The sequence below is a fragment of the Dyadobacter bucti genome, from assembly GCF_005869225.1.
GTDB lineage: Bacteria > Bacteroidota > Bacteroidia > Cytophagales > Spirosomataceae > Dyadobacter > Dyadobacter bucti.
Genome location: NZ_SWFP01000001.1, coordinates 980,416 through 1,095,758 on the forward strand (window position 1 = coordinate 980,416; position 115,343 = coordinate 1,095,758).

Here is a 115,343-nt window from a genome sequence, read left to right on the forward strand (position 1 = left end):
AAGTTGCGGGTGTTACGGTAAGCCTCAACAGCGGTATGCCGGGAAAGTCGCCGGGCATCAGGATCAGGGGAAGCCGTTCATTATCAGGGAATAATTCGCCGCTGTATGTGATCGACGGTTTGCCGATTTCGGGAGGCGACCGGGTACTGGATCTTAACCCGAACGATATTGAGTCGATGAACGTGCTGAAAGGACCGGCAGCTTCCGCTCTGTACGGTCTGAGGGCATCCAACGGGGTTATTGTCATTACGACCAAAAATGGTTCGGGCGCAAAAGGGAAACCAACGGTAAATTTTGACACCCAGTTTAGTGTGGACCAGATAGGGATGCTGCCGGACCTGCAAATGGAGTTTGCCCAGGGTGAAAATGGTGTTTTTAACCCTAACTCTATCTTCACCTGGGGCCCGCGGATCAGTTCCATGACCACTTATACCAACCAGCTGGGAGAGCAGGAAGAGCCGGGCGTTTATGATAATGACAAGGAATTTTTCAGGAATGGAAGTACCATGAATACAAACCTTAGCTTTTCAAATTCAGGTGACTTCGGGAATTTCATGATTGCGGTAGGCAGAAACGACCAGAAAGGAATTGTACCCAATTCATCCATGTCCAGAAACAACATCAAGTTCAACGGGGATTTTAAACTGCTGAAAAATCTGACGTCTTCCATATCTGTCAATTACTCGGACCTGAAAGTGGATGATTTTCCGGAAAAAGGCGGGAATGAGAACCTTTTCAGGGGAATAACGGAAACCCCGCCTTCCTATAACCTGAAAGGAAAGCCCTACGCCACTCCCGGCGATCCATACCAGCAAATATTTTACAGGGTATCGCAGAATAACCCGTACTGGGTGATCAATAATGCTTTCAGGAATGAAAAAACAAAACGAACACTCGGGAACCTCCTGCTGAATTACAAGTTCACTCCAGACCTGGCACTGAATTACAGGGTTGGTGTGGATCATTATACCACGGTCATCAATGACTATAACGAACTTGGGTTTGCAACGAGGGGCAGAACCAACCCGCCAAGCGGAGGCGATCTGTACTTGTATACCCGTTTTTCCAATCAGCTGAATTCCAACTTATTCCTGAATTTCAGCAAGGTATTCAACAAGGTCTGGAACGTTGATGCCATTATCGGAAACGAAGTATTCGACAGCAATTTCCAGAGCATAAACACCACCGGATCAAACCTGGTAGTGGGAAACTGGCCGAACCTTGCAAACGCGACCCTGATCTCGGCCAGTAACAGCACAAGCAAACAACGTATCGTAGGATTTTACGGTAACATCAATATAGGGTGGAACGATAAAATATACCTTAACGCCTCGGGCAGAAATGACATCGTTTCAAACATGCCTACCGGCAACAGATCATTTTTTTATCCTTCCATAGGTGCCAGTGCCATTGTAACGGAGCTGCTGCCTGAAAGCAAAAATATCTTCTCATTTGCCAAAATCAGGGCCACGCTGGCGGAGGTAGGCCAGGCAGGGCCTGTATATGTCAATGGCAGGGGCTTCACAACCAATACCCCCGGATCATTTGTTTTTCCATATCAGGGGCTGGTAAGCTGGACACAGAGCTCGACCCGTATCAATCCGAACCTGATGCCGGAAAATACCCGGACTTTCGAAATTGGAGGCGATATCAGGTTTTTAAGCGACAGGCTATCCATAGACTACACCTATTTTGACAGCAAGTCCGACGGGCAGATTTTTAATGTTCCGGTCGCCATCACAACGGGAGCATCCAGCGAAATCAGAAATGGAGGAAAAATACGCAACAACGGGCATGAGATCGTACTCTCCCTTGTACCGGTGCAGAGCAAAAATTTCAGGTGGGAGTTTAATACCAATTTCACTACTTATCAAAGCAAAGTACTGGAGCTTTACGGAGGCACCCAGCGGGTAAATATTTCGAGCGGGGTAATCACACTGGTGGCCGAAGTGGGTAATGTGTACCCTCAGTTTGTCGGAACGTCCTATATGAGAGATCCGGCAAGTAACCAGATCATTTACCAGGGCGACCAGTCGAAGGTGGATTACGGATTGCCGATCATTGACAATTCCCAGAAAGTACTTGGCACGCCGACGCCTGATTTCGAGATGAATTTCATAAACAGTTTAACCTTTATGGGCTTCACCCTGACCGCCCAGCTGGACTGGCGCAAGGGCGGGCTGATCTATAACCATTCATTGAACGAATCACAAAGACGTGGCCTCGCGGGGGAAACCCGTGACAGGGAGACCTCCTTTGTACCGGAAGGTAAAAAAGGAACCGTCGCCAACGGAGCTGTTGAAATCATGGGCGACAATGATATCCTGATCAAAAAGGATGTTAATTATTACAACAATTTATGGCCCAATAACGAAGCCAGCCTTAGTGACGCTTCTTTCCTGAGGTTCAGAGAAGTGGGCCTGAACTACAATTTACCCGCCAAGTGGCTCAGCGGAAGGAAGATAAGCAGTGCTTCCATTTATCTGACCGGCCGCAACCTGTTTTTGATCACAAAGGCTTTCACCGATCCTGAGGTGAATATTTCCGAGGGAGGTTACAGCAGCCCCAATTCCCAGGGTATCGAGGTTTCTCAGATCCCTCAGACAAAAAGTTACGGAGCTGGTATACGACTGAAATTTTAAAACTTGGTAAACATGAAAAAATTACAAATATTGATTGCATTGCTTTTACTGGCGTCAGGTTCCTGCACGGATGAGATCCTCAATAAAATAGATACGAACCCCAACCAGGTAAATGATGCCCCCCTGAAAACCATGCTGCCCCAGGTACAAATGAGCTACGTGACGGAGGTTGCGGGCGGAAGTACCGCTTTGAATGCATACTACTTGTCCGAGGCCAACACTTTCGTATTGGGAAACAATGTGTTAAAAGACCTGCAGGGACTGGGGTCTCAGGTGTGGAATCAGTCCTATTCCGCGATGAATGACCTTGCGATCATCAAGAAAAAGGCTTTGGAAAGCAATTCCTTTACTTATGCAGGAATTGCTGACGTGCTCAGGGCATTTAATATGGCCGCCTTAACCGACCTCTTCGGTGACGTACCATTCAAAGAAGCATTGAGAGATGATATCGGAAACCCTGTTTTTGACCCTTCCCAGGAAATATATACCGAAATTCACAAGACCCTGGATGAAGCAATTCTGAACCTGGAAAAGGATTCCGGGCCGGTAGCTCCCAAAACCGATGACATGTTTTTTGCCGGGGACCGTGCCATGTGGATCAAAACAGCCTATGGGTTAAAAGCCAGGCTCTACAACCGGTTATCCAACATCGATGCTGCCGGGTCGGCCAACAATGCACTGGGTGCCATTGCAAAATCATTCAACAGCGATTCCGAAAATCTGATATTTTCCAAATTCGCTGATACGCAAACGAACGGAAATCCTTTTGCTGTTGCCAACAACAGCCAGCCGGGATCAAGCGTCGGAAATGGTGTGTACAACGCGATGGCGAGTTTTGGTGAGAGCCAGAAAGCGGACGACGATCCCAGGGCCGCCATATGGTTTACGAAGGTAAAAGGGCAGATCATTTCGGCCCCCAATGGTACCGCCAGGGCAGATTTTGGCGAGCCCAGGCTGGACGGGGCCTATTATTCGAAACCGGAATTAATGAAATACTTCAACTCCCCCATGCCTGTGCTGACATTCGTTGAGCTGAAATTTATCGAGGCGGAAGCGCAGCTGCGGCTGGGTGATAAGACCAAAGCAAATACTGCCTATGAACTGGCCGTAGACCTGGCACTTCGCCATGCCGGCGACTATAGACCCGCAGTCAAGCTCAGCGATGAGAAAATAAGCGCTTACAAAAGTTTACCGAAGGTTTTGCCGGGAAGCAGCATGCTGGCCCTAAGCGATATCATCAAGCAGAAGTACATCTATTTTTATCAGTTTCAGCCCATAGAAGCATACAATGATGTAAGGCGAACTGGTATTATTCCGGTTACCGATCCCACGGGAAGGGCTTCACGTTTACCCTACCCCGTTAGCGAAATCACCAGAAACACCAGTACACCGGCCGACATAGACAATATATCTGCGCTCGAACCCAGGACAAAGGTGTTCTGGGCCATCAAATAGTCATTGAAGTTTTCACTTTCGATCCATCAGAAATTATAATAATCATGAAAAGAAGAAATATGATCAAGGCTGGCCTGCTTGGCCCATTTGCACTGCAAAATCTGGTTTCGTTTGAAAATACGCTTCAAAAAGGCAAAGACGGTACGGTGGAAGAACCCAAACGTTCGTTGACGGTGGTAAGGGAAACGGATGTGATCGTCTGTGGCGGAGGACCGGCCGGCTTTGCAGCGGCTCTGGCTGCCGCCCGGTCCGGAGCAAAAACTACTTTAATAGAACTTCACGGCTGCCTGGGAGGGATATGGACTGCGGGCCTGCTCAGCAATATCATCGACCACGAAAACAAAAACGGGATCATGAAGGAGCTCGAATACCGACTGGACAAATCGGATGCCCAGTTTACAGCCAGAAAGTATGATGCCGAACAAATGAAATGGATCCTGGAAGAAATGTGTAAAGAAGCCGGGGTTGAGGTACGTTTGCATACCCGGGTAACCGCAGCCTATCAGGATAAAAACAAAAAAATCGATTTCATAACAACCGAAAGCTTTTCCGGAAGGGAAGCCTGGAAAGCAAAAGTGTTTATCGATGCGACAGGCAACGGTGACCTGGCCGCCAGGGCCGGGTGCAGCTTCGATTTGGGCGAGCCCGAAACGGGCCGGGTGCAGCCCATGTCGCTGATGGTGATTCTCAGCGGGTTAAAAGAAGCTGATCTGGTAAAAGAAGGTTTTATTCTCGGGCTTGGGAAAGATGGGTCGCCTACTACCGAAGGGAAGAAAAAGCTCCACGCAGAGATCCTTAAAATCGGCTTTGACACCAGCTACAGTATGCCAAGCTTTTTTACGATCAGGCCCGATTCCATTGCCTTGATGATGAACCACCAGTACGGTGTCTCCGCCCTCGATTCCGACGCGATCAGCAAAGCCACTATTGAAGCCAGAAACGAAATAAACAAAGTGATCAGCGGGCTGCGGGCAACGGGAGGGATCTGGTCAAATGTAAGAATCGTAACTTCCGCCGCGCAGATAGGGATCAGGGAAGGGCGCAGAATTCACGGTCATTACATGCTCACTAAAGAGGACCTGCTGAATGGAGCGCAGTTCCCCGACGGCGTTTGTAACGTTAAATTCTCGGTGGATGTGCACGCGCTGACAAAAGTGGAAGGCGGCGGTTACAGTAATTCCGGCGTAAAAATGGAACCCTACCAGATACCGCTGCGGTCCCTGATCGCAAAGGATGTCAATAACTTAATGATGGCAGGACGCTGCATCAGCGGTGATTTTTATGCCCATGCAAGTTACAGGGTAACGGGCAATGCCGTACCCATGGGCGAAGCCGCAGGGAAGGTAGCAGCAAAAGCATCTTTGTCGAACCGTGTTCCTTCGGCGGTCAACTGGAGCGAGATTTCTTAAATACAGAGTTGTATCAAAACAAAACCCGTTAAACGAATGGAGAGGAGAAAATTTATCAATACGGCTATTTTCGGTGCAATACTTCCCTTTTCTGAATCCGTTGCAGAAAGTACCCCCGCAAAAGAAAATGGTTTGGCAGAACCGGGAAGGAATATTCCAATCGCAGGAGATTATGATGTGATCGTATGTGGCGCCGGCCCCGCGGGTATTGCAGCTGCCATAGAGGCCGGCCGGAACGGGGCAAAAACACTATTGATCGAAGTGCACGGCTGCCTGGGCGGAGTCTGGACAGCCGGAAACCTGACCTGGATACTCGACAATCAGAACAAATCCGGCTTGATCAATGAGATCAAACGTGACCTGGCCAAACTCGCAGGTGCAGGTACCGTGGACAGCGGAAGCAGCTATTCTTTCGACGCCGAGGTAATGAAGGTAATTCTGGAAGCTTATTGTGTTGAATCAAATGTAGACGTCCGTTTGCATACCAGAGTGGTTTCAACTGCTGTAAAAAACGGAAGGCTCACCCATGTATTGACCGAGTCAAAATCGGGGCGGGAAGCGTGGGCTTCCAAGATCTTTGTGGATTGTTCGGGTGATGGTGACCTTGCCATGCAGGCGGGCTGCAAATACGAATATGGCGGCCCGGAAGGCGAAGGCCAGCCGCTGAGCCTTCTGGCACTGGTCACAGGTGTGAACTACGATGAAATCAAGCCCTTTGTACGGGATGCCGATGACAGCAAATTACGTTCTCCTTCCAAAAAAAGACTGGAAGCTGAGATAATCAGGAGTGGCGTGAAGCCTTCATACAGCCTGCCTGGCCTGTACCCGATCCGGAAAGATCTGTTCATGATGATGGCCAATCACGAGTACGGTTATGTCGGGTTTGACGCCAAACAAATCAGCATCGCTACAATACGTGCCCGGGCCGAGGTCCATCAGATCGTTAACGGACTGAGGTCCCTGGGCGGGCATTGGCAGCATTTAAGGATCGTGAGCACAGCCGAGCAGATCGGGGTACGCGAAAGCCGCAGGATACATGGATTGTACACGGTCACTGCGAACGATATTATTGAGGGGGTAAGGCACAAAGATGCGGTTTGCAGGGTCACTTTTGGCGTAGATGTTCATTCCGTAAAAAAAGACGACGAGAACAAAAAAGTTTATAACAGAGGCGTAAAGGCAATCCCTTACGACATCCCGATCCGCGCATTGATTGCAAAAGATGTGAAAGCACTGATGATGGCGGGCCGCTGCATCAGCGGAGATTTTATTGCGCACTCCAGCTACCGGGTTACAGGAAACGCAGTGGTGATGGGCGAGGCGGCCGGCAGGGTGGCAGCCATCGCAGCTGTGTCGGGACGGTTGCCTCAGGAAGTGGACTGGGCCGAGGTAAAATGGACTTTATGATGGTATTGTCTTTAATCACCTCGGTACTTTTCATGTGTTTTCAAATGCCGGATAATCGCCGGCATCATGAAAGTTGTGTGCTGGTAAAACACACTTTTGCCGATCCCGATGACTCTCTGGAAATCATTAATCTGGTTGAATGCCAGTCCCCAAACGGGCTGACAAATTGGTTCAGCAGTGACATCAAGAAATCAGTATGCACCTCAAAACAATGCAAAATGCTGAATGTGCGCCTGTTTTGGGACGGAGTCGGGAATTATCACCATTTGGAATTGATTGACAATGAACCACTCACCAAAACAGACCATACGGAATTCAATGCTGACGACTATGATAAGCTCAATTCAATCTTATCCGATTCCTTATCTGTTTTCAGAGACCTTCAAATGGAGGACCTGGTCATTGAAAAGCGAAGTGACGTAGACGGGGTTTCCGGGGCAACGAGTAAATCATTAACCGACTATGTAGTCCGGGATGCGGTTTATACGTGTTATACTTTGTGGCATACCGTTTACGGGACCAGCAAAAACAATATCCATGCACTTTTGAAACAGCGGGTCGACAAGGACTATTTGCGCAAACTGTTCGATAGAAATGATCCGGTTACAGACATTTGGGCACTTAATACAATGATAAGCAACCCGGAATATGCGGCACCGTTTTTCGATAAACTGATTGTTAAAATTGCTTCCGGGAATGACATTACTTCCAGTCTGGCACTAAGAGCCATCTCGCCCCGGAATTTAAATAGCGAAGCCCTTCAAAAGAAACTAGCGAACCAGATTTCCAAAGCTGACGATCTGAAAAAGCTGGATATTATCTGGAAGCTGAATGATTGTCCGGTTGTTTACGATGCCGTCATCATGCAGTTGCTGCATGATTATCAGAAAGGGATAATTACGCCGGCAGCGCTTCAATACGTTTACAAAATGATATCCGGCAAAAACATGTTGAATCCTGATATAGCTAAAAAATTACAGGAGTTCCGGACCGACAAAAATCGGTATATCAGGGATATTACGGACAAATTACTGATAACAACAGAGGCAAAAAACCAACGTCAACCTCGGCGAACAGACTAATTTTAAATCAGTTGCCCCCTGACGCTTTCAAATAAAAAGTCTGACTGAAAGCCCCGTTCACAGCGCTGTTCCAGGCTTCCACGCGCATCCAGGTCCTGCCCTTCAGCTTGGGGCGGAACTGAAATTGCTGCTCGCCAAAGGCCCGGGTATTCGTCAGCTGTATTTGTTCCCGGTACACTTTTTCTCCGTCCCCGGAGATGATTTCTACAAAATTCATCGGAAAAGTCCAGCTCAGTTTCAAGCGCACGTCTGCTGTACCATCGGCATTCAATGTCAGCGTTTCGCCGGACAATTTTCCGTTCACCTTCAATTCATGCATCAGTACCTCTCCGGTAGTCGCGAAGAACTTTCCATGCTGCATCGCATCTACCACAGGCTTCCAGCCTTCGTCATACCCGGGCAGCTTATCCAGCATCATGTAATTGACATTCATATGCGCATACATTTCGTTCTCCTGCGTGACAGTGAACAGGTCGGCCTCCGCGATCACGGTTTTTTTTTCGCCCCAGTTGTTCATGTCGTCCAGCAGGTCGAGCACGCGGTTACCCAGGCGCGGCTGCGACAGATCGGCAGGCATCGCTTTCCAGGCCGCGCCCATAAAGCGGTCCGATTTAAAGAAATCTTCATGGTTATAAATGTCGGGAGTGTTAACCGATCCCTTGGTGCGTGCGTGCGCGGTCCAGGCCAGCCCCTGCTCCTCCTCCAGCAATTTCAGCATGTCTTTTTTATCACCTATGTGGTATACCTTGCCAAAACCCGGCTTGTTTTCAACGAAAGGCACTTCCTTTTTGCGCGACATGACCCAGTATACCGGCCTTGGAAAAATCTGCAGCCAATGTCCGCCGAAAAACTCATTGGGCTCCTCCCCCGGCATAAGCAGAAATTCGCTGTCCGACAGCCGTTTACATTGCTCAAACAGGGCTTTCAATTCCCTTAGCCGGAGCGAGTCGGGTCCTTTCGGGTGAGCGGTATAATGGAATTCTCCAAGGTGGACCATATCAACGCCCAAGCGCTTGAATACTTCTACAAATTCAGGTTTTTCCGGAACGGGCTTGCCTGCCAGTACTACATTCATGATGAACTCATTATGAAAATGGCTCGACATCGTTTGGAAGCCCGGAAGTTTGACATAACGGTCCGCATTCGTGAATTTCTTGACAGCGTCAACAGCCTCACCGCCATCCGCATTGCTGATGAGACAGAAAAAGTTCATACGTTGCTGTGTTCCTGGAGGAGCATTGAACCAGGGTACAAAGCGGTGGTCACCTTCCAGTTCCTGTCGTATTCCGATCCCATATCCGTCCAGCATTTTCCTGTAACCCCTGCCATGCCATATGAATTTCAGGTTAAAAGCTTCATCCAGCGGATAGAAATACTGGTGCGGCGCGGGGAAAATGGCCATGGTGCCACTGCTGCCCTGTGCTGCGATAGTCCGGTATTTTACGGCAAGGTTTTGGGCAGAATCCATGTACTGAACCGCAGCCGACTCCATTTGGTCCGCTGTATTCGTCCAGGAAATATTTTTCCATTTCTCCGTCCTGCTGATCAGCCCCGCATCATACACAATGGCTGTCGCCGAAGCTTTGGTCGACATCACCGCGGCAATGTTGAACAGTGGGCTGCCATTATAAAAAGTCACTTCAAGCATGCCTGAAAAGCGGTCGGCGGTCAGGCTGCCAATCGTAACCACTGTACGGCTGCCGATACTTTTAACAGAAATACCTGTCTTTTTGAGAATTACCGGGAAGGTCTGAAAAGGGCGTAAAGGAACTTTGTCGAAAAAGATATTCCATCCGTTCTGAGACAGCAGGTCACGCTTGCCGATCGTCAGCAGAAACGCCGCATCCAGATCTTCCGAAACCGTAACAGGCTCGGCTTTCGTGCCCAATGCGATGCGTTTAAACAACGGATTGGAAGGCGACAGATCGAACTGCACCTTGCCAAACTTCCCCTCGCCAGCAGGCCAGGTAAGTTCCACAAGGTCTTTTTGCCGGGTGAGCGTAGCTTCGCCTTTCCGGTCGAATTGTACCGTATTCAGTTTCAGCTGCGCCTGTGCCCGGATTATTCCTGCGGCCAGGAAAGCGATTAGGATAAACGATCTGAGTTTCATGGGTGGTCTGTATCAATTCCGACATCAACTTTTCTTACCTGCATAAGCTGTTGCGGAACGACTTTTACCCAGGCCGGACCTTTTTTCGCATTGCATCCAGCACCGGTATGAATATCCCCGGATCGGATATTGAAACTTGAGTGGTATTGCATCACCCTGTCAATAGTGATGGCTATTATAAGCTCAATTGATTTTTATGGAGTGCCAGGCTGCGCAATAAGTGAGCCTCTCAGGAAAAGGAAGGGAGCTACCAGAACGTAATGTTCCGGCGGTAGGAAAACAACACGGAAACATTTGGTTTCCGTGTTGTTGCAAGCTTTTGCAGGTTTTCACAACCGGCTCAATATCCTGGCGTACGTTGCAGATTAGGATTATTATTCAACTCATAAGCCGGAATAGGGAATACAAGTTCTCTCTCGGTCAGTACCGGCCCATAAGAAAACTTATGCCCTACGTAATTATCAAATTGTTTGGTCGTCAAATTGAACCCCTTACGGAGGCGGACCATATCAAACCAGGTAACATTTTCAAAACACAGCTCATACCACCGTTCTTTCCAAACGGCTTCGCGGAACTTGTCTTTTGCGAGTCCTGCCAGATTTGGTAATGTTGCCCTGGTCCTGATGGCATTCACGGCATCGTAGGCTTTGGCAGTCGGCCCGCTTACTTCATTGGAAGCTTCTGCATAAGTCAGCAATATATCCGCATACCGGATGAGTGACCAATTGAGATCACTATTGGCCGTTGTGGTCTGAGCTGCCACATCAAAAAGCTTATAAATAAAATATCCTCCCAGGTCCACCACCTGGTTGCGGTTAGACTCGTTTGTAAACTTGGTAAAAAAGAACTGTCCTTCTTTTGCGCGCAAGTCTGCCGGATCGTACGATTTCACAAACTCATTGGTTGCATATATCCCGCCGGTTTCTGCAGAGTAGGCTGAAATACCCTTGTTGTAAGGGATGATCAATTCCTGCCAGTTCCCCGGCAAGATCTGCGTCCTGAACTGGACCATGAAAATGTTCTCCTCGATGTTCTTTTTTGCCGGATCGTGCAGATCGGCGTAACTTGCAAACAGCTTGAACTGCTTGGAATCAATCACCTCCTCGGCTTTTTTTGCGGCCATATCGTAATAGGCAGCACCTTTTTCCAATGGGTAACCGGCCATGGTCAGATATACTTTGGCCAGCAAAGATTTCACAGCTCCAAGCGTAACTTTCCCGGTTTGGTCAACCCACGGCAGCCCGGAAGCCTCAGCGGTTTTCAAGTCTTCCACGATCAGGTTGTAAACATCCTCCGGATTGGCCTGAGAGGGTCTTAATTGCTCGGATTCAAGTGCGACAGGCTCGGTAATCAATGGTATGTCTTTGAACAATTGTACCAGTGTGAAATAATACCAGGCGCGAAGGAAATGTGCCTCTCCGAGCAGTCTTTTCGATTCAGCGGCATCCATGGCGATTCCCGGTATCTTGGCTATGGAAAGGTTGGCATTGCCGATACCCCTGTAATATTGCTGCCAGTAACTGGTACCGTAGGCATTTTCAGCCGTGTTGGTCAGGTCCTTTACGAAATAGCTACTGGTAGCCTGCCCCAAATCGGTACCGGCCTGCCCCGTAGCAAATTCCGTCATCACCCAGGGCCCGCCTCCGAAACCACTGGCTGTTATATCTCTCAAAGGGGCGTAAATCGCATTCACCGAGCTTCTGGCATGTTCCGGCCTGGTGAAGTAGGTGTCTTCTGTAAAGTTGCTGGGATCATTCTCAGTCAGGAAATCGGAGCAACCGGTTATGCACAATGTGCCGGCAATTGCAATCAGCAGCCTATATCTTTTTGTTATTTGTCTCATTGTTTCTTCTTTATAAAGTCTGCATTAAATTAAAACCCAACATTAATTCCTACCATAAACACCCTGGGCCTCGGATAGTCATACAACGCCACACCTTGCTCCAGAATGTCGCCGGAGTTGGAAACCTCTGGGTCATAACCTTTGTATTTGGTACTCAAAAAGAAGTTCTGAACCGATCCGTACACTCTCAAACGGTCTAATTTCAGCTTGGAAGTCACTTCTGGGGAAAACGTATAGGCAAGCAGCAGGTTACGTCCGCGAATAAAGGAAGCGTCTGTCACTTTATGACTGTCATTAACAGTTGTATAACCGGCGATCAGCGGACGAAGCTGTGCTATTTCGGTATTTTGATTGGTTTCTGTCCAGGCATTCAGTACCGTTCTGTAACTGTTGGCCTGTCCCTGACGGTCTTCTGCTGAGTGGATACTCCTGTTCAGTACATCGTTGCCGTACATGAACTGCAAGTCTACCGTTAACGACAAGGCTTTGTACTGGAAAGTGTTCAGGAACGTGCCAAACCCTTTGGGTACACCACGTCCGATGATGGTTCTGTCAAGGTCGTTGATAGTACCGTCATTATTCAGGTCCTGGTGTTTGATGTCCCCCGTCTCCAAGCCATATTTTTTAGCTGCATCAGCCTCGTTGCTTCCCCATGTTCCGAGGGAAACCCTTCCAAAGAAAGAACCTACAGGCTCACCCACCTTGATGATGGTATTGCCCTGAATAATAGGGGCATTCTGATTGGCCAGGGTGAGCACCTTGTTTTTGTTGGCGGAAATATTGAAAGTAGTATTCCACGAGAAATTTTCCGTTCTGATATTGGTTGTATTCACGGAAAACTCTATCCCTGTATTCTGCATACTTCCTACATTCGAATAAATGTTGGCATATCCGCTGCTATATGGCAGAGGCGCATTAAGCAACATATCCTCCACTTTTCTCTGGTACAGATCGAGCTCAAAGTTAAACCGGTTGGAGAACAGGCCCAACTCCAAACCGACGTCGACCTGCTGTGTTTTTTCCCAACGTAAATCCGGATTGGCAATACGGCCTGTGCCTATTCCGCTGTTCCGGGTCCCGCCAAAGATCACCGTATAATTTCCAAGCCCTGCGAGTGCCCTGTATGCCGGTATTTCCGAATTACCCGTAACTCCATAGCTGGCCCGGAGTTTCAGGTTCGAGACAGAGGGAACGCCTTTCATAAATTCTTCCTCCATGATCCTCCAGGCTACTGCCGCGGAAGGGAAAAAGGCAAATTGATTGTTCCCCCCGAATTTGGAAGAGCCATCAGCCCGGCCTGTGAAGGTAAACAGGTATTTATTAAGCAAAGTGTAGTTCAGACGGGCAAAATAAGAGTTCAGTCCGTAGGCTAATGCATAGGATGTCGGCGCCTGCGGGCTCGCTCCTACCGAAAGGTTGTTGTACTGAAAAAAGGAATCCGTAAAACCCTGGGTAACAGCCCTGTTCCTGAACTGGTCCATGTGCTGCCACGACAACCCGGCCATTGCGTTAATACTATGGATTGAGCTGAATTCCTTGTTATAAGTCAGGTAGTTTTCAAATTGCCAGGAGTTGAACCTGTTATTGTCGACATAGGCATCACCGTTATCAGAAATATACTTCATTCCTCTCGGCGCAAAGTAGTCGTTCCGCTGATTGATAATATTGCTTCCGATGGTCGATCTCAGTTCCAGCCCTTTCGCCAGGTTGATGGCCACATACATATTACCCAGCATAGTCTGGGTTTTCAGCAAGTTCCGCACATCGGTACCCACGCGCAAAGGGCTGTCGCCTCCCTCCATGCCCGGATAGTCCCGGTTGCTGGCCCAGCTGCCATCGGGATACTTCACGGGGATGATCGGCAAGCCTTCCAAAACCTGACGCATCATTGTGATCCCTCCGCCACCCAGGATATCCACCTGCTTTTCGTTCTGGTCGGTATACCCCAGTGTACCACCCACTTTCAGCCAGCTTTTAATCTGGGTATCAAATACGAAACGGCCTGCAAATCTTTTTTGCCATGAACCTGCGGCCAGCCCGTCCTCATTGCGGTAGTTCAAAAAGGCGCCAAAAGTACCCTTTTCATTGCCTCCGGTAAATCCCAGCTGATGGTTTTGCGTAAAAGCAGGCTTGAATGTTTCATCCTGCCAGTCGGTATCGTACAACGGATTTCCCTGCGAATCAAACAACAGCGGGTTGGTCCTTTTCAGTTTTGGATCTGTGTATTTTGTACTGTTTCCAGCTGCGTCGAATGCGTCCGGATCATATTTTCTCGCATTTAAAAAGGCACGGTCTTCAACCTCCAGAAATTCTTTTGAATTGAGCAGTTCCAGCTTTTTGGGCAGGACACCCACACTGAAATCGGAGTCATAGGTGACTCTTCCACCACCCGAAGTACCTCGTTTTGTAGTCACGATAATAACCCCGTTGGCGCCGCGGGCCCCGTAAATCGCTGTTGAGGATGCGTCTTTGAGCACCTCGATAGACGCAATATCATTGGGGTTGAGGTAATCGATCGGGCTACTCCCGTTCACCAGGCCCACTCTGCCGGATGCTGCGTCCTGAACAGGGGAACTGATAATTACACCGTCTATTACATAAAGCGGATCGTTGGCAACGCTCAAAGAACTGATCCCGCGAATACGGATAGTTGTTCTCCCGCCCGGTCTTCCGGAGTTGGATGATACGTTCACACCGGAAAGACGGCCCGATAAGCCCTGGCTAAGTGAAGAAGCCGGTCTTTCTTGCAATGCTTCCGCTTTTACAACGCCGACAGCGCCTGTTAAGTCCGATTTCTTGACTGTTCCATAGCCCACCACCACAACTTCCTCCAGAGCATTGTCATCCGGAGCAAGGTTAACCGTCAGATTGGTTTGATTGCCCACAGCTACTTCCTGGGCCTTGTAGCCTACGAAGCTGAATACAAGAATGGCACCGCCAGCCTGTTCGTCGGGGATATCCAGTTTGAAATCACCCTCCGCCCCGGTGGAAGTACCGCGCTGCGTACCTTTCAGTAATACACTGACTCCCGGCAAGGCAGCTCCGTTCTCATCGGAAACTTTACCGGTTATCGATCTGTCTGCAATTTCAGCGAGCATGGATGCGGACGTAGTTTCCAGGTCCGTACCTGTCGTTTGCATCAAAGCCGATTCCTTAGGTCTTATTGCATCGGTTTTTTTATCCTTTTCAACCTCGGTAATGACAAAAGTATTTTTTCTGGTTTTTTTATATTTCAACCCACTTTGTCCCAACACAATATCCAGGTTTTTCTCTATGGGTTCCGTAAAGTTGACTGCATGGGCAGACACGCTCATGGCACCAACCAGTCTTTCTTCAAATACGATTTCCACACCGTAATGCTTTTGCATATTCAAAAGAACGTTCCTCAGTTTCATTTCCTGCCTCTCCCCTCCGGGCAGCTTTGCAGGCATAGAATTAAAGGCAAGCGGTTGGGCATTTGCCAAGGGCGAGGCCTGAATCATCACCATCAGTCCCATTGCCAGCCACGGTTTTGCGGATAACTTTAGTTGCATAATTAATAAGGTTAAGAATTGTTTTAATTGGGACTCAAAAGAATAGAATCTCCGGAAACACTCATTTTCAGATTAAGTGCTTCGGATATCGTTTTTAAAAGCTCATCGGCATTTTTGGTTTTAAAATTTCCGGTAATGGTGCGTAGCCGGGTTTCCTCATCGGCTATGGCAACCGGGATCCCGAAATTCTCTTCCACCATCGAAGCGATATCGTTTATGGATGTTCCGTCAAATACGTAGCGCTGCTCTTTCCAGGATACCAAAGTTTGTACATCCTGGTTCTTTTCCAGCTGAACCTCGCCTTTCTTGTCCAATACGGCAAGATCTCCCGGTTCCATCATCACTTCCCTTCTGTTAGAATCATAATCTATACGTACACTTCCGCTGGTAAGAGCCACTTTAGTACCTCTTGGCCGCGCAAACACCGAGAATTGCGTCCCGAGAACCTCCACCTGAAACTTCTCGGACGTTTTGACTATAAATCGCTTGTTATCAACCGTATGACTCACCGTGAATTCACCTTCCCCTGAGAGAAAAACTTCTCTTGCATCACTGCTGAAACCAAAGCGGGGTACTCTCAAAGAAGAATTGGCATTGAGGGTCACTTTGCTTCCGTCTTCGAGAAAGATGTCCGTGGTTTGCCCGTAACCTGTTTGATACGTTTTGTAAATGAGGGGATCACGAAACCACCATCCTGCACCTACTGTCAGCAAAACCGAAGCGGCCAGAAACAGGATCCTTCTGACCGGATAAGTTCTTTTACGCACATACACGGTCCCAGCGGTTTCAGCATAATCCGCGTCCGCATCGACGTCTAGATTGATCCTTTGCAGAAGTGACTCAATTGCCTTTTCCTGATCGGGCAGAAACTGCGGGCTCAGCGTTTCGTACTGCAGCAGCCATTCATAAAAGGTCTCGGTATTTTCCGGCTTGGAAATCCATTCCATCACGAGTTGCTTCTCCAGTGGGTTCGACCGGCCGGACAAATATTCAAAAAACGTGTATTTGGATATAGATGTTTTCATTTCAATATCGTATATTCATGATGAGCAGTACAACCTGCTGCTCCGTTCAGGGTTCAAGAAGTAAGGAACTTAATACCGTAATCAGGCTCAAAATCATCCATTCATCGTGAAGGGCTGTACGCAAATGTTTCAACGCCCTTGATATATGTACTTCTACCGTTTTGGGGGATATCTGCAGCTCCTGGGCAATTTCATGGTACTTTTTGCTTTCAAACCGGCTCATCAGAAATACGCGCTGGCATTGTGCGGGAAGCTTCCCGATCACATCATTCACCTTCAAGAAAAGATTGTTGTAATGCATCTCGGCGTCGGGTTGAGGCCGCGTGTCCGACAATGTTTCTTCGGTAGACGACTCCATACTGTTCATTCTGCCAAATTCCCGCTGCATGTAGGTATAACACTCATTACGCACACTCCTGAAAAGGTAGCTGGTGTACGATGAGGATATATTCTCGTAGGCCTTGGTCCGGTAAAATTGAAAAAACACTTCACTTACCAGATCCTCCGCTATTTGTCTTGAATAAACAAACCGGGCTGCGTGGCTGCACAAAGGCTTGTAAAATCTTCGAAAAAGCAGTTCCAGTCCCTTGCAGGGCTCTTCCTCAAACGTCTTTTTCAAAAACAGCGCTGCATCCAGTTCTCTGGGCTGCGGCTTGTTTGGGTAGACCGGGTCTAACAGCCAGTTTTTCTGCTTTTGCTCTTCCTTGGTGATGATATCCTGCATGAAAGGATTGTAGTTACATTACATTACGATTGCAAGACTTTTTTGCACTAAACTTCCCTTACTCTTAGTTAAGAAAAATTAAACCTTATTTTTATTCAATAATCAAAAATGGGTTTAACACAGGAGATTTGTACCAAAAACGGTACGGACGTAAAACTGAAGGTGATTGATCTCCACGGGATTTCCGCACACGATCCCCCACTGCTTGTTACTACTGCAGTGATCCGTTCATCGAAGGCGCCGGCAAGCAAAGAAAGTTTTCCATTCCTGGAATGTCCGGCAATACCTTTTTTTTCTTGTCTATATCCTCTGGATCCGCCCGCTTCTTTTTCCACTGCGTCTCCGTTCTAATGTTTCCCGATTCCGCTTTAACCTCCTGGGTCATCGGATCGGGCGGGAAAGGGATCGACGGCATTTTAGCAAAATCAGGCGGAAGCTCCAGGTTTCCCGGATCTCTGGAATGAAGACGTGATTGAGATTTTCCTCCAACCGGATGCCGCCGTTCCTGCTTACTTTGAATAGGAGCTTTCGCCCTTGAATGACGAATTGCCTATCACCATATACAATGAAAAGGGTAAGCTGAACGGTTGGATGCCTTTTCATTATGAGGCCGAACGCAAAACACGGCACGCAGTAACGTACAGGGAGGTACTCAGAAAAGCGGTGCCGCAACACGCAGCTGGACATCGGAAGTCTTTATCCCATATCAGTTATTGAAACCGTTGTTCAAAAATGTGCCCGTTTCAGGTTCACGCCGGAAGGGAAACCTTTTACCGCATCGACTACGATCAGGGGGAAACGTTGTGGGCGTGGCAGCGAAACAGTGGCAATTTTCACGAACACGGGAAGTTTGGAATTTTCGAATTTGAATAAATATACATCTGCTTTATGAAAGAGGATAATAAAACGGACGTGAATCCCGGTCGCCGCGATTTTATAAAGGGCTCTGCGACAATCATGGGAGGCGCTTTCATCGGATCGGCTTTCGCCGGAAAAGCGAATGCGTGGACACTGAGCAATGACCCCATTAAAATAGCTCTGATCGGCTGCGGAAGCCGTGGGGCCGGAGCTGCATTGAACGCACTGAGTGCGAATGCAAATGCCGTACTGGTGGCTATGGCCGATGTTTTCAAGGACCAGCTGGATGATACTTATGCTACGCTGATGAAAGTGGACAGGGTTAAAAATTTTGTCAAAGTCCCTGAAAATCAAAAATTTGTTGGATTCGACGCCTACGAAAAAGCAATCGCCTGCGCCGATGTAGTGCTGCTGGTAACCCCTCCGGCTTTCAGGCCCACCCACTTCGCCGCAGCGGTGAAGGCTGGAAAACATGTGTTCATGGAAAAACCCCTTGCCTCCGATGCACCGGGCATCCGGCAAATACTTGAAACAGGCAAGGAAGCTACCCGTAAAAACCTGAAAGTGGTAGTCGGCCTGCAGAACCGGTACGACCCGGGCTATCAGGAAATGGTAAAAAGAATACAGCAGGGAGCGATCGGGAGGATCATTTCGGCAACGGATTACTACTTAATCGGGCCGGTAAAGAATATCCCCCGCACACCAGGACAATCAGAAATGGAGTTTCAAATGCGCAACTGGCGCCATTTCAACTGGCTTTGGGCAGGTTCGCCTGCCGGCCTGCAGATCCATAACACCGATATTGTGAACTGGGTAAAAGACGGTTACCCGATACGGGCGCAGGGAATGGGCGGCCGGTCTTCGCTAAAAGGGCCCGACAGCGGCGATATCTTTGACCATTTTTATATAGAGTACGAATACGCGGACGGCACCAAACTCAACAGCCAGATCCGCCACATCAGCGGTACCTGGAACAAAGGTGGCGCTACATTCCAGGGAGCCGAGGGTACGGCAAGTCTTCAGGCTGGTATTAAAAATGCCAAAGGTGAACAGGTCTGGAGAAACGCCAATAAGGATTCTGAAAATGCCTACCAGATTGAGCATAATGTACTCTTTGCGGCGATCCGGGACAATACGCCGCTGAATGATACCGAATGGGGTGCCAAAAGCACCATGACCACCATTCTGGGACGTATGGCGGTTCATTCGGGAAAAATGGTGGAATGGGACGAGGCACTCAATTCTGACCTTTCACTGATGCCGGACAGATTTGCCTGGGATGCCGAACCACCGGTAAAACCCGACAAAGACGGAAATTATCCTGTACCCATTCCCGGCCTGTCACAAGTTGTCTGACCGGCCATGAAAACGACGTTACCGCTCATTGTTATCCTTTTGTTTTTTCTGCGGTTGTCATTCATCAAAACCGTATTTCGCGGGCAGCCGGTCAACAAACGGCCTGCCTGCGTTGAACCCGAACACGCTGGACTGCCAACCTGGTATGTCGGCCGTCAGGATGTTATAGAGGATTATTTTTTTGCAAGTTCATAATAAAGCGTTACTGCCCCAAAACCGAAGGTCTTGGTGTTCACAAGCTTTAAAGCTGTCCTGTCATTGATGTTTTCAAATAATGATAAACCGCCTCCCGCGATAACAGGATGAACCATAACCTGAAATTCATCAATGAGGCCAAGGTTGATTAAAGCAATGATGAGACTCCGGCTGCCAACCAAAATGTCCTTACCGGGCTGTTTTCTGAGCGACTGTACTTCTTCTTCCAAATCTCTTTCCGCGACCCTCGCAGTTTCCCAGTCGACATTTGTCAGCGTATGGGAAAATACGATTTTGGGAATGCGGTCCATGGCTACTGCAAAATCATCCGTTTGCTTGTTGCCGGTCGGATTTTCCACAACGCCTTTCCAGTACTCCATCAGCTGATAGGTCGTCCTTCCATACAGCGCAACGCCTGCGTTTCTTAGCATATCCCCGTAGTGCTGGTGTATCTCGTCATCCGGAATGACAGCCGTGTGATCGCAAAACCCGTCGAGTGTCATATTGATCCCTGCGATTATTTTCCTCATAGTATTTTGTATCTGATTACGCATTTTGAACCAATACAAAAATAGATCCATGTGGCCTCCTTTTGTGAAGCCATTTTGAACAAATGCAGGGGGTATTTGGGACTTTTTCAGATCGCCCCGGCGGCGCCGCTACCGGGATTGCTGCCGGTAAAGCAGAAAGCGATTTGAACAGACAAGCCCGGAATAATTTGAAACGTCCATCAGAATAAAAGGCACTACTCGCTCTTGAAGACAAAATTCTCGACAACCACCACTTCATCCTGCACCCCTTTGGCGAGAATGCCCGCACGTACGGCCCTGTCCCAGGGAGGCAGGTAGGTAATATCTGCGGCGGCTGTTTTTAGAAAAGTAAAATCGGTTCCGTTGAGGCTGTAGTGGAAACTGATATCCGTATTGTTTTTCACACTCATTTTCAGGAACAAATGTTTGTTTGCAGCAGCTACCGGAAACTTACCCAGGCTACTTCTCGCGCCGTTTTTAACGAGCGTCACACGGATGCTATCCTGTTTCCCAACCGCGTAAATCATATTCTTATCATCTCCGATCAATGCAACGCCAGCCAGCGCACTCTTGCCTGGAATGATCTCCACGGTCGCCTCATAGTTTTGACTGTCTATCCTCCGGGCGATGAAAGTTTCGCGGTCATCTTTGATATGTATTCCGATGCGGCCATTTTTTAGTTCAAAAGCCGGTTTATTGAAAACAGACCAGCTCCACTGCAAATCCAGCTTTTTTTGATCAAAATGATCAGTCACCGTATAGGATGTGCTGTTATCCGCGGGGGACAGGTACTCGTCGGTAAAACGGAGCCAGTTGTCAGCAGTAAATTCAAACCCGCGGACCAGCGCCTGACGGCCCGTATATTTGTTGGAAACCTTGTCATAGGCATGGTACATAAAGTAATTTTTCCCCTGGTGCGTGATCGCCGTTCCGTGTCCCGGGCACATCCAGTCGCCCTGGCTTGTCAGGATCGGATTTCCTGCGTATTTCTCCCAGGGCCCCAGCAGTTGTCTGGAACGCGCAATACCCGTTGCGTATGTGCAGCCCGACCCGCAGCAGCCTGCCGCTGCATAAATAGCATAGAAATACCCGTTGTTTTTGACAATGGAAACCCCTTCTACCAGATTAGCTTCCCAAGGGGTATCGTTTCTGAAAAGCTCTTTTTTCTCTCCGGTCAGTGCGGTTCTCTCCTCATTCATCGGCTGTATCCAGATAGGCGTCGGCTTGCCTACGCTGTTGCCATCCTCTTTCCAGATCAGGTGCAGCTTGTTGTTTTCATCACGTATCGGAAATCCGTCAATCGACCCTGCTTCCTGGCAAACCAGCGGGCCGTGGTCTTTGAACGGCCCCTCGGGGGAGTCGGCGCTGGCAACACCTACGCAGAGATTTCCACCTTTTTTATGCGCGGTATAGTAGGCGTATACTTTTCCGTTTTCATAGCTCAGCTCGGGTGCCCAGTAATAAAAATCTGCCCAGGGCGTAATGTCCGGAAAGATAGAGCCGGTCTGCTGCCAGTTTTTCAAATCCTTGGATTTCATTACCGGAAAAGCGGGCGCCCAGTTGGAACTTGTTGCGGCTGCATAAAAGGTGTCCCCTACTTTGATGACCGACGGATCGGCGAAATCTCCGCGGACCACAGCCCGTTGCGCGTTAGCAACCAGAACGGATAGTGTCAAAAGCAAACCAATGCTCAGTTTCTTCATAGTTTTTGTGTCAATGCTGTTAAGTGCCCAAATATAGTCAAACGCCCGTTCACGGGAAGGATGGCGCACAGCTAACCGGTCAATGCATTGAATTATATCTAAAAGAATAAGCCCCTGGCGGCACTTCCACTACTGACATTCGGACAGCCCGCAATGGTTTACAACCCATGTCGCAAAGCGTCTTTAACGATCTTTCCTGTTGAACCGCTTGGAGGCAGGATATGTAACAATGCAGAAACGGTAGGTGCAATGTCACTGATGTGCGTACGATCAAAAGTTTCGCCCGGCTTAATTCCCCAGCCGAACAACAAAAATGGAACGTGGGTATCATAATTGTACGGTGTCCCGTGGGTTGTGCCATGTTTGCCACGCCCGATCCACCCGGGCTGAAACATAATCAACAGGTCGCCGCTGCGTTTTGCGTTAAAATCATTGATATACAACTGTTTATGGTATTCGGTGAGCGGTTCCTGGTTGAGCTTATGCAGGTTGACAACATTGGCAACCACCGGAATCTCTTCGGCCAGCTCCCGGATTACATCCTGTACAGCAGCAATCGAAACGTTTTTCTCTTTCATCCGTTTCCTGTCCAGGTAGATCTGACCGGAAGATATCCCTTTGATAAAATGTTCGCCCCCAAATTCTTTGGCAAGACCTTCCCTGATTTTGGTGTGAATTTCGCCCGCATTATAGCGACCGGAAGGGATTTTGTTATTTGTCAGAAATTCAGGAACATCCACGACGCCGTGGTCTGCCGTAAGAAATACCGTATAATTTCCTTTCCCATTCCATTGATCCAGGAAATCAAAAAGCTGGGCAAGCTCTCTGTCCAACCGGAGATAAAGGTCCTGCTGTTCAATGGAATTGGGGCCGAACTTATGTCCTACCCCGTCCGGCGCAGAAAAGCTCAGGGCCAGAAAGTCCGTAAACTGCCCTTTTCCCAGGTTCTCAGCCTGTATGGCGGCAATCGCCATGTCTTTGGTGAGCTTGTTGCCCCATGGCGTTGAACCAACCAGGTCGGGTTCTGTGGGATCAAGCTTATAGGGAAAAACAGGTTTTTGATTCCCCTCCAACCCTTCCTCATAACCCTGATCGTCGCTGGTACTTTCCTGGTAGTACTTGACAGGAAATAATGTCTCCCAGCCTTTCGAGAGATACTGAGCGGGTAATTTCTTCTTATTAAACGCCTGCACCCAGTCTGGCAAGGCAGACATATAAAACGTACTGGTCACCCAGTCGCCGGAATCACCGTCGAACCAGTAGCTGCCATTTGAAGTGTGCCCGCCAGGCAATACCGCAGACCGGTCTTTGAGCGCAATGCTGATCGTTTTAGATCTGAAATTATTGGCGATACGCAGCTGGTCGGTGACCGTGGTAACCAGCAGATTTCTCGGTGACCCTTTACCGGTTTTCGAAGTTCCGACGCCTGAAACAGTGCTGTCTGCCACGCAGTTGATGTTTTTGTTGAGCGACCGGACATACCAGTCATTGCCGATGATACCGTGAATCGCAGGAGATGATCCGGTATATACAGAAGCATGTCCCGGGCCGGTGGATGTATTGGCATAATGGTAATGATGGTCCCGGCAGTTAAAACCTTCCCGCAGCATCCTTTTGAAACCACCCTCCTGGTATTTGTCGTAGTAGCGGTACAGGTAATCATAACGCATCTGATCGACCACGATCCCCACAACGAGCTTCGGCCGCCGCAATGTTTCGGACCGCTGCTGCGCTTTTGTTCCAATGGTAAATACAGGCGTCAGAAAGACAAAAAATAGAAGAATACAGGTTTTTACGGCTGCCGGTTTCATCGTGTACGGTAAATAGTGACCCATTTACTACTCCAAATAAACAAGAAGCTACCATTGATTTACCTCAAAATAACGCACAGAGTATTCAGTAAACAAAACAAAAAATGCAGCAGGGATAGTCTCTGCTGCATTTTTTGTACATCAAAATTTCAAAATGAGATTGGCTACGAAATTCCTTGTCGGATTGGGCGCTCCCCAGTAACCCCAGCTTTTTTGGTCGCCGATGTTATTAAGTTTAAAACCGATCCGTATTTTGCCCGTTTCGTAAAATGCGCTTGCATTGACCATGTGGTACGACGGAAGCAGGAACAGGTTAGCGTCGTCGAAATAAGCATCTGACACATAGTTGCCGCCGGCACCTAATCCAAAGTTCCGCAAAGCACCCGTCTGGAACTGGTAATTGACCCAATAGTTGCCCACGTGCTGGGGCGAGTTGCTGGAAATGTTCCGGTCGAGATTTTCAGCGCCGAGAATACGGTTGTTGTTGTAGCCGTATCCCAGGATCATCGTCAGTCCCTGCGCGGGATTGGCCGTAAAATCCCATTCAATACCCTTGCTCACCTGTTTTCCATCCTGAAATGCGAATGAATTGCTTCCATAGCGCACTGCATTGTCGATGTTGATGTAATAGTAGCTTAAGGTAGTGTTGATTTTTTTATCAAATAATTCAGCTTTCACACCGCCTTCGTACTGGGTCGCGTAAATAGGCTTCACCTGCAGGGTGGAACCATCCGGCTGCACGATCGACGGATAGTTCTGATACCCGTTCATGTAGTTGGCAAACACCGACACCCTGTCTTTGATCACCTGGTACACCAGGCCGAGTTTTGGCGATAGCGAGCTCTGCGTGTACGGCGACGACCACGGGCCCAGGGACTTGTCCTCGAAGTATTCGTAACGAAGGCTCAGCATAGCATACAGTCTGTCGCTGAAACTGATCACATCGGCCGCATAAGCTCCGTAAGTGATGGTGTTGGAGCGTCCCCAGTTGAGCATGGTACCCGGCACGAGCGCACTGTCGACCAGGATCCTGTCGATCTTCGGCAAGTTGCCGTTGGTGACGTTCAGTGTTCGGATAATACCTGTGCCGCCGCTCTGGCCTCTGCCCAGATATTGTGTCACATTCGCACCAGCGAGCACAGTATGCTTCAACGGGCCTGTCAGAAAACTCCCATTGAAATTCTGCTGCAGGTTCACATAGTTGTTGCCCACCGGGCCGTAACGCGAAACGTCGATCGTTACTTCTGTGGGCGATATCCAGACGGGGTAATCCTGGTAGCTTCTTTCGGTGGACTCATTCACGTAGGAAAAATGGGTGGTCGACGTCCAGCCGCCATTCAGCCGGTATTTGGCTTCGGTAAAGAACTTGGCAGTGTTGGTTTTGGCATCCAGGTCATTTTCTAGAAGGGATTTTTTGTAATCCAATGGAATGTCGGCATAGGAACGGATACCGGCATCTGGCGTGATGCGTACATAGGTCGGACGTATCGAATTGACGCTGTAAATCTCGGCATCTACCAGGACCGAGAGTCTGTTGCTGGGTTTATAGAGAACACTGGGAGCAAAAAGGGCACTGTTGTAAAAACCTCTTTCGTTGTAGCTGTCCTGTCTTTGCAATGCCGTATTGACCCTCAACAAAAGACTTCGGTCGGCATTCAGCGGCGTGTTCACATCGGCACTGATACGGCCCAGCCCAAAGCTGCCCACAGAAAGATCGACACTGCCCCGGAAGGTTTCAAAAGGTTTTTTGGTCACCAGGTTCACCACACCACCGAATGAAGAAATGCCCGCTCCGAACAAAGTACCTGACGGACCTTTGATGAATTCGATGCGTTCCACGTTGGCAATGTCTGCGCTGCCCCTTCCGGATGTAGTCTGCAAGCCGTTCCGGGCATCAATGCCGGTTGAAAAGCCCCGGGATAACGCGCCGATGCCGCCGCTGGGATACAAAGCCGCTACCACGCCGGGTGCATTTTTGAATGCGTCGGTTATCGCCACCACATTCTGCTGCTTCATCAACTCTTTGCCCACAACGTTGAATGCCTGTGGGTTCTGGAGATTCGAGATCGGCATACGGGCAACCATTTCCGAGCTTTTATCGGTAACCCGGTTGGCCGACGCCCTGACGATCACTTCCTGCAACTGCTGGTTGTCTTCGGCAAGCGTAAAATCGACGGTGAGCGATTCGCCTGCGGCAATAGTGACCTGCTTTTTCTGCGTGACAAGGCCTGTAAAACTTGCTACGAGCGTATAGTCGCCAGCGGGAATCTTATTTACTGTGTAGTGGCCTGCCTCGTCAACTGTGGCGCCACGGGTTGTGCGTTCCAGGACCACATTGACAAATTCGGCTGGCTTACCATCGGAGGTGGTTACCTTGCCCTGGATGTTCCCCGTCTGGGCAAAGGACTGTATACTCGCGAGAAAGAGGACGTAACTTAAAAGTTTTTTCATAAAGGAATCGTATTTGAGAGACTTAAACAGGCTGCAAATATATACGATTTAGTCCTTATTTATAATTGGTTTAAATTATAATAATAAAATTCTCACGTGCGGGTGCGGGCTTTTCAGGTCTGATAGCCAGATCCAACCTCTTAAATAATCCAATCACTGAAGCACCTGCCTCAGCCTGCCGACGATGACCAAACTATGCTTTGGCCAGTTCAAAGTAGAAGGTGCTACCCATACCGATTTCGCTGACTACGCCGATGCTCCCGCCTTGCGCCTCAATAAATTCCTTACTGATGGCAAGCCCTAATCCCGTACCGGACTTGGAACTTCCCGGTACCTGAAAATAGCGGTCAAATATTTTGCTACGGTAGCGGCTGTCAATCCCTTTTCCTTCGTCTTGAACCAGAAACTTAATGCCCTGTCCGGAATCTGTCACGTGGATGTGGATTTTACTTTCTTCCTGCGAGTAACGGACTGCATTCGTAAGAAAATTAATGAGCACCCAGGCCGTTTTTTCCATGTCGGCTTTTACATCCGGCAGGCGATCATCCGCTTCAACGACCAGCTCAATGTGTTTCTGTTCCAGGGGCGTTTTTACAGCGTCCACCGCGTATTTCAGGATATCATACGGACTGCTTTGCTGAATGTTGAGCTGAATATTGCCCGTTTCTACCTGCGACATGTTCAGCAGTTCTCCTGTGATTTTCAGCAGCCGGTCACTATCTTCTTTGATACTTGATATCAACTGTTGCTGCTCCTCATTTACAGCTCCGGTCTGGCTGCTTTCCAGGAGCTGCAGACTCATTTTGATAGAAGAGATCGGTGTTTTCAACTCATGGGAAACCGTGGCGATAAAGTTGGTTTTGGCAAAATCCAGTTCTTTGAAAGGCGTGACATTTTTCAAAAGAATAACCTGGCCAATGAATTTTTTCGACCGCTCACCGGTAGGCAAAATCGCAATATCAACGATTTCTTTTTCAAAATAGCTTTCTTTTTCATCTGCATAAATTTTCAGTGCAGCAGAGGCCGGGTGTCCGCTGCTTCCATTCAGGCTTTGCTCCTCCTGGATCAAAACCCTTATCAGATCATTCTGCCGGGCCAGGTCCACAGCAGATTTTCCAAGCAGGTCACCGGCGGCGATACCCATGATCTTGATGGCTTCCTCATTTGCAAACAACACATTCTTATTTTCATCCAGGCCGATCACCGGCTCGTGCATATTGTTGATCAGCGCTTCAATGCGTTTTTTTTCAATCAGGATTTGCGACAGGTTACTGTTGTCGTATTCTTCCAGTTTTTCGGCCATGCTATTAAAGGACCTTGCCAGCTCGCCAAACTCGTCCTTGCCTGAAAAATGAAGCCGCTCGGCGTATTTCTTTTCTGCGATCGCCCTGATACTCTCGGTCAGTTCCCGGATCGGATTGCCGATATTGCCGGGAAGGTTGACCAGCAAGGTCAGGGCAATCAAAAAGCAGATTGTACCGGTCAGAGCAATCCATAAAAATGCAGCTTGTGCGGTAGTCAGAGCCTTATCACTTTTTGCCTGGATCGCTTTCATATTGATCAGGGTCAGCTCGGCCAGATCGTTCCTGATCAGCACAGGCAACTTTTCACTTCCAGGGTCCGCTTTCAGGGATGCGTAATGACCGGCAATTTTCCGGGTCACATCTCCTTCTCCGCGCTCTGTTACATTGCTTTCCTGGTCTTTCAGATTTTGTTCAAACTTCGTCCATGCTCCCGGATCGGTATGGATCCCATCGATAGCCAGGAACATGCTCCTGCTGTAATCCAGGGTCTTGTAGTTGTTCTGCAGAATGTTTTCCGTGTCTTCCTTTAACAAATAGACATATCTTGCAGCGATCAGCGACAATGCCAGGATCATCAAAAACAGGATCCCAAGTCCGAGCCGCAGTTTGGTTTTAATTTTCATAGGGAAATATCAAAAAAGTGGGCGCTAAGCTACGACAGAATAACGAGGTCGATGTCGGAGGAAGACAGCTTCTTCAACAGATTATTGAATAAGTTAGTGGCCAAAATAACGCGAAAGAGGTTGATATGGGGCTTCCCAAGGCAAATCGTTGTAATTTCCCGATGCTCTGCCACTTCGATGATGGCCTGGGAAATATTCGCATCTTGCACACGGATAATCTCTGCGCCCATTTCAGTAGCAAGCTTGAAGTTGTTGATCAGGTGACGCTGTTTGTCCAATGCAATTTTATCCTGGCTCTCCTTAGGCGTCTGCACATAAAGAACATACCATTTGCTGTTGTAATAACTGGCGAGGCGCGCCGTCTTGCGTATCACGTGCCGGGCCGTGCCCTCATTACTGCTGATGCACGCCAGGAATTTCTCCCTCCTGGAAGCTACCAGCCTGGGAATTTCTGATTCTACCTTCCGCTCTACCTGGCTGGCCACTTCTTTCAACGCAAGCTCACGCAGTTGCAAGATATGATCTGCCTTGAAGAAATTACTGAGTGCAGTCTGGATTTTCTCCGGCTTATAAATCTTTCCTTCTTTCAACCTGGTGATCAGCTCATCGGCCGTAAGGTCAATGTTGACAACCTCATCCGCCGCCCCCAGAACGCTGTCCGGAATCCGTTCCTTAACTTCCACGCCCGTGATCCCTTTTACTTCTTCATTGAGCGACTCAATGTGCTGAATGTTAACTGCGCTGATCACATTGATACCCGCTTCAAGGATTTCGAAAACATCCTGCCAGCGCTTGTCGTTTTTGCTGCCCTCAATATTGGTATGTGCCAGCTCATCCACAATAACCACTTCGGGCCTGAGACTGATCACTGCCTGCACATCCAGCTCGTCGAGCTCTTTGCCTTTATAAAACAGCTTCCTGCGGGGAATCACGGGCAACCCATCGAGCAGTTCGTGGGTTTCCTGCCGGTGATGGGTTTCAATGTAACCGATCTTGACATCAATGCCATTGCGAAGCAGTGCATGCGCTTCCTGCAACATCCGGAATGTTTTACCCACCCCGGCGCTCATGCCAATGTAAATTTTGAATTTGCCACGCCTGGATCTTTTGATCAGGTCCAGGAAATGCTGCGCGCTGGGGTTGGTTTCTGCCATAATTTCGCGTTCGGATTAAGATTGTTAGCAGTCAGAACCAGGCTGCTGTTTTGAATAGATCCTGTCAGGTGTGGTGGACTTAATGCCCGTCGTTGGGTGTACATGGGCCTTTGTCACCGCATCATTCAGAATGCCACAGATATGGAAGTCGTCAGAAAGAAGTTATCTTTTTGTGAAATCCCACCGGAGGTACGCCCGTCTGCTCTTTCCAGAAAAATCCTGTCCTTACTGCTGAGGTTCCTGGCTTCCAACCGCCAGAGTACACCTGGGAAAACAGCATAGTCAATATTGGCTGAAACGCCGAAGGTTTTAAAACCGTTCTCCGTCCCGGTAACAATAATAACACCGTTTTTATCCTGAAAATACTCGCCGCGGGCGGCGATGTTCACTTTTGGCGAGGGCGAATAGCGGGCAATCAATACCGGCACAAACCAATTGTTATACGCGCTGCTACCTTTTGCTTTTTGTTCGGTCCCATAGTCGAAACCGGCAGTCACACCAAATTTTTCGGTGAATTGGAAAATTCCGTAAAAGTTGTGATGGTAGCGCATGGCCCTGACGCTGTCGGGTTTGTCGTTACCCATAAAGGTACTGTAGTTCAACGTTACGGACGAAGCGGGTTTATAGGTGACCTGGGTACCAAATGCCGGGGTCGTATTTCCGTCAACCCTCTGGATCCTTTGCCAGCCGTTCAAATACATTGCAGACAAATAAAGCTTTTCATCTTTGCTCGTAAAGCCCAGCTTCACGCCGGATTCGAAATAGGGCGTATTTTCAGCAACGAGGCTCCTTGTCAAAGCCCAGTTGTCTTTCCCTATTGCGCTTTCAAATCCGATGTGGGATGGCATAATCCCAGCGTCGATCCATAGGTTGGCGTTTTTTGCTATTTTGATACCAACATTGCCTTCGAATACATTTTTCAGCACGCCCGGCTCAGCGGCGTAGTTGGCATTGATATAACTTCCGGCAGCCAGCGCCAGGTTACCCCTGACCCTGTCAGCAGAATAGTTGGCTTTGATAAACCCCAGGTTCAAATTTACCTCGCCGGTACGGTTGAAATTGTAAAGAAAACCAGGCGCGGTGTTGTTAAGGGGCCTGTTAAAATCATAATTGTAGTAGGCTTCAACATAGCCGCTGACCGTCAACGGGTTTTTCGTTTCCGTAGCATCCTGGGCCATGGCCGGTTTTAAAATCACTAATCCCAATGCACTTAATAATAAACTTTTCATTGAAAATGGTACTGTAAATGAATGTAGCGGCGCTTGAAAAGTCCCCTGGTCTCCGCGTCGCTGCTGGTGGAGACCAGGGAGTGTCCTATAATTTTTCCAATGCCAGATTCAGGCTGAGCACATTGACCTTTCCGGGGCCAAACATGCCTGCCAGTGGTTTTTCAGTGTTCGCATTCACAAGCTCTATGATTTTGTCTTCCGACGCCTTGCGGACAGCTGCAATCCTTTTCACCTGTACCCATGCTGCCTTGAGCGAAATGTCCGGATCAAGCCCGCTGCCGCTGGCGGTCACCAGCTCCACCGGAATGTCTTTTTTGTCGATCCCCGGATTGTGCACCAGGAATGTATCAATGCGCGCCTGCACGATCGCGAGGTATTCGGGATTGGACGGACCTTTGTTGCTGCCACCGGAGCCGGCTGCATTGTATTCCACAGCCGAAGGACGCGACCAGAAGAATTTATCCTCCGTAAATTTCTGCCCCACATTGGCGTAATACTTTTTACCGTCTGCGTTAATGACTTTACCCTGGCCGTTGTTGGGAGCGAGCTGCGCAATGGCCCAGATCATCGCCGGGTAAACCACACCGAAAAATATCAGCGTGACAATTGTTAGTTTGATTGCGGGAAATATGTTCGTTGTCATTTGCTTATATTTTTAATTTTTAGAAAAATTGGAATCTATGGAAGCAGTGTTGCGTGTTCGATCGTCTGAATTCACAGATGAATTGATAAATAAAATTAGGGCTCTGGTAAGTGGTTCGGAGAATACGGAGATTACTATCAGCATTACCGAAAAGTCTCCTGTTGGTATCCTGCGCCTCGAAACGCGAGAAGAATACTTTTCCAGGCTCGACCAGTCACTTGAAAATCTCAACAAGGACAATGTCATTACTTTCAGCGGCGATACTTTCGAGCAGTTTGCACAACACCTCACTAATGAATGAACAGCATTATTTTTGATGCCATCGCCATAGAAGACCTCACCCAATGGTCGAAAAGGTAACCCCGTCTGGTTAAAAAGGTTTTTGAACTGATCACTGACATTCGAAAGCACCCTTTTGAGGGTATCGGTAAACCGTAAGGACTGAAACATCAATACAAGGGATGTTGGAGTAGACCGATCACCGACGAGCACCGACTGATTTACAAAGTGCATTCCGGTGGAGACATTTTCATGATGAGTGTTCATGGCCATTACGATCAATAATCGTTAAATCCAGATACTGACCACTATGTCAATCACTTTGATGCCGATAAATGGCACCAGAATACCGCCCAGACCATAGATAAAGAGGTTCCTTCTCAACAGTGCGCTCGCACCGATGGGCTTGTAGGCTACACCTTTCAAGGCGAGCGGAATCAAAAACGGAATGATGACAGCATTGAAAATAACAGCCGACAGGATTGCGCTCTCAGGGCTGTTCAAACGCATGATGTTCAATCCTTGCAGCGCGGGGATGCTTGCGATGAATAAGGCCGGAATGATGGCAAAATATTTGGCTACGTCATTGGCAATGGAGAAAGTGGTCAGTGTTCCGCGTGTCATCAGCAGCTGCTTTCCAATCTCGACGATCTCAATCAGTTTGGTCGGGTCATTGTCCAGATCCACCATATTACCAGCTTCTTTCGCGGCCTGGGTACCACTGTTCATTGCGACGCCTACATCGGCTTGCGCCAGGGCAGGCGCATCGTTGGTGCCGTCACCCATCATCGCCACGAGCTTACCGCCCTCCTGCTCTTTTTTGATGTAGTTCATTTTGTCCTCAGGCCTGGCTTCGGCAATAAAATCGTCCACGCCCGCCTTCTCGGCTATAAACTTAGCTGTTAGCGGGTTATCACCCGTTACCATCACCGTTTTGACACCCATTTTACGGAGCCGCTCAAAACGCTCGCTGATACCGGGTTTGATAATATCCTGCAATTCGATCACACCCAATACCCTTTCATTTTCAGACACTACCAGCGGCGTGCCCCCGTTGCTGGAAATCGTTTTTACTTGTCCCTCGATTTCCGGCGGGAAAGGATTGCCTGCTTTGGTAACCAGGCTGCGGATCGAGTCAAAGGCGCCTTTCCGGATGCGGATATCTTCAAAGTCTACACCGGAACTGCGGGTTTCGGCCGTAAATTTAATGAATCGCGGATCTGGGATCTGGTAAGTCGAAGGTGTGGCATTCGCCAGCTCCAGTATCGATTTTCCCTCCGGCGTCTCGTCTGCAATCGAGCTGAGCACCGCGGATTTAATGAAATGGTTTTCGGGAATCCCGTTGGCTGCGTGAAAATGGGTAGCCTTTCTGTTGCCGATTGTAATGGTACCTGTCTTGTCAAGCAAAAGCACGTCGATGTCCCCGGCTGTCTCCACGGCTTTGCCGGATTTGGTGATCACATTGGCACGCAAGGCGCGGTCCATACCGGCTATACCAATGGCCGAAAGCAGGCCGCCGATCGTTGTCGGGATCAGGCACACAAAAAGAGAGATGAATGCAGCAATAGTAATGGGCGTATTTGAATAATCTGCAAATGGTTTCAACGTCACACAGACAATCACGAACACCAGGGTAAATCCAGCCAGGAGAATGGTCAGGGCGATTTCGTTAGGCGTTTTCTGGCGGCTAGCACCTTCGACCAATGCTATCATTTTGTCCAGGAAGCTTTCGCCCGGAGCAGTGGTGACCATGACCTTGATCTTGTCCGACAGCACCTTTGTACCACCTGTCACGCTGCTTTTGTCGCCGCCAGCCTCGCGGATCACGGGTGCCGATTCTCCGGTAATGGCGCTCTCGTCAATGGTGGCCAAACCTTCAATGATCTCACCATCCGTCGGAATGTTGTCACCCGCTTCACAAATGAAGATATCGCCCTTTTTCATCTGGGCCGACATAACGTGCTGCGTTGATACTGAAAAGCCTTGTTTATTCTCGACGACCAGTTTTGCGGGCGTTTCTTCACGGGTTTTCCGCAAACTGTCAGCTTGTGCCTTTCCCCTGGCTTCTGCGATAGCTTCTGCAAAGTTGGCAAAAAGCAATGTGAGCAGCAAGATCAGAAAGATTGTGAAATTGTACCCGAAACTGCCCTGTGCGGTATTTCCGGACAGGATCCAGATACAGACGGCAAACATGACGAATGTACCTACTTCGACGGTGAACATCACCGGATTTCGGAAAAGAACCTTAGGGTTCAATTTGATGAAAGATTGCTTTAAAGCCTCATTCACCAGATCCTTCTGGAACAAGGATGCATTTTGATTTTTCATTTTTTTGGAGCTGTTGGCTATCCGCCGCAAGCGCTTAGCTTGGGCTGCTAGCTGTTATTTTAATTTATTCAGTTCAATTAACGCATGCTGAAATATTCGGCAATCGGACCTAATGTCAGCGATGGAAAGAACGAAAGGGCGGTAATGATGATGATAACGGCCATGACCATCATTCCAAATGTGGCCGAATCGGTACGGAGCGTTCCTGCACTTTCCGGAATGTATTTTTTATTGGCCAGAAGCCCTGCTATCGCTACGGGCCCAATGATCGGAATGAAGCGGGAAAGGATCAAAACAAAGCCTGTGGTGATGTTCCACCAGGGATTGTTATCGCCCAGACCTTCGAAACCACTGCCATTGTTGGCCGCCGACGATGTGTACTCATACAGCATTTCACTGAATCCGTGAAAACCCGGATTATTCAAATTAGCCGACGTGATTTCGGGAAAGGCCGCGGCAAGGGCTGTGCCTGCCAGGATCATGAGCGGATGCAGCAGCGCTACGATCATCGCAATTTTCATTTCACGCCCTTCGATTTTCTTACCCAAAAATTCGGGGGTACGCCCTACCATCAGGCCGCTGATAAAGACTGCGAGGATGATAAAAATAAAGAAGTTCAAAATCCCGACGCCGCAACCTCCGTAAAAAGCGTTGGTCATCATGGCCAGTAACTGCATCATTCCTGAGAGCGGCATCGTACTGTCGTGCATCGCATTGACCGACCCGGTTGAAATAACGGTAGTCGCTATACTCCAGAAACCCGAAGCCGCGCTTCCGAATCTTGTTTCCTTTCCTTCCATCGCCCCCGAACCCATGTCGACACCCATGTGCGCGATAGCCGGATTACCCTGTACTTCCCAGGTGATGGTCGGGACACAGAGGACAAGAAACCCCAAAGTCATCACTCCGAAGATCATCCAGGCCATTTTCTTTCTTTTCAGGAAAAATCCGAGCGCAAAGATCATCGCTAACGGGATAATCATCTGAGAAAACATTTCAACCATGTTGGTCAGATAGTTGGGATTTTCCAACGGATGTGCCGAGTTTGTACCATAAAAACCGCCACCATTGGTTCCCAGGTGTTTGATTGCGACAAATGCTGCAACCGGGCCGGTCGAAACAGCTACTGTATCACCTTGCATTGTGACGATGCTATCTTTGCCTTCGAAAGTCATCGGCGTTCCGTTGAAAGCCAGGATGCTGGCAACCAGTATGGAAGCAGGCAATAAGATACGGGTACATGAAATGACCATCAGGTTATAGAAGTTGCCAAGCTTTTCGGCAGTTCGTTCTTTTAACGCGATAAATAGTATCACCGCCGCGGCCATACCCGTTGCGGCACTCACAAACTGGAGAAACATCAAAAACAACTGAGATAAGTAGCTTACACCGCTTTCTCCGGAATAGTGCTGCAAATTACAGTTGACTACAAAGGAAATACTAATATTGAATGCCAGATCGGCAGTTTGCCCGGGGTTACCGTCCGGGTTCAGTGGCAGCCAATCCTGGTTCATCAACACAAACATACCCAGCAAAAACCAGACAAAATTGACGGTAAGCAATGCTGCCATGTGCTGCTTCCAGTTCATTTCAGCTTTCCGGTCTATTCCGCTGATCCGGAAAAATAGGTTTTCAAGAGGATTGAATACTGAGTCCAGCAGCGTTTTTTCACCAGCATAGACTTTTGCAATGTACTTTCCAAATGGGATGGCCATCAAAATCGTAACTGCATACATGGCAACGACGCCTAAAATTTCTGTTTTCATCTTATTATAAATTGATTGCGATCCTGATTTCCGGAAATGATACAGATCAGCGAAATCGCCTTATCGTTTCCGGTATCCGTGACCGGAGGAGTTAGAATTTTTCGGGTTTGATCAATACATAGCACATATAGCCAAACACCCCTATTGATACAATGAATAATGCAGCCATGATTTTAGATTTTCTCAAAAAATGTAATGGTTTGATAAAAAAGCGCAAAGCACAGACAGCCTGCGGCGACTAAGAGGATTGTAAGCATGATATGTACGGTATTTAAGTTAATGACTGAATTAAGACCTGAAATGGTGACAAGCTTCTTCCGGATTGGTATGTTCGTTTCATTTTTTGTTTTTTTAATTAACTTATTCCAAATGCATACCCAACTACCCTATTCCATATCAATCAATTGACAATCAAATCATTAAATAAATATTGTCTCATTTTCAATGAATCCGATCCTATCATTTTGATAGGGTACCCTATCAAAAAAGGGGTTACATACTACTCCCGCATGATGCGTAGCATCCGTGAAATTCAAGAAATTAAAAGTCTATCATCACTTCCCGGGGATCTGCCTGAACCTCAAACTTTTCGTTAAACGCTCTGATTGATCCGGAAATGGAGGATCGTAAATTCCGTCGTGTTTTACGCAATTTTCGTGGCTCTGTAATTTCAATATGCTCAAAAAAAGGATGCTTTTGCGCAGAGGAAAATCCTGAGTTTTATGGAAGAACCGTGTTTGGTCTGGCTAAGCGCTATTTGGTCGTTTTGTAAGACAACCGGTATCCTCCGTTGCTTCAACATACGACGAGGCCCCGATGGTAATGGATGTGTCTTCGGGCAGGAGCTCCTTCCGCAGAGTAACCGATCAGACCATAATCAGTCAATTTATGGTCGATGAAGTAATCAATGTACCGGCGCATAATAGGTAGCACCGTGCAGGTAGCGGAATATCGCCTGTATGATTTTCAGGGTGGCCAGCGGCAATGTTCTTTTCATGAAACCTGCTGCGGGGGATGCAGTTTAAAGAACATGTCATTTCCGAGGCTGGCAGCCGGCTTAGGTACTTCTTACCGAAAAATCGTTTGCGAATTTTGGCAGCGTTGCAAGCAAAATAAACGGCCTGGCAGGAGACAGACAGAGCTAACATGATCTGTTTTTTGTCCGCGTGAACAGACATGTAGCCGGTCATTCATAATAAAAAAGGGTGCTGCCCATCCTTCTGCATTGCATTATGCTATGGTAATACTGGCGCAGTCAAATAATATTCATCAATCTGGTTCCAGGAATAGCTGTAAGTGATTCCTCCCACTTGCTGGACAAAATCGCCTGTTTCGCTGTCTGTAAAGCCAACGCGCCAGTTGGTTGTATTTTTTATCCTGAATTTCAAGGTGGAATTTGGCGGCGGGAGGTCTTTTTCTACTAATATTTTGATTTTCATATGCTAAGGTAACCTAATTTCGGCGCAACTTCGGATATTCCGTAATTGGGCTCATAATAACCTGATCAATCAGCTTGCAGGTAAGATGATGGAAATCCTGGTACCTCGGTTCATTTCGGATTGTGCTTTGATAAATCCGTTATGGTTACGGATAATTTTACGGCAAAAGGTCAACCCGACGCCTTCCCCGGTACGGCCGGGTTTGACCGGGAGCTGCGAGAACATATCAAAAACCTTTTCAAGTTGGGAGCTATCGATACCAATCCCGTTGTCTTCGATCAAAATCTTGACATACTGCTGCCCCGTCCCTGTCTGACCAGCAAATTCTGACGAATCAATCATGCTGCATGATATCGAAACAACAGGCTTTTCATCTTTTTTAGAGAATTTGATGGCATTGTGGAGCAAGTGGTAAAAGAGCTGCTCGATCTGGGCAGGATATACATGTATTGACGGAAGCTTTTCAGAAACGATACTTGCTTCCTTGTCCAGAATATCAAAACGGAGCAGCTGGGTTGCCACAGCCAAAGGAGCGTTCAAATTTGTAAGTTCAGGGGCTTGCTTATCTTCATCCAGTAAAGTGAAATCCGAAAGACTTGCAATCATTGCTGAAAACCGTTCGGCGCTGCTGTGGATCCGCGATGCCAGATATTCGGCTTTTTCATGGTCTTTCCCCTTTATCGCCTGCACAACCATCCCACTGAAAACCCTTAATTTTCTAAGCGGCTCTTGTAAACTGTGGTTGGAAATGTGCCTATACTGCCGGTTCTCATCAATCGTGTCGGTAAGCTGCCTGCTCAGGTTTCTCACCGCTTTATCACTTTCTTCCAAAAGCTCTGCCTGCTGCAAATGAAATGAGATCAGATCAGCAAATGCGGCGAACATACCCCGAATCCTCGTATTGTCAAGTTGTGCCGGCTTCGGGTCGATCGCACACAGGGTACCAAAGAATTCCCCTGACTTCAAGACGATCGGGAAAGAAATATAACTCTGGAACCCGTACGTCAAGGGAGTGTGATGGCCGCAAAACTTTTCGTTTTCCTGAACATGGTCAATGACGACGGCCTCCTGCGACTGGCGGATCTCATCGCAAATGGTTGTTTTCAATATTAATTCGCTGCCGGGGGCAAGACCAAAATTTATATCATCCCGCACACTGCAGGTAACCCACTTGCTTTCTGTAACCCTGGCTACAGCTGCAAAACCCATCCCAGTGCTCTGACAGATCACATCAAGCAAAGTGGGCACGACAGGAATCCGCTGCACCCGGGCAATGTCATCGATTAATTCATCATCCAGAAAATCCATATTTCGCTTTTCATCTTCAATTTAATTAACCCTTGTTTTTCCGTAGTTCCCGAATCAGTGAACTTTGGGTTGCGCGGCCGTCTTCGTGAAAATCTTTCTTATCTTCCATCACATTCTTCCAGTAGGCGCACCCTTTTTCTTTTCGGGGTCAGCAGTTTAAAGCTGGCTTAATATATAAGTTAATATTTCGTCATCCTAAATTCAAATGCACATAAAAGTCGTCCGCTGAGCGGTTTGACCAGTCGACGGAAAAGACTGCACCCAATAAGCCGACAAATCCCTGGTCTGTCCTGGGTTTCGCCAAATACCCTGTCGCCCCAGCCCTGCGACCATTTTCCACAGTTACGAGGTCATCCGCGGTCGACAAAAGAAATATGGGCAGATTCTTAGAGATTTCTCTGCGAATAAAATTAAGCGCTTCCATACCATTTCTGACGGGCATATTAATATCCAAAAAAATGATATCCGGCCTGACCCGCGTCGGGTTCGCCATAGCCGCCAATAATTCCTCGCCATTTTTGAAAACCATCAGCTCATACCCATTTTTTAATCGCCCGATAGCCATTTGAAATAACAACACATCTTCAGGGTCATCTTCTGCCAGAAAGACAACTGTTCCTTCCGGTAAGATTCCCCCATTCTCTTTAATCTTTTGTATCATTTTAACCCACAAAAAATTCTAATTTCTACCAAAACAATTTAATAAAGCAGCATATCGATGTAATTACCTTCCGTAGATGCCAGTAATAGTATACACCTACAGAAAATGGGTATGGCTTACGATTCAAGCGCTACTGCACTCCCGGAATGGCTTAAACCCTGGCATAAGACTGCGGGTGTAATTGGTGCAAACGATCCGAAAATGAAAAATCTCGAAGTCTACAACAAGCGTGCCTGATGAATGGCAACTGTATCCACAACCGTTCATTTTGGAGGAAACATGGCCAGTCGCTACGCTGGAGGCCCGGCAGATACGAAACGGAGTTCATCTGCCGGGCTGCTTTCGTAAGAGTTGCGCAGACGCTGCGGGGAATAAGGGAACTATACCTGATTTGTTCAAGGAATCATTAAAATATACTCCATATATCACAGGTAATCAATTATTTAGTGGTATTTTTCCTGTTAAAAATCAAGTCTTGCATGCGAAACATATAAAATCAAAAGAATGAAAATAAATCTTCTTTCGCTATTGATCATTTTTGTTGTTCTTGAAAGCTGTGCGACCAAAATTCCAAGCACGCTCGGGGATGCAAAGAATGCCGAGAATTATGGCTACACCCCAATTGATCCGTTACCGGTAAATGTGGCAGGGATTGTCGTACCAGCCGGATCAACTATTAACCAGACCGTATTGGATCTATTGCCGGATGAAACAGTAAGGCTTGCGATTGGTGAGTTTCAGGGCGACGCCGGCGTCAGTTACGGACCAGCAAAAATTGGTGTCAAAGGGGGCAGATACGTTGTAATCTTAGATTATATCAAGTTCAATACTAAATCCATACCTGTCAGTATTAAAACCGAAAAAATGCCCTCGGACTCCAAGGAGCAGAGAAATGCTTATGTGAACGAGAGCGCCAAGCCGGGAGATCCCATTGTTCCTGTATATGTTGGTATAGGCTTGCGTTTAACGGCCAACATCACTGTTTTGGAAGGAAAAGTGGATCTTGGCAATTTATTAGCCCTGGGCGTGTCAGCACAATCAAAAAAAGTTTTGGGAACTCTGGTCATTCAGACTTTGGGCATAAGTGGCGAAAGCGTAACAGGATCAATACCACTGCCAAGTGAAATAAACCAAACTTCAGTTCAAAATGCGATCCAGTCGTTAGGTGCGATAAGGGCGAGTATTTATTCAGGAAAAACCACCATTAATCCTCGTGTTATCGCCGTATACAATAACCTGGGCGGTGGCGAAAAGACGGTTAATAGTTTCATCTCCCAACTATTGATGAAACCAATCAGTTTAATCGAAAAATGAAATAGTAAGTTACGAAAGATCCCAAGGAAGGTCCGTTCCATTCCCGGACACGTTCATGCATTTACGCTACCATCCAGGTTACCGAGGCGGCCGTTGCGGAAGCGGATGTAAAACAGGAAGCCGTCCGCAATGACTTGGGACGGCCTCCTGCATGACAATTGATCCTGGAATCTTTAATCTATAATCAACACCCTGATAATCTCTGATGTCGAGGCCGACTGCACCCTCAGCAGATAAACCCCGCTTCTCAGCGACAGATTGGTGATATCTACCTCGGCCTTCGATCCACCTTTCAAAGCTTCGGTAAGCCTTACAGGGTAAGTCCTGCCCGCGTCGCTGATCATCTGCAGGCTGATATTGCCCGCATGTTGCCCGGACACCTCCACGGTGAACCTTTTCTGCGCCGGATTCGGGTAAATCCTTGATTTTTCGTAAGTTATTTCCTCAGCAACTTCCCGAACAGGTTCGAAGAATTCCTGGCTTACCCTGCCGCCCGACGGAGCTCCCGAAGAAGTTCCCTGAACGATCAGCTGCGGTTGATTGGCCGCGTTTTCTTTGGTATTGAAAGACAGGTTCTTGTTCTGCGAAGTCGCGTTCCTGATCTGGAGGCTTACTACTTTGTCGCCGGCGGCCTGGGCCTGAACATAACTTGTAACATCCAGCTCATAATATTTCGCAACATTATTCACGCTTACCGAGCTCAATGCTGTGGCAGATGCCGAAGGAGCATTGTTAAAATTGATGCCCGTTTCTGTCCACGAATCATTATCGACACCGTAGGCTGACAAGTTGATACCCGTCGAGTTTTCCAGGTTGCTGCCATAAATGCGCAGTTTTGCCGAAGTCACGTCGCTCACATTGCCGAGCGAGAATTTCAGGTAAGAGGAACGCGTAATCCCGTCGCCGGAACCGGTCTTGACAAGCATGGCCTGCTCATTCCCGTAATTGATAGCAGAGTAGCTTCCGTTCCGGACGTGCGCATCAGCCTGTGGGGTCAATGTCAGGGTCACAGGTACTCCGCTTGCAGGAACTACTTCAATGGCAGAGATCTTTGGCTTGTTGGCTGCGCCGCTCAGGAAGTTGATATTCAGCACACCATCCGTTACTGTTACAGAGAACGTTTCCTGGATGGCCCTGATTGCACCGCCTGCTTTTGCATAAATATCATAGTTGGTCAGTTTACGGCTGCCTTCCATGTCCACGTTGAACATTCTCTTGCCGATTCCTCCCGCTCCTTTGCCCGGTGCCCCGAACCAGATCTCAGCAAAGTGCAGGATCACATTCATGGTACCGTTTTCAACAGGTATTGCGTAGTTAAATGCCGCAGACGAGCGTTCGGTCATGTACAGCGCATCGTCCGTTGTGTTCAGGATATCCACGCCGGTGATCGACGAAGTGCCGTCTGTGCCGCCAAAGTACTGGTCAGCACCAAACTGGCGGCTACCCGTGGCCAGGAAGCTTGGTCCTGCTGAATTGATGCGGACAAGTGTTCCACAATTTTGAGCGCGGTCCACAGAAACCTGGATCGTCCGGTTACACCCGCCCACTGCGTCGGTCACTGTCACTTCATACACGCCTGGAAGCAAATTGGTAGCCGTAGCCCCGGTTTGTGCCGGGCTGGTGGCCCAGGAGATCGTGTAGTTACCTGATCCTCCGGTGATGTTACCAACTGTCGCAGTACCAAATGTAGCATTGCAGCTCAAAACGGGCGCAGACACATCGAAAGCAAGGTTATTTTGTTCAGCAATCGTGAACACTTTGGAGGTTTCACAACCATTGGCCGTGTTTTCTTTCACAAAGAAAGTATAGTTGCCGGCTGCCAGATTTGCAAATGTTGGCGATGCCTGGTAGTTGCCGTTCGGCCCCAGTTTGTAAAGGAACGAAGTCGCCGCTGAGTTGGTCGCAGTAAAGGTAATCGAACCGTTAGCCATGCCGCAGGTCGCACTGTTTACGCTCTGCTGCACCAGCGTTACTGCATTCGGGTTTGCGCTGGCCGAGAAAATTTCCATCCCTGCCAGTGCCACGCGGTTTACCGTCGGGTTAAACTTCACGTCCAGCTTGCCATCTGCAACAGACACACTGAAATCTTTTACCAATGCCGCCTTGTAACCTGCCTCGCGGTGGATATCAAGGTTGGAAAGCCTGTTCTGGTCTTCCAGATTAATACTGAATACCCGTGAGCCGGTGGTGGTGAAGAAATTCTCGACAAAATGCATCCTTACCATATAGTTACCATTTGCCAACGGAACCACGTAACGGGTTTCGGCAAGGTCAGTGGTGGCCGACAGGTAGGTTTGGTACAACACATCATCGTCGGTACCTGCTATCGGCGTTGCAGCCGGTTTATCGAGCTGAACAGAACCCTGACGGTAGTTTTTATCAGATTCCCAAACTTTTCCATTGATCGTCACATTTGCGTCAGCACCACCTTTGATGCGTTTCAGAACTGAAATCATACTGCAATTGTCATCACCGATTCCATAAAGCGGGATCCGCAACGGAGACAGGTTGCTGTTGTAGGTTACCGTCAGGAAGGCATTTTTGATGCCTGCCGTGTTAGGATGGAAGCTCACGGAAAGGTGACTGGTATCCTGCGGGTTCAACACCGTTTTACTCGGCATTTCAGTAAAAAACTCGTTCTGGTTCGGTCCGGTGATCGCTACACTTTTGATTGTCAACGAAGGATCGGACGTACCGTTTGCATAAGTCTGTCCAAGATTCTTCAAATCCACAGTCACCGCATGGTTCATGCTGATCACTTGCGAGCCGAAGTCAACGGCTGAGGTAAGCGCTGCAAGTTCAGAGTAATTGGTCGAACCTGTTTCCGGTTTGATATTGGTTACATAATAAACGTTATCCTGGTAATCATAGTTGGTTACAGCCGGGTTTCCAATGTAGTCATGTCCGATGATGTACGCATTCGGGATGATGTTCCCGTTGGCGTCCATCGCCTTCCAGAATCGCATACCGATCTTGCCTTCAGAGTTCCGGGTACGGTCGGAGTAAGAACTTGCGATCCTGAAACCAAAATTACCTGTATGGTTGAAAGAACCTTCCGCCAGCAAACCGGATGTACCGTTTCTGAGCGGCAGTAAAGACTGGCCGTCCAGCGGATGATGCGTAAACAAGCTGGTAGTCGACGTAGAACCTTTGGTATAATACTGGAACGTTTCAGTGGCTGCGCAGCATCCGTGGTAACCCGCCATTTGTACAACAGATACCGGTTTGCTTGCATCAGCCCTCGTGAAGAAAGCGGAGATGATCTCGTCTGTGTTCAGGATCAGGCTGCTACCTGCGTTGGTACCATCGCTGCTGGTAAACCCTACATTGGATTTGAAGCCAAATGCACTGATGATCTCCTGCGCACGCGGTTCGCTGTTGCCCTCTCCCGCCGATTGCCACAACCCGCGGAGCACAATGCTCTTTTTAGGCGTAAGGTCGTCGTTGGAAAGGATATGCAGTGTATCGTTCAATACTCTTACACGGCCGGTTGGGAAGTTGGCAATAAACTGGATACCAATTTCAACCGAACCGGCAGGGTTCACCACAATCGGTGCCGCGGTGGCGGGATCGTAAGTTACATTGTTGACCGTCGCGATTTTCCAGCCGGCTGTGTTTGTAAAGTTCAGGTTGCTGATATTCAGCGCGCCTGCGCCTTTGTTGCTCACCTTAAGTTTAACTACATCATGGTTACGGTTGTAAGGCGTAAATGTTCCGTCTTCGTTAGTCCTTCTCCAAGGCACCTGGATCAGTGAGAATGTCAGCTGGTCGTTGCCAGGGAATTTATCGAGGTTTTCAACGAGCATACTTGCATTGCTTGCCGCTGGCTGAACCACGCTGAAAGAAACCGGGTCGGTAGTAGTCGTATTGTTATTACCGTCAATAGCACGTCCACGCAGGATATAAGTACCCGGAGTGTTGATCAGGATTGGTGAATAATAATCCTGGTATGCAGCATTGTTGAGGCTGTACTGTACTTTCGACAGGTTTGAGCCGCCCATATCCGATGCAGTCAAAGCAGCGATCACCTGGTTGCGGTACACACCTGCCGATTGCAATGTTCCGCTCAAAGCGAGTGATGCTACCGGCGAAATGAAGTCCCCTTCCGCAGTGGCAGGGTCGACTATCACAAAATTGATCTTTGTATTTGTTCCGCCTGTTGCGTCGACGGTCAGTTTTCCGTCCGTTACCGCAACGGTCACAGTAGCGATCCTGTTTGACATCTGGGCAGTCGGGATGAAATTGGTAATGGCAGTCACACCTTCCACGTTGATGCGGTGGTTACTGTCATAGAACCCGATATCTCCGGCAGCCACAGTCACATTATATTGTCCGTTCGGAACCTTCATTTCCCACGAACCCGGCGTTTGCGGACTGTTGCCCTGCATCAGCGCGAATGTGCGCAGACGTGTTTCAGCAGAGGTCACATTGCGCTCACGCATGCTGCCGGTGTGGTCTTTCGGAGCCTTGGTAGTGGGGTTAACCCAGCCGAAGCCGCGCGTATCGTCGTATGCCATCCCAATGTCCGCAATGTAACCTGCCGGTGTAGCAGTAGTGGAAAGCTGGAAGTTTACCATCGTGGCGTTAGCACTTACATCAGTCACACGCAGGTTTACCACCACCGAATCCATTGCAAAGTCTGCCGCAGTAGCTTTTACCACCGTGGTGTAAAGTCCCGCCGGAAGCCCCGATGTGTTGACCCCGAATGAGAGAATTCCCAATGCAGGGTTCGGCGTTGTCAGCCAGGTAGCTGGCGCAGTCCTGGTGAATGTTACAGGTCCCGGCGTGCCGTTTTTCGCTTCGAGTGTCAAAGTTTTGTTATCGGCAGTGCCATTGAGAGGCGCTGCGAAATCCATTGTTTTCTGAGTAAAGGCAAGTGCTTTGCGTGTACCGGCTGCGATTACATTTTCAAGAACGAAAACATAATCCTGGTAGTCACCATTGGAAGCATCTTCAAAGCAGACCAGGTAGCTGTTTGGTATCAGTACTCCCTGACGGTCCTTCATCGGATACACCCGTGCAGCATGCAGCGCAGGGCCACCGGCGTTGAGGGGATCTTCGGTATAGGAAAGACGGTTTTCAAGGCCGATCACGAAGATACCGAAAGGCCCGGCAGGATTGAACTGGTTGGTACCGGCTACAATCTGCGGATAAAGAATATTATGTTGTCCGAATACACCCGACAGCGTTCCTACATTGGTAAGCGCCGGAGCATTATCGGTTTTGGTATAATAACCAAAAGGCAGCTCCTGGTTGGGCGAGTAACGTGCCACCGGCTTAATGATCACAGGGCCATCGCCTGCTTTTTCAAAAAACTGCACAGGTACTTCTTCACCTTTCATCGTTGGCTGAATGCCGCCCACGAGGGCTGTCCAGCCGACATTGATATTGTAACCCAGCGTGTTTACCACTTTCTGCAGTGGCGGTTCGTTGCTGCCTTCATAACCATTTACCGACATGGCGTACAATCCTACCGTAAGAGCCGGGGCATTTACCGCATTGCTGTTGATGACCAAAGCTGCGTCAAAAGTATTAACAGTGTTGCCGGGGGCAAAGGTAACGTCGTAAGACTGCGTTTGTTCGGGAGCGAGCGTGCTGCTGGCAGTTTCGCCTTCTGGAATCACCTGTGTGACGCTGAAATTAGCTGCGGAAGTGCCGCTGATCGCCAAAGTTCCAAGGTTCAGTGCCGTAGTACCGGTATTGGTTACCGTGATACGCCTGGTTCGTGTTGTATTTTTTGTTGCGTCGAATACAAGTTCAGCATCGCTCGCCACGATCCGCGCCGAGGATGCAGGAGCGGTTACAGTGAGGGTTACCAGCATATTTGCGCTGGTATAACCATTAGCAGCCAATGTGAGGGTGGATTCGTAAGTACCCGGTGTAAGGCCTGTCGGGTCAATACCCAATGCTATGGTACCCAGTGCTGCATTTGGTAATGTAAGCCATTCTGCAACAGGCGATTTGCTCAGTGTCAGGGCCGGGCTGCCAAAGCTGGATGTCAGCGTCACATTCTGCGTTGCCGGAACAGGGCTGCCAAACAGGTGTTGAAAGGATAGTGAAGGAGCTGAAAAAGCAAGTGTCTTTTCAACCGGTGCACCGAAAGGCTTCACATTGGTTACCAATACAACCATATCCTGGTAGTCGAAACCTGAAATGTGCTCTTCCATAGCCACCACATAGGAATTCTCTACAATATTCCCGGCCGCGTCTTTCAGTTCATAAACCCGTACATGGTGCGGTATGGCGTTTGCGAAATTATTTAAAGCATCTTCACTGTACACGTGACGGTTGGCAAAATAGGGCCATCTTGAATAAAATCCGAATGAATCAGTTCCCGGATCAAAAGTCAGTGAACCGTTTACCTGCACATTCACAGTTTGATAGCTATTGTTGCCTACTGTGAACAGTTCGTTCTTGGCAGTTGGCTGACCTGAGCTGTACCATCCGAAACCTGTTACAATGCCGCCTGCATCCTGGGGACCAAATACCGAGATCGGTGCAATTTCAACAGGACCATCAGAAGCGCGCTGGAATGCCTGGACAGGAACTTCCTCGCCAAGCAATGCGGCATTGAAATTAGATGAATGGATGATATTGGTATTTTTATTATCGTCACCCACATTCACGTTGATACCATGTACGTCCAGTACCAGCTGCAATGAAGGCTCGTTGTTACCTGAAAGGCCAGTGGTGCCCAGTCCGCTCAGGGTGACCTGCTGTACCGGGTTGTTTTCGCTGGTGATCAGTATGGTCGCTTTTTTAACGCCTGTTGAGGTCGGGTTAAACACTACATTGAAAGTAATCGCGCTGCTGCGGGCGATCGTTACCGGTGAGGCAACCGAAGGTGCAGGTGCGCCTACCAGCTGGAACTGACTTTGGTCAACCCCTTCGATAGTAATGCCTGTTACTTTCAAAGGCGCGTTACCCGTATTGGCAACCGTCACCGGCCGTCCCGGCCCCGCTGCGCCACCTGTTACGTCGTTTTCTATGATCGAAGCTGGTGTTACGGTTGCAATGCCTTTTTGTTCGGACAATGCCGCAGCTTTCAGCAGGACGATCTGGGCAGTTTTGCCATTCTGGTTATTCCAGTTGTATTCAATTACATACAGGTTACCGGTTTCAACGTCCTCGGTAAGATCGAGCGGATTGGCAAAACCGGAAAGGCCCGTGATACCGTCGGTTCCTGCGCCGGTTTGCGCGCCGATGATGTCGTAAACATGATCGTCGGCCAGGGGCGAGTTAACCGCCGGGTCCGGTGCCATGCTGCCCGGTTCCATCACAATAATGTCACTTCCTCCAGAGAACCGGCACACAAGGATCCGTCCTTTCAATGCGCCATTGAATGCATTGCTTTTGTATTCTATTACACCGTTCGGTGATTTGTTTTCTTCAAAATCATACGCGGCACCACGGTAATTGGCATCCGGACCCTGTGTCTCCGGGTACAGCGGATTATCCAGATACCCCCTGTTGGCTACATACTCGCCACGAAGCGGGTTAGGGTGACCAAAATATCCTGTCGGTTTCAGCGGGTTCACACGGAAAAGCCAGTCTCTTTGCAACTTTACCGAAGACGTTCCGATTACCGGAGGGCCGCTGTAAAATGTTCCGTCGGGACGGCGAGTTCCAGGTACGGATGCCGGAGAATTACCACCTGCGGCCGAACCATTGGTAGGAACATACAACTGTCCGTTGGTATGCCAGACCATATCTACTGCATTGCGGATACCCGAAGCATAGATCGTCAAGGGTGAGTTGGCAGCATACGGGTTGTAAGTACCGTCCGACATTCTGATATTATCCACAGGCGCGGCGTTGATAAGTGCCTGGTTGGCAGTGGTACGCACGTCAAGAGGTAATGTAACGCCAGCCAGTTTGGTCAGGTCGAGGCGCATCAGACTCGCTGAAAGCAAAGTTTCTTCACGCTGCCATCCGGTGTCAAGTGCTCCCATAGAGCTGTTACTGCCCTGGTTGAAATAAAGTGCTCCGTCGGGACCGAAAGTGATGCTGTTGACAAGGTGATCCGCTTTTGAACGTGGCAGCTTCGTCAGTATCAATTGTTCTGATTCCAGGTCAGCGCCAGTCAAACGTGAAATGTTTCCGTCAAATTCGGGGGCATTGGTAAGGCCTGCGCTGCAATGCGAAATGTATGCGATGAGGTTCGTCGGCGTAGATTCAGGGGCGAAGGTCAGACCAACCGAAGAACGTAGGCCATATTTCGCTGTTAAAGTTTTGATCTCGGTTTGTTCCGAAAGCATCCCCGTGGTATGATCGACTGTAAAACGCTCGATCGTACCATCCAGGCGCAATGCGTACAGCTTGCCGTCAGGACCAAAAGTCAGACAGGTATATTTTTTCCCGATAGTACCCGGAATCACCACTTTCGGTGCAAACTCGGCTGCTACCGGGTTAGGGGCTCCTGTAACGGTACTGCTCGTTGTGAAGGTCGCCTCATAAGGCAGGAATGCAGCACCAGTATGCGATTTAACGCCCGATGTTACGATGAATTTGTATTTGGTAGACAATTCCAGCGAGAACTTCGGTTTGAAGCTGATCGCATCGTGGCCACCTGTTCCGTTCACACCAAGCGCTTCCACTTCGATCAGCTGTTCGCCGACTACTTTGAAAAGCTTGACGTTAGCCGTCGTGATAGTAGCATTGTCCACACCTCCCTGGAAACCCGGAACGGCTGGTACAAAAAGGTCATTGGCAGAAATCGGCGTAATGTTCACACTTACGTTGGTAGCGCCATCCAGCGGGGTGGACGACATTACGTAGGGCTGATTGGTACCGGGCGCCATGACAGTGATCTGGATCAAAGTGCTTGCGCTGGTGTGATTTGCTGCGGAAGCCGTAACTGTGGCAGTATATGTTCCTACTGCAAGTGATTTTGCAGCGATATAGTCGAATGTTACATTGGGCTCGTCACCATTGTGTGTCGGTGAGAACGAAAGCCAGTTGGACGCACCCTGTCCGTAAGTCGCGCTCAAAGTAATGGGCAGGCCTGCGGTGGTTGTAGAGTGGAAAAGGTCCAGTGAAGTCGTCTTGATGGTTTCATTGGTACCGGCATCAATCACAAGGCTGTGCTCGCTCGCCGACCACAGCAAATAAGGTCCCAGATCTATCGGCGTGATAATCGCTGAGTTGATTTTGGTATTGGTACCGCCATTGGCATTGATTGTCATGAAGCCGTCGGTAACAATTGCCCTTACTGTCGCAGATTTGAAACGGGTAGCAGAACCGGCGCTGCCTGTCGGTACAAAATTGCTGAATGCATTTACACCTTCAACATTGATAGTATGGCTTTCGGCAGCAGATTGGGGATCAGGATCTCCGGCAGAAACAGTAACATCGTAGATACCATTGACTACTTTCATTTCCCAGTAACCTTCGGCCTTCACACCATTGAAATTGCCCGGAAGGTCGTCGGCCTGCATGTGCATGAACGTGGCCTGGGTGATATCAGCTGGAGTGGTACGCTTGCGTCCGTTACCCGGGATATTACCTCCCACCGACAAATCGAGCGGAGCGCCGTCGGACGGACGTTTCCAGCCGTATTCAAGGCCGTTACCCTGGTTTGCGCCGGTGCGGGCACCGTACGCCTGACCGTAATCCCGGATCCAGCCTGTCGGCGGAACCGTGCCAGGATCCTGGAAGTTGATCTGGGTAACCTCTGCAACACCCGGTGCAGAAACCGTAAGGTTGATCAGCAGCGTGGCAGGCTCGTAACCCTGGGCGCTGGCAGTGACTACTGTTTCATAAATTCCGGGGGCCATGGTGGTGCTGAAATTGGCAGGACCAAATGTAACCGCGCCCAAAGTGGCATCAGGGATTGTAAACCAGCTTGCAGATGTATTGCTGAAAGTGATGGCAGGTGTTCCCTCGGAAGCTGCGAGCGTGGCAGTCTGAGCGGTCACCTGTTGACCCTGTGTTGCTGTAAAATCGAGGGCGTTGGGTGTGAATGTCAGCGTTTTTGCTGCGGCTGCATTCGAGGTAACAGAGAAGTTTTCGAAAGTAAAAGTTTCAGGTGTGCTGGCGTTGCGGTGCGTTGCGAAGATACCGGTATACACCGTTTTTCCCGCCAGTTCCAAATTGGTGATGTCGATCGCCGCAGGATTGGCTGCCGATGTATAGCGTGCACCCACATTTACATAGGTAACGCCGTCAACCGAATAAAAACCTTCCAGTTTACCATTTGTCAGATCCACAACCATTCTCAGACGAACGGTGCGCGTGTCAAGGCCCGCAACAGCATCGGTGATCCGCTGATCTGTGTTGACAATACCGCTTGTGTTGGAGGAAACATCATTCAGCTCCCTGCGCATTTCCAGCTTGTTTCCAACCACAACCAGTTTCACATAAGTCTTGTCGTTCAGGCCCAGCCACAGACCGGCCTGCTGTGAGGAAGTTCCGTTAAACGGAGTGATCAGTGTTGTTTCGACAGTAAGTTTGCCATCGGCAATTATACTTACCCCGAGGCTGTTGATCTGATTGTTGTTCGGCTGACCGGTATTGGAATAAGCGATCCCCTTGTTGGTAACAATGCTAAGCCTGCCGTCCGCGACAGTCAATTGGGATGGTTCGTAACCGATTATTGCCGAAGACGGCGTACCATCTGCCGCCTGGCGGGAGCCTGTGTAGGGGTCGGCCATTGTAAAACCGGTTTGAACACCGCTTTTGTCAACCAAACCACCTTCCGTACCGTCAAAATTCAGCAGGAAAGGCAGGTTCACTGCGATCTGGTCGCAGGGCAGGGTACTTAATGGAGAGCAAGGTATATCTGTTGGCATTGCTTCAACGGTCAGTGAAAAGTCTGCACTGGCGGCTGCGAGCAATTGGTCGGTCGCAATAATTTTAAGCGACACCGTGGTCGGTTCCGCCGGAGCGTTACCGCTGAATGCCTGTGTGGCAGGATCAAATGATATCCAGGATGGCAGCGCAGACCCGTCTGCGCGTGTAGCAGAATAGGTAAGTACATCACCTGCATTCGGATCGGAGAATGAACCTGTGATAAATGAGAATTGCTGCCCCGCGAAAACGTTTTGGTTTTCTGGTGCAGTCACGATGACCGGCGCATCATTGACGGCCGAAACAGGAAGGATCTCAATTGCGTTGATAATCGCTTTGTCTTTCGCTGCGATGAAATCAATGTTCAGCACGCCGTCAGTTACATTGGCGTCAAAACTTTTGACCACGACAACCTTACCCTGGTTACCGCCCTGGGCAAAAAGGTCAATGTCATCGAGTACGGTCACATTTTCCATTTTCACGTCAAATATCCGTGAATTGAGCGAAGTGTGCATATTTTCAACCATATGCAGCTTCACGGTATAGGCCCCGTTGGCGATAGGGATTGCATAAGCCAGGTTATAGCCTGCGCGGCGTTCGTAGTAAAGCTCCGGAACCGGGTGATTGCCGACAAGCGCAAAACTGCCGGTGGGCAGATCGCCCTGCAAAACCGCATACTGGTCGTCGGCATTGAAAACAGCACCATTCACGGTACGGGTAACGCCACCCGCATTAATGCGGTAAGGAGCCGACACAACCGGAAAATCAGTCTTTTTTATAGAAAAATCATCAAAAACATATTCCAGGTCCGTATTGCTGTCGTTGTTTCTTTTTGACCCGAAAATACCGGCCAGCAATGTTTGCCCGTTGAAACCCATATCTGAAACATCGATTGCAGATGGCTGCGCTTCGGTATTGTAACGCGATCCTACATTGACGTAATTAACACCATCCAGCGAGTAAAACCCTTCCATCTTGTTATGTACAAGATCCAGCACGAGCCGCAACCTTACTGTTGAAGAATTCAGGTTGGAAACTGTTTCAGTAATGCGTTGATGCGGATTGCTGAGAGAAGTGCTGGAAGTAGAAGCGTCGTTAAGCTCTCTCCGCATTTCAACTTTGTTGACAGTAGCGGCGAGTTTTATATAAGTTTTGTCATTCAACCCAACCCATAAACCGCCCTGTTCTGCATTGGAGCCGTTGAAAGGATTAATGATGGTAGTTTCAAAGGTCAGTTTGCCTCCTGCCGACGGTACCGCCACAGCCAGTGCGTTGATCTGGTTATTGCTGCCCGTGAAAGCAAGACCGTTATTAGCAAGGATGGTAAGCCTGTCGCCCCCGATGGTAAGCCTGGAAGCGTCGTAGCCTTTGAGGCCGTGTGCCGGTACAGCTCCATCGGCAGCGTGGCGGCTACCCGAATAAGCGTCGGCCAGGGTAAAACCTGTTCCTGCATTATTCTTGTCTGCCAGTCCGCCTTCGGTTCCGTTGAACGTAAGGCTGAAAGGCAGGGTAACCGCGAGCTGGTCGCATGGCAATGTACTATTGGGAGGGCAACCGGTGACCGGACTTGTAACGTTGAGTATAAAATTTGTGCTGACAGATGCTTTTCCGTCGGTGGCATTCACCTTGATGTTGTAATCGGCGGCAGTTGAGGGCGTTCCGCTGAACGTGCCGTTGCTGAAAGCCAGCCAGCCCGGCAGCGCGCTATCGTCGGTAAGAGTAGCTGTGAGTGTGAGGACATCATTGTCGTCATCTTTAAAAGCATTGGCCGGTACGGACAATGTAAAAGGCGAATTGGTACTGGCGGTCTGGGCAGGAATACCTGCATCTACCACAGGCGCGGCATTGACCGGTTCGGCAATTACCTCTGTCACGTTTATCGTCACCTCGGTAGAAGCTGACGCTGCCGGCGAAGCGTTATCTGTGGCAGTAACCGTGAAAGTGTGTGAAGCGGCCGTATCGAAATCGAGGGCCGAAAGCAGCGTAATCACGCCTGTTCCCGCATGGATCGCGAACTTACCGTCTCCTCCCGTCAATGCATACGTAATGGTCTGGTCGGCTGCGTCGGAAGCTGATATGGTGCCTATTTCAGCATTTACGGCCAGGTTTTCCGGATGTGTAAAAGTGTAGGATGTATTGGCGAAAACGGGTGCCTCATTGGGCTGCGGAACAGCAGGCCGGCTGACGGAAAAATTGTCAAAACGGAACTGGACACTGGCCGCGTCGCTGTTTCTTTTGGTTGCGAAAATTCCGCCATAGAGCGCCTGTCCGGCAAACCCCATGTCGGAAATATTGAGGGAAGTAGCTGGATACCTCGCTCCGATGTTGATATAATTTGCGCCGTCCAGCGAATAAAAACCATCTACCGTGTTGGCTGTAAGGTCCACGATCAGCCTCAGGCGGACGCTTGATGTATTCAAACCCGGCACGGACTCGGTAATGCGCTGGTGCTGGCTGGTAAGCTGTCCGTTTAATGCTGTGCTGGAAACATCGTTCAATTCTCTTCTCATCTCCACCTTATTGCCGGCGGCTGCCAGTTTCAGGAACGTTTTGTCGCCGAGGCCCACCCATAACCCTGCCTGCTCCGCATTGGAACCGTTCATCGGGTTGAGGACCGTAGTTTCGAAAATCAATGTACCCGAATTTTCCACACCGATGCCGAGGGCATTGATCTGGTTGTTGTTCCCCTGGTAAGCAATGCCCTTGTGTGCGTCGATCGTGAGCACACCATTGGCCACTGCCAGCCTGGAAGGTTCGTAGCCGATCAGCGCCGAAGAAGGCGAACCGTCGCCGGCCGCCCTGGTAGCGCTGCTGTAAATATCGACCATCCTGAACCCGGTACCGTTTCCGGCGGCGTCGGTCAAGCCGCCTTCCGTGCCGTTAAAATCCAGTGAAAATGGCAGTGCAGGGTTGATTTCCTCGCACTGCAAAGTAGTGATCAGCGAGCAGGCGGCAAAAGCCGGTGCTGCGGGAAGCCGGAAAGCCGAAGCTTTTCGCTCGGCTGATTTGCTTGCTGAACGTGAAACAGAACCGGTTTCTGTAACAGGACCAGACGCATAGGCGTGCACATTGCACAGCAGTCCGGCCAAAAAAATCAACTGCCAGATCTTTTGAAAATGGCGTAAATTTTGGACAGCGTAAAGATCTTTTTTCATGGTATGTGAAACGAATTGAACTGGTTTTCGGCTCTTCAGACGTGCATAGACGCACTTCTTCCGACCGGCTGGTTGAGTTAAGAGAGGATAACGATTTCGGGGGTATATCTAAATTCTACTTCAAAACTTGTAAATAGCACACAATGAGGCAATTATCAGCCATCATCTGATACGTATTATTCAGTATGCATTGATTATACTGCGGTTACTTACTGACAAAAGTCTGTAAACAATGTTTCCCGCAAAAACCCTTTGGATACCAAACGGGCAAATTGCATGTTAAAGCCTCCAAATATTTATAAAAACGGGCCGCAGGACGCGGTGCTCGGGAGGTTTTATCGCGGAAGATTTCAAAAAGCCGCCGATGATAAAAAATAGCATTATTCGCATTATTTTTTGTTAAGTAATTGTAAACGAGGATTAAAAAATGTAACCCTTGACCACATAGCCGCCGGTCGTTTTTTATAATATGTGTAAAGTTATACATTCAAATTCAAGTATTTCTCACCTGTCATCAAACTATATATGCACAATGTAATAATTATACGAATTACTTTGAGGCTCAATTTTTTTGATATCTAGCACAAGTTCGCTCAAAGGATGTAGCAAACTATATCCTATATACGTCAGAAAGGCAGATGTGCTGGTAGGAGAATTTCAAAGGAATTGCCGGAAAGAATGACAGAAATTTTATTTACCGGCCGAATACTTAATTTTCTTATAAATATTTCAATTTTTTATAAAACAAAATGCCGTTCAAATGATTGAAAGGCGCTTTTCGATGATTTGCCGGATAACCAATTGTATACTGTGCCGGATGCTTGCGGGCGTTCAATTCGGCGGGATGGACCGGTGAAAAAAAATTCCCGCTGAAATAAACTTTTTCAGATGTCGTCACTGCCAGACAGTGTGTCCACACGGAAATTTCGGCTCAAAAGCGAAATCCGGTTCTGCGGACCGGCTTTCATATGAAGGATAAAGTTTCAACACGACGTTACCGTCGCACCACATAAAACAGAGTTGTGTAATGAAGGCAATGTTTGCAACTCATCAGGGACGGGCAGGCCGTTGACCTCCAATTCCTGTTTGTGCTTATGTAATAGCAGCAACCAGCGATTTTCTACAACAAACATCCGACACTCGGTTTTTTTTGCTTGCTTTTGCATCAAAAAAGTTTTCTGAGACTGGTAATCAACGGCGTCCGAGTCCAGATCAAGAACCTGTTGCTTTTGTTTGATCACAAGCTGATGCCTTTTATATTCTTGTGCGGTAAGTTCAAAGGACCTTTCGCTCAGGTGCCTGATGAGTATACATGCATGGTCAGGAGTAGATGGTATTTTCGGGGACATAAAGTAAAGTTTAATTTAACTTGCTTAGTAAACAAGTGGTAACTATCTAGTTATCAATAATATATTATTACTGTCACAAAGATTAGGCCAGTTCAAACTGTGGACTAACTGGTGTGATTTCACCATTCTTCTGGCTTTAACCTGTGGCTTTTTAGCGCACTTGTCTCTTGTTTTGAACACAGATACCACCCTTTCCCGCAAAAAACGAACTGTCCGTTCATTGCTTGCAGGCCGGTGACACTACTGCGTGAGACAAAATACACTGAAATAGTTCGTAAGTGGGCGCGAGGAATAATAGCCCGACGGAAACCCTGGAAACCCCCAGGCCAGAGTATGCCCACTTACAAAACAGGGAAGTTGCCGCCATCGGCGACCAAATTGTGTCCTGTGATATAGGAAACCTTTGAAACCAAGAAAAGCATCAGTTCTGCTATTTTGGCAGGATCTGCCATCCTTCCGAGGGGTATAACTCCCGCCCTTGCCAGCAATTTTTCAGTCATTTCCTCTGTACTGCACCCTGCCGAGGCAGCCAGGTGATAATAGAAAGCTTCATTTTTATATTACACTTTGTGTTTTCTATAAAGCTCTCCCCAGGGCTCGCGCATCACACGGGCACGCAACTGATTTGCCGCAAAATTTTCTACAAACTCCTCTTTTTCGGGGTTCCATTTCAAATCCTGATTGAGCAGCAAGGCAATGTTCCCCAGATGAGCGATGGTCACAGAACGATGCCCGATCTCTGCCGGTGCAGCCGTCGGTTTCCGCGAGATTACGCAGTCTACAAAGTTGCGGTAATGGTTTTCACTTTTATACAGACGCAACTCTGTATCGCGGATTACGGTAGAATCGATCTTTTCGGGAGTGACTTTGTAACTACCTCTTGATACCCAAACCTGGCCTTCCGAACCGTGAAAGGTAATGCCACGAGGCGCCTGGGCCGCATCCGATCCCACAATCAATTGAACGCCGTTTTCGTAAATGCATTCAAAATAGAATTCCACCGCCGTATTCCAGACCGGATCTTTCGACCACTTCGCTTTGGCGTTTCTGACCTCTACCGGACCGGTATGGTCCGTTCCGATTCCCCATTGTGCAATGTCGAGATGGTGCGCTCCCCAGTCGGTGACCATCCCTCCGGAATAGTCCAGGTTCCACCTGAAATTAACATGGGTCCGCGCCGGACAGTAAGGAGCCTCGGGAGCTGGGCCCAGCCAGGTTTGGTAATCAAAATCCTCCGGGACCGAAGTCGGAGCCGTCAAATGACCCGTTTTCCCAAAATCAGGCGTCCCTCCGGGCAAGCCGCAAACCACCTTTTCCAACTTGCCGATCCTGCCGTTTCTCACCAATTCGCAAGCCCGGAGGAATTCCGGTGCCGATCTTTGCTGGCTGCCAGTCTGAAACACGACCCCATACTTTTTTACTGCATCGCTCATCGCCCTTCCCTCGGAAATGGTCAGCGATAAAGGTTTCTGACAATACATATCTTTTCCGGCTTTGGCTGCCATCAGCACCGGTATAGAATGCCAGTGGTCGGGTGTCAGCACCGCCACCGCGTCGATGTCTTTGCGATCGATCACTTCCCTGAAATCGAGCGATCCTTTGGTCGATTTATAAGTCTTACCGTTCTCCTTGCTGTAAAAATCATCAACGAGTTCCATGAGATACTCGCGACCACCCAATTTTCCGTCCCAGTAGCCGGTGCTTTTCTTATTGACGTCGCAAATGGTGGTAATCTGGACCCGCTTGTCGGGCAGGAAACCTTTTACGTCATTTTCGGCCTGATTGCCTGCTCCGATGAATGCCAGATTGATCCGATCCGACGGACTTACAAATCCGTTTTTCCCAAGCGCCGACGCGGGGATCAATGTGGGAAATGCGATCGCCGAGGTAGCAGCACCCGCGGCATTTTTGATAAAAGCTCTTCTTTTCATATTCATTTAATATGTCGGATCAGGTATCTTTATGTAATCAAAAACTGTCAGTATACTGGATTTTGACCGGGTTTAAGCAATTCCGGGTGGCTGTCCATTTCAGCAATCGGAATCGGCATCAGCAAAATGAACGGTGACATCAAACCCCAGAGCGTTTCGTTGTATTGCGGCCCCATGTCGACCTTCTCGCCCGTTACCGTATGCCGTTCACATGTTCCAGTGCTTTTGTCACCTGGTTTGTTTGTAGATAAGCCTCAGCCACCCATAATTTAACGTCGGCCAGACGAAGAATTCGCGTATTATTAATTGAAATGGTGCCGGCAATCCCTGCATATTTACCTCTTTCGCCATTAATGTATGTCACGAGCTGGTAGCCTCCTTTGAATGAAAACGCCCCATTACGGACTCAAAGCACGAATGCCCCTGCCAGTGTGTTCCGCTCATGCATCGAACTGAATTTGATCGGAAGGATGCGACACCTGGACCAGTACTTCCCCAATAGGTAAAAACTTATTCCCCACGTAAGCTCTTCACGGGGTTCGTCAACGCTGCTTTGACACTTTGAAAACTTACAGTTACCAAGGCAATTCCTATTGCCAGCACACCAGCAACCAAAAATGCCCATAACCTGATGTCAGTTTTATACGCGAAGTCCTGTAACCACCAGGTCATAGCGTACCAAGCAAGGGGCGAAGCCAATAGGATAGCTAGAACGACCGGCTTGAGAAAATCCCTTGACAATAGCATGACGACGCTGCCTACGCTGGCTCCCAGCACTTTTCGAATACCAATTTCCTTTGTACGATTTTTAGCCGTGAACATCGCCAGACCCAAAAGACCTAAACAGGCAATACCAATTGCTACTAGCGCAAACCAACCAAACAGATCGGCTACCCGTTCATCCGATTCGTACTGCCTTTGAAAATGATCATCCAAGAAAAAAAATTCAAATGCATTGCCGGGAAATGCTTCCTGATAGTCTTTTTGAAGCATTGCTACTGATTGCCCCAGATGATTGCTTCGTAATGCAATCGTCAAAAAGCTACTATTCCAGGGTATATGCTGAAAAATAATAGGACCATTTGCCGTTTTCAGGGATTGCTGATGAAAGTCATTAACGACGCCAACAATCTTCTTAGGTATCACGTTGCCAATTTCCTGATTAATCGCCTCTTCAGCCGATGTAAAGCAAAAAGCCTTTAAGGCGCTTTTATTAACAATAACCGATTCGTTATCAAGTAATAAATCCTTACTGAAATTTCGTCCGGCCAATAACTTAATGTTATACGTTGGTATAAAATCCTCATCAACAGCCAGCATACTGCACAGTTTGAAATCGGCGGCAGCCTGATGGAACCGTTGCCATTCGGCTGTCCAGAAAATTTCCTGCCCCGGAACCTCGGAGGAAGCAGTAACCTGACGGACACCGGTATGCGATAATATCCGGTCCTTGAAGAAGCGAATGTCATTGGTAAAGCTGTCTGTTCGCAATATTTTGGGGGCTTTAACTACAAGCTGCTGGCTGATGTTCATCCCTAAATCCTGCTGCTGCATGAAAGTAAGCTGCTGATTGATGACCAATGTGGCAATAATCAGGAAAACCGAAGCTGTAAACTGAAACACTACCAGGGATTTACGGAACGATTCGCCTCCGGTTTGCTTAGGCAAATACCCTTTTAAAATGGCAGTCGGTTTAAACGAGGAAAGGACAAAAGCAGGGTAAAATGCGGAAAGAAAAAAACCCAGAAAAACCACAGTGAAAGATACGATCCAGAACAAGGGGTCCAGAAGCATGGAAAAGCCGTTGGTAGCCTGAATCCAATCGGAAAAGATCACCAGCGCCAGTAAGAAAAGGCCAATTCCGATGAACACAGAGAACAAGTTAAGGCCTAACGACTCAACAAGAAATTGCTGAATCAGTTGTCGTTTTGCGGAACCCAGTGCTTTGCGGAGACCTACCTCCTTAGCACGTTCAATTCCTCTGGCCGTGGACAGGTTTATATAATTTAGCCAGCCAATGGCCAGAATCAGGAAAGCAACCAGGATAAACACATAAACGGTACCAATTTTTCCGTTTGGTTCGACTTCTGATGCTGTTTGAGAATGGAGGTGAATGGAACGAAGGGGTTGTAAAACGAATGTTTGCGTGACTTTATACTTTTTTAGTTGTTTTCCGATATGCTTTTCAATTACACCAGAAAGCCTCCTCTCCAATGCTTTTGGCAAGGTACCTGGTTTAAGTAGCAGATATGTATAGAAATTGGTCCAATACCAGCCTCCTGTGGCAAACTGCTGATTTTTAAGCAGATTCTGGATGGCAAAAACAAAATCGAAATGGATATGACTGTTCACCGGAATATCCGCAAAGACCCCTTCGACAATGTAGTCACCTCCCTGCCAATCCGAACTTAACGAGAGCGTTTTGCCAATCGGATTTTGCCGACCAAAATACTTCCGGGCCGTCGTTTCTGAAATCACCACGGACTCAGGCCGACGCAGCACCTGATTGGCAGCGCCTCTTAGCAACCGGAATGAAAATACATCAAATAGAGACGAGTCGGCGTAAAATGCCTTTTTCTCATGATAGCTGATCAGTTCTCCCGATGGTTTCCGGTAACTGACCATGCCGTCTGCCCTGTGCAGCCGAACAAAATTCTCAACCTCAGGAAAGGTTTCTTTTATGGCCGGAGCTTCGGCGTGGTAGCTGATTGTACTGCTGTTGGTAAGAACACCCTGTTTATAATCATCGAGTCGAATACGATAGATATTTTCAGCATTAGTATGAAATTCATCATAGCTAAACTCAGAGAATACATACTGAATGATCAAGAGAAAAGCGGCTATACCAGCAGCCAACCCAAATATCATAATGAACGAAATTGCCTTATTCTTCAACAGATTACGCGAGGCAACTGTAATGTAATTTTGTATCATAGCCAACGTGAGTTTAGATCAGACAATGCCGATGATGTCCTGTTTTAATTGATATAAACCAAATGTATAACTTATTTATTAGTTTAAAAACTATACAATTAGTTAAAAAGCAGAGCCGTTCGATTTTTGTACTGCCTTTAACTTGGCGAGCTTAGAAGAGGATGGAAAGGGCAAACTGAAGTGCATTACCCTACGGGGGCAGTGACCACCTATAGGGATTCCGAAAATGAATTCCACAGACGGTATTGTACCTTATTTACAAAACAGCTCACTCAAAAATAAAAGCGGCCCGTTATCCGTAAATTACCAAAGCGCGGGGAGGAATAGTTAATCGGATCGCCTTACCATTCCGCTCTTCCACATTGAGTTCGGCGGGACTCAGCTCTGAGGCGAACAAGCATCGCATACTGGAATTTACCTCATGCAAGGCGTTGTCTATAGTTGCATAGCGTACCGCCAGATCATACTCGTCTAAATTCACAGCACAAAGGACCTCTTTACCATCCAGTATTCGCGACCAAGCAATCACCTGGTGTTCAGAGAGTAAAGTTGGGTCCGGAAAAACAAAATCGATCCCGTTTTGAGAAGTTGCCCGTATATAAAATTCGCCTTTGAGTAGAATAGGCCGGGTTTGCACAAGCGTATTTAGCCGCTCTAATTGCGCCGGGCGGAGCTTCTCGAGATGCGTATAAATTCCAAAGATCTGCTGATCGGAAGGCCCCCCAAATAAATTTTCCATAACATAATAGACGCAACTGATTTCTCAAAAATAGAATCATATTTTACGTTTTGTATAAAATACTTGTATATATCGGAATATTATTTTACATTTACACTTTATTATAAAATAAAGTTATGAATAAAGGAACAGTTAAGTTTTTCAATGACACCAAAGGTTTTGGTTTCATCGCTCCCGAACATGGTGGTGCGGATCTTTTTGTACATGTATCTGGCCTGATCGATGATATCCAACAAAATGACAGTGTATCTTACGAAGTTGAAGATGGCAGAAAAGGCCTGAATGCAGTTAATGTATCAGTAATCTGACCATTTATATTTGCTAGCATTGAAAAATCCTCCCAACCTGGGAGGATTTTTTGTTTTATGACCGGTCACATCCGATTGAAAACTTAATATCATTTTAGACCATTAAAAAAGTTTTTCGGAGCTGCGCACTTTTTCCAGTATTCAGTCAACCGCAGACGCGGAAACTGAAAAAATCATAACAGGGCTCTGGATCAGGCCCCGGATCGATCGGTAGCACTTGTGATTTGCAGCCGGATATTTTTTTCCCAATCAAATAATCCACCCGTTTCTAACCTGTGATTGATGCAACTTGTTGCAGCGCATCTGTAACAGTTTGCGCGCAAAATAGCCTCAACTTTATTGTTATTGCCCGCTGATACTTATCACTGATGAATTGATGAGTTAGTAAAGCAAAATGGTTTCAACTGTGATTAAAAGCGGTTATGACTGATTTGACAAACAATAATCTCACCACTAATGGGAGGTCATCAAGAACTGGTGTGCGTTTTTCACCTGCCTCGGGCGTTATGATGGGAGGCCGCAGTGGACACTTTGACCCTGGCGTCGCCTGATAAATAATGAAGTTTGAAAAGTCAAGTTCCCAGCAGGCTTGTCAGCCAGGTTTTAAATCTTGCCATTAAACAATAGAATTATGGAAATTGAAGAAGCTGGCCTTGAAGTAAAAACTTTATCGCCGGAATTACTGAGAAAAATGAATGCCTACTGGCAGGCAGCCAACTATTTATCAGTTGGCCAGATATACCTATATGGCAATCCGTTACTGAAAGAAAAGTTGACGCTTGAACATATCAAACCACGGCTACTGGGGCATTGGGGTACTACGCCCGGACTAAATTTTATTTATGTCCATCTTAACCGTATCATCAAACAGTACGATCTGAATATCATTTTTGTGACTGGCCCGGGGCATGGAGGTCCCGGACTGGTGGCTAATACTTATCTGGAAGGAACGTACAGCGAAGTTTACCCTGATATCACAGAAGACGAAACCGGATTACAGAAACTTTTCAAGCAGTTTTCATTTCCCGGTGGTATCCCCAGTCACGTAGCGCCGGAAACTCCCGGCTCCATTAACGAAGGCGGTGAACTTGGTTATTCACTTGTCCATGCTTTTGGTGCTGTTTTTGACAATCCCTATCTGATCGCAGCATGTGTCATCGGTGATGGCGAAGCTGAAACCGGGGCACTGGCGGCAAGCTGGCATTCGAACAAATTCCTGAACCCCGTTCATGATGGCGCGGTACTTCCGATCCTGCATTTGAATGGTTATAAAATAGCCAATCCCACAATTTTAGCGAGAATTCCAAAAGAAGAACTGGAACAGCTTTTCCGCGGCTACGGATACAACCCTTATTTTGTGGAAGGTGAAGATCCGGACACCATGCACGAATTACTGGCTTCTACATTGGATATTGTGATAGAAGAAATCCGGGAGATACAGAGTGAGGCGCGGGTTTATGGATATCAAAAGCGCCCGGTTTGGCCGATGATCATTTTCCGTTCGCCAAAAGGATGGACAGGGCCAAAAGTGGTCGACGGGCTTCCAATAGAAGGAACCTGGCGCGCGCATCAGGTTCCACTGGCAGAGCTGGCCACCAAACCAGATCACGTCCAAATGCTTGAAAACTGGATGAAAAGCTACAACCCCGAATTGCTTTTTGACGAAAACGGAAAGTTGATCGCCGAACTTGCTGAACTGGCCCCGAAAGGCAACAGAAGAATGGGCGCACATCCAAGTGCCAACGGCGGATCGCTCCTGGTGAACTTAAAAATGCCCGATTTCAGAGATCATGCAGTTGCAGTGCCTACCCCCGGAAATGTCACTGCCGAAGCAACCCTGCTCTCGGGTGGGTTTCTCAGGGATATAATGAAAACCAACTGGCATGAACGGAATTTCAGGATTTTCGGTCCTGATGAAACCGCTTCCAACCGACTTTCCCATTTATTTGAATTAACCGAAAGAACATCCACCGCTGAGATCGTTCCGGGTGATAACCACATTTCGCCTGATGGCCGGGTAATGGAAGTCCTCAGTGAACATCTTTGTCAGGGATGGCTGGAAGGGTATTTGTTAACTGGCAGGCATGGGCTATTTTCCTGTTATGAAGCATTCATTCACATCGTGGATTCGATGTTTAACCAACATGCAAAGTGGCTTCAAGTTACCAGGAACCTGCCATGGCGTAAACCAATCGCCTCGCTGAATTACCTGCTTACCTCGCATGTTTGGCGTCAGGACCACAATGGAAATAGTCACCAAGACCCTGGTTTCCTGGATGTTGTAGCCAATAAAAAGGCAGACATTGTCCGCATCTATTTGCCACCGGATGCCAATACTTTGCTTTCGGTAACAGACCATTGCCTCAGAAGCCGGGATTATATCAATGTGATCGTTGCCGGGAAACAGCCCGAAATGCAGTGGCTGGATATGGATGCCGCGATCAAACATTGTACGGCGGGCTTGGGCATCTGGAAATGGGCGAGTAATGACGAAGGCTTTGAACCCGATGTGGTCATGGCCTGCGCCGGAGACGTGCCTACGCTTGAAACCATTGCAGCTGTCCAAATTCTCAGAGAGCATTTACCTGAATTAAAGATTCGTGTTATTAATGTGGTGGATCTGATGGCGTTGCAACCTGAAAGCGAACATCCGCATGGATTGAATGACAAGGATTTTGATATTCTTTTCACCAAAGACAAACCCATCATTTTCGCATTTCATGGATACCCGTTGCTGATCCACCGCCTCACCTACCGCCGTACCAATCACAAAAATCTGCACGTGCGCGGATATAAAGGTGAAGGGACAACCACGACCCCTTTTGATATGGTTGTGCTCAATGATCTGGACCGGTTCCATCTGGCTAGCGACGTCATTGATCGTCTGCCAGGTTTAGGCGCAAAAGGTGCCTATCTCAAACAATATCTCCGCGACAAGCTGCTCGATCACAAAGCTTACATTAACATCCACGGCGAAGACATGCCCGAAATTTTGAATTGGACATGGAATTCAGATCAATCAACCTACCTGGTTTAAAAAACAACCATAAAAAAATACTCGTTACAACGGATTTATCCGCAGGCTCGCAAGTGGGCCTGCGGTTTGCCATTCAATTGGCTTCATAAGGTAAGTTTGCACTCACTTTCTTTCATTCTTACAACATCCTGCCCACGACAGGCTGGTTATGTTTACCGGGCACCACAGAAACCTGTTTGAGAAGATTCCTTTATCCATTAATCCGCTGAGTATTCGCATCATCCGCTAGTGCATTTGTTGGTTTTCAACAAGTTGCAGGGGACTTGTAAATCTTCCAACTCCAAAATTTTTTAAATACATTGTTGCAATATTTGGAAACTTTTAGCAGCTTTGTCTGAAAGTCACATGCACTACTTTCAGACCAGGTTTTTAGAAGAAGCCGACAAATTCATTGCCGGACTTGACACAAAATCTGCGAAAAAAGTATTTTACAATATCGACCTGGCTGAACAAACCAACGACGAAAGTAAATCCGTGAAATAGAATATGAAAACGAAAGAAATTAAATCGTACTCGCTTGCCGAAATGAAAGATAAATATATCGGACAGGTTGGCTCAACTGAAAGAGATGAATACGAATATGAACTTCGTATGGACGTATTGGGACGAATGATAAAAACGGCACGACAAGAACGAAACTTGACGCAAGAGCAATTAGGGCAACTTTTGGGAGTCCAAAAATCTCAAATATCCAAATTGGAAAGCAGTACGAATAGTGCAACAATTGATACTATTTTGAAGGTTTTTAAAGCATTGAAAGCAGATATTCATTTCAATGTGACATTAGAAGATCAGTACGTTAAATTGGCTTAGAAATGGACGCAATCAAAATAAGGGTAAATAAGCAGATGGATGGATACTCATTTAGTATCTCGCCATCGATTCGTGACTTCATCAGGAAACTTTTTCCCAATGCGCATCCCGCTAACAATATTTTTGTAGGGTACGACACAAAAAGCGATTTTGAAGTTTATGCGGGAAAACTCGAAAGTCACATTTATCCCGCGCTATTGGGTGTTGACAGCAAGAGTGATCTCAACCAGTTCGACGAGATTCAATTCGTTGACACTCAAACAGGAAACATACTATACAAAGTAAACCCGCGTGACGAAAAAGTTTAATCAATATCTTGGGAAGGCTGGGCACCTGGCCATTATGTCTGAATTTTTAATGCTCGGCTGGAATGTAGCTATTCCTGAGGTTGATATTGGAGATGATATTTTTGTGGTTCAGGATGATAATGGAACATTAAGACGAGTGCAAGTCAAAACGTCAACATCCACCTCACGAAAAGATAGTTTCAGCGGCCAATTCAATGTGTCTGTCAAAAGTCTTCAGAACATTTCTAATATTCCCGTCCACTATGTTTTCATGGTCAGGCATAACGATGAATGGTCGAAGCCAGTGATCATTCGACAGGATTATCTGCTTAACCATTTTGAAAATGATAAAGTAGGTTCAGCGGCTAAGGGAAATATTACGTTTTACTTTTCTTTCTCGAAAGGGAAAGCGGAATGTTCGGGACAGGATTTCTCTAAGTACATTAAGGATTATACGGACTTTCCTAAAATAGAGCATTGATTTGAACCTAATCGTATGAAATATATCCAGCCACAGGTTTTCCTTAATTCATTTACGTGCCCTCACTGTGGTGCAATCGCAAAACAAGATTGGTGGTGGATAATGAGGCATGGAAGTCCCATGCCTCATCCCAAAGAAAAACATCCTATAAGAGGTGGTAAATGCCAACATTGCGATTTGGTAACACTGTGGATTGAGGATAAGATGTATTTCCCAGACTCAGGCAATGCCCCGGTTCCAAACCCTGAAATGCCTGAACCTGTTTTAAAACTTTACTTAGAAGCCTCATCTATCAGCTCAAAATCCCCAAGAGGGGCTGCTGCCCTTCTTAGACTTTCGATTCAAGTTTTGTGTAAAGAACTCGGCGAGGAAGGAAAAAATATCAATACAGATGTTGGTAATCTGGTTAAGAAGGGACTTCCCATTATTGTGCAACAATCTTTGGACATTGTCAGGGTAACCGGAAATGATGCAGTTCATCCTGGGCAGGTTGATACAGATAATCCGGCAACAGTTGGACAGCTGTTCGATTTGGTAAATATCATAGTTGAATATATGATCGCTCTTCCCAAAAAAGTAAGCGGAATTTACAATAGTTTACCCGCAGACAAAGTCAAAGGAATAAATGACAGGGACGGAAAATAAGAAACTGAGGTAAAACAAAAAGATCTGCACATTCGCCACCACACACGCATGAAAACCACCCTCTCGCACCTCCCCGACCACAAACAGGAAGAGCTAAAAACCCTCACCAAAATCATCATTGAAAAAGTCCCAGCCGAAATGGTCATCCTCTTCGGCAGCCACGCACGTGGCGATTGGGTCGAGGATTTTCAGGAGCACACCGAATATGTAAGCGATTATGACATTTTAGTCATTACCAAAGACAGGAAATCCGCCAAAGATGACAAAAAGTGGTGGGACTTGAACAAGATAATAAATAGTAATGATGAGCAAACAAGTGTCACCATCATTCATCACAGTATCGGGTTTGTAAATGATAAGATCGAACGAAATGAATATTTTTTTGTCGATATTTTAAAAGAAGGGATCATGCTTTTTGATTCGGGAAAATTTAAATTCTCCGAGCCGAAAAATATGAGTTCAGAAGAACGTCAGAAAAAAGCAGAAAATTCTTTTGAGCAATGGTTTAAGTCCGCAAGCCGATTTCTTGAAGGCTTTGAAATGTATTTTCAGAAAGGTGAAAGTGACTCGGAATATTACAAAGAGGCGGTCTTTTTGCTGCATCAAGCGACCGAAAGGTTTTATGTCACCATTCTTTTAGTTTTCACCGACTACAAACCAAAAATTCACGACATAGAGAAATTAGGAAATCAGGTTGAGAAACTTCATTCCGCTTTTGGAACGGTTTTTCCGAAAAGTACACCAGAGGAAAAGCGATTGTTTGAACTCTTAAAAAAGGCATACATCGATGCGAGATATGAGATGCATTACAAGATCGAAAAAGCAGAGTTAGTATATCTGAGCGAGCGGGTGAAACTGCTTAAAGAATTAACAGAACGTATTTGCAAGGAGCGGATCGAGCAGTTTACGAAAGAATAAACCTACACCTCATGCCCGCCACATCTACCCTTCACCAGGGCCTGACAACAGATCAGGTCAACCAATCCTGCAATACCGCCATTTACTTTCTAATCCGTTAGCAGGGAGAAGGTTTGTTTATGCTCGGCGCCATTATCTTCATTTTCGCAATCTTCATCTACCAGGATGCCAAAAGACGGAAGGAGCAGCACATCAAACAACTCTAATTATTCGCACAATTACCCCCGGTCATGAGTTATGGAGACAATAGAACAAAAAGCAAAGAGGTACAAACTATTCCCGGAATACGATTTGAAAGAAGTTTACTCTTCAAAGTTAGACATATTGTTTGCTGCATCGAATGAACTACCCAATTTTCCCAACGCTCTGGTTATTTTGCTAAGCGTGCCATGTGTTTTTAAAACGGGTTTATTATATGCTTTTTTAGCTTTTGCCGGCTGCAAACTGTCTTCTTTCATTATAGGACGTTTTTAGAATTTATTGGCGAAGCTAAGAAATATTTTCTTTTTGTAACTGAAAGTAGTACTATTTTTTGCTGATGGGATACTACAAAACATCTACATACAGCGCGTCATTGCTCATTTAAGGACATGATAGCAGCCGGTTATTAAAACACAGGAGTGTGAGGGAGGTCCGTACTATTACGCAAAGGGTTGCCAACATTATGCATAAGCTTCATATTGAATTGTAATTGAATCTGTTAACCGTACAACGGGTAATTTTTTAACTCCAATAATTAGTCTCCAGATACTTCAAAAATGCAATATAAACTTTTAATTGAGAGGGCTGCGTAAAGTTGTAGAACTGATCATGGGTCGTATGAAACCCCATATAAAACAGCCAAAATCCAAGCGCAAGATACGGCACTGCCGCTAACTCTTGCTCACTGATCGCGCGGTGCGAATGGTAGCCGGAAAGGAAAATACCATAGTTGTCATCGAATGCCTGCGAAGTCATACGGCCTGCATAGACATCAATGGCAAGGTGTTGCCAGAAGGATGCTATATCATAGATCAGCCAGCCGCGGCCCATAAAGTCAAAGTCAAAAAACGTAATCGAATCTCCAACGAAGTGCATGTTTTTCGGCAGAAAGTCGAAATGACAATAGCCAGTAGTAAATTCCGTGGTATCAAGAGAAGTCAAATGCGCATCAACACGGCGGGCGGCGTTTTGCAGCCATGTGTAATTTTCTTCATCGTGTTCAAAAGCCGCTTTTAGCCTTACTAATGGATCGAATAGTGTTGTAGTTTTATCAAAAGTCCATCTGTCTCCCGTTATGGTCACGGCCGAAGACACCGCATGAAAACGGGCCATCTGCTGACCAAAAATGTACAGCTGAGCTTCATTCAATGTTCTTTCCGCCTGGCCCGGCGCATAGCTAAAAAGCACTGCACATCTCTGACCTTCAATCGCTTTAATAATCTGAATAGCCGCCCCGGCATGATCCATGATAGGGTAAGAAACAGGCACGGCTGCCTGCTTTAAGGTAATAAGTAACTCTACCTCTGCTTGGACATTGGAGAGACTACGATGCGACGAACGATAAACACGAAGGATGAAACGGCCCTGTTTTGAATTGACCAGGTAAGTGTCGCCTACCCCACGGACCAAAAGCGTGCATTTGACATCGTCCATAGCATAAGATTCAGTGACTAATTGCGCAAGTGCAGACGTAGATAATGTTGAATAATCGGCTGGAAAAACATTTTCCAAGATAATCGTCGACATATTTGAATGCATTATTGGTACGGGGTACATGATTCGCTATCATCAAACATAGTCAGCTAAAACATCGACTTTGTGTTGAATTTGATTGCAAGGCCTGTTTTGGAAAAATCCTAAATGAGCCGGGCAGCGAAAGACATCAATAAAATTACAAAATCCTCATTTTTCGACAGCTTAAATAGAAAAACTGGTCTTAGTAACTAGACGAGATAGTCTAGCAAACGTTGTAGCCACGCAAAATTTAAACATAATCAGAGGGGAAGCAGCACTTGGTGCGCCTGCAATATGGAGATCAGTCTTGAGGACGAAATCGCTGATTTAGTGATCGGCGCCAATGACGGGAGGTCGAGGATAAGACCAAGTTACCTGACATACGTAAATTTACAGGACGATAAGTACGAAAACGAAATGCGACCCAGCCTCCATCACAACAGTGGATATCAGGTTAAGTTTAGTGTGTCGCAAATCGGTGAGAAATGGCCGTAAGTTTTACCTGCCCGGCCATTTCAAAGGTTACCTCATCAATAATCTTTTATTTAAGCATATACGGAATCGATCCGCCGTCGACAGCGATATCGGCACCATTTATGTAGCCAGCTTCGTCAGAGGCCAGGAACAGCACGGTGTTGGCAACCTCTTCCGCATTGCCCAGTCGTTGAAGTGCACTTCTCGACGCCAAAAAGCCCTGAACTTCTTGCGAAGCGACGGTAAGCAGTCCGGGCGTCTGGATTGGGCCGGGGCTGACGATATTCACCCGGATTTTTCTTTCCGCCAACTCATTGACGGCGATCTCGGCGATCTTGTTCAAAGCAGCCTTCGTCGCTGAGTACACACTGCTCGCAATGCCCGCGGCAGCTACGACACGGGACGAAGTAAAAATCACCGAAGCACCGTCTGCCAAATGTGGTATGAGTTGTTGCAGAGTAAAAAAGTGACCCTTGACGTTTACATTGAACTGCGCATCAAAATCCGCTTCGGTAACATGCTCAATCGGTGCGTACACGCCAATGGCCGCATTGAGATAAAGTACATCCACTTTTTTGCCGCTTTCAGCTACCCATTTTTCCAGAACCGAAATCCCGTTCAAATTTGAGGTATCAGCAGCCAGTATCTGTAAGCCCGGAGCGTTAATATCTTCGGCGGCTTTCTGCAGAGTTTCCGGGTTTCTGCCAGTGATCAGCACATTTGCGCCATGCTCAATAAATGCTTTGGCAGTAGCAAGTCCGATACCCTGGCTCCCACCGGATATGATTACATTCTTATTTGTGAAATTCATCTTTTCAAATTTTAGTAGGTACAAAACTATGTCAGGAACATTTACTTTCGTAACTTAGTTACCAAAAGTAACAGTATATTCCAGGTAACCAGGTAACTTATGTCGGAGCAAATATGTCATAAAGCAGATATCATGGCGATCCACGATGCTATGGATCTTTTAAGCGGAAAGTGGAAAATTTCCATCCTTTCGTGCATGTGTTATTACAGTACCCGAAGGTTTTCAGAGATTATCAGTGACCTTGACGGCATTTCCAACAAACAGCTGAGTAAAGAGCTCAAAGAACTGGAAATGAACAAGCTGGTCAAAAGAACGGTCCTGGATACGCAGCCTGTAACGGTTCAGTATAATCTGACCGAATATGGCTGGACCCTGCAAGACCTCATTCATGACCTCGCCGCGTGGGGAGCCAAACACCGCGAAATGATTATGGCAGGTTAGCCTGATACGGCAACTTCGAAGACCAAAATATAGATCATACCATTGATCATGGCAAAATACTCAATCGGGATACAAGAATCAGCGGTTTGGTTAGTCTGATAAGGTGCTCGCTGGATAATTTTGTCCCGCGTCACTAATGCGCGCACCGAAAACATATGCATATGAATAAGACGATTTTTATTACCGGAGCTTCTACGGGACTTGGGAAGGCAACGGCCAAATTGTTTCAAGAGAAAGGCTGGAATGTGATCGCCACGATGCGGGACCCGTCAAAAGAAGTTGAACTTGCACAACTCGCCAATGTCACCTTGCTGCCGCTCGATGTGACCGACCTGAAGCAGATCAGGGATACTGCGGAAAAGGCTATTGCGATTCACAACATCGATGTCGTCTTCAACAATGCGGGTTACGGGCTGATGGGGGCCATGGAAGCTTTCACCGAAGAACAGATATTGAAGCAGCTCAACACCAACCTTCTCGGAGTGATCATGGTCACGCAGGCCTTTATCCCCCATTTCAGGGAAAGGAAGGGCGGGGTTTTTATCAGCACAACATCGATGGGTGGATTGTTAGCGTATCCTTTGCACTCCATCTATCATGCTGCGAAATTTGGCGTTCAGGGTTGGTCGGAGAGCATGTCGTTCGAGCTGGGCTTACATCATATCAGGATTAAAACGATAGCACCCGGAGCGGTGGCTACTGATTTCCTGGGCAGATCACTGGATAAGAACTCACATCCTGCCTACACGGAACTTGAAGATAAGCTTTTCGCAATGACCGAAAGTATGATGTCGCAGGCTGTGACACCTGAAAAAGTCGCAGAGGTTGTGTATAAAGCTGCCACGGACGACAAAGACCAGGTCACCTACATTCCCACAAGCGATGCCCAGGCAGCCTACGACAGGCGGCTCGAAATCGGAAGCGAAGCTTCAAGAATAGAAATAAGGGAACATATCCTGGGTAGCTGATCTTACTGGTTTACATGCGATGTCCATGATCATTTTTTAATTTATTAAAAGCAGAGGTTCGAAATGAGAGTGATTAATTCGATCCCGGAGAAACACCGTCTTTTGTCCCTGACCGAGCCTCTTCATCCTTTGATCAGCGTCGTAAGGGTTGGCGATGTACGTGCGGTGGACGATCCGGTGTGGGATCGCTTTTCTTTAAATTTCTACTGTATTGCATTAAAAAGAAATGTGATAAGCAAGATGCAGTATGGGCAGCAGCCATACGATTATGATAAGGGTGTCATGACCTTTATAGCTCCTAAACAAGTGATTTCACTGGATGGGCCGCCGGTATATGAGACCGGACAGGATGCGGGCTATGCCTTATTTTTTCATCCTGACTATCTGCACCATCACCCGCTGGCATTGAAAATAAAGAGCTACGGCTTCTTTTCTTATACCACCAGCGAAGCATTACACTTGTCGGAGCATGAAGAAAAATGCGTCAGCGAAATCTTCACAAAAATAGAGGAGGAATGCCAGCATGCGGATCTTCACACGCAGGACGTTATTCTTGCCCAAATAGAATTATTGCTTAGTTACGGCAACCGGTTTTACGCAAGGCAGTTTACCACCCGTAAGCCCGCTAGCGACGCCATGCTTGTCAGGATGGAGCAGTTGATGAATGAGCATTTCAATAAAAATGAGGGCTTGACAAGAGGTATCCCCAAAGTGGAGTATCTGGCTGCCGCTCTCAATCTTTCGCCACATTATGTCAGCGATTTATTGAGAGCAGTTACCGGGGAAAGTGCACAGTACCATATCCAGGAAAAGCTGATGGATAAAGCAAAGGAATATTTGTCTGTCACAGACCTGACCGTGTCGGAAATAGCCTACCAACTAGGGTTTAAACACCCTCAATCGCTCAACAGGCTGTTCCGAAAAAAAACAGGCATGTCACCATTGGACTTTCGAAGAAAGTTCACTTCCGCGCGACATCCCGGCAGTTTGTGAAAGTACAGTTGAAATGGTGCACTGCTATCAAGGTGGTTCCCATGCCAGGTATGGTTAAAGACCGAAACCCAATATGAATCTGCTAAAAATATCAGGTACTATCTTATTGATCGCTGGCTTAATACTGGCAATCAGACGTCCTGGCCGACCGTACAGGCATTGACATCAAAAGTGCTATTGCGCAATTTCTCGGCAAAACAGAAAAAATGCTTGGAGCCTAATGGAACAACTATTTGTGTCCGGAGATTGTCGACAACTGGGCACGCATGAGCGGATTATGGCCGTTTATAAAACTTCGACCTGAAAGGCATACACGATATTTGAAAACCAGCACGGACACAGACTTGAATCCAATATGAATTTACTACTGAAAATAACAGGCGTTGTTTTATTGATTGCTGGGTTCATTCTGGCCTTTAAACCAGACCTTTTTGGGAAATCCACACCACCTATCGAGCCCTATCAAATGATAGAGAACAGGGTCAAATGGGGAATGCTGATCGGCTTGGGTGGCTTTCTGATATTCTATAATAGCTCGGCTTCCTGGAGTTTGACTGCCACGGTTTTGTTATCTGCCCTCACAATCGGGATTATCATAGCTAGACTGATAGGTTTTATCCTGGATGGATTTTTTACAAAGCAATTATACTGGTTACTGATGGAATTGGCTTTTCTACTCGCCATGGGGTTGGTGTATTGGAAACAAAAGCACTAGACCAAATCTGTGTCCGTCTCAGCTACCTGATGCAAACAACCAAATCGATTCCAGACTAGAGCCACATCCAGATTTAAACAGGGTCTCACCTACTCTTCCCGGATTCGGTCACGGTGTTTTTTACCCCAGGCAATCATTTCAAGCACCATGGTCTGCAAGGTATCGCAGTAGGAAGAAGTTGTGTACTCCACGGTGGGCGGCGATGTGTCATAAACCCGCCGTACCACTAGCTTATTCTGCTCCAGTGTCTTGAGTTCCGTGGATAAGACCTTGGTGGTGATGCCGTGCACGCTCCGCTGAATGTCGCGAAAGCGACTGTTACCCTCATGTATGGCCACCAGTATGGGCAACTTCCCCTTTCCACTGACTACATACAGGGTATCCTGAAGGTGGCGTATCTGCTGCGCGACGGTATCCTTGTCTGGTTGTATATCTGGCATCCTTTAGGTAGTAATTTTACTAGCCTGCCCCGAAAAACAATGGTCGTTCAAAGACGTGCAACTTCTGTTCGAAAATGAACACTGAATTATCGCGAATATTCTTAATAAACGCCGTGCGAGGCCAAATTGAAGATTTTCTCGATCTGGTATGCATTTTATATACAGAAATAGATCATATAAACATTGAACTAGACCATAGTTTATGGGACGAAGTGATCTGGGTGAATTTGAAGAGGTTGGGCCGAATACACCATCTCCACCCAGGTGGCTAAACCGAATTGCCATGCGAATATGTGCTCCACATGTCCGCGAGACGGTGATGGGTGATCTTCATGAAAGGTATGCACTGCGTGTAAGCCGTTTAGGTATAAAAAAAGCCAACTATTTTTTTCTAAGAGAAGTATTGGGGCTGATACGTCCATCGATTATCGCCAGAAAAAATTCATCACTTCCGTCAGTCGCATTCTTCAACTTGGATATGTTAGCGAATTACTTCAAGACAGCTACCCGCAACCTGTCGAAAAATGCATTTTTCACCACTTTAAATGTCTTCGGCCTGGCGCTGGGCATGTCGCTCAACCTGCTGTTCGTTGCCATGATCGTGTTCATGTATCAGTTCGACAACTTTCATCCGAATAAAGAACACCTATACCGGGTAATCACGCACGTTCGGGACCGGCATGAGAACCCATCCTTCGCATCCGTGCCTATAGGCGCTGCTCAACTTCTGAAAAGCAATTTTACCGGAGTGGAAAAGGTTGTTCGTATTCACCAGTCGCTTCCCCGCCATGTTCGTTATCGAGAAATCAAAATGCCTTTGAACGGATACTTTGTGGATGCAGCGTATCTTTCAATGTTTAACTTTCCACTGCTGCAGGGCAGCGCCGCCACCTCTCTTTCTAACCCTAATACAATGGTCATTACCGAGGCAGCAGCTGCCCGGATTTTTGGAAAAAAGAACCCGATGGGCGAACTTTTATCCATAGAGCCCTATGGTGAAGTGATGATCACAGGTGTAGCGAAAGACATGCCGAAGAACTCGCACCTGAAGACCGAAGCTTTGGTCTCATTCGCCACGCTCACATCTCATCATGGTGCGTCTTTTACCGACGACGAAAAAAATTGGGACAACTTCTACAATTCATACGCTTATCTGCAACTCTCCGACAATTTGAGTCCCTCTGCCGTTGAAGCGTTCCTTAATGGCATTGCAAAAGAAAAATACGCGAAACCAGAATTCCAGGCTTCGTTCGAACTTCAGCGTTTCGATAAGATTGTTCCCGGGCCTGAGCTCGATAATGACATGGGCAACGAATGGAGCTACCAGGAAATACTGCTGATGGGCGTTCTACCCATGATTATATTGCTCGCAGCGTGCAGCAACTATGTTAGCCTAGCTATCTCTCAGTCACTCAAACGGATGAAAGAGATTGGTGTGCGTAAGGTGATGGGTGCACGGAAGAGACATATCTTCATGCAGTTTGTGATGGAAAGCACGATCATTATGCTGCTGGCTGTGACCCTGTCGTATTTTTTCTTTGAGATCATTCGCGGTGAAACCCTGTCGGTTACCACCGAACTTGATTGGATCGATCTGAATCCTACCCTTGGGACGTTTGCCGGTTTCGTCACTTTGGGCATTCTTGTTGGCTTTGTTTCCGGCATTGTTCCGGCACTTCATTTTATAAAGACTGGACCCGTAATGGCACTGAAAGGGAAGGAGCTGCAAACAAAAACGGGCGGCCGGTTCTCATTACGCAAGCTTGTGATTACCCTACAATTCATCCTGTCTCTTGGTTTTACTTTTGCCGTATTGATTATGGGGCAACAGTATCAGTACTCTATCAATTATGATTTCGGGTTTGACCAGGAGAAAATACTGAATGTTGATCTTCAGCAGGCGGATCCGCAATTGGTCAAAAATGAATTTGCAAAGCTTTCCTTCGTTCCCCTGATCGCTATGTCGTCGCATCCATTGGGAGCCGGAAAGGTACCGGGCTTGCACGTGAAGCAGGTGGCCCACTCAGATTCCATAGCTGCGAGCAGGATGGCCATCGATGAAAATTTTATTACAAATATGGGCCTGCATCTTGTGCTGGGAAAGAACTTCAGTAGCAACGCAGGCGAAAACGCGCGTTCGATCATCATCAATGAAGTATTTGCAAAAAAACTGAGCCCTGATAATGCTTCCGGAGCCATCGATCAGGTGGTCATCCTTCCTGATAAAAGAAAAGTGAGCGTGGTAGGTATTTTGGAAGATTTCCACTACGCCAGCCTGCAATCACCGATTGGAAACTTCTTTTTCGAATATGCGCCCGAGCAATTCAACTATGCAAATTTCCACCTTCAATCAATCGACGAGCGCCATGCTTTCCTGGACATGGAAGCAGCCTGGAAATCTATCGGGAATGGCCAGAAGTTTAAAGCCGAATTCCTCGAAGACCAGATCCGCGATAGCTATTCTTTTTACAACCAAATTATGAAGTTGTGGGGATTCATGGGTGTGTTAGCCATCACCATTGCGTGCCTGGGGTTGTTGGGGACGGTCGTGTTCACGATCAAAAACCGGGTGAAAGAGGTGAGCATCCGGAAGGTGATGGGTGCTTCTTCCGGAAGCCTGGTTTACTTGCTATCAAAAGAATTCATTGTTTTGCTGGCCATCGCGGGTGTCCTCACCATTCCAGGCGTATACCTGTTAATGGAGTTGATGCTGCGAGAGGCGCAGTATTATCATGCAACCATTGGCGCCTTTGAAGTCATCACAAGCCTGGCTGTTGTGTTAGCCCTTGGACTGACAACCGTCTTCTCGCAAACAATGAAGGCGGCCAATACCAATCCTGTGGATAATCTTAGGCTGGAGTGACCCGAATAACCGCAACAGCGCTTCAAAACCTGCATCTACTCTTTAACCCATCTGAAAATCGAAAGGGTGTTTGATCCGCGTCTTCACACGACTATATTAAGGCTTGGAGAAAAGATGAGGGAATGGGGAACGAGGCGAACTGAACAATGAGCAAGTATAGAGTGCCGTCAAACACCTGAAAGATATCGGGGAAGAGCTGACTAGGAGATCTCTATGCTAGATAAGTACTCCAGTTAGCCACCCAGTATACATGAATTAGCAAACGGCAGGCAACAAAAAAAGACCCTTCTAATTTCTTAGAAAGGTCTCTTCGAATACTCTGAATCAACACTTTATGAAGTAGTATCAATTATTGGTGCGCCCGAAGGGATTCGAACCCCTATCGGTGGTACCGGAAACCACAATTCTATCCATTGAACTACGGGCGCGGGTTGGCTTTTGGCCGGTAACGGGGTGCAAATATAGGCCTCTATTTTGATTTTGTGAACATTTGAAAAAGAAATTGTTCACAAATTTCGTCCACCCGAATCACAGATTCTTCATCATATCCCAGTCACCCACATGTTTCAGGTACAGGAAGTCGAGCAATACCCCATTCACGTTGGTGATCAGGTGGTGCCCCTCTGCAAATGGTACGACAAAGGTATTGATGTATTCATGGTCCGACACGAGACCCTGTGTCTGGTTATGATAGCTTCTGATCTCGTCAGAACTTAATTCCAGCTCGCAGTAGAACATATACATGGCTTCATCACTGGTGCCCGTAGATGGATAATATGGATCTTTATTCACACTGATCAACTGCGACACATCCACCGCAATGCCCGTTTCTTCAAAAACCTCCCGGGCCGCCACGGAAGCCGCATCGCTTTCGCTGTCCAGCATACCAGCGGGATGTTCGTAAGTCAAGGACCCGTCGCAGATGCGGCGCTGCTGAACCAGCAGCAGGTACTTCTCTCTGGTTGCAGCGTCAATAAAACAAACCAGCACACTTACAACCTCCCCTTTTAAAAAACAGATAGGCGGAATTTTATTTCCTTCGGGTGTAGTGGCATCGGTGTAAAGCAGGGAAAACAAAACTTCTCCGTGACCGTTGCGCCGGGTGTAAAGTTCGTCGATCCGGTGCAGATCCATGCCGTTCGTCTCCAGTTTCTTCTTCCAAAGGTTGTATTTATGAGAATCAACCAGCTTTTCGATCATGGGAAATAAATGGTAATTTGAAGATCAGTTGTATAAGGGAAAAGAAACGCCCGCATAAGGCACGCCATAGGTCGTTGAGAAACGCTTTTGCCCGTTATCAAGCTTTACCGGGGTGGCGTAAGTGATCCTGCCCTGAATATAGCCAAGTTTCAGACCTATGCGTTCGGTGAGCCAGAACCGCAAAAACACTTCTGACTGCCCGTTTTGTTTATCCAGGAACAAAGGAAGGAAGTTAATAGAGGCCGGTCCGCTGGCAACATATTTATTATAGTACTCTGCTCCTTCTCCCTGGAACAAGGATGGTTTGGTGTACAATCCGTTGCGTTTGACGCCGAAGGCTAACCCAAACACATCAGTATTGGCGCCAATATCGAATTTCCAAAGCCGGATGGTGGCGCCAAGCAGAAAGCTGGCACCATTCGAAGTGATTTTGCCAAATTGAAGCGTGTCCATCGAAAGGGCATTGTTTTGAGGGATCAGATTAGTCCTGCCGGCATAATACCCCCATGCGCGAACACCCCAGGTAACCCTGAACCAGGAGAAATTACTCAGGCTGAGCTCCTGATGATACATTGCCGCCGGTACCCATTGTTCGTCTTTATATCCCAAACCAAGATCCAGCCCGGATGTCACCCTTGAAAGGCTCTGAGAGAACGCCGGGATTGAACCTAAAAGAAGAAAAAGTACTATTAATCGGATTCGCTTCATTTGATTCTAATAAATATTGATGGGCAAAGGTAAAAAAATGTCCAAAAAAAAAAGGCAGAGACCAATTTCTCTGCCCTGTGTTCGGTTACAAATTAACTTACGGCTTCATTTAGCTATCATAAGGCATCAATTCACCGTATAATTCTACAATATTTTGCCGGCAGATTTTTTCTTCAATACCAATGCGCCCATTGGCGGCAAGTCAAGAATGACCGAGTAGCTCTTTCCGTGCCACTGGTGCGTTTCCGAAGTAACCGGATGGTAATTGATAACCCCGCTGCCACCATACGCTACTGCGTCCGAATTGAATATCTCCAACCAGTCACCGGCTGACAACACGCCTACCCGATACCCTTTCCGCGGAACGGGCGTCAGGTTCAGGACGACCACGATATTCTGTTCCGGATCAGTGGATTTCCTTGCGTAAACCAAAACTGAATTTTCCCTGTCCTGGGTGTCGATCCATTCAAAACCATCATGGGAAAAAGAAAAGTCGTACATGGCGGGCTCCGTCTTATAAAGCTGATTGAGAGCCTTGATAGTCTCTTTTATACCAATGTGTGATGGTTGTTCAAGCAAATGCCAGTCCAGACTTTGGTCAAAATTCCATTCTGAAGTCTGCCCGAACTCCCCTCCCATAAAAATGAGCTTGGTGCCTGGGTGCGTGAACATATAGGTGAACATCAACCTGAGATTGGCAAATCGCTGCCACTCATCCCCAGGCATTTTATTGATCAGTGATTTTTTTCCGTATACAACTTCATCATGAGAAAAAGGAAGCATAAAGTTTTCTGAAAATGCATATACCAGACTGAAAGTCAGCTGATCCTGGTGCCATTTCCGGAAAGCGGAATCTTTTTCAAAGTATTTGAGCGTATCGTTCATCCAGCCCATCATCCATTTCATACCAAAACCCAGCCCCCCCACGAAAACCGGCCTGGAAACGCCCGGAAATGCCGTAGATTCTTCTGCAATGGTTTGTATATCAGGAAATTCAGTATACGCGGCGACGTTCATATCTTTGAGCAGCGAAATGGCTTCCAGGTTTTCCCGGCCGCCGAATTCGTTCGGTATCCACTCTCCATGTTTTCTTGAATAATCAAGATATAGCATCGATGCCACCGCGTCCACACGCAGACCGTCCGTGTGGTATCTGTCAAGCCAGAAAATAGCGTTGCTGATCAGAAATGAGCGGACCTCGTTCCTTCCATAGTTAAAAATATAGCTTTTCCAGTCGGGGTGATAGCCTTTTCTGGGGTCTTCATGTTCATACAAAGCCGTACCATCGAAACGGTAAAGACCATGCGCATCGCCTGGAAAATGAGAAGGTACCCAGTCAATATAAACACCAACGCCCGCCTGATGCAGCTTGTCGATGAGGTACATCAGCTCCTGCGGAGTACCCATTCTGGAGGCGCATGAGAAATAACCGGTGATCTGATAGCCCCAGGAAGGCGGATACGGATGTTCCATCACGGGCATGAGCTCCACGTGCGTAAATCCCATTTCCGAAACATACGGTACCAGGCTTTCAGCAATTTCTTTATACGTAAGATATCTTTCCGGGTCGGAAGGATCGCGACGCCAGGAGCCCAGATGCACCTCATATACGGATATAGGTGCATTCAGCTTGTTTTTTTCTTTCCGGATCTTCATCCAGTCGGCATCGTTCCACTCATACCAGGTATCCCAGACAATCGAGGCTGTACGCGGGGCTACTTCGGCCCAGAGCGCAAACGGATCGGATTTTTCCTGCTGATGCCCGGTGTTGGACACGATAAAATACTTATACACTTCACCTACGCCCACGTCCGGGATCCAGCCTTCCCAGATTCCTGAACTATCCCACCTTGCGGCCAGGGGATGCGCCCCGTTATTCCAGCCGTTAAAATTGCCTACTACGGAAATATAAGTAGCGTTGGGAGCCCAAACCGCAAAATAGGTACCCACCACTCCCTTGAACTCCATCACATGGGAACCCAATTTTTCATAAAGCTTGAAATGCTTACCCTGACGGAAAAGGTGAATATCAAAATCTGTAAAACGGCTAATCGGTTCTACCGCTTCTAAACCCTGACGCTCAGCGCCTTCGGTATTGATTTCCGCGGGAGGAGTTATTGAGCTTGGTTTCTTTTTACCTGTTGACTTAGCCATTTGTTAATCTACAATTTAAGATAATCTGAAAGAGCCTGTAAGATTTACAATTTTATTAAACTATTTCTTAAAATGTATATATTTTTTAGTCGTTTCCCCTAAACCTTCATTTTGCTATGAGCAATTACATAGTTCCTGCTGCTTCCTGCACCTGATCCAGAACGCGCATAATATTACCGCCCCATATCTTTTCGATGTCCTTAGCCGAATATCCTCTTTTTACCAATTCCTCAGTGATTGCACCGATCTGGCTTACGTCGCGCAGCCCGATCACCTCTCCTCCTCCGTCCAAATCCATGCCAATGCCCACATGGTTTATACCAGTCAGTTTAATCACGTGTTCAATATGGTCTACGGCATCCGCTACTGTTGGCATGTCGTCCTTATATTTTTCATCAATCGCTTTCATCTCGTCTCTCAAAACCTTTCTGTCTGCGTCGGACAAGTCTGTCTGCCGGATTTTCAGCCGAAGTGCTTTCAGTGACATCTCGTGAGGCTGAGATGGTTTTTTTACGAAGCCCGGTACAAAATTGATCTGGATCACACCTCCGTTTTTGCCCAACGTTTTAATCATATCGTCGGTCATATTCCGAGGTACGTCGCAAAGGGCCCGGCATGAAGAATGGGAAGCAATCACGGGAGCTTTGGTGAGCCTGATCACATCGTAAAATGTAGAATCAGAAACATGCGAAACATCCACCATAATGCCCAGCTTGTTCATTTCCTTCACCACATCTTCGCCGAATGAACTTAGTCCATTATGCTCCGGCCCGTCGCCATCTGTGGACGAATCGCAAATATCGTTATTCAGCGAGTGGGAAAGAGTCACATATCTTAACCCGAGATCATAATACAATTTTATATTGGAGAGATCTTTTCCAATCGGCCAGCCATTTTCCATTCCTATAAAAACAGCACGTTTGCCCTCTTTCTGCAGGCGGTATGCGTCTTTTGAAGTGGTTGCCAGTCCTGCTACATCCGGGTTCTGTTTTACGGCTTCATGGATTTTATCAAAAATGGCCAAAGCCTTTTTCTTCGCTTCCAGCGTTGCCTCGTCTGTACGTTTGCCCTGCCCGAGATAAACCGCAAAAAACATACCGTCCATACCTCCTTTTATCATTCTCGGGAAGTCAATCTGCGTGCGGTCTTTTTCAAAATCGTGTTCAGCGGCAATGTCGAAACCCGGCTTCATCATGTTGATGGGCACATCGGCGTGGGTATCAATGGTAAGGGCTTTCGCATGGATTCGCGCGGTCTTCGGGGACATTATAACAGGCATCCCCTGACCCAGGCAAACCACCGGAATGGATAAGAGGAATAAAAACTTTTTCATCTGTAAATAGTTAAGGGAGCTGATCAACACCGGATTTCTTTGTGTTTTTAATTTGAGCCTTTTTTTCTGAAATATCAATTCTCCCGCCCTATTCCTTCCTATACTCCTACTTGTCCACGGGATTCGCCAATTTTAGACTTACATCTGTCGCGACGGCCTGATTAAGTCGTTCCGATTTAATAATTTCGTATCATTATCAGTTATCTAAGCCCACAACTAACACTCGCACTGAACAAAATGAAAAACAAAATGCCGTATCTGATACTGATGTTACTGACGGTCCATGCCGCTCAGGGACAAGTGACTTACTGGGCGGATATTTTAAATAATGGTTTCAAACAGGCTACAATTGTCCAACCCTCCGACTACGAAGGCAGCGTAACCTGTACGATTATCAGGAAACTGCCAGCTGAAAAAAGTCAAAAAGCTGTTTTGTACGTGCATGGCTTCAACGACTACTTTTTTCAGGAAGAAATGGCAGACCGTTTTATCAGCGAGGGGTTCAATTTTTATGCTGTGGATCTGCGTAAATATGGAAGGTCGTGGCTGGGACACCAGAAACTGAATAACATGCGCGACCTGTCGGAATACTTCCCGGATATCGATACTGTTCTGCACACAATTAAAAGCGAAGGTGCTTCCAAAATTCTTTTAAGCGGTCACTCCACCGGCGGTCTGATCGTTTCCCTTTATGCCAATGCCCGAAATGGAAAAGAAATGTTTGACGCGGTGTTGCTGAACAGTCCTTTTTTTGATCTGAATGCAAAATCAATGCTTAAGAAATCGGCGATCAATTATATAGTGAAACGTGCCGAAAAACATCCTGAGACAACAACAGATTCAGGAATCAGCGCATTATATGGAGAAAGTCTGCATAAGGATTTTCATGGCGAGTGGTCGTATAACCTCAGCTGGAAACCTGTTGAAGTACCTCCGGTTAATTTTGGCTGGGTCAAAGCTATCCATGACGGACTGCTTAAACTCTCGCAGGGTTTAGAGATCAACAAACCAGTGCTGGTTTTGCATTCCGCAAAATCAGTTGATGAAAAAAAATGGAGCGAAGCCATGTTTGGTGGAGACGCCATACTCAACGTCGACGAGATCGCACGACAGGCCAAAAACATCATCGGTCCGTATAGTATCCAGTCGATCCCCGGCGGCATGCACGATCTGATACTGTCACGTAAGCCCGTCCGAGATGACGTTTACACTACCATTTTCGATTGGGCCAGAAGAACTGTTAAGTGATTGCGAAATAGCGCGAAGCTCCAGCTTCGCGCCGCCTATTTCGAGGCCTCCGGCCGCCTGTGTACATCGCAGGGCCGGCCGGAGGCCTTGGAATAATTAGCACGAAGGCCACCTTCGCGCTAACGAACCGGAGAGCTTCGCGCTGGCAAAAAAATACGTTACTTTTCTCAGGATGGTACGTCCTAAGTAGAAAAGTAAACGTATGTCAGAAAAATACAGATTTTATGAAGGCGGATTATTCTTTGTTACAATGACCGTTGTCGGCTGGATCGACGTCTTTACAAGGCATGCCTATGCAGATGACATCATCAAAAATCTCAATTATTGCATCGATCACAAAGGATTGGAAGTCTACGAATTTTGTATCATGTCCAATCACATACATCTGATCTGTGCCGCCAAAGAAGGATATGTTGGGAAAATCATCAGGGATTTCAAGAGTTTTACAGCCAAGGAAATCATCCGGCTGATTCAGGAAAACCCGCGGGAAAGCCGGAAAGAATGGCTGCTTTACATGTTCCGTTATTTTGCAAAAGGTAGCAGTCCAAAGTGTGAATTTCAGTTCTGGCAGCACAAGAACCATCCTATTTGGCTCGAATCAAACAAATTTATCAATCAAAAAACTGCGTATATCTGGAACAATCCTGTGAAGGCCGGAATCGTCAGAGAGCCTCAGCATTACATTTACAGCAGTGCAAATCCCGATACAAAACTGAAAATCATTTGTTAGCGAGCTGGCAGGCAACCTTCGCACTAACAAAATCGGCCAGAGGCCTTGGAATAGTCCGTCCGAACGTATACGTTCGGACTATCATTTCGTTCAATTTAAATCTTTCACAGAAAATGCAGATCAGCGATCTTAAAATACTTTTCTTCGATGTGGGTGGCGTGCTGCTTACCAATGGCTGGGGACATGAATCCAGAATGCTTGCAGCGGAAAAATTCGGCCTGGATTACAAGGAACTGGATACCCTTCATAATTTCATTTTCAATGTATACGAAATCGGCAGCATAACGCTTGACCAGTATCTCGATACCGTCATATTTAATCACCCGCGGGATTTTGTCCGGGAAGATTTCAAGGAATTTATGTATGCCCAGTCCGTGGAGCTGCCCGGTATGCTCGCCTGGCTGAAAGAATGGAAAAAGGACTGCGGCTTCCGGATCATTTCTATTAACAATGAGGGAAAGGAACTGAACGATTACCGCGTTCAGAAATTTAAGCTACATATTTGCTTTGATGCGTTTATCTCATCCTGTGAAGTAAAAATGCGCAAACCAGACCCGGGAATTTTTCATCTGGCGATGGGCATTGCGCAGGCTACGCCAAGTCAGTGCGTTTATTTCGACGATCGTATAATGTTTGCAAACACCGCCAAAAAACTTGGAATCAGGGCCTTTCACCATACCAGTTTTGAGTCTACCAAAGAGATACTGGAAGGTCTGAAGAAGGAACGTTTTGAGCGGGATTGAGCTTTACTATTTTTTACCATTTTAAAAACACACCATTTTGAACCAGATTGAAAGAATGCAGGAGAAAATCGAGCCGCTTCGGCAGCAGATTATCAACCACAAAGTTTATTCAGTTATTAATGACGTTGAAGACCTCCAGGTTTTCATGCAGTACCACGTTTATGCAGTCTGGGATTTTATGTCCCTTTTGAAATCGCTGCAAAACAGCCTGACGTGTACAAGTGTCCCCTGGTTCCCTAAGGGTTCAGCTGAGACAAGGCACCTTATCAATGAAATAGTAGCCGGTGAAGAATCCGACGTTGATATGAATGGTGAAAGAAAAAGTCATTTCGAAATCTACCTGGAAGCTATGAACCAATGCGGTGCCGACACGATGCAAATCGAAAAATTCCTGTCAGTGTTAACAAAAACTGGTAATCTCGACCAAGCTTTCCGGGATTCCGGAACACCCGAAAAGGCCCGGCAGTTTGTGAATTACACTTTCGACATGATCGGAACCAATAAGGATTATGTCCAGGCCGCCATTTTTACCTTCGGCCGCGAGGATCTCATACCCGGAATGTTCCACGCAATTATCAATGATATCCACAGGAATTTTCCCGGGAGCATTTCTATTTTCAAGTATTATCTTGAAAGGCATATCGAAGTCGACGGCGATCACCACAGCCATCTTGCATTACAGATGACATCGAACCTTTGCGGAGAAAATGAAGAATTCTGGGCCGAGGCTGAATTGGAAGCTTCGAAATCTCTTCAAAAACGAATAGAACTATGGGACGGGGTTTACGAAGAAATTACGGCCAGGAAAGCTGTTTTAAGATAGCTGCTTCCTCACCAGCCAGCCCCTGCTTCATAACCGGTGCTGGCTGGTTTTTGCCTTTTCAACTCTACAGCTCTGTCCAGCATATCCGTACTCTGAATAATTTTATTTTTGAGATAATAGGGATAATCGGGGTTTTCACTCAGGAATGCTTTCGAGACAGCAGCCGCTTCTTTGGAGGAATGCCCGGCAAAAGTATTGTGCAGCCAGCGTCCCGGAAAAAAAATGTCCCCCGTCAGCTGTATCTCCTGCAATATATTGAGCGACGGACGAAGATATTTTATTGCAGACGCCGCCCGTAAAGGATGGTGCAGATATGACAGCGCAGTGAGTACCCATGTTTCTTTTTCACGGTTTTCAGGTTTTTTCAAAGATTGAAAAAAAGCATCCCTTTCAGCCGGATCGGCACTTAATGCAGGAATAACGAATTGCATCCCTGCCTTTCTGTCGGGGTTCTTTGTATTTTTCAGTTGCTCTTCCAGAATTAATTTTGTGTTCCCCGGGCTTTTCAATGCCAGTTCATACGCGAGGCTGATTTTATCATCTTCCGATAACACGAGGCCCTTCACCTCTAAATTTCCGTCCCACAATGATTCCATTTTCACGAGTCCGTCAGGACTTTGGGCTATACTTTTAAATGCCCGGAAATAAGAAGTTTTGATTCCCTTGTCCTTCGTTCTTTCCAGCAATCCCCAAAGGCTGTTTTCCGCATCCGTCTGCAGTTCCTTTCTGCTTTCTTCCGTCAAAAAAAGCCACCAAGCCGTTTGCAGATTACCCAGCAGATAATCCACCAGGAGAGGGTTCTGCTCTTTTGGTAAAGTTCTGAGAATGTCCGAAACCAAAACATCCGGGTGCGGGCCTGCTCGGCGTAAAAACCCTTCCCAGATACTCACAAGCACAGAGCCCCGAAAAACCGGATTCGACAGTAAAGTATCCTTTTTTTGCGCATAATTTCTGACAAAATAGCTTTTGGCCGCACTATCCATTTCAAAATAGCCATATCCGGTACCGTCGGAATTCGGGAAATTCAGTAGCAAAGAATCCACCGCAATTTTCCCCAGCACCAGCTTTTGTTGCCAGATCCTGCCCGACACAGCATCCTTTTTTTGCTGAATGCTATCGCCTACCACCAGATATTCGGGCATTCCCGGTGTTTTTACCCAGACGGTACTCCATTCGGCAATATTCAGCGGTGTCTTTTTATCAATAATCCCTATCAGATCATCCCATCTTGCATTACCAAAAGCATACGTTTTCAAGTATTCCCGCAAACTTTCCTGCATCAGCATATGGCCGATTTTCTTTTCCAGCTGACGCATCACAATCGGTGCTTTCATGTAAATGATAGCCCCATATAACGTCCCTGCATTTTTTAGATTTTCCAGATCTTGTAGTATCGGATTGGTTCCGGCAGTCCGGTCTACCTCATAAGCATTGGGATAATGTGCCAGAAGAAAGCGAAGGTTATGGTTGATCCGGGGAAAATTGGGATGCACGATTTTGGCGGCCATAAAATTGGCAAAAACCTCCTTCAGCCAGACATCGTTAAACCAGTCCATCGTCACCAGATCGCCAAACCACATGTGCGCCGACTCATGCGCTATGACACTGGCCCGCGCCATTTCCTTGTTCACCGACGCATTTTCATCCAGAAAAAGCGCCGACTCATTATAAAAAACTGACCCGGGATGCTCCATACCTCCGTACTGAAAAGATGGGATCAGTACAAAATCGAACTTCTCAAAAGGATAGGAAACCGACGTATAATCTTCCAGCCAGGAAAGCGCTCTGGCATGAAGGTTGAAAATGTGCTTACGGTTCCGCGCCACTTTCGTGCTGTCGGTTTCCCGGTAGTACATCGTCATGTTCCGTCCTTCAATAGATTCGGATGTTTTAAAAAACTTCCCGGCAGCGAAGGCAAAAAGATACGAACTGATGGGCTTTGTCTTGCCAAACTTGTAAATACTTCTGCTACCGTCGGCAGTTTTTGAAAGCAGCCCGCCGTTCGAGACGGCCTCCCAGGTTTCCGGTGTTTTCAGGGTAAGTGAATAGGTGGCCTTCAAATTAGGTTGGTCGAATAACGGAAAACAGGTCGACGCCCGGTCGGGCACAAAGAGGGTGTACAAATACTCCTCGCTGCGGTTCAGAGAAAGGTCTCCGGCAATGAATCGGATCGAAATCGTATTCTTTCCTTCTTCCAGGTTCCTGGGATCAATAATAATGTGTTCATTTTCAAACGTATAAGATATTTTCTCACCAGACAATTCAACAGAAATCAGCTGTTTCCGGTCCGCGCTGAAATCAAGGACAACGGGACGGTCTTGGGACTTAAGAACAAAAGAGATCTGCTCTTGCCCTGTTATTCTCTCATTTTTCCCGGCTGGTATATCCAGCTCGATTTCATAGTGAATGCTGTCAATTGATTTCTTTCGTTCTTCATTCAGGCTGAATGAAACACCTTTTTCGGGAGTTTGATACCGGGCCTGCTTACAGCCGAAACAAAACATCATGCAGCCCGAAAGCAGCAAAAAACAATAATTCTTCATGAAAACCTGGTTGGGTACGGAGCGATATTTTGCATAAATACTAAAATAAAAGATATTTGAAACGCTCCGGAAGGTTTTCACAACAAAACAACCTGCAAAAGAGTATTTACAAAAATCGCCGGCCTTATATAATCCGCACCGGAAGTCCGACGGTCATAGAAAAAACATTAACTAACTTCAAAAATTGAAAATGACCAGATTTTTTGTTCGCATAAAAAACATCGCATACTTCCAGGCTATCCTGATCACCGTTATAGCGGGCTCGGCCAGCGCACAGGTCGGCGTCGGCGTTAAGGCCCCGAAAGGTGCCGAGGTGTATCTGGACGGCAGCCGTAAAATGCTGGATGACAAATGGCAATACTGGGAAGGCCCGCGCTTTTCGGCCAAACCGCCCATCAAATGGACAGTCGTAAAAGACCCTGCCGGCCCCGGTACCGTTATCAATTGCAACGATCCCGCTTCGGCAGGAGGATTGTATGGTTCGGCCGATATTGTTACCAAAAAGGAGTTTAAGGATTTCCGTGCGCATGTGGAGTTCTATATCACTAAAAAGGGTGGTAACAGCGGTGTTTATCTTCAGAACAGGTATGAAATACAGGTGCTGGACGGTGACACTACGTCCCACGGCATGGCAGCGATCATCAACGAAACCAAGTCGCCTTATTATGCCTACAATGGTATCGGAAAATGGAATTCCTATGACATTCTTTTCCGTGCGGCTCGTTTCAAAGACGGTAAAATCGTTGAGCAGCCTTTGGTTACGCTTTATTTCAACGGGAAAAAAGTACATACCAACCATGCTATCAGCCAGGTATGGGGAGGCCCCAACTCCGGCATCGACGGCGGCAACAATGGCGGCAAAGGCATTACCGACAAGCCCGGCGGTCTGAAACTGCAATCCGAAGGACACGACGTACTCTACCGGAATATCTGGATCAAGGAAATGGAACTTGACAAGCCGGATACCAATTTCTGATCATACACTCAAAACCACTATGCAGCCTGGCCACGTAACCTGTGGTCAGGCGTTTTTTTGTTGACAAAAACGCTGCGCCGGTCCTAAATAATTCGCATATATTGCTTGTCTGCGATAAAATGAGCATATTAGTGACATATGGAGCACAGAGTTGTATTCGATTTTTCAGTAACATTCTCCAATGGCGGAGGAATCCAAGGCCAGGATTTCCGGCTGGACATAGAAGGGGAAACGATTTCAGACTCTGTCCTCGCAGATTATATTGTCCAGGATCTGAGGCTCTTGATGGTCGAAAAAGTCGATATCCTGAACAAACATTATATACGGGAAAAGCATAAACGCAAACCTGCAAGTGCCGGCACGCTGGTCGATCTGAGTCATACGATCTTCAATGGCCTGGTTACCTACAAGGGACTCCCCGCTCCTATAATCTGCGACTACCTCAGCCGCGAAAACTCCGCCGGGAAATACGAAGAAGGCACAACTTTCCAGATCGGCAAAATTGAGATGGTCAGCAATACCGGGACTTACATCGATTGTCCTTTTCACCGGTTCGAACACGGCAAAGACCTCTCGCAAGTGGGGCTGGAAGCTTTTGCCAATATTGAGGCCATTACAGTGAATGCCATCGGTTCCAGGGAGATCGGTCCTGAATATTTTATAAATCTTGACATACAAAACAAAGCAGTTCTAATAAGAACAGACTGGTCTGAAAATTGGAATACGGACGCTTATTTTGAAAATCATCCGTTCCTTAACCAAAAAGCCGCTGAATTTTTACGTGACAACGGAGCCAGGCTGGTCGGTATTGACAGCCATAATATCGATGACACCAGCGGTAAAGGCCGCCCCGTACATACCATTCTGCTGGGCGCGGAAATCCTGATCGTTGAGCACCTTTGCAATCTCAGTCAACTACCCGAAAACAATTATTTTTTTAGCGCCGTGCCTCCCAAATTCCGGGGCGTGGGAACATTTCCCGTGCGGGCCTTTGCCACCTTACCCATAACCAAATGAAAAACAAAATCTACGTCACCCTGATCATCGGCCTGTTGTTAACCGGCCAGGCTTTTTCCCAAAGCATCAATACAGCCAAACTGGACAGCCTTTTTGATCTTCTTATTTCAAAAAACAAAGCGATGGTCAGCGTTGTACTGGCCAGGAACGGCACGACCCTTTATTCGCGGGCAACGGGTTTTGCCTCTGTGGAAGATAACATTGCTGCTACTGTAAGCACCCGATACAGGATCGGCTCCATCACCAAAACTTACACGTCGGTAATGATTTTCCAGCTGATCGAAGAGGGCAAACTGACGCTTGAAACCAAGCTGAACACTTTCTTTCCCACAGTGGCCAACGCAGAACTGATCACTATTGGCAACCTTCTGAACCACAGGAGCGGTATTCATAACTTCACCAACGATCCTGGCTATCTTCAGTATATGACGCAGCCAAAAAACCAGGAGGAAATGGTTGCGATCATTGCCAAAACCAAACCTGATTTCCAGCCCAATGAAAAAATGCAGTACAGTAATTCCAATTATCTGCTGCTGGGATACATCATTGAAAAGATCACGAAAATGCCCTATCAGAAAAATCTGGAAAGCCGGATTTTGAAAAAGGCAGGTCTGAAAGAAACGTATTATGGGGGTAAAACCGACGTAGCCAAAAACGAAAGTTATTCTTACAGATTCCAGGATAAGTGGATCAGGATGCCGGAAACGGACCTTAGTGTACCGGGAGGGGCAGGTGCTATTGTTTCAACCCCATCCGATCTTACCACCTTCATCGCTGCTCTTTTCTCCGGTAAATTGGTCTCGAACGGCAGTCTCGTTCAAATGAAAACCATTACCGACGGCATGGGTATGGGGCTTTTTCAGGTGCCTTTCGACAAAAAAACCGGATACGGCCACAATGGGGTGATCGATGGATTTCTCTCCAACCTCTTTCATTTCCCGGAAGATGGGGTAAGTGTGGCGGTTTGCTCCAACGGAACTTCTTATGTCCTCAACGACATGGTTATCGCATTGCTGAGCTCGTACTACAACGTACCTTTCAAGCTACCTGTTTTCACAACAATCGCATTGAAACCGGAAGATCTTGACAAATACACAGGCACTTATTCCAGTACACAGCTGCCGATCAAAATAACGGTAGCCAAAAACGAAGCAACACTTACCGCCCAGGCGACCGGGCAGGGAGCTTTTCCGCTGGAAGCAACGGCAACCGACGTTTTTAAATTTGATCAGGCCGGAATTGTGATGGAATTTGCTCCCGCAAAAAATCAATTTGTCCTGAAACAGGGAGGCGGCAATTTTGTTTTCACCAAAGAATAAAAAAGTAAGCCAACCCTTCACGGGTTGGCCCAACAAATTGATAAAGAAGAACAGGGAGACCTGTGCGTTATTTCTTTTTGTAGTTGATCCGGAAGATCGTTCCGTTGAGATCGTCGGTTACGTAAAGTGAGCCGTCGGGTCCCTGAGCGAGGCCGCAAGGGCGGTGCTGGATCGGGCCGGTTGGTTTTACAAGATCTGTTCCCGCAAAATTATCGGCAAAAATTTCCCACTTCCCAGGCTTGCCATTGACAAACGGAACAAAAGCAACCAAATAGCCTTTGTGCAGCTCGGCCGACTGACTGTGAAATGCAATGAATGCGCCGTTTTTATAACGTGCAGGAAACATGTTCCCGCTGTAAAACATCATTGCATTGGGACCCAGGTGCGCCGGAAATGCTACCAAAGGATCGATTACCTTTTCACCCGAAACCTTTTTACCATCTCCCCCGTACTCTGGCGCCAGGATTTTTTTATTCTGGAAATGATCATAGTAAATGTAAGGCCACCCCGCATCGTCACCTTCTTTCAGCCTGTACAACGTTTCAGCAGGCAATTCGGCACTGTGTTTTGCGGTATAATATTGCGGATAAAAATCATCGAACTTACCTCGTCCGTGCACGGTCACATACAATGCATTGGTTTTATTGTCCCAATCAATACCTACCGCATTTTTCACACCGGTTGCATAACGCACCCCGTCCGAAAACGTCTGGTTCAGCTTGTCCGCTTTAAATTTCCATACACCCCCGGCTGAATCCAGGATCGTGCAGGGCGACATTCCTTTTCCCGAACCCTGCTGACGGCAGTTATCGCTGTAAGAACCCACTGTAACATAAATGTTCCCATTGTTATCAAGCGCCACAGGTTTTGCATTGTCACGGCCGTGATCTGTGAGGCCATCCACAATTTTTTCCGGATTATTTGCATCGATGATCTCCTCTTTTTCATTGAGCTTGTAACGGTAAACCCCTTTGTTTGAAGAACTGTACAGGTATCCGTTTTTGATAGCAATTCCGGTTCCGGGATAATCTCCGACCATTTTCTGTTCATCGATCACGCCGTCCTTGTTTGCGTCCCGCAGAATGTACATACCCTTCCCGTCTTTCAGTTTGGACAGTTTTACATAAATGTCCCCGGTTTTACTAACGGCAATATGACGCGTGGCACCCAGATCGGCTGCAATGATTTCGGCCGAAAACCCTGCTGGAAGTTTTATATCTTTTGCTTCGACGTTTGTTGCCTTATGATCTGAAAGAGAAGGAGTTGTTAAACTTGTATAGGCAAATAAGCCTGTTACGCCAGCGAAAACGGCAAGCATCCGGGCTGTTTCTGATAATTTGATCTGCATGCAGTGGTTAAATTGAGTTTTGAAAATTAAATTTGAAGAGGTTTTTTAATGCCTCTTTAAAAAGGAACACAAAGAAAGTTTAATACTTGTACAGCTACTGCATTTTTCTGTTGAACGCTTAATTTGGAATGATTTTTTATAATTTCATATCAGAAAGCAGTTGATTTGTTATCTTTTCAGAAATTAGAAGCGAAGTAACCATAATCAGTATTATTATGAAACCATACGACGATGACGACGACGAGTTATATGACGACGATCTGCCGGGAAACTATCCGGCCTCGGAAGATGTGTTTAGTCTGGGATTGATTGAAGGTGACATTGACCCGGAAGATGTCACAAAAGCAAAACGGGCCGTCGAGCTGGAGGCTGACGACTGGAACGAAAAATCGTTTGAGGATGACCTGGTGGGCGACGATCTTGATGTACCGGGTTCCGAATTTGATGATGACGAAGAAATAATCGGAAACGAGGACGAAGAAAACAATTATTACAGCCTTGGCGGTGACAATCACAACGATCTGGAAGAAAACCAGGGCGATTGATGCGGAAAATGAACAACATTCTAAAAAACCTGGCTTAGCAGTCAGGTTTTTTTATTCTCTGCAAGCGTAGCTAGCTACGTTAGCGCCGAGCTCCAGCTCGGTGCATCGAGCTCGGAGCACCTATTCCCCGAGTTACACTCGGGAAACAAGTATGATTGATTGCCATGCTACTTTTCCTAAAAAATCAGCGATACTATGGCCTCATTTACTCCCGAAGCATTCAAAAAAGAATTTATAGCCATATTGGATTATTGGGAAAAATATGGCCCAGATCCGCAGAAAGGCGGGTTTTATGGAGCGGTCAGTTACGAAAACCAACCCAAACCTGACGCTTCGCGATCGGTAGTGCTGAACGGAAGGATATTATGGACGTTCTCCCTCGCTCACAGGCTTTTAAAGGAAGCCAAATACCTCACACTGGCAGACCGCGCCTACCAGCAGATCGTGAAATATTTTTTTGACGAGGAACATGGCGGAGTATACTGGTCTGTAAAGGCAGACGGCTCTCCTGATGAAACAAAAAAGCAGATTTACGGGAATGCTTTTGCCATGTACGGCCTAAGCGAATATTATCGCATAACCCACCACAAGCCCGCCCTCGAAAAAGCCCAAGAACTTTTTAACCTCATCGAAAAACATGCTTTCGATCCCGTGACCGGTGGGTACCGGGAAGCTTTTGCGCGGGACTGGTCCAATACCGACGATTATATATTGAGTAAAAGTCCGTGGATCAAAAGCATGAATACACACCTGCACCTGGTAGAAGCATACACCAACCTATACAGCGTATGGCCGGATGCAAAGCTCAAAAAACAGACTTCTGACATGCTGGAAGCGATTTTGACCCATATAGTCAACGCAAAAACCAACAGCATGCAGCTTTTCTTTGACGAAAAATGGAAGGCCAAGGACGATATCATTTCTTACGGACATGACATTGAGGCATCGTGGCTGCTGTATGAAACTGCCGAAGTATTGCATGATGAAAGGCTCATTAAGAAAACAAGGGAGAAATCGATTCTGATGGCCAATGCTGCCATCAAAGGGCTGGGAAAGGATGGGGCGCTGAATTACGAATACGATCCGGCCACCAAACATTTACAGACGGACCGGAGCTGGTGGGTAGCCGCTGAACAGATGGTCGGGTTTTACAATGCTTATGAGCTTACCAAAGAAGAACAGTTCAAGGCAAAAGCGCAGCGCAGCTGGGATTATATTGTCAACGAATTTATAGACAAAGAAAAAGGAGAATGGTTTGGGACTGTCAAGGAGGATGGAACCCCTGTAAAAGGCGATAAGATCAATTTCTGGAAATGCCCGTACCACAACTCACGTGCCTGTGCCGAGATGTGGAGACGGGTCGCCAAAGGTTGAAAAGGCTTCGGGAATATCAGTTCAGGAACATTTCATCCACCAGCAAAAGTGCCCTGTTTCCTTTGCTTCGGTGCCAATCCGGGATTTTACTCAGGGGCCTGGCAATGATTTTAAGATAGGAAACACTTTGCGGCTTGAATTTTCCTTCCACCGTTTTCAAAGTTGGCTTGTCACCTTTCGACGGCAGGGCGGCTTTGAATTTGGTCAAAAGCTTCATGTTATCGGGGCTGCTCCCACCCCATACTTCCACCGATTCGGGTGGAAAAATTCCGGTATCTTCCTCAATCATGTAGTGCACGCCGACAGATGAAATCACTACCGGCTTCTTAAATTCAGAAATAAAGCCCATATCGTTGTTTCGAACTCCAGCCCAGTTATTCGCCCAGGCGGGATTATTTGCTCCGATAGCCCCAAGTTTCCCATTAAAAAATGTCTTGTCGGCCTCCGCCTGATGCACCCGGTTCAACGGAAAAAGCAGTCGTACGCTATCCGGCTTCAAAGTACTTCTGAAGAAATCGAAAGTAGCGAGCTCGCTGCCGTACCAGCCGTCCTTATAGGCTTTTGCTTTGATAGTTGTATTTTCTTTCAGAACTGTTCTATTATCAAAAAGCGGGGATTTGACGCTGTCAGGCTCGGTTCCATCCATGGTAAACCTGATCTGAACACCTTTGATCGGATGCCTCAGCTGTAATGCTACCGACTCTCCGAAAATTGTCGAAGCATTTTTAACCTGAGGTGGATTTAACTGCAGGGGGTTGGTACCGTCATCCTTGAATCCACCGATAACGGTGATCTGCTTATTTGCTTTCTGCAATTTATCAACATCCTCTGCCGACAACCCGGTATCCCATACCGACACCGTTTTCAGACTTTTTAAAGTCGGAATAACTGCCTGAAGATCTTTGAAATTCACTTTGGTACCTGAGAGCGTCAGGCTATGAAGGTGTTTCAGAGAGGCAAGTTCTTTTAATCCTGGTGCCGTAATATCTGTAAAATTGAGGTCAAGCCGGCGAAGATTTTCAAATTGGCTGACACTTTTAATATCCGCATCCTTAACCGGTAATTTATTCAGATTCAGCGAAACGATCTGTTTTCTGATCTCTTTCAATTCGTCCAGCTGCTTTACCGAATATGCCGAGCGATTATAAATATTCACGGCGAGTGCCGGCGACTGTCTGGCAACAGCAGAAATTGTCCGGTAGTCGGTATTCAAACCTGCGATTGCTTTTTCATCGGCCTCCGGGAAATCAAATTTTTCTTCATCGCTCTCTGGTGTTTTCAACAATGTACTTGCCAGTATCCTTAGCGAATCCGTCTCCGGAAGTTCTGTCACCTTTCTTTTAAAATCGGCATTATCTTTTACCCAGAGCGTCAGAAGTGAAATTTCCTGCAAGGTTAGCTGAGCTTTGCCCGAAGGCGGCATATGCTTTTTCTCTTCCACAGGCAAATGAACGCGTTGCAAAAGCAGGCTGATATCCGGATTGCCCGGCTCGAATAATTTACCAGATTTTCCTCCTTTCAATATAGATTGCGCATCTGTCAGGATGAGTTCACCTTTTAGTTTGTCGGGATTATGGCAGCTGGTACATTTTTGATCAAGGATAGGCAAAATAACATGCTCGAAAACAACAGCTTGTTCGAGCGGCACAGCAGCCATTTCCTTTTCGGCGGAGACAGGTTCCCATATGAAATTATCCCCGTGCGTTAGAGCTGCGCCAAAATGTCCCGTCAATACCAGCGAAACCACCGTAAGCAATGCACCGGCTTTCGCGAGGGGTGCATTGTACCAGCCAGTATTTCTAACCAAATATATAATCGAAGACAGAAAAAAAATGCCCGCCCCGGTCCACTTGTGATATAGCAGCGTATCCCCCGAATAACCCTCTTCCCGCGACAGAAACAGTCCCATGATTACCGTTACCCCGGCAAACAATGCACCTACGAGCAGCAGATTTTGCAAAAAATTCCTAAAAAACTGGTTGGAAGCGTATTCGGGCTTAAACCTGAAAAATTCAAGCAACATCGCCAGCAACAGGATTACGATCGGAAAATGAAGGATCAGCGGGTGCATCCGGCCGATCGTTTGCAGCCAGGCCGGGATTACCAGTTTACTTTCGAAAAGCAGCAGAAATACAATGAAAATATTGGAAGCAACCAGTAGCTGTTCAGCAAAAACCTTGAATCTTAAATGCATTGAAATTCTGCTCAATAAATGGGTCAATTGATAAAGGGCCGCGTGCGTCTTAACTGATAATATCTTTTACAACTTTTCCGGAAACATCGGTCAGGCGGTATCTTCTTCCCAGATGTTTGAAGATCAGCTTTTCATGATTGAGGCCGAGCTGATGCAATACAGTTGCCTGAAAATCATGTACATGCACAGGATTTTGGGCGATATTGTATCCCAATTCGTCAGTTTCCCCATAAACCATCCCCGGCTTGATCCCGCCTCCGGCCATCCAGATTGTGAAACATCTCGGATGGTGATCGCGACCATAGTTATCAGCGGTGAGTTTACCCTGGGTATAGCTCGTCCTGCCGAATTCCCCTCCCCAGATCACCAATGTTTCATCCAGCAAGCCGCGCTGTTTCAGATCCGTTACGAGTGCCGCCGAAGCCTGGTCAACGTCCATCGCCTGTTTGGTGATTTCAAAAGGCAGGTTACCGTGCTGGTCCCAGCCCTGATGATAAAGCTGCACAAAACGTACACCGTTCTCGGAAAGTTTGCGCGCCAGCAGGCAGTTGGCCGCATAAGTGCCGGGAACCAGACATTCAGGCCCGTATAATTTGATGATATCGTCAGATTCTTTGGAAAGGTCCATCACTTCCGGAACAGCTGTCTGCATCCGGTAAGCCATTTCATATTGTTTGATTTTTGCAGCAATCTCGGGATCGCCAAACTCCTGGTAAGAAAGTTCGTTCAGCTGGGAAAGATTGTCGAGCATATCCCTGCGCTCGTGCCGATCCATGCCTTCGGGATCGCGGAGATACAAAACCGGATCCTCCCCTTTGCTGAATTGTACGCCCTGATGTACAGAATCCAGAAAACCGTTCGACCAGAGTTTGGAATAAACACCCTGACCGTTGCCTACGCCCCGAGAAAGCAAAACCGTGAAATTCGGCAGATTTTTATTTTCATTGCCCAGCCCGTAACTCAGCCACGAGCCCATGCTGGGACGGTTGCCCTGTTGAGAGCCGGTTTGAAGGAAAGTCAAAGCCGGGTCGTGGTTAATAGCTTCGGTATACATGGATTTCACGAAGCACAGGTCATCCACTATCTTCGACGTGTAGGGCATCAGATTACTCACCCATGCCTGCGATTGTCCATATTGTTTAAAGTCAACAAAAGAACCTACCAACGGAAACGAAGCCTGGTTGGCAGTCATACCAGTGAGTCTCTGGCTTCCGCGAACTGAAGGTGGAATTTCCTGGCCCAGCATTTCCCGGAGTTTCGGCTTGTAGTCAAACAGTTCCTGCTGAGAAGGTGCGCCGTTCTGGAAGAGGTAGATCACTCTTTTCGCTTTCGGCGCAAAATGCGGTATCCCCGGTGTCAGTCCATCCTCCTCCAGCCCCCCGCCGTTGAGCAGATCAGGCATTAGCAGCGACCCGAGCGCCACACTTCCGATCCCCAGGCTCATCGAAGACAGGAACCGTCTTCTGTTAAAATTAAAACCGTGCTCTATGATTTCCTTTTCCATATTTTTTGGCATTTAGCTATTAGCCGTTGGCTTTTAGCTTTTTAATATTTTTTACGATTTTGTGATCGTTTCTTCCAGGTTATAAATCGTTGAAATAACCCGCATCATGGCGGCCAGCGATTTTTTATCAATTTGTTTTGTCAGAGGATATTCACCGACGCTCAACATTTTGTCTGCTCCTTTCCCCGTAATGGTTTTCAATTCTTTGTCGTAATAAGCAGTTAAAATACCAAGCTCTTTTTCACTCGGTTTCCGACAAACGATCAGCCTGAACGCCTTTGTAATTTTCTCTTTTGCATCGTTTTTTTCCTGCAACAACTTAGCTGCCAGCACACGGGATGCTTCCAGCACCGCAGGGTCGTTCATCATCACCAGCGCTTGCAGAGGGGTATTGGTTTTTAATCTTTTCACCTCACACAGATCCCGGTTACTCGCATCGAAAATACCCATCGTCGGCGGAGGTACCGTTCTTTTGATCAGGGTGTACATACCTCTTCTGTACAAACTTCCGCCATGGTCCTGATTGTAAACCGAAAGCAATCCCCTGCCCGACGTCGCGCCTTCCCACAACCCTGCCGGCTGGTAAGGTTTCACACTTGGCCCGCCAATGGTTTTGTTGAGCAGCCCGCTGCTTGCCAGTACAAGATCTTTGATAAACTCAGCATGAATACGGTAACGCGGGCCGCGGGCAAGCAGGATATTGTCCGGGTCGCGGGCGAGCTTTTCTTTCGGAATAATGGCCGACTGCCTGTATGTGGCGGAGGTAACCATTTGTTTCACAAGGCGTTTGATATCCCATCCATGCTCCATAAAATCCACAGCCAGCCAGTCCAGCAGCGCGGGATGTGACGGAAGTTCGCCCTGCATACCAAAGTCACCTGATGTTTTGACAATACCCCTGCCAAAGAATTCCTGCCACAATATGTTCACATACACGCGTGACGTCAGCGGGTTCTTTTTGTCAAATAACCATTGAGAAAGTCCCAGTCTGTTTTTCGGATATTTTTTATCAAAAGGCAAAATCGAGCTGGGCGTACCAGGCTGTACCTCGTCTCCGGGAGCATCGTAAACGCCTCTGTTAAGAATATAGGTTTTGCGAAGCGTATCCAGATCGCCCATTACCGACACAATGAGCTGATTGGTATCCGGCTTGTTTACAAAAGTCAGGATGTTTTTCACGTCGTCGTCAGTGATCTCCATCAGAGGCTTTTTAGCATAAGTTTCAGGTCCGCCGATCACCGACTCTATGCCCACTTCCTTCACATTATTGAAAAATGCAAACATCTGGTAATACTCCTTTTGTGAAAAAGGATCGTATTTGTGATCGTGACAATGCGCACATTCCAGAGTAACACCGAGCAGCCCTTTTCCAAACAGGTCATTGCGGTCTGTTACATACATAATCCGGTATTCTTCCGGGATAACCCCGCCCTCTTCGGTGATCTTATGGTTCCGGTTGAAACCCGTCGCAAGCAATTGCTCTTTGGTAGAGTTCGGGATCAGGTCGCCTGCAAGCTGCCAGGTGACGAAGTCGTTATAGTGCATGTTTTTGTTGAATGCATGGATCACCCAGTCGCGCCATGGCCACTGCGTGCGGTAGCCGTCATCCTGGTAGCCATGCGAATCCGCATAACGTGCCAGATCCAGCCAGTGTAAAGCCATTTTTTCTCCGTAGGAAGGATTTTTCAGCAGCTTGTCCACCATTTTTTCATAAGCATCTGGACTGTTGTCGGCCATGAATTCATCCATCATCTGAAGCGTAGGCGGCAAACCGTTCAGGTCCAGACTCAGGCGTTTGAGCAGGCGTTCCTTATCAGCCTCTTCATTGGGTTCAAGGCCTTTTTGTTCCTGTTTTTCGAGGACGAAATAATCGATCTCATTTTTCGGCCAGTCTTTATTGTCAACAGCCGGCACCTTTGGTTTTTTGGGTGCTGTAAATGCCCAGTGCTTTTCGTATTTCGCACCTTGCTTGATCCATTTTTCGATGAGGGTGATCTCGCGCTGGGTCAGTTTAAGATTGGAAGCAGGCGGCGGCATCAGCAAAGCGGTATCGGGTGACGTGATCCTCAAATATGCTTCCGATCGCTCCGGAAATCCGGCAACCAAAGCGTGAGCCTTTGGATTTTCCTGCAATGCTTTAAATGCACTTTCGGCCACGTCCAGCCTTAATCCCGCCTCACGTTTATTAGCATCCGGCCCGTGACATGCCAGGCATTTGTCGGACAATATTGGCCGGATATCAAAGTTGTAGCTGACCTCTTCCGGGATCTTTTCTTCAGTCACCTGGGTGGTCGAAACCGTATTGCAAGACTGGATAAAAAAAGCAATTCCGGGAAAGAAAATATATAAAAAGAAACGTATCTTGAAGCTCATAATGTGGGTCCTGAAATCAGAAATTCATTTATTGATCAATATATTAACTAACTAAAAAAATCTACATTTATTGAGACAATATTTACATTCTTCTTTTGACAACTGTCCTGCGGTATACTGTTCCGCTCTTAAAATTCAACTCCTAACATTATGAAGCAAAGCGTTTTTTTAACCATTTTACTGATCCCGACCTTGCTTGCTTCATTCGCTCAGGGGAAAATCGGTTTGTTTGAAAAAAACACTGATGTTGGTAATCCGAAATTGACTGGCTCGTCGGTTTATAATGCCGCAAAAAAAGAATACACCCTGAGAGGCTCAGGCTATAACATCTGGTTTGAACGTGACGAATTCCAGTATCTCTTCAAACACATTACCGGCGATTTTACGGTTACCGCCGATTTTGAGCTCGTCGGGGCTGGGAAAGATCCGCACAGAAAAGTAGGCTGGATGGTGCGGGAATCCCTGGACGACAATGCATCCCATTTGAGCGCCGTAGTACATGGCGACGGACTGACCGTATTACAGTGGAGGGTTGCCAAAGGAGATAAGATGCGGGATCCCGAAGATGAAATTTTCAGTAAAGAAAAGCAGGCCCATACTGTTCAAATTGAACGGAAAGGAAAAAATTATACCATGCGCGTAGCCGCCAAAGGTGCTCCTTTGCAGGAGGTCGGATCACATGTAATGAGCAATTTAACGGACCAGGTAATGGTTGGTCTATACATTTGCTCACACAATCCGGATGTGATCGAAGAAGCAAAAGTCCGCAATGTGCGCATTGTTCAGGCTAGGAAATAAGACTGGCGTTTCGGTTATGGCTAAAAAAATTACAGATTAAGCTTTATGCGGAAACTCAGAAACCTGGTTCTTGTCCTGGTTCCACTTTTGATTTTAGTTCTCTGGTTCCTTCTGAAAGTACATCAGTTCCAATCATTTGAAGTGAATTTTTCCGACGGGCTCATCGCTTTGCAGCTGAGCCGCGGCTGGCTGGAAGGCCGTCCGTTTTTGTATGACAATTATTTCGGTTTTCACAGCCGGATACACAATTATTACATTCTGCCGCTGACCGGATTTGTTACACGTTCTACCGGTATTTATGGTTTTTTTATTCTATATATCGGTCTGCTGGCTTTGCTGCTGGCCAATATTTTTTTGTGGCTTAAAAAATACCGAAGCAACCGGGGGCAGCACTGGCTTTCACTACTTGCTTTTATCATCGGGCCGTTTACTTTTTTTGTTTATCTTGATCTTTACGGCTGGCATCCGGAGCAATATTTCTTCCCGTTAACCGGCCTTCTGGCCTTTAACCTCGCGCGCCGTCAGTGGATATGGTCCGTTCTGCTGATCATCCTCATTTATTCAATAAAAGAAACTTCCGCAGTGCTGCTTTGCGGCCTGCTGCTGTTTGCTTCCACGACGGACCTGGTTTTGAAAAACCCGAAAGCAACCTGGCTCAAACTCCTGTTCAATACACGCAACATAGTTATAGTCCTGATCTGCCTGCTGTTATTCGGAGCAGGAATGTATTTACTTTCTTATGTGAACGGGCAGGAATCCGACAGGGTAAACCAGGCCTTTGACCATGTCCGGCAATCCGGCTCGGCGATCCGGTTTGCTATCTATTTGACAGAGTTTTTGATAGCCGCAACGATTTTTTTCATGATCGGCGCAATCCTGTTTTTCCCGTGGTTGCAAAAAGTACCGCGGCAAGGATTGATCTGGGCGGTGCTTGGCGGCTATTTCCTGGTTTTGTGTTTTGTTTTCTTTGTTGAAGGATTGTTATACTACCCACAGTTTTACATGAGCCTGCCCTACCCTCCGCGAGCGGGCGGCTTATGGGCTTTTTTATGCGGCTGCTATATATTTCTGCTGGTAAGGAGTATTGAGTACCAAAACAATGTAAAATCTGACAACTCCTACAAATACCTATTATCGAGCCTTGTTTTTCAACTTGCCGCCTACCCTTTCCTGATCTCTCATGAGGCGGCCGTTTACAATATGGACAAGGTTGGCAGAGGGATATTTTCATTTTTCACCCCCCATCCGGACCCCAATGTGCAACAACTTGCGGAGCTTGCAGATAAACTTCCGGAAGGGTCACAGGTTATCGCACCTTACAAATATCTGCCTGTTTTTCAGCGCGTATATGCATCGGAGTGGAAGCACAGGCACCTTGTTCTGGGGCGCCCGGCCATTTACATTTTTGAAAAATCATCGCTCAGGAATTCAAGCGAGTACACCCTCCCTGAAAAGGGCTATCTAATCATACCCAATCACAATCTATTAATTCTATCAGATTCGACATGGAATATCCGGCAACCAAACTAAGCGGCGAAGAGCGGGAAAAATGGATCAGAAAAAATGCATATTACTACAAAAATCAGATCAGGTATCTGAAATTCATCATTCCTGAACAGGCTTCCGTTCTGCAGATCGGATGCGGTACTGGCTTTCTGCTCGACGCTCTTCAACCCGCCCGGGGTGTAGGGATCGACAGTTCGGAATCATTCATTGCTTACGCGCGGGAAAGACGAGATAAGCACCGTTTCTTTGCGATGGATGCCGAAGACTTCCGACTGGACGAGACATTTGATTTCATCCTTCTGAGCGATAGTGTCGGCGACTTTATGGATGTGCAGAAGGTTTTTTCCCAAATGCAAAGGGCATGTACCCCCCAAACCCGGATCGTGATTGTTTCAACGAATTTTTTATGGCTGCCTGCGCTAAACCTTGGAGAAATCATAAGGCTAAAAATGCCAAAAAAACGTCAGAACTGGCTGGATAAGAGCGATATTGTCAACTTGCTTGAATTGTCTGGTTTTGAAGTCGTCGCCAGTACCCGTAAAATCCTTTTTCCCAGGTACATTCCTTTCATTTCTGCTTTTCTCAACAGGTTTGTCGGCAACCTGCCGTTGATCAATCAGCTCTGCCTGATCAACTGTCTGGTGGCAAGAAGCCTGGTGACGCCGGAAAAACCGGTAAATGAGAGTTCGGTCAGTGTGATCGTCCCTGCCCGAAATGAAAAGGGCAATATCGAATCACTTGTCCAGAGGCTCCCGAGAATGGGAAAACACACCGAAATTATATTCATCGAAGGTAATTCGCGGGACGATACCTGGCATGAAATACAGCGGATCGGGGCCATGTACCAGGGCAAGCGCGACATTAAATGGGCGCAGCAGGACGGGAGCGGAAAAGGCGATGCAGTCAGAAAAGGCTTCCAGATGGCTACGGGCGACATTCTGATGATCCTGGATGCAGATATGACAGTACCACCGGAAGAGCTCCCCAAATTTTACGCAGCAATCAATAGCGGGAAAGGTGAATACATCAACGGTACCAGGCTGGTATATCCGATGGAAAATGAAGCCATGCAAACTTTGAACCTAATAGGCAACAAGTTCTTCAGCATGGTTTTTACGTGGCTGCTTGCCCAGCCCTTGAAAGACACCCTTTGCGGCACAAAAGTGCTGAGCCGGGAGAATTACAAAAAGCTCGCTGCAAATCGTTACTATTTCGGTGACTTTGATCCGTTTGGCGACTTTGATCTCCTGTTTGGCGCCGCGAAGCTTCACCTTAAATTTATTGAAGTTCCCATCCGCTACAAAGCGAGGACGTACGGTGAGACCAATATTTCCCGCTTCCGGCATGGCTGGCTTTTACTGAAAATGACCTTTTTTGCTTTGAGTAAAATCAAATTCATATAAAACTGAAAAGACCGGCAGCGGTGCATAAGTTATGTAAAGAAGCCCCGTAAGTTGAAAATTGTGTCGTATTTTGGCAGAATATTAGCAAAGCATGACGGAAACCAAACTCCTGATCGCTAAAAAAATGCAAGATGGGACTCAGAACTTACATACGTGACAATTTTATCGCAGATATAAAACCCTATAAGCCAGCAAAGCTCAGCAAACCGGAGCAAATGCTGGATATTGTTTCCGCCTGGAAAGGACTGGAACTGATCATAGAAGATATCATCGAAAAATTCGGACTCGAACGTAAAAGCTGTATTGAGTTCGGGGTGGAATTCGGGTATTCTGCGGTAGTTTTTTCCAATTTTTTCGATTCCGTAACGGGCGTGGATACTTTTGAAGGTGACGTGCATACGGCGAATAAAAATCAGCACTACGAAGAAACCAGCAAAAGGCTGACGGCCTACAAAAACATTGAACTGGTAAAATCAAATTATAAGGACTGGATCAAAAAAGACCAGAAACGATACAATCTCGCTCACGTGGATATCGTCCATCACTATGAAGAAACTTATGAATGCGGGCTTTGGGCCGCGCAGCATAGCGACTGCACTATCTTTCATGATACTGAAAGTTTCCCGGAAGTGCGGCGGGCGGTGAAAGATGTAGCCCGCAAAACCGGTCAGAAGCTGTACAATTATCCGCTTCATTACGGTCTCGGCATATTGGTAGACACGAATTCTATCCGTAAATAACTTTTGGAAAACTATTAAAGCAGGACAGAAATTTCTTCCTCGACATTCGCTTTGGAAGCTCTGTGCCGCACAGCCGCGCTGCCTGTGAAAAGGATTATCAGTCCGCCAATAGAACATGCAGCCATCATTCCAACCATCGGCATGGCTGTATTGTTATGTAAAAAACTTACGATGGCGGAAATGATAGCGCCCGCACCCATCCGCCAGCTTCCCATCAGTGCAGAAGCACTTCCGGTATGTTTTCTGAACGGTGCGAGCGAAAGTGCGGAAGTATTAGGACCAGTGAGCCCCTGTCCTGTAAGAAAAATAAACATCATCCCGATCAAACTGTACAGATTATACCAGTTGTTCCAGACACCTACGATCAGCAAAAAGCCTAATGCACTCTGATATAAAAGCGTCACTTTGATGATCTCTTCGCTTTTGTATTTTTTCAAAAGAAAGTGGTTGAGCTGCGTCGAACCGATCATGGCAAAGGCCAGAAATGCGAATATCCATCCGTATTGCTGCTCAGTAACATGGTATATATTCATGAACACGTCCGAAGACCCTGCGATATAAGCAAAAGGTGCGGCAGTGGCCAGTCCGCCAGCCAAAGTATAGATCAGAAACTGAGGTTGTTTGATCACAGTGGCATAACCATTGATCACAGCTTTCGGACGAAGCGAAACGGACTCGTCCGCCTGCTTTCCGGTAGGCAGGAAGAAATAAATAGCGGCGATGATCAACATGCCGATACCTGCCAGGATTATAAAAATCCATGACCAATTGATAGCAGCAGTAACATAACCTCCAACAGTTGGCGCGATCATGGGAGAAACCGCGATCACCAAGGTAATGGTTGAAAACACTTCGGCTCTTTTGTTCGCCGGAAATAAATCACTTACCAAAGCCTGGGAAGCAACGAGTCCCACACAACCACCCATTGCCTGAAGAAAACGCATGGCAATCAGCGAGTCCACTGAATCCGTAAGTGCACAACCCAGCGATGCAATCACATATAAGATTAACCCACCAAACAACGGTGCTTTTCTCCCGAAACGATCCAGCAGTGGCCCGTACAACATCTGGCCCAGGCTGATCCCGATCAGGTAACTTGTGAGGGATAACTGAACTTTATCTATTGTGGTATTAAGATCCGTAGCGATCCGTGGAAAGCCCGGCAAGTACATGTCAATAGAAAAGGGACTAATTGTAGCAAGCGCTCCCAGGATCAGGATAAGAAAAGAATATTGTTTTAAACTCATGTATGTAACAAAACGTATTACCAGATTAACCGGAGAAGAACGTCTTTAAGTTCCTCTCTTTCAATAAGTACAATAAATTCGTTAATAGTGAATATCTTTTGAAAAACCCTGGCAGATTTGTCTTTTTCCGTTTTTGGCCTGCTTTTTGTGACCTATCATTTAAATAGTAATTTACAAATCAAGAACTTATTAATTCCATCATCTGTCCAATCTGTCCAACATGAGAACAATCTTTCTTTTGCTAACCGCTTTTATGTTAAACCTTTATCTGCCGAAGAAACAGGAACCGGCTGCTATCCCTGTTTGTCACACACCGGCGACGACATCTTTGAATGAAATGGCCGGGCTTGCCGCCAACGCGTCTTTTGTGGAGCTGCATGAAAATCCGCTTACATTCATTTATCAGGGAGCCGGCGAAATGGTTACTTTTCCCACTCCGGACGGCAAAACAGCATCAGGTTTTTTACTAAAATCCGCGAAGAAGTCGGACAAGTGGCTTTTTGTTTATCAGGAATTCTGGGGCTTGAACGACTACATCAAGCAAGAGGCAGCCAAACTTCATAAAGACCTGGGCGACGTGAATGTGCTTGCTCTGGACATGTATGATGGAAAAGTTGCGACTGTCCGGGAAGAGGCCGCGAAGCTGATGCAAAGCGCACCGGCGGACAGGCTTTCGGCCATTTCCAGGGGAGGGATCAGCTATGCGGGCAAGAATGCTAAAATAGCCAGCATTGGCTGGTGTTTCGGTGGAATGCTTTCATTGCAGAATGCTATCCTGGGTGGCAAGCAAACTGTCGGCTGCGTGATGTACTATGGCCGTCCGGAGCAGGATGTGGAAAAATTAAAAACCCTGAATACAGATGTGCTGGGGATTTTCGGAAGCCAGGACCAGGGGATCAATCCTGAAATGGTTGCCAAATTTGAAGAAAACATGAAAGCTGCCGGGAAGAAAGTGACCATCAAAATGTATGATGCAGTGCACGCTTTTGCAAATCCAAGTAATGCCAAATACGATGCCGTGGCCGCAGCTGATGCATATAAACATGCATTGGAATATCTCAAAAAGAAATTCAGCTGATCTTTGTTGATCGGCAACAAAAAAAACCCGGCATTGACTAGCCGGGGTTGTACTATTCATTCATTATGCCTTGCGGCCATTAATCATCTGCTTTTTTCTTCAGGTCTTTGGCCTCTTTCTTAGTAGCGTCGTAAGCCTTTTCCGCTCCTTTTTCTACCTTCTTAGCTCCTTTTTTAGCACCGTCCGCGACTTTCTCAGCCCCTTCCTCGGTTTTTTCACCAACCGCCTTTGCGTCCTTTTTCATTTCCTTGCGAGCTTTTCTGGCCTCAGATTTCGTTTCGGATACTGCCTTTTCGGTTTTTGTCTGCGAAGCGTCCTGCGCTTTAACAGCCACAACTGATAATCCTATCATTGCGGCTAACATCAGTACTTTTTTCATGTTTGAAGACTTTCGTTGAATTGATTCCGCCAGGTAAAGGCTGAAAATATTTTCAGTGACTTTGCGAAGCGTAATGTATTGTAACAAAAATCGTTCCGGGGTGATCGTAAATAATAAAAGAATAACGTCCACTTAACTAAGTTACCGAGATTGGTCAACTATCATTTGAATCTGTTTTTTTATACAGGTATTATATTGGTTACAACGGCCTAAACAATTGTATATTTAACGCCGATATAGTCATGAATCAGCCGGTCTCTCATACCTGCCATATTTTTCCAGGCAATCTGATTCCAATGCAACTTTATATCGGCAGGTATCTTTTTGGTTGCCTCTCTGACGATTTCAAAACTTCGGACTACCACGCTTTTTAGTGTTTCATCTCTCAGAAAATCTTACGGGGTAACGTCAGAATGTAATAACTGAAGTGATGTACTCGCATTCCACCGGAATATGCCTTAGATATTCGAGACACTCCTTAGACATATTCGACATCTTTTAAAATGTACGGTCCGATAAATGGACTCAAACCTTTCGAAAATACTATATCAAGTTTATGGTCCGGAAATATAGATTCTAGTATGTTACGGACTACATGAAATTGGCGCATGTCTCTTTTTCCAGGTCGAAATCTATTAGTATATCAATGTCACTTTCTTTTGTCATTTCGTCCCTTCGCGCTGATCCGAAAAGACCAATCCTTTTAACACCAAATTTTAGCAGTGGGGGTTTTGAAGATTTCAAAAGTTGCGTGATATGTGTTTCCTGAGCACAGTTTCCTTTCGTTGAAATTACCTATCAGCGGGATAATCACATCTATCTAAAATCCTTAACAAAACAAAACGCCCGGTCGTGATGGCCGGGCGTTTTGTGATCTAAAAGCTATTTCTCTATTTCAAGACGGCTTTCACGGGGTAAATGGCTACTTCCGATGAAGGTTTTTCAATTTCGGCTGCCTTAACCACTGCTTCCTGAGATACCTTCGCTTTTACATCCACGCTGCTCAGATGACTGTTCACGCTGATATGCGGCGCAATAACCAGGGAAACGATCGACATCAGCTTGATAAGGATGTTCATCGATGGCCCGGAAGTATCCTTGAACGGATCGCCTACTGTATCCCCGGTTACTGCAGCTTTGTGCGGCTCGGACTTTTTGTAATAAGTCACACCATTGATCACTGCACCCTTTTCAAAAGATTTTTTAGCATTATCCCATGCACCACCAGCATTGTTTTGAAAAATACCCATCAAAACCCCTGAAACGGTAACTCCCGCCAGCGTGCCTCCCAATACTTCCGGCCCGAAAAGAAATCCGACAATCACAGGTACGATCAGGGCGATCAAACCGGGAGCAACCATTTCCCGGATTGAGGCTTGTGTAGAGATAGCCACACACTTATCATATTCCGGCTTTGCGGTACCTTCCATAATTCCCGGAATTTCCCTGAACTGGCGACGCACTTCTTCCACCATTTTCATGGCAGCCCGGCCAACCGCAGCAATAGCGAGGGACGAGAATATAAATGGAATCATTGCACCCACAAAAAGACCTGCAAGTACATTGGCCTTGTAAATATCGATAGAATTAATTCCCGCCACTCCGCAGAACGCAGCAAAGAGCGCCAGGGAGGTAAGTGCGGCAGAAGCAATCGCAAAACCCTTTCCGGAGGCCGCAGTAGTATTTCCAACCGCATCGAGGATATCTGTACGTCCGCGAACTTCTTCCGGCAAATGTGCCATTTCAGCAATACCACCGGCATTATCTGCGATCGGCCCGAAAGCGTCAATAGCAAGTTGCATGGCCGTAGTTGCCATCATTCCAGCCGCGGCAATCGCCACACCGTACAAACCTGCGAATTCATAACTGATGAAAATCCCTGCTGCCAGTACCAATGTAGGGATCACCGTCGACTCCATACCTACCGACAAACCGCCGATAATGTTGGTCGCGTGGCCCGTAGAAGACTGATTAACAATAGATTGCACGGGACGTTTTCCCATAGCCGTGTAATATTCCGTCACAATCGACATAATTGCTCCAACAATAGAGCCAAGCAGTATTGCCCAGAAAACATCCAGCGCTGTAAAGTCAACACCTCTGATATTCAGCGTTCCCTCAGGTAACATCCACAAAGTCAACGGGTAACTCACGATCAGGACTAGAATAATCGAACCCCAGTTACCGCGGTTCAGAGCGCCTTGTACATTACCATTATCATCACTGACACGCACCAGTAACATACTGATGATAGAAGCAATAAGGCCTACTCCTGCAATCACCATTGGAAGCAGTATCGGCGAAATGCCGCCAAAATTGTCCATCCCTTCTGCCACGATTTCCCGTCCGAGCACCATCGTCGCCAAAATGGTCGCAACATACGATCCGAACAAGTCGGCTCCCATACCAGCCACATCACCTACGTTATCGCCTACGTTATCGGCAATTGTAGCAGGGTTACGGGGATCATCCTCAGGTATTCCTGCTTCTACTTTGCCCACCAGATCCGCGCCAACGTCGGCTGCTTTGGTATAAATACCGCCACCTACACGTGCAAAAAGAGCGATGGACTCAGCGCCCAGGGAAAACCCGGCAAGAACTTCGAGCACTTTTTCCATACCGAGCCCGTTCACCTCGGTGCTGTCGCCGATAAATACAGAATAAAGAATAATGAACAAGCCGCCGAGACCTATTACCGCGAGACTTGCCACGCCAATACCCATGACGGAACCTCCGGTAAAAGACACTTCCAAAGCTTTTGTAAGACTGGTACGTGCCGCCTGCGTGGTACGAACATTCGATTTGGTCGCGATATTCATACCGATATATCCTGCGAAAGCCGAAATAAACGCCCCTGCGATAAAAGACAAACCTATAAATGCACTGGAATTTTCAACCAGCGTTCCTGAATAACCCAATAAAATACTGACAATGATACCAAAGACTATGAGTACACGCCATTCGGCTTTCAAGAAGGCGAGGGCTCCATCTGCGATGGCGTCTGCTATATCTTTCATCTCAGGATTCCCGGCATCCTGCCTGATCACCCAGCCTCTTTTGAAGAACATAACCAGCAAGCCGATAAGGCCTAACGCCGGCACTAAATAGGTAATGTTACTCATTGCGAAATGTAAAATTTGGTTAAAGGTTTTAAATTCTCGTAAATATAGAGAATGGCTCCTCATAACAAAATGCCAAATCGCTTATTTTTGAGCAATTCGTATAGATTCTATGAAAATTTGGAGACTATTGCTCTACCAGGCAATAGAACTGATCACATAACCAATTGGGCCTGACCTGATAGTACAGCAACTGCGTTTTTTGTATTCGGGAACGCAGTTGTATGAACATATCATGATAAAATTGATAGTTATTATGATTGTAATCCAGAAACTGCTTCTTTTCCTCCCTGCTTTTTTCGCACCAAACTCAAAAGCATATACGATATAACAAAGCCGGAAAAACCCGCGACCACAGCCAGTAAAGTTCCGCCCAGCAAATACTGTACAAAATTGAGGTGGATCGATTCTAGCGTCAGCTCCTTCAGGGATGTAACCTGTACGCCATTTTTGTAAAACAGTCCGCCGAATTTATAACTCCCATAAAGGATCAAAGGAATCACAGGCGGAATGCTGATATTCGCCGCGGCAATGAACAATACTTTATTCATGCGGAAGAAAATCGCCAGCGGTATCCCAACCAGCAACTGAAAACCCCATATCGGGACAATCCCCATAAAAAAACCAAAGCCGATGGACTTTGCCTTACTGAAATTCGATTCTTCCGGCTTGACCGCCTCGTCACGGATGATTTCCCAGAGTCCTTTTTCCCTGATCTTAATAATCAGCCTTTTTGGCAAGTAGTACAGCAGTGTCAGAATCACCAGCCAGGTATTGAGTATGCTGATCCTGGTAAAATCAATAAGCGGGCGAAAATGGGTTACCCTTTCATTTTTATCATAAATAACCCGGATGTCAACCGGAATGATGGGTACATTGTTCCAGGCGAGCTTTACGATCACCTCTATCTCCGTTTCAAATTTGGTCGTAAAAAGCCGTATATCTTTCAAGGGTCCCAGTGGATATAACCGGAAACCCGTCTGCGTGTCAGGCAGCGAAATGCCTGTTTCAAACTTAAACCAGAAATTGGAAAATTTGTTGCCGAAAGAACTTTTGCCGGGGACTCCCTCTTGCTCCATATTCCGCGAACCCATCAGCAAAGCGCCGGGATTGTGATAGGCAGTTTCTATGAACAGCGGTATATCTTCGGGAAGATGCTGGCCGTCTGAATCGAGCGTAATGGCATTCTCATAACCGAGCCTCTGCGCTTCCTTGAATGCTTTTCGCAGGGAATAACCCTTCCCGCGGTTTTCAGTATTGCTCATTACCCTGAGTTTTAAACCATATCGGGCAAGAGTCAAAAGGGTATCATCCGTAGATCCGTCATTAATCACAATAACGTCCTGTCCGTCCGAAAACTTAAGGACCGAGTCGATCACCCGGTTGAGCGTCTTTTCATTATTGTAAGTGGGAATGATAATGCAGCACTGAATATCACTGAGCGTCATTTGAAATGATTGTGGACTAGTAAAATAATTTATTTTAATGGTCCGCTGAGTATGGGTATGGATTTGGGTGGCTTAAAGATAAGAGGTTTGAGCTTTGAAAAATACAGTTTCGCCAAATTCCCCGGAAGATGCTACTTCCAGCATTTCAGCCTGTTTGTAGTTAATCCTAATCTGAACGACCGGCGTTATTTCCGGGTTGAGTATACTCAAAAATTTGCAGACCCGCAAAGATTTCATGCTCAGTTTCTTTTGCAAATGTGCTTCAAGAATTTCTTTCACGATCTGTAACTGCACTACTCCCGGTGTTACCGGCTCGCCAGGGAAATGTCCCTTAAACAACCTGTGACCCCCATTTATTTTGATCTCCGAATTGATCTGCCCGGCACTGGAATCCGTTTCGGTGATGGTGTAAAGATCGTTTAAAAACATCCGTGAATATGTTTACTTATAGTGTTAAAAACAGGCTATTGTCGATCGGTTCGTTGAATTTTTCCTGATGGAATTTCATGAGGCTTTTGTCCCCGCTTTTTTCAAAAAAAGTCAGCTCCTTCAAACGCAGGCTGGTCCTGGAAAACACCAGGGTGATTTTTGAATATATATTTTTCAACCGTCTGTTCACCGGCGTGAGCACGATCATGTATTGATCCGCACTTTCCATGCATGTTTGCGAAAACGCCCGGTTTTGCTGAAAATCTCCGTTTACCAGTCCGATCATCAGTTCCTTGATCTGCACTGCCATTCTTCCCGCTTGTGCCAAGTTTTTCTCTTTCCCGCCCTCCTGTATGCGCAGTTTATCCCCGTTGATCAGTATAATATAACTGCCAGGTCTCTTCTGCTCCCATCGCATCTTGTCATTTTTTTGATAATAAAATAAACCGGACGAGTGCTCAGGTTCTTTCAATACCGACAAATATTTTTCCTCCTTAAATGAAGCCTGGATGGAATGCGTGGCCGACGAAGTTTTGCGCAATTCTGATAAAATCTTCTCCGGATTGGCAGCCGGCTTAAAATGCTGCGCAGAAAGATTTAAATACCCCAGACATAGCAGAAAACTAAAAATTGTCCGGCTTTTTACCATATGCCTCTTTATCAATAAGTCTGGGAAGTGGTTCAATTTTAATTCCTTTTTGTACACAGTGTTCAATAATATCTTCGAGGGAATCGGCAGTTACGGAACGGTTATCGTGCAATAATATGATATCCCGCTTTTGTAAAACACCCAGAATGCGGCTGATCAGCTGATATTTGTTTTTCGCCCTGGTATCCAGGCTCCGTAATGACCAGCCGATCGAACACAGTTTCAATTCTTTCAGAACTGTCGCGTATCTGGGGTTGGTCACACCAAAAGGCGGACGAAAAAAAAGAGGCGATTTGTCGATGATACCGGAAATTACTTCATTGCAGCGCACCAGATCAGCCTTCAGTCTTTTTGTTGAAAAAAAGGCAATCAGATAATTGTGGCTGTATGAATGGTTTGCGATAGTATGCCCATCTTCATCGATCCGACGAATCAGTTCGGGATATTTCTCAGCCTTTTTCCCGATCACAAAAAACGTTGCCTTTACATTTTTATCTTTCAGGATTTGCAGGATCTTGGGTGTACTTTCTTCATCCGGGCCGTCGTCAAAAGTAAGCGCGACGCTTTTTCGCTTGCCTTTATGGATTGAGGTGAAGTAATAATTCGCCTGTATTTTAAAAGATCCGTATGCAAGGATCGCAAAGTAAATCACCGCGACCAACGACAGCACCAGCCAGGCAAACCCTGTTTCCCAGAAGATGATTCCGCTCAGGGCGAAAACAGTGACAGCTATAAATGTGACAATGTTATGCTTCAACCGATTCGATAAGGGTTAAACCTAAATTACTTTTATTCAATGCATTACAAATCAAAATATGCTTCAAAGTCTTATTGTTCCCCATTTTGTCAATCGCGAAATGCAACGCGAATGCCGAGGATGTAGGATAGACTCCCGAAAATCCTGTAAAGTCGATCGGGCTGTTTTTATTTTCTGAATATGAAATCTCAGCCGAATCCTGCGGCTTACCGGAAAAAAGTACAAGGTCCAGCCCGTCCGGCCCGATTTTGTTTTCCGCTAAAAAAGCTTTGATCTGAGCTGACACATCCGTCACCAGCCCTATTGTTCGAACATCTCTGATTTTCGCCAACGTCGCTTCAGACTTTGCATTTGATAATATAAAAAATGATGCCGCCGAAGTAAGTCCCGTTTCGAAATTGATCTTGAGCTTTTCTGAAATTTCATCCAGTATTTCGATATGTTCATCCGCGGCTCCTACCAGAATGTGCTCTTCGCCTTCATTCAAAAGTAACATCCCATCCTGAACCGCATGTTCGAATGAAAGTGTATTTTGCGTGTGCGTCATGTTGTAGCCATGATTCCCTATGCTAAGGGAAATCTGCCCTGCCATGGTATTATGGGTTGACTGGATAAATGACGTCGGCGGCAGAAGCCCTTCAATGGTCATCGAATTATTCAGAAATTTCTC

General features: G+C 47.0%; 88 protein-coding genes, 1 tRNA gene and 1 pseudogene (2 of these 90 only partly in view). 38 read left to right on the plus strand and 52 right to left on the minus strand.

The genetic code is table 11. From position 1 onward, the window contains the following. The 5 genes in view from FBF61_RS03565 to FBF61_RS03585 are tightly spaced (at most 44 nt apart) and all read left to right on the plus strand, a layout consistent with a single transcriptional unit that may run on beyond the window. On the plus strand, positions 1-2,642 hold the 3' portion of the coding sequence (locus FBF61_RS03565; protein WP_166444411.1) for a SusC/RagA family TonB-linked outer membrane protein. 757 nt of this gene lie to the left of the window's left edge; only the last 2,642 of its 3,399 coding nucleotides appear in the window; its start codon lies beyond the left edge, outside the window; the stop codon is at positions 2,640-2,642. Between the two features lie 12 nt (positions 2,643-2,654). After that, a complete protein-coding gene (locus tag FBF61_RS03570; protein WP_138475778.1) occupies positions 2,655-4,097 on the plus strand; it encodes a SusD/RagB family nutrient-binding outer membrane lipoprotein in 1,443 nt (480 codons plus the stop codon). A gap of 44 nt (positions 4,098-4,141) precedes the next feature. Next, a complete protein-coding gene (locus tag FBF61_RS03575) occupies positions 4,142-5,506 on the plus strand; it encodes an FAD-dependent oxidoreductase (protein ID WP_138475779.1) in 1,365 nt (454 codons plus the stop codon). Between the two features lie 36 nt (positions 5,507-5,542). Next, a complete protein-coding gene (locus tag FBF61_RS03580) occupies positions 5,543-6,913 on the plus strand; it encodes an FAD-dependent oxidoreductase (RefSeq protein WP_138475780.1) in 1,371 nt (456 codons plus the stop codon). Further along, complete coding sequence (locus FBF61_RS03585) at positions 6,910-7,995, plus strand: hypothetical protein (RefSeq protein WP_166444412.1); 1,086 nt, start codon at positions 6,910-6,912, stop codon at positions 7,993-7,995. The genes FBF61_RS03580 and FBF61_RS03585 overlap by 4 nt, the downstream gene beginning before the upstream one ends. Before the next feature lie 7 nt (positions 7,996-8,002). Here FBF61_RS03585 and FBF61_RS03590 read toward each other — a convergent pair whose 3' ends face one another. The 7 genes from FBF61_RS03590 to FBF61_RS34440 form a co-directional block, all read right to left on the minus strand. Further along, positions 8,003-10,105 carry a CehA/McbA family metallohydrolase domain-containing protein gene (locus FBF61_RS03590; protein ID WP_138475782.1) on the minus strand — a complete coding sequence of 701 codons (2,103 nt, stop codon included), beginning with the start codon at positions 10,103-10,105 and terminating at the stop codon, positions 8,003-8,005. A gap of 340 nt (positions 10,106-10,445) precedes the next feature. After that, on the minus strand, positions 10,446-11,948 hold the full coding sequence (locus tag FBF61_RS03595) for a RagB/SusD family nutrient uptake outer membrane protein (RefSeq protein ID WP_138475783.1): 1,503 nt from the start codon (positions 11,946-11,948) through the stop codon (positions 10,446-10,448). 29 nt (positions 11,949-11,977) lie between these two features. Further along, positions 11,978-15,481 carry a SusC/RagA family TonB-linked outer membrane protein gene (locus FBF61_RS03600; RefSeq protein ID WP_138475784.1) on the minus strand — a complete coding sequence of 1,168 codons (3,504 nt, stop codon included), beginning with the start codon at positions 15,479-15,481 and terminating at the stop codon, positions 11,978-11,980. A 23-nt stretch (positions 15,482-15,504) separates the two neighbouring features. Beyond that, positions 15,505-16,506, minus strand: coding sequence for a FecR family protein (locus tag FBF61_RS03605; protein WP_138475785.1), 1,002 nt, complete (start codon positions 16,504-16,506; stop codon positions 15,505-15,507). A 46-nt stretch (positions 16,507-16,552) separates the two neighbouring features. Continuing rightward, on the minus strand, positions 16,553-17,230 hold the full coding sequence (locus FBF61_RS03610) for an RNA polymerase sigma-70 factor (RefSeq protein WP_138475786.1): 678 nt from the start codon (positions 17,228-17,230) through the stop codon (positions 16,553-16,555). A gap of 95 nt (positions 17,231-17,325) precedes the next feature. Next, positions 17,326-17,514: a glucuronyl esterase domain-containing protein gene (locus FBF61_RS35450; protein ID WP_374756602.1), complete on the minus strand. Its 189-nt coding sequence runs from the start codon at positions 17,512-17,514 to the stop codon at positions 17,326-17,328. After that, the gene (locus tag FBF61_RS34440; protein ID WP_166444413.1) at positions 17,442-17,645 is read right to left on the minus strand and encodes a hypothetical protein; all 204 of its coding nucleotides are present in this window, start codon (positions 17,643-17,645) and stop codon (positions 17,442-17,444) included. Before FBF61_RS34440 ends, FBF61_RS35450 begins: the two co-directional genes overlap by 73 nt. Before the next feature lie 473 nt (positions 17,646-18,118). Between FBF61_RS34440 and FBF61_RS03620 the strand changes: the two genes are divergently transcribed. Beyond that, entirely contained in the window at positions 18,119-19,444 is a 1,326-nt protein-coding gene (locus FBF61_RS03620; RefSeq protein WP_138475788.1) for a Gfo/Idh/MocA family protein, read from the plus strand. A gap of 173 nt (positions 19,445-19,617) precedes the next feature. Here the strand turns inward: FBF61_RS03620 and FBF61_RS03625 are convergent, their stop codons facing one another. From FBF61_RS03625 to FBF61_RS03660, 8 genes are all read right to left on the minus strand, one after another. Continuing rightward, complete coding sequence (locus FBF61_RS03625) at positions 19,618-20,169, minus strand: dihydrofolate reductase family protein (protein ID WP_138475789.1); 552 nt, start codon at positions 20,167-20,169, stop codon at positions 19,618-19,620. 215 nt (positions 20,170-20,384) lie between these two features. Then, complete coding sequence (locus FBF61_RS03630; protein ID WP_138475790.1) at positions 20,385-21,872, minus strand: family 43 glycosylhydrolase; 1,488 nt, start codon at positions 21,870-21,872, stop codon at positions 20,385-20,387. 158 nt (positions 21,873-22,030) lie between these two features. Beyond that, entirely contained in the window at positions 22,031-23,683 is a 1,653-nt protein-coding gene (gene pafA / locus FBF61_RS03635; RefSeq protein WP_138475791.1) for an alkaline phosphatase PafA, read from the minus strand. Between the two features lie 141 nt (positions 23,684-23,824). Beyond that, positions 23,825-26,134 (minus strand): TonB-dependent receptor, encoded by a 2,310-nt coding sequence (locus FBF61_RS03640; protein WP_138475792.1) that lies wholly within the window; start codon positions 26,132-26,134, stop codon positions 23,825-23,827. A gap of 193 nt (positions 26,135-26,327) precedes the next feature. After that, the gene (locus tag FBF61_RS03645; RefSeq protein WP_138475793.1) at positions 26,328-28,061 is read right to left on the minus strand and encodes an ATP-binding protein; all 1,734 of its coding nucleotides are present in this window, start codon (positions 28,059-28,061) and stop codon (positions 26,328-26,330) included. A 29-nt stretch (positions 28,062-28,090) separates the two neighbouring features. Beyond that, positions 28,091-29,215, minus strand: a complete 1,125-nt coding sequence (locus FBF61_RS03650) for a sensor protein KdpD (RefSeq protein ID WP_138475794.1) — start codon at positions 29,213-29,215, stop codon at positions 28,091-28,093. 125 nt (positions 29,216-29,340) lie between these two features. Continuing rightward, the gene (locus FBF61_RS03655; protein ID WP_138475795.1) at positions 29,341-30,444 is read right to left on the minus strand and encodes a porin; all 1,104 of its coding nucleotides are present in this window, start codon (positions 30,442-30,444) and stop codon (positions 29,341-29,343) included. An 85-nt stretch (positions 30,445-30,529) separates the two neighbouring features. Further along, positions 30,530-31,087 carry a K(+)-transporting ATPase subunit C gene (locus tag FBF61_RS03660; protein ID WP_138475796.1) on the minus strand — a complete coding sequence of 186 codons (558 nt, stop codon included), beginning with the start codon at positions 31,085-31,087 and terminating at the stop codon, positions 30,530-30,532. Between the two features lie 82 nt (positions 31,088-31,169). On the opposite strand from FBF61_RS03660, the gene FBF61_RS03665 reads away from it, so the two are divergent. Continuing rightward, positions 31,170-31,388, plus strand: a complete 219-nt coding sequence (locus FBF61_RS03665; protein WP_138475797.1) for a hypothetical protein — start codon at positions 31,170-31,172, stop codon at positions 31,386-31,388. A gap of 140 nt (positions 31,389-31,528) precedes the next feature. Further along, positions 31,529-31,651 carry a type II toxin-antitoxin system YoeB family toxin gene (locus FBF61_RS35390; protein WP_310590261.1) on the plus strand — a complete coding sequence of 41 codons (123 nt, stop codon included), beginning with the start codon at positions 31,529-31,531 and terminating at the stop codon, positions 31,649-31,651. 3 nt (positions 31,652-31,654) lie between these two features. Here the strand turns inward: FBF61_RS35390 and kdpB are convergent, their stop codons facing one another. From kdpB to FBF61_RS03700, 6 genes are all read right to left on the minus strand, one after another. Then, positions 31,655-33,694, minus strand: coding sequence for a potassium-transporting ATPase subunit KdpB (kdpB, locus tag FBF61_RS03675; protein WP_138475798.1), 2,040 nt, complete (start codon positions 33,692-33,694; stop codon positions 31,655-31,657). A 77-nt stretch (positions 33,695-33,771) separates the two neighbouring features. Further along, the gene (gene kdpA / locus FBF61_RS03680; protein WP_138475799.1) at positions 33,772-35,460 is read right to left on the minus strand and encodes a potassium-transporting ATPase subunit KdpA; all 1,689 of its coding nucleotides are present in this window, start codon (positions 35,458-35,460) and stop codon (positions 33,772-33,774) included. Between the two features lie 91 nt (positions 35,461-35,551). Then, positions 35,552-35,629 (minus strand): K(+)-transporting ATPase subunit F, encoded by a 78-nt coding sequence (kdpF, locus tag FBF61_RS35455; protein ID WP_138476135.1) that lies wholly within the window; start codon positions 35,627-35,629, stop codon positions 35,552-35,554. Positions 35,630-36,695: 1,066 nt separating this feature from the next. Beyond that, on the minus strand, positions 36,696-36,899 hold the full coding sequence (locus FBF61_RS03690) for a hypothetical protein (protein WP_138475800.1): 204 nt from the start codon (positions 36,897-36,899) through the stop codon (positions 36,696-36,698). Positions 36,900-36,968: 69 nt separating this feature from the next. After that, complete coding sequence (locus FBF61_RS03695; protein WP_138475801.1) at positions 36,969-38,207, minus strand: GAF domain-containing sensor histidine kinase; 1,239 nt, start codon at positions 38,205-38,207, stop codon at positions 36,969-36,971. Between the two features lie 190 nt (positions 38,208-38,397). Beyond that, on the minus strand, positions 38,398-38,868 hold the full coding sequence (locus FBF61_RS03700) for a response regulator (RefSeq protein WP_229214903.1): 471 nt from the start codon (positions 38,866-38,868) through the stop codon (positions 38,398-38,400). 111 nt (positions 38,869-38,979) lie between these two features. On the opposite strand from FBF61_RS03700, the gene FBF61_RS35255 reads away from it, so the two are divergent. Both FBF61_RS35255 and FBF61_RS03705 read left to right on the plus strand, forming a co-directional pair. Next, entirely contained in the window at positions 38,980-39,105 is a 126-nt protein-coding gene (locus FBF61_RS35255) for a hypothetical protein (RefSeq protein ID WP_262712790.1), read from the plus strand. A 267-nt stretch (positions 39,106-39,372) separates the two neighbouring features. After that, positions 39,373-40,182: a hypothetical protein gene (locus FBF61_RS03705; protein ID WP_138475802.1), complete on the plus strand. Its 810-nt coding sequence runs from the start codon at positions 39,373-39,375 to the stop codon at positions 40,180-40,182. 173 nt (positions 40,183-40,355) lie between these two features. On the opposite strand, the gene FBF61_RS03710 is transcribed toward FBF61_RS03705, so the two are convergent. The 7 genes and pseudogenes from FBF61_RS03710 to FBF61_RS03740 form a co-directional block, all read right to left on the minus strand. Next, positions 40,356-54,125: a malectin domain-containing carbohydrate-binding protein gene (locus FBF61_RS03710; RefSeq protein ID WP_138475803.1), complete on the minus strand. Its 13,770-nt coding sequence runs from the start codon at positions 54,123-54,125 to the stop codon at positions 40,356-40,358. Positions 54,126-55,108: 983 nt separating this feature from the next. Beyond that, positions 55,109-55,474: a hypothetical protein gene (locus FBF61_RS03715; protein ID WP_138475804.1), complete on the minus strand. Its 366-nt coding sequence runs from the start codon at positions 55,472-55,474 to the stop codon at positions 55,109-55,111. A 341-nt stretch (positions 55,475-55,815) separates the two neighbouring features. After that, positions 55,816-55,974 (minus strand): SDR family oxidoreductase, encoded by a 159-nt coding sequence (locus FBF61_RS03720; protein ID WP_138475805.1) that lies wholly within the window; start codon positions 55,972-55,974, stop codon positions 55,816-55,818. Between the two features lie 60 nt (positions 55,975-56,034). Next, on the minus strand, positions 56,035-57,405 hold the full coding sequence (locus FBF61_RS03725; RefSeq protein ID WP_138475806.1) for a Gfo/Idh/MocA family protein: 1,371 nt from the start codon (positions 57,403-57,405) through the stop codon (positions 56,035-56,037). 193 nt (positions 57,406-57,598) lie between these two features. After that, positions 57,599-57,778, minus strand: a pseudogene (locus FBF61_RS03730) (RagB/SusD family nutrient uptake outer membrane protein); the annotation flags it as partial. A 137-nt stretch (positions 57,779-57,915) separates the two neighbouring features. After that, on the minus strand, positions 57,916-60,339 hold the full coding sequence (locus FBF61_RS03735; RefSeq protein ID WP_138475808.1) for an ABC transporter permease: 2,424 nt from the start codon (positions 60,337-60,339) through the stop codon (positions 57,916-57,918). Between the two features lie 292 nt (positions 60,340-60,631). Beyond that, a complete protein-coding gene (locus FBF61_RS03740; protein WP_138475809.1) occupies positions 60,632-61,078 on the minus strand; it encodes a hypothetical protein in 447 nt (148 codons plus the stop codon). Positions 61,079-61,194: 116 nt separating this feature from the next. On the opposite strand from FBF61_RS03740, the gene FBF61_RS03745 reads away from it, so the two are divergent. The 9 genes from FBF61_RS03745 (at position 61,195) to FBF61_RS03780 (ending at position 67,567) form a co-directional block, all read left to right on the plus strand. Then, positions 61,195-61,386 (plus strand): cold-shock protein, encoded by a 192-nt coding sequence (locus FBF61_RS03745; protein WP_138475810.1) that lies wholly within the window; start codon positions 61,195-61,197, stop codon positions 61,384-61,386. Between the two features lie 422 nt (positions 61,387-61,808). After that, positions 61,809-61,937, plus strand: coding sequence for a hypothetical protein (locus FBF61_RS35460; protein WP_374756599.1), 129 nt, complete (start codon positions 61,809-61,811; stop codon positions 61,935-61,937). 80 nt (positions 61,938-62,017) lie between these two features. Continuing rightward, positions 62,018-64,423 (plus strand): phosphoketolase family protein, encoded by a 2,406-nt coding sequence (locus FBF61_RS03750; RefSeq protein ID WP_138475811.1) that lies wholly within the window; start codon positions 62,018-62,020, stop codon positions 64,421-64,423. A 330-nt stretch (positions 64,424-64,753) separates the two neighbouring features. Next, the gene (locus FBF61_RS03755; RefSeq protein WP_205748220.1) at positions 64,754-64,906 is read left to right on the plus strand and encodes a hypothetical protein; all 153 of its coding nucleotides are present in this window, start codon (positions 64,754-64,756) and stop codon (positions 64,904-64,906) included. Between the two features lie 3 nt (positions 64,907-64,909). Then, entirely contained in the window at positions 64,910-65,236 is a 327-nt protein-coding gene (locus tag FBF61_RS03760) for a helix-turn-helix domain-containing protein (RefSeq protein ID WP_138475812.1), read from the plus strand. 2 nt (positions 65,237-65,238) lie between these two features. Beyond that, a complete protein-coding gene (locus tag FBF61_RS03765; protein ID WP_138475813.1) occupies positions 65,239-65,544 on the plus strand; it encodes a hypothetical protein in 306 nt (101 codons plus the stop codon). A 34-nt stretch (positions 65,545-65,578) separates the two neighbouring features. Then, a complete protein-coding gene (locus tag FBF61_RS03770; RefSeq protein WP_166444414.1) occupies positions 65,579-66,004 on the plus strand; it encodes a hypothetical protein in 426 nt (141 codons plus the stop codon). Positions 66,005-66,019: 15 nt separating this feature from the next. Then, positions 66,020-66,649: a DUF4145 domain-containing protein gene (locus FBF61_RS03775; RefSeq protein ID WP_138475815.1), complete on the plus strand. Its 630-nt coding sequence runs from the start codon at positions 66,020-66,022 to the stop codon at positions 66,647-66,649. A gap of 48 nt (positions 66,650-66,697) precedes the next feature. Continuing rightward, positions 66,698-67,567 carry a HEPN domain-containing protein gene (locus FBF61_RS03780; protein ID WP_138475816.1) on the plus strand — a complete coding sequence of 290 codons (870 nt, stop codon included), beginning with the start codon at positions 66,698-66,700 and terminating at the stop codon, positions 67,565-67,567. Positions 67,568-67,869: 302 nt separating this feature from the next. Here FBF61_RS03780 and FBF61_RS34445 read toward each other — a convergent pair whose 3' ends face one another. The 3 genes from FBF61_RS34445 to FBF61_RS03790 form a co-directional block, all read right to left on the minus strand. Further along, a complete protein-coding gene (locus FBF61_RS34445) occupies positions 67,870-68,025 on the minus strand; it encodes a hypothetical protein (protein ID WP_166444415.1) in 156 nt (51 codons plus the stop codon). Between the two features lie 265 nt (positions 68,026-68,290). Beyond that, on the minus strand, positions 68,291-69,295 hold the full coding sequence (locus FBF61_RS03785; protein WP_166444416.1) for a phosphotransferase enzyme family protein: 1,005 nt from the start codon (positions 69,293-69,295) through the stop codon (positions 68,291-68,293). 529 nt (positions 69,296-69,824) lie between these two features. Next, positions 69,825-70,568, minus strand: coding sequence for an SDR family oxidoreductase (locus FBF61_RS03790; RefSeq protein WP_138475818.1), 744 nt, complete (start codon positions 70,566-70,568; stop codon positions 69,825-69,827). Positions 70,569-70,667: 99 nt separating this feature from the next. Between FBF61_RS03790 and FBF61_RS03795 the strand changes: the two genes are divergently transcribed. From FBF61_RS03795 to FBF61_RS03810, 4 genes are all read left to right on the plus strand, one after another. Further along, positions 70,668-71,009: a winged helix-turn-helix transcriptional regulator gene (locus FBF61_RS03795; RefSeq protein WP_138475819.1), complete on the plus strand. Its 342-nt coding sequence runs from the start codon at positions 70,668-70,670 to the stop codon at positions 71,007-71,009. Positions 71,010-71,170: 161 nt separating this feature from the next. After that, the gene (locus FBF61_RS03800) at positions 71,171-71,977 is read left to right on the plus strand and encodes an SDR family oxidoreductase (protein ID WP_138475820.1); all 807 of its coding nucleotides are present in this window, start codon (positions 71,171-71,173) and stop codon (positions 71,975-71,977) included. 63 nt (positions 71,978-72,040) lie between these two features. Then, on the plus strand, positions 72,041-72,970 hold the full coding sequence (locus FBF61_RS03805) for a helix-turn-helix domain-containing protein (protein WP_138475821.1): 930 nt from the start codon (positions 72,041-72,043) through the stop codon (positions 72,968-72,970). Positions 72,971-73,325: 355 nt separating this feature from the next. After that, on the plus strand, positions 73,326-73,685 hold the full coding sequence (locus FBF61_RS03810) for a DUF4345 family protein (RefSeq protein ID WP_138475822.1): 360 nt from the start codon (positions 73,326-73,328) through the stop codon (positions 73,683-73,685). 89 nt (positions 73,686-73,774) lie between these two features. Here FBF61_RS03810 and FBF61_RS03815 read toward each other — a convergent pair whose 3' ends face one another. Continuing rightward, complete coding sequence (locus FBF61_RS03815; RefSeq protein WP_138475823.1) at positions 73,775-74,125, minus strand: winged helix-turn-helix transcriptional regulator; 351 nt, start codon at positions 74,123-74,125, stop codon at positions 73,775-73,777. Between the two features lie 202 nt (positions 74,126-74,327). On the opposite strand from FBF61_RS03815, the gene FBF61_RS03820 reads away from it, so the two are divergent. Then, entirely contained in the window at positions 74,328-76,988 is a 2,661-nt protein-coding gene (locus FBF61_RS03820; protein ID WP_138475824.1) for an ABC transporter permease, read from the plus strand. Between the two features lie 353 nt (positions 76,989-77,341). On the opposite strand, the gene FBF61_RS03825 is transcribed toward FBF61_RS03820, so the two are convergent. The 5 genes from FBF61_RS03825 to FBF61_RS03845 all read right to left on the minus strand — a co-directional run bounded on the left by FBF61_RS03825 (position 77,342) and on the right by FBF61_RS03845 (position 82,383). Next, a tRNA-Arg gene (locus FBF61_RS03825) sits at positions 77,342-77,416 on the minus strand. A 100-nt stretch (positions 77,417-77,516) separates the two neighbouring features. After that, positions 77,517-78,188, minus strand: coding sequence for an NUDIX hydrolase (locus FBF61_RS03830; protein ID WP_138475825.1), 672 nt, complete (start codon positions 78,186-78,188; stop codon positions 77,517-77,519). Positions 78,189-78,212: 24 nt separating this feature from the next. Next, positions 78,213-78,896 (minus strand): hypothetical protein, encoded by a 684-nt coding sequence (locus tag FBF61_RS03835; protein WP_138475826.1) that lies wholly within the window; start codon positions 78,894-78,896, stop codon positions 78,213-78,215. A gap of 144 nt (positions 78,897-79,040) precedes the next feature. Further along, a complete protein-coding gene (glgB, locus tag FBF61_RS03840) occupies positions 79,041-81,050 on the minus strand; it encodes a 1,4-alpha-glucan branching protein GlgB (protein ID WP_138475827.1) in 2,010 nt (669 codons plus the stop codon). A 124-nt stretch (positions 81,051-81,174) separates the two neighbouring features. Continuing rightward, entirely contained in the window at positions 81,175-82,383 is a 1,209-nt protein-coding gene (locus FBF61_RS03845; protein ID WP_138475828.1) for a dipeptidase, read from the minus strand. Positions 82,384-82,632: 249 nt separating this feature from the next. Between FBF61_RS03845 and FBF61_RS03850 the strand changes: the two genes are divergently transcribed. The 4 genes from FBF61_RS03850 to FBF61_RS03865 all read left to right on the plus strand — a co-directional run bounded on the left by FBF61_RS03850 (position 82,633) and on the right by FBF61_RS03865 (position 85,927). Beyond that, a complete protein-coding gene (locus FBF61_RS03850; protein WP_229214904.1) occupies positions 82,633-83,631 on the plus strand; it encodes an alpha/beta hydrolase in 999 nt (332 codons plus the stop codon). A gap of 202 nt (positions 83,632-83,833) precedes the next feature. Next, positions 83,834-84,361: an REP-associated tyrosine transposase gene (locus FBF61_RS03855; protein WP_138475830.1), complete on the plus strand. Its 528-nt coding sequence runs from the start codon at positions 83,834-83,836 to the stop codon at positions 84,359-84,361. A gap of 113 nt (positions 84,362-84,474) precedes the next feature. Continuing rightward, positions 84,475-85,104, plus strand: coding sequence for an HAD family hydrolase (locus FBF61_RS03860; RefSeq protein WP_138475831.1), 630 nt, complete (start codon positions 84,475-84,477; stop codon positions 85,102-85,104). A 55-nt stretch (positions 85,105-85,159) separates the two neighbouring features. Continuing rightward, positions 85,160-85,927, plus strand: a complete 768-nt coding sequence (locus FBF61_RS03865) for a DUF3050 domain-containing protein (protein ID WP_138476137.1) — start codon at positions 85,160-85,162, stop codon at positions 85,925-85,927. An 8-nt stretch (positions 85,928-85,935) separates the two neighbouring features. On the opposite strand, the gene FBF61_RS03870 is transcribed toward FBF61_RS03865, so the two are convergent. Continuing rightward, on the minus strand, positions 85,936-88,470 hold the full coding sequence (locus FBF61_RS03870) for a M1 family metallopeptidase (protein ID WP_229214905.1): 2,535 nt from the start codon (positions 88,468-88,470) through the stop codon (positions 85,936-85,938). A 190-nt stretch (positions 88,471-88,660) separates the two neighbouring features. Between FBF61_RS03870 and FBF61_RS03875 the strand changes: the two genes are divergently transcribed. The 3 genes from FBF61_RS03875 (at position 88,661) to FBF61_RS03885 (ending at position 91,782) form a co-directional block, all read left to right on the plus strand. Continuing rightward, on the plus strand, positions 88,661-89,446 hold the full coding sequence (locus FBF61_RS03875; protein ID WP_138475832.1) for a 3-keto-disaccharide hydrolase: 786 nt from the start codon (positions 88,661-88,663) through the stop codon (positions 89,444-89,446). Positions 89,447-89,584: 138 nt separating this feature from the next. Next, entirely contained in the window at positions 89,585-90,463 is an 879-nt protein-coding gene (locus FBF61_RS03880; protein WP_138475833.1) for a cyclase family protein, read from the plus strand. Further along, positions 90,460-91,782 carry a serine hydrolase domain-containing protein gene (locus FBF61_RS03885; protein ID WP_138475834.1) on the plus strand — a complete coding sequence of 441 codons (1,323 nt, stop codon included), beginning with the start codon at positions 90,460-90,462 and terminating at the stop codon, positions 91,780-91,782. The genes FBF61_RS03880 and FBF61_RS03885 overlap by 4 nt, the downstream gene beginning before the upstream one ends. Positions 91,783-91,849: 67 nt before the next feature. On the opposite strand, the gene FBF61_RS03890 is transcribed toward FBF61_RS03885, so the two are convergent. Continuing rightward, a complete protein-coding gene (locus tag FBF61_RS03890; RefSeq protein ID WP_138475835.1) occupies positions 91,850-93,130 on the minus strand; it encodes a PQQ-dependent sugar dehydrogenase in 1,281 nt (426 codons plus the stop codon). 215 nt (positions 93,131-93,345) lie between these two features. Here FBF61_RS03890 and FBF61_RS03895 point away from each other — a divergent pair, with 215 nt between their 5' ends. Then, complete coding sequence (locus tag FBF61_RS03895) at positions 93,346-93,675, plus strand: hypothetical protein (RefSeq protein WP_138475836.1); 330 nt, start codon at positions 93,346-93,348, stop codon at positions 93,673-93,675. Between the two features lie 195 nt (positions 93,676-93,870). Continuing rightward, a complete protein-coding gene (locus tag FBF61_RS03900; protein ID WP_138475837.1) occupies positions 93,871-95,049 on the plus strand; it encodes an AGE family epimerase/isomerase in 1,179 nt (392 codons plus the stop codon). A gap of 16 nt (positions 95,050-95,065) precedes the next feature. Here the strand turns inward: FBF61_RS03900 and FBF61_RS03905 are convergent, their stop codons facing one another. The 3 genes from FBF61_RS03905 to FBF61_RS03915 are packed head-to-tail and all read right to left on the minus strand — an operon-like array spanning position 95,066 to position 101,120. Then, positions 95,066-97,243 carry a c-type cytochrome domain-containing protein gene (locus FBF61_RS03905; protein ID WP_138475838.1) on the minus strand — a complete coding sequence of 726 codons (2,178 nt, stop codon included), beginning with the start codon at positions 97,241-97,243 and terminating at the stop codon, positions 95,066-95,068. Positions 97,244-97,292: 49 nt separating this feature from the next. After that, positions 97,293-98,747, minus strand: a complete 1,455-nt coding sequence (locus FBF61_RS03910; RefSeq protein WP_138475839.1) for a DUF1501 domain-containing protein — start codon at positions 98,745-98,747, stop codon at positions 97,293-97,295. 51 nt (positions 98,748-98,798) lie between these two features. Then, on the minus strand, positions 98,799-101,120 hold the full coding sequence (locus FBF61_RS03915; RefSeq protein ID WP_138475840.1) for a PSD1 and planctomycete cytochrome C domain-containing protein: 2,322 nt from the start codon (positions 101,118-101,120) through the stop codon (positions 98,799-98,801). Positions 101,121-101,270: 150 nt separating this feature from the next. On the opposite strand from FBF61_RS03915, the gene FBF61_RS03920 reads away from it, so the two are divergent. The 4 genes from FBF61_RS03920 (at position 101,271) to FBF61_RS03935 (ending at position 105,567) form a co-directional block, all read left to right on the plus strand. Beyond that, the gene (locus tag FBF61_RS03920; RefSeq protein WP_138475841.1) at positions 101,271-101,918 is read left to right on the plus strand and encodes a hypothetical protein; all 648 of its coding nucleotides are present in this window, start codon (positions 101,271-101,273) and stop codon (positions 101,916-101,918) included. A gap of 45 nt (positions 101,919-101,963) precedes the next feature. Continuing rightward, positions 101,964-103,448 carry a glycosyltransferase family protein gene (locus FBF61_RS03925; protein ID WP_138475842.1) on the plus strand — a complete coding sequence of 495 codons (1,485 nt, stop codon included), beginning with the start codon at positions 101,964-101,966 and terminating at the stop codon, positions 103,446-103,448. Beyond that, a complete protein-coding gene (locus FBF61_RS03930) occupies positions 103,424-104,827 on the plus strand; it encodes a glycosyltransferase (RefSeq protein ID WP_138475843.1) in 1,404 nt (467 codons plus the stop codon). Before FBF61_RS03925 ends, FBF61_RS03930 begins: the two co-directional genes overlap by 25 nt. A gap of 131 nt (positions 104,828-104,958) precedes the next feature. After that, complete coding sequence (locus tag FBF61_RS03935) at positions 104,959-105,567, plus strand: class I SAM-dependent methyltransferase (protein ID WP_138475844.1); 609 nt, start codon at positions 104,959-104,961, stop codon at positions 105,565-105,567. Positions 105,568-105,581: 14 nt separating this feature from the next. Here FBF61_RS03935 and FBF61_RS03940 read toward each other — a convergent pair whose 3' ends face one another. After that, positions 105,582-106,814, minus strand: coding sequence for a multidrug effflux MFS transporter (locus FBF61_RS03940; RefSeq protein ID WP_138475845.1), 1,233 nt, complete (start codon positions 106,812-106,814; stop codon positions 105,582-105,584). A 220-nt stretch (positions 106,815-107,034) separates the two neighbouring features. Here FBF61_RS03940 and FBF61_RS03945 point away from each other — a divergent pair, with 220 nt between their 5' ends. Beyond that, the gene (locus FBF61_RS03945; protein ID WP_138475846.1) at positions 107,035-107,892 is read left to right on the plus strand and encodes a dienelactone hydrolase family protein; all 858 of its coding nucleotides are present in this window, start codon (positions 107,035-107,037) and stop codon (positions 107,890-107,892) included. 79 nt (positions 107,893-107,971) lie between these two features. Here the strand turns inward: FBF61_RS03945 and FBF61_RS03950 are convergent, their stop codons facing one another. The 9 genes from FBF61_RS03950 to FBF61_RS03990 form a co-directional block, all read right to left on the minus strand. Then, positions 107,972-108,271: a hypothetical protein gene (locus FBF61_RS03950; RefSeq protein ID WP_138475847.1), complete on the minus strand. Its 300-nt coding sequence runs from the start codon at positions 108,269-108,271 to the stop codon at positions 107,972-107,974. A gap of 209 nt (positions 108,272-108,480) precedes the next feature. Continuing rightward, entirely contained in the window at positions 108,481-108,660 is a 180-nt protein-coding gene (locus tag FBF61_RS35465; protein WP_374756603.1) for a HepT-like ribonuclease domain-containing protein, read from the minus strand. Positions 108,661-108,862: 202 nt separating this feature from the next. Then, entirely contained in the window at positions 108,863-109,015 is a 153-nt protein-coding gene (locus FBF61_RS35470; RefSeq protein WP_205748222.1) for a nucleotidyltransferase family protein, read from the minus strand. Positions 109,016-109,161: 146 nt separating this feature from the next. Further along, on the minus strand, positions 109,162-111,393 hold the full coding sequence (locus FBF61_RS03965) for a sodium-translocating pyrophosphatase (RefSeq protein WP_138475848.1): 2,232 nt from the start codon (positions 111,391-111,393) through the stop codon (positions 109,162-109,164). Between the two features lie 251 nt (positions 111,394-111,644). Further along, positions 111,645-112,838 carry a DUF2062 domain-containing protein gene (locus tag FBF61_RS03970; RefSeq protein WP_138475849.1) on the minus strand — a complete coding sequence of 398 codons (1,194 nt, stop codon included), beginning with the start codon at positions 112,836-112,838 and terminating at the stop codon, positions 111,645-111,647. A 72-nt stretch (positions 112,839-112,910) separates the two neighbouring features. After that, on the minus strand, positions 112,911-113,267 hold the full coding sequence (locus tag FBF61_RS03975) for an ApeI family dehydratase (RefSeq protein WP_138475850.1): 357 nt from the start codon (positions 113,265-113,267) through the stop codon (positions 112,911-112,913). A gap of 16 nt (positions 113,268-113,283) precedes the next feature. Then, complete coding sequence (lolA2, locus tag FBF61_RS03980; RefSeq protein WP_138475851.1) at positions 113,284-113,916, minus strand: flexirubin biosynthesis/transport protein LolA2; 633 nt, start codon at positions 113,914-113,916, stop codon at positions 113,284-113,286. Further along, positions 113,891-114,673: a polysaccharide deacetylase family protein gene (locus FBF61_RS03985; protein WP_138475852.1), complete on the minus strand. Its 783-nt coding sequence runs from the start codon at positions 114,671-114,673 to the stop codon at positions 113,891-113,893. Before FBF61_RS03985 ends, lolA2 begins: the two co-directional genes overlap by 26 nt. Continuing rightward, a protein-coding gene (locus tag FBF61_RS03990) for a beta-ketoacyl synthase chain length factor (protein ID WP_138475853.1) crosses the window boundary here: on the minus strand, positions 114,663-115,343 show its 3' portion. 267 nt of this gene lie beyond the right edge of the window; the window shows 681 of its 948 coding nt (coding positions 268-948); its start codon lies off the right edge, out of view; the stop codon is at positions 114,663-114,665. The genes FBF61_RS03985 and FBF61_RS03990 overlap by 11 nt, the downstream gene beginning before the upstream one ends.

Coding starts and splice junctions, on each gene's coding strand:
- FBF61_RS03570 (WP_138475778.1), top strand. CDS start 2,655: ATGAAAAAATTACAAATATTGATTGCATTGCTTTTACTGGCGTCAGGT.
- FBF61_RS03575 (WP_138475779.1), top strand. CDS start 4,142: ATGAAAAGAAGAAATATGATCAAGGCTGGCCTGCTTGGCCCATTTGCA.
- FBF61_RS03580 (WP_138475780.1), top strand. CDS start 5,543: ATGGAGAGGAGAAAATTTATCAATACGGCTATTTTCGGTGCAATACTT.
- FBF61_RS03585 (WP_166444412.1), top strand. CDS start 6,910: ATGATGGTATTGTCTTTAATCACCTCGGTACTTTTCATGTGTTTTCAA.
- FBF61_RS03590 (WP_138475782.1), bottom strand. CDS start 10,105: ATGAAACTCAGATCGTTTATCCTAATCGCTTTCCTGGCCGCAGGAATA.
- FBF61_RS03595 (WP_138475783.1), bottom strand. CDS start 11,948: ATGAGACAAATAACAAAAAGATATAGGCTGCTGATTGCAATTGCCGGC.
- FBF61_RS03600 (WP_138475784.1), bottom strand. CDS start 15,481: ATGCAACTAAAGTTATCCGCAAAACCGTGGCTGGCAATGGGACTGATG.
- FBF61_RS03605 (WP_138475785.1), bottom strand. CDS start 16,506: ATGAAAACATCTATATCCAAATACACGTTTTTTGAATATTTGTCCGGC.
- FBF61_RS03610 (WP_138475786.1), bottom strand. CDS start 17,230: ATGCAGGATATCATCACCAAGGAAGAGCAAAAGCAGAAAAACTGGCTG.
- FBF61_RS34440 (WP_166444413.1), bottom strand. CDS start 17,645: ATGCCGTCGATCCCTTTCCCGCCCGATCCGATGACCCAGGAGGTTAAA.
- FBF61_RS03620 (WP_138475788.1), top strand. CDS start 18,119: ATGAAAGAGGATAATAAAACGGACGTGAATCCCGGTCGCCGCGATTTT.
- FBF61_RS03625 (WP_138475789.1), bottom strand. CDS start 20,169: ATGAGGAAAATAATCGCAGGGATCAATATGACACTCGACGGGTTTTGC.
- FBF61_RS03630 (WP_138475790.1), bottom strand. CDS start 21,872: ATGAAGAAACTGAGCATTGGTTTGCTTTTGACACTATCCGTTCTGGTT.
- pafA (WP_138475791.1), bottom strand. CDS start 23,683: ATGAAACCGGCAGCCGTAAAAACCTGTATTCTTCTATTTTTTGTCTTT.
- FBF61_RS03640 (WP_138475792.1), bottom strand. CDS start 26,134: ATGAAAAAACTTTTAAGTTACGTCCTCTTTCTCGCGAGTATACAGTCC.
- FBF61_RS03645 (WP_138475793.1), bottom strand. CDS start 28,061: ATGAAAATTAAAACCAAACTGCGGCTCGGACTTGGGATCCTGTTTTTG.
- FBF61_RS03650 (WP_138475794.1), bottom strand. CDS start 29,215: ATGGCAGAAACCAACCCCAGCGCGCAGCATTTCCTGGACCTGATCAAA.
- FBF61_RS03655 (WP_138475795.1), bottom strand. CDS start 30,444: ATGAAAAGTTTATTATTAAGTGCATTGGGATTAGTGATTTTAAAACCG.
- FBF61_RS03660 (WP_138475796.1), bottom strand. CDS start 31,087: ATGACAACGAACATATTTCCCGCAATCAAACTAACAATTGTCACGCTG.
- kdpB (WP_138475798.1), bottom strand. CDS start 33,694: ATGAAAAATCAAAATGCATCCTTGTTCCAGAAGGATCTGGTGAATGAG.
- kdpA (WP_138475799.1), bottom strand. CDS start 35,460: ATGAAAACAGAAATTTTAGGCGTCGTTGCCATGTATGCAGTTACGATT.
- kdpF (WP_138476135.1), bottom strand. CDS start 35,629: ATGGCTGCATTATTCATTGTATCAATAGGGGTGTTTGGCTATATGTGC.
- FBF61_RS03690 (WP_138475800.1), bottom strand. CDS start 36,899: ATGAAAATCAAAATATTAGTAGAAAAAGACCTCCCGCCGCCAAATTCC.
- FBF61_RS03695 (WP_138475801.1), bottom strand. CDS start 38,207: ATGGATTTTCTGGATGATGAATTAATCGATGACATTGCCCGGGTGCAG.
- FBF61_RS03700 (WP_229214903.1), bottom strand. CDS start 38,868: ATGATACAAAAGATTAAAGAGAATGGGGGAATCTTACCGGAAGGAACA.
- FBF61_RS35255 (WP_262712790.1), top strand. CDS start 38,980: ATGGCTTACGATTCAAGCGCTACTGCACTCCCGGAATGGCTTAAACCC.
- FBF61_RS03705 (WP_138475802.1), top strand. CDS start 39,373: ATGAAAATAAATCTTCTTTCGCTATTGATCATTTTTGTTGTTCTTGAA.
- FBF61_RS03710 (WP_138475803.1), bottom strand. CDS start 54,125: ATGAAAAAAGATCTTTACGCTGTCCAAAATTTACGCCATTTTCAAAAG.
- FBF61_RS03715 (WP_138475804.1), bottom strand. CDS start 55,474: ATGTCCCCGAAAATACCATCTACTCCTGACCATGCATGTATACTCATC.
- FBF61_RS03720 (WP_138475805.1), bottom strand. CDS start 55,974: ATGACTGAAAAATTGCTGGCAAGGGCGGGAGTTATACCCCTCGGAAGG.
- FBF61_RS03725 (WP_138475806.1), bottom strand. CDS start 57,405: ATGAAAAGAAGAGCTTTTATCAAAAATGCCGCGGGTGCTGCTACCTCG.
- FBF61_RS03735 (WP_138475808.1), bottom strand. CDS start 60,339: ATGATACAAAATTACATTACAGTTGCCTCGCGTAATCTGTTGAAGAAT.
- FBF61_RS03740 (WP_138475809.1), bottom strand. CDS start 61,078: ATGGAAAATTTATTTGGGGGGCCTTCCGATCAGCAGATCTTTGGAATT.
- FBF61_RS03745 (WP_138475810.1), top strand. CDS start 61,195: ATGAATAAAGGAACAGTTAAGTTTTTCAATGACACCAAAGGTTTTGGT.
- FBF61_RS35460 (WP_374756599.1), top strand. CDS start 61,809: ATGACTGATTTGACAAACAATAATCTCACCACTAATGGGAGGTCATCA.
- FBF61_RS03750 (WP_138475811.1), top strand. CDS start 62,018: ATGGAAATTGAAGAAGCTGGCCTTGAAGTAAAAACTTTATCGCCGGAA.
- FBF61_RS03760 (WP_138475812.1), top strand. CDS start 64,910: ATGAAAACGAAAGAAATTAAATCGTACTCGCTTGCCGAAATGAAAGAT.
- FBF61_RS03765 (WP_138475813.1), top strand. CDS start 65,239: ATGGACGCAATCAAAATAAGGGTAAATAAGCAGATGGATGGATACTCA.
- FBF61_RS03770 (WP_166444414.1), top strand. CDS start 65,579: ATGTCTGAATTTTTAATGCTCGGCTGGAATGTAGCTATTCCTGAGGTT.
- FBF61_RS03775 (WP_138475815.1), top strand. CDS start 66,020: ATGAAATATATCCAGCCACAGGTTTTCCTTAATTCATTTACGTGCCCT.
- FBF61_RS03780 (WP_138475816.1), top strand. CDS start 66,698: ATGAAAACCACCCTCTCGCACCTCCCCGACCACAAACAGGAAGAGCTA.
- FBF61_RS34445 (WP_166444415.1), bottom strand. CDS start 68,025: ATGAAAGAAGACAGTTTGCAGCCGGCAAAAGCTAAAAAAGCATATAAT.
- FBF61_RS03785 (WP_166444416.1), bottom strand. CDS start 69,295: ATGTCGACGATTATCTTGGAAAATGTTTTTCCAGCCGATTATTCAACA.
- FBF61_RS03790 (WP_138475818.1), bottom strand. CDS start 70,568: ATGAATTTCACAAATAAGAATGTAATCATATCCGGTGGGAGCCAGGGT.
- FBF61_RS03795 (WP_138475819.1), top strand. CDS start 70,668: ATGTCGGAGCAAATATGTCATAAAGCAGATATCATGGCGATCCACGAT.
- FBF61_RS03800 (WP_138475820.1), top strand. CDS start 71,171: ATGAATAAGACGATTTTTATTACCGGAGCTTCTACGGGACTTGGGAAG.
- FBF61_RS03805 (WP_138475821.1), top strand. CDS start 72,041: ATGAGAGTGATTAATTCGATCCCGGAGAAACACCGTCTTTTGTCCCTG.
- FBF61_RS03810 (WP_138475822.1), top strand. CDS start 73,326: ATGAATTTACTACTGAAAATAACAGGCGTTGTTTTATTGATTGCTGGG.
- FBF61_RS03815 (WP_138475823.1), bottom strand. CDS start 74,125: ATGCCAGATATACAACCAGACAAGGATACCGTCGCGCAGCAGATACGC.
- FBF61_RS03820 (WP_138475824.1), top strand. CDS start 74,328: ATGGGACGAAGTGATCTGGGTGAATTTGAAGAGGTTGGGCCGAATACA.
- FBF61_RS03830 (WP_138475825.1), bottom strand. CDS start 78,188: ATGATCGAAAAGCTGGTTGATTCTCATAAATACAACCTTTGGAAGAAG.
- FBF61_RS03835 (WP_138475826.1), bottom strand. CDS start 78,896: ATGAAGCGAATCCGATTAATAGTACTTTTTCTTCTTTTAGGTTCAATC.
- glgB (WP_138475827.1), bottom strand. CDS start 81,050: ATGGCTAAGTCAACAGGTAAAAAGAAACCAAGCTCAATAACTCCTCCC.
- FBF61_RS03845 (WP_138475828.1), bottom strand. CDS start 82,383: ATGAAAAAGTTTTTATTCCTCTTATCCATTCCGGTGGTTTGCCTGGGT.
- FBF61_RS03850 (WP_229214904.1), top strand. CDS start 82,633: ATGCCGTATCTGATACTGATGTTACTGACGGTCCATGCCGCTCAGGGA.
- FBF61_RS03855 (WP_138475830.1), top strand. CDS start 83,834: ATGTCAGAAAAATACAGATTTTATGAAGGCGGATTATTCTTTGTTACA.
- FBF61_RS03860 (WP_138475831.1), top strand. CDS start 84,475: ATGCAGATCAGCGATCTTAAAATACTTTTCTTCGATGTGGGTGGCGTG.
- FBF61_RS03865 (WP_138476137.1), top strand. CDS start 85,160: ATGCAGGAGAAAATCGAGCCGCTTCGGCAGCAGATTATCAACCACAAA.
- FBF61_RS03870 (WP_229214905.1), bottom strand. CDS start 88,470: ATGAAGAATTATTGTTTTTTGCTGCTTTCGGGCTGCATGATGTTTTGT.
- FBF61_RS03875 (WP_138475832.1), top strand. CDS start 88,661: ATGACCAGATTTTTTGTTCGCATAAAAAACATCGCATACTTCCAGGCT.
- FBF61_RS03880 (WP_138475833.1), top strand. CDS start 89,585: ATGGAGCACAGAGTTGTATTCGATTTTTCAGTAACATTCTCCAATGGC.
- FBF61_RS03885 (WP_138475834.1), top strand. CDS start 90,460: ATGAAAAACAAAATCTACGTCACCCTGATCATCGGCCTGTTGTTAACC.
- FBF61_RS03890 (WP_138475835.1), bottom strand. CDS start 93,130: ATGCAGATCAAATTATCAGAAACAGCCCGGATGCTTGCCGTTTTCGCT.
- FBF61_RS03895 (WP_138475836.1), top strand. CDS start 93,346: ATGAAACCATACGACGATGACGACGACGAGTTATATGACGACGATCTG.
- FBF61_RS03900 (WP_138475837.1), top strand. CDS start 93,871: ATGGCCTCATTTACTCCCGAAGCATTCAAAAAAGAATTTATAGCCATA.
- FBF61_RS03905 (WP_138475838.1), bottom strand. CDS start 97,243: ATGCATTTAAGATTCAAGGTTTTTGCTGAACAGCTACTGGTTGCTTCC.
- FBF61_RS03910 (WP_138475839.1), bottom strand. CDS start 98,747: ATGGAAAAGGAAATCATAGAGCACGGTTTTAATTTTAACAGAAGACGG.
- FBF61_RS03915 (WP_138475840.1), bottom strand. CDS start 101,120: ATGAGCTTCAAGATACGTTTCTTTTTATATATTTTCTTTCCCGGAATT.
- FBF61_RS03920 (WP_138475841.1), top strand. CDS start 101,271: ATGAAGCAAAGCGTTTTTTTAACCATTTTACTGATCCCGACCTTGCTT.
- FBF61_RS03925 (WP_138475842.1), top strand. CDS start 101,964: ATGCGGAAACTCAGAAACCTGGTTCTTGTCCTGGTTCCACTTTTGATT.
- FBF61_RS03930 (WP_138475843.1), top strand. CDS start 103,424: ATGGAATATCCGGCAACCAAACTAAGCGGCGAAGAGCGGGAAAAATGG.
- FBF61_RS03935 (WP_138475844.1), top strand. CDS start 104,959: ATGGGACTCAGAACTTACATACGTGACAATTTTATCGCAGATATAAAA.
- FBF61_RS03940 (WP_138475845.1), bottom strand. CDS start 106,814: ATGAGTTTAAAACAATATTCTTTTCTTATCCTGATCCTGGGAGCGCTT.
- FBF61_RS03945 (WP_138475846.1), top strand. CDS start 107,035: ATGAGAACAATCTTTCTTTTGCTAACCGCTTTTATGTTAAACCTTTAT.
- FBF61_RS03950 (WP_138475847.1), bottom strand. CDS start 108,271: ATGAAAAAAGTACTGATGTTAGCCGCAATGATAGGATTATCAGTTGTG.
- FBF61_RS03965 (WP_138475848.1), bottom strand. CDS start 111,393: ATGAGTAACATTACCTATTTAGTGCCGGCGTTAGGCCTTATCGGCTTG.
- FBF61_RS03970 (WP_138475849.1), bottom strand. CDS start 112,838: ATGACGCTCAGTGATATTCAGTGCTGCATTATCATTCCCACTTACAAT.
- FBF61_RS03975 (WP_138475850.1), bottom strand. CDS start 113,267: ATGTTTTTAAACGATCTTTACACCATCACCGAAACGGATTCCAGTGCC.
- lolA2 (WP_138475851.1), bottom strand. CDS start 113,916: ATGGTAAAAAGCCGGACAATTTTTAGTTTTCTGCTATGTCTGGGGTAT.